105 protein-coding genes and 1 tRNA gene (2 of these 106 only partly in view) are annotated in these 115,343 nt (G+C 35.2%); 55 read left to right on the top strand and 51 right to left on the bottom strand.

Annotated features, from left to right (window positions below):
• From AC07UM_RS09290 to AC07UM_RS09345, 12 genes are all read right to left on the bottom strand, one after another.
• On the bottom strand, window positions 1-440 hold the 5' portion of the coding sequence (locus tag AC07UM_RS09290; RefSeq protein WP_494682186.1) for a GEVED domain-containing protein. It extends 4,237 nt beyond the left edge of the window; the window shows 440 of its 4,677 coding nt (coding positions 1-440); its start codon is at window positions 438-440; the stop codon falls past the left edge of the window.
• A gap of 229 nt (window positions 441-669) precedes the next feature.
• Complete coding sequence (locus AC07UM_RS09295) at window positions 670-5,100, bottom strand: GEVED domain-containing protein (RefSeq protein WP_494682187.1); 4,431 nt, start codon at window positions 5,098-5,100, stop codon at window positions 670-672.
• 168 nt (window positions 5,101-5,268) lie between these two features.
• Window positions 5,269-8,280, bottom strand: a complete 3,012-nt coding sequence (locus AC07UM_RS09300) for a reprolysin-like metallopeptidase (protein WP_494682188.1) — start codon at window positions 8,278-8,280, stop codon at window positions 5,269-5,271.
• A 179-nt stretch (window positions 8,281-8,459) separates the two neighbouring features.
• The gene (locus AC07UM_RS09305) at window positions 8,460-9,125 is read right to left on the bottom strand and encodes a DUF6048 family protein (protein WP_494682189.1); all 666 of its coding nucleotides are present in this window, start codon (window positions 9,123-9,125) and stop codon (window positions 8,460-8,462) included.
• Window positions 9,091-9,567: a DUF6452 family protein gene (locus AC07UM_RS09310; protein WP_494682190.1), complete on the bottom strand. Its 477-nt coding sequence runs from the start codon at window positions 9,565-9,567 to the stop codon at window positions 9,091-9,093. The genes AC07UM_RS09305 and AC07UM_RS09310 overlap by 35 nt, the downstream gene beginning before the upstream one ends.
• Before the next feature lie 79 nt (window positions 9,568-9,646).
• Window positions 9,647-11,053: a 23S rRNA (uracil(1939)-C(5))-methyltransferase RlmD gene (rlmD, locus tag AC07UM_RS09315; protein WP_494682191.1), complete on the bottom strand. Its 1,407-nt coding sequence runs from the start codon at window positions 11,051-11,053 to the stop codon at window positions 9,647-9,649.
• Window positions 11,054-11,213: 160 nt separating this feature from the next.
• Window positions 11,214-12,755 carry a TlpA family protein disulfide reductase gene (locus AC07UM_RS09320; RefSeq protein WP_152291449.1) on the bottom strand — a complete coding sequence of 514 codons (1,542 nt, stop codon included), beginning with the start codon at window positions 12,753-12,755 and terminating at the stop codon, window positions 11,214-11,216.
• A 309-nt stretch (window positions 12,756-13,064) separates the two neighbouring features.
• Window positions 13,065-13,832 (bottom strand): succinate dehydrogenase/fumarate reductase iron-sulfur subunit, encoded by a 768-nt coding sequence (locus AC07UM_RS09325; RefSeq protein ID WP_494682192.1) that lies wholly within the window; start codon window positions 13,830-13,832, stop codon window positions 13,065-13,067.
• Window positions 13,833-13,856: 24 nt separating this feature from the next.
• Window positions 13,857-15,869, bottom strand: coding sequence for a fumarate reductase/succinate dehydrogenase flavoprotein subunit (locus AC07UM_RS09330; protein WP_494682193.1), 2,013 nt, complete (start codon window positions 15,867-15,869; stop codon window positions 13,857-13,859).
• Window positions 15,870-15,884: 15 nt separating this feature from the next.
• Window positions 15,885-16,547 (bottom strand): succinate dehydrogenase cytochrome b subunit, encoded by a 663-nt coding sequence (locus AC07UM_RS09335; RefSeq protein ID WP_103232034.1) that lies wholly within the window; start codon window positions 16,545-16,547, stop codon window positions 15,885-15,887.
• Between the two features lie 146 nt (window positions 16,548-16,693).
• Window positions 16,694-18,466: a ComEC/Rec2 family competence protein gene (locus AC07UM_RS09340; RefSeq protein WP_494682194.1), complete on the bottom strand. Its 1,773-nt coding sequence runs from the start codon at window positions 18,464-18,466 to the stop codon at window positions 16,694-16,696.
• A 199-nt stretch (window positions 18,467-18,665) separates the two neighbouring features.
• On the bottom strand, window positions 18,666-19,043 hold the full coding sequence (locus AC07UM_RS09345; protein WP_494682195.1) for a helix-turn-helix domain-containing protein: 378 nt from the start codon (window positions 19,041-19,043) through the stop codon (window positions 18,666-18,668).
• Window positions 19,044-19,168: 125 nt separating this feature from the next.
• On the opposite strand from AC07UM_RS09345, the gene AC07UM_RS09350 reads away from it, so the two are divergent.
• From AC07UM_RS09350 to AC07UM_RS09360, 3 genes are all read left to right on the top strand, one after another.
• Window positions 19,169-20,530: a hypothetical protein gene (locus AC07UM_RS09350; RefSeq protein ID WP_494682196.1), complete on the top strand. Its 1,362-nt coding sequence runs from the start codon at window positions 19,169-19,171 to the stop codon at window positions 20,528-20,530.
• A gap of 11 nt (window positions 20,531-20,541) precedes the next feature.
• On the top strand, window positions 20,542-21,096 hold the full coding sequence (locus tag AC07UM_RS09355; RefSeq protein WP_494682197.1) for a DUF6705 family protein: 555 nt from the start codon (window positions 20,542-20,544) through the stop codon (window positions 21,094-21,096).
• 70 nt (window positions 21,097-21,166) lie between these two features.
• Complete coding sequence (locus AC07UM_RS09360) at window positions 21,167-21,643, top strand: DUF6705 family protein (protein ID WP_494682198.1); 477 nt, start codon at window positions 21,167-21,169, stop codon at window positions 21,641-21,643.
• 103 nt (window positions 21,644-21,746) lie between these two features.
• On the opposite strand, the gene AC07UM_RS09365 is transcribed toward AC07UM_RS09360, so the two are convergent.
• Both AC07UM_RS09365 and lpxB read right to left on the bottom strand, forming a co-directional pair.
• Window positions 21,747-22,838, bottom strand: coding sequence for a glycoside hydrolase family 99 protein (locus tag AC07UM_RS09365; protein WP_494682199.1), 1,092 nt, complete (start codon window positions 22,836-22,838; stop codon window positions 21,747-21,749).
• 40 nt (window positions 22,839-22,878) lie between these two features.
• Entirely contained in the window at window positions 22,879-23,982 is a 1,104-nt protein-coding gene (gene lpxB / locus AC07UM_RS09370) for a lipid-A-disaccharide synthase (protein WP_494682200.1), read from the bottom strand.
• Window positions 23,983-24,060: 78 nt separating this feature from the next.
• Between lpxB and AC07UM_RS09375 the strand changes: the two genes are divergently transcribed.
• The 3 genes from AC07UM_RS09375 to AC07UM_RS09385 all read left to right on the top strand — a co-directional run bounded on the left by AC07UM_RS09375 (window position 24,061) and on the right by AC07UM_RS09385 (window position 26,572).
• The gene (locus AC07UM_RS09375) at window positions 24,061-24,570 is read left to right on the top strand and encodes a DUF2480 family protein (protein WP_494682201.1); all 510 of its coding nucleotides are present in this window, start codon (window positions 24,061-24,063) and stop codon (window positions 24,568-24,570) included.
• A gap of 1 nt (window position 24,571) precedes the next feature.
• Window positions 24,572-25,831, top strand: a complete 1,260-nt coding sequence (locus AC07UM_RS09380) for a protein O-mannosyl-transferase family (RefSeq protein WP_494682202.1) — start codon at window positions 24,572-24,574, stop codon at window positions 25,829-25,831.
• Window positions 25,832-25,912: 81 nt separating this feature from the next.
• Window positions 25,913-26,572: a DUF937 domain-containing protein gene (locus AC07UM_RS09385; protein WP_494682203.1), complete on the top strand. Its 660-nt coding sequence runs from the start codon at window positions 25,913-25,915 to the stop codon at window positions 26,570-26,572.
• Window positions 26,573-26,631: 59 nt separating this feature from the next.
• On the opposite strand, the gene AC07UM_RS09390 is transcribed toward AC07UM_RS09385, so the two are convergent.
• Together AC07UM_RS09390 and AC07UM_RS09395 are read right to left on the bottom strand one after the other, a co-directional pair.
• On the bottom strand, window positions 26,632-26,751 hold the full coding sequence (locus AC07UM_RS09390) for a 30S ribosomal protein THX (protein WP_065119703.1): 120 nt from the start codon (window positions 26,749-26,751) through the stop codon (window positions 26,632-26,634).
• 217 nt (window positions 26,752-26,968) lie between these two features.
• Window positions 26,969-28,363, bottom strand: a complete 1,395-nt coding sequence (locus AC07UM_RS09395; RefSeq protein ID WP_494682204.1) for an MATE family efflux transporter — start codon at window positions 28,361-28,363, stop codon at window positions 26,969-26,971.
• Between the two features lie 200 nt (window positions 28,364-28,563).
• Between AC07UM_RS09395 and AC07UM_RS09400 the strand changes: the two genes are divergently transcribed.
• The 7 genes from AC07UM_RS09400 (at window position 28,564) to AC07UM_RS09430 (ending at window position 34,805) form a co-directional block, all read left to right on the top strand.
• Complete coding sequence (locus AC07UM_RS09400; protein ID WP_494682205.1) at window positions 28,564-29,148, top strand: DUF2975 domain-containing protein; 585 nt, start codon at window positions 28,564-28,566, stop codon at window positions 29,146-29,148.
• 2 nt (window positions 29,149-29,150) lie between these two features.
• Window positions 29,151-29,354 (top strand): helix-turn-helix domain-containing protein, encoded by a 204-nt coding sequence (locus AC07UM_RS09405; protein WP_077418859.1) that lies wholly within the window; start codon window positions 29,151-29,153, stop codon window positions 29,352-29,354.
• A gap of 10 nt (window positions 29,355-29,364) precedes the next feature.
• Complete coding sequence (locus AC07UM_RS09410; RefSeq protein WP_494682206.1) at window positions 29,365-29,805, top strand: ankyrin repeat domain-containing protein; 441 nt, start codon at window positions 29,365-29,367, stop codon at window positions 29,803-29,805.
• Between the two features lie 150 nt (window positions 29,806-29,955).
• On the top strand, window positions 29,956-30,318 hold the full coding sequence (locus AC07UM_RS09415; protein WP_494682207.1) for an ankyrin repeat domain-containing protein: 363 nt from the start codon (window positions 29,956-29,958) through the stop codon (window positions 30,316-30,318).
• Window positions 30,319-30,455: 137 nt separating this feature from the next.
• Entirely contained in the window at window positions 30,456-32,210 is a 1,755-nt protein-coding gene (aspS, locus tag AC07UM_RS09420) for an aspartate--tRNA ligase (RefSeq protein ID WP_494682208.1), read from the top strand.
• 477 nt (window positions 32,211-32,687) lie between these two features.
• Window positions 32,688-34,019, top strand: coding sequence for a M12 family metallopeptidase (locus AC07UM_RS09425; protein ID WP_494682209.1), 1,332 nt, complete (start codon window positions 32,688-32,690; stop codon window positions 34,017-34,019).
• Window positions 34,020-34,202: 183 nt separating this feature from the next.
• Window positions 34,203-34,805: a hypothetical protein gene (locus AC07UM_RS09430; protein WP_494682210.1), complete on the top strand. Its 603-nt coding sequence runs from the start codon at window positions 34,203-34,205 to the stop codon at window positions 34,803-34,805.
• Window positions 34,806-34,845: 40 nt separating this feature from the next.
• Here the strand turns inward: AC07UM_RS09430 and AC07UM_RS09435 are convergent, their stop codons facing one another.
• Together AC07UM_RS09435 and AC07UM_RS09440 are read right to left on the bottom strand one after the other, a co-directional pair.
• Window positions 34,846-36,114 (bottom strand): adenylosuccinate synthase, encoded by a 1,269-nt coding sequence (locus AC07UM_RS09435; RefSeq protein WP_494682211.1) that lies wholly within the window; start codon window positions 36,112-36,114, stop codon window positions 34,846-34,848.
• A gap of 150 nt (window positions 36,115-36,264) precedes the next feature.
• Window positions 36,265-36,834 (bottom strand): Crp/Fnr family transcriptional regulator, encoded by a 570-nt coding sequence (locus tag AC07UM_RS09440; protein ID WP_494682212.1) that lies wholly within the window; start codon window positions 36,832-36,834, stop codon window positions 36,265-36,267.
• Window positions 36,835-36,979: 145 nt separating this feature from the next.
• On the opposite strand from AC07UM_RS09440, the gene ku reads away from it, so the two are divergent.
• The 3 genes from ku to ligD all read left to right on the top strand — a co-directional run bounded on the left by ku (window position 36,980) and on the right by ligD (window position 40,313).
• The gene (ku, locus tag AC07UM_RS09445) at window positions 36,980-37,765 is read left to right on the top strand and encodes a non-homologous end joining protein Ku (protein WP_494682213.1); all 786 of its coding nucleotides are present in this window, start codon (window positions 36,980-36,982) and stop codon (window positions 37,763-37,765) included.
• The gene (locus tag AC07UM_RS09450) at window positions 37,765-38,367 is read left to right on the top strand and encodes a DNA polymerase ligase N-terminal domain-containing protein (protein WP_494682214.1); all 603 of its coding nucleotides are present in this window, start codon (window positions 37,765-37,767) and stop codon (window positions 38,365-38,367) included. Before ku ends, AC07UM_RS09450 begins: the two co-directional genes overlap by 1 nt.
• Before the next feature lie 74 nt (window positions 38,368-38,441).
• Window positions 38,442-40,313: a DNA ligase D gene (gene ligD / locus AC07UM_RS09455; protein WP_494682215.1), complete on the top strand. Its 1,872-nt coding sequence runs from the start codon at window positions 38,442-38,444 to the stop codon at window positions 40,311-40,313.
• Window positions 40,314-40,367: 54 nt separating this feature from the next.
• Here ligD and AC07UM_RS09460 read toward each other — a convergent pair whose 3' ends face one another.
• Complete coding sequence (locus tag AC07UM_RS09460) at window positions 40,368-41,213, bottom strand: mechanosensitive ion channel family protein (protein WP_494682216.1); 846 nt, start codon at window positions 41,211-41,213, stop codon at window positions 40,368-40,370.
• 555 nt (window positions 41,214-41,768) lie between these two features.
• Between AC07UM_RS09460 and AC07UM_RS09465 the strand changes: the two genes are divergently transcribed.
• Window positions 41,769-42,080, top strand: a complete 312-nt coding sequence (locus AC07UM_RS09465) for a hypothetical protein (protein ID WP_494682217.1) — start codon at window positions 41,769-41,771, stop codon at window positions 42,078-42,080.
• Here the strand turns inward: AC07UM_RS09465 and AC07UM_RS09470 are convergent.
• From AC07UM_RS09470 to AC07UM_RS09485, 4 genes are all read right to left on the bottom strand, one after another.
• Window positions 42,077-42,811 carry an SDR family NAD(P)-dependent oxidoreductase gene (locus AC07UM_RS09470; RefSeq protein WP_494682218.1) on the bottom strand — a complete coding sequence of 245 codons (735 nt, stop codon included), beginning with the start codon at window positions 42,809-42,811 and terminating at the stop codon, window positions 42,077-42,079. The two genes, AC07UM_RS09465 and AC07UM_RS09470, sit on opposite strands and share 4 nt — an antisense overlap.
• Before the next feature lie 290 nt (window positions 42,812-43,101).
• On the bottom strand, window positions 43,102-43,464 hold the full coding sequence (yajC, locus tag AC07UM_RS09475; RefSeq protein ID WP_494682219.1) for a preprotein translocase subunit YajC: 363 nt from the start codon (window positions 43,462-43,464) through the stop codon (window positions 43,102-43,104).
• Between the two features lie 10 nt (window positions 43,465-43,474).
• A complete protein-coding gene (locus AC07UM_RS09480; RefSeq protein ID WP_494682220.1) occupies window positions 43,475-43,981 on the bottom strand; it encodes a DUF1573 domain-containing protein in 507 nt (168 codons plus the stop codon).
• 1 nt (window position 43,982) lies between these two features.
• A complete protein-coding gene (locus tag AC07UM_RS09485; protein ID WP_103232154.1) occupies window positions 43,983-44,888 on the bottom strand; it encodes a transcription antitermination protein NusB in 906 nt (301 codons plus the stop codon).
• Between the two features lie 90 nt (window positions 44,889-44,978).
• Here AC07UM_RS09485 and AC07UM_RS09490 point away from each other — a divergent pair, with 90 nt between their 5' ends.
• Together AC07UM_RS09490 and AC07UM_RS09495 are read left to right on the top strand one after the other, a co-directional pair.
• A complete protein-coding gene (locus AC07UM_RS09490) occupies window positions 44,979-46,640 on the top strand; it encodes an ABC transporter ATP-binding protein (RefSeq protein ID WP_494682221.1) in 1,662 nt (553 codons plus the stop codon).
• A 99-nt stretch (window positions 46,641-46,739) separates the two neighbouring features.
• Entirely contained in the window at window positions 46,740-47,075 is a 336-nt protein-coding gene (locus AC07UM_RS09495; RefSeq protein ID WP_034701927.1) for a DUF3276 family protein, read from the top strand.
• Between the two features lie 227 nt (window positions 47,076-47,302).
• On the opposite strand, the gene AC07UM_RS09500 is transcribed toward AC07UM_RS09495, so the two are convergent.
• From AC07UM_RS09500 to AC07UM_RS09560, 13 genes are all read right to left on the bottom strand, one after another.
• Window positions 47,303-49,651 carry an FG-GAP repeat domain-containing protein gene (locus tag AC07UM_RS09500; protein WP_494682222.1) on the bottom strand — a complete coding sequence of 783 codons (2,349 nt, stop codon included), beginning with the start codon at window positions 49,649-49,651 and terminating at the stop codon, window positions 47,303-47,305.
• A gap of 117 nt (window positions 49,652-49,768) precedes the next feature.
• Window positions 49,769-52,096, bottom strand: coding sequence for a hypothetical protein (locus AC07UM_RS09505; protein ID WP_494682223.1), 2,328 nt, complete (start codon window positions 52,094-52,096; stop codon window positions 49,769-49,771).
• A gap of 256 nt (window positions 52,097-52,352) precedes the next feature.
• Window positions 52,353-52,428: transfer RNA gene (locus tag AC07UM_RS09510), tRNA-His, on the bottom strand.
• A 35-nt stretch (window positions 52,429-52,463) separates the two neighbouring features.
• Window positions 52,464-53,183, bottom strand: a complete 720-nt coding sequence (bshB1, locus tag AC07UM_RS09515; protein ID WP_494682224.1) for a bacillithiol biosynthesis deacetylase BshB1 — start codon at window positions 53,181-53,183, stop codon at window positions 52,464-52,466.
• 82 nt (window positions 53,184-53,265) lie between these two features.
• Entirely contained in the window at window positions 53,266-54,918 is a 1,653-nt protein-coding gene (locus AC07UM_RS09520; protein ID WP_494682225.1) for a tetratricopeptide repeat protein, read from the bottom strand.
• Between the two features lie 89 nt (window positions 54,919-55,007).
• Window positions 55,008-55,880 carry a PstS family phosphate ABC transporter substrate-binding protein gene (locus AC07UM_RS09525; protein WP_494682226.1) on the bottom strand — a complete coding sequence of 291 codons (873 nt, stop codon included), beginning with the start codon at window positions 55,878-55,880 and terminating at the stop codon, window positions 55,008-55,010.
• A complete protein-coding gene (locus tag AC07UM_RS09530) occupies window positions 55,870-56,067 on the bottom strand; it encodes a DUF308 domain-containing protein (protein WP_494682227.1) in 198 nt (65 codons plus the stop codon). Before AC07UM_RS09530 ends, AC07UM_RS09525 begins: the two co-directional genes overlap by 11 nt.
• A gap of 76 nt (window positions 56,068-56,143) precedes the next feature.
• The gene (locus AC07UM_RS09535) at window positions 56,144-56,983 is read right to left on the bottom strand and encodes an energy transducer TonB (RefSeq protein WP_494682228.1); all 840 of its coding nucleotides are present in this window, start codon (window positions 56,981-56,983) and stop codon (window positions 56,144-56,146) included.
• A 29-nt stretch (window positions 56,984-57,012) separates the two neighbouring features.
• Complete coding sequence (locus AC07UM_RS09540) at window positions 57,013-57,579, bottom strand: ExbD/TolR family protein (RefSeq protein WP_494682229.1); 567 nt, start codon at window positions 57,577-57,579, stop codon at window positions 57,013-57,015.
• A gap of 11 nt (window positions 57,580-57,590) precedes the next feature.
• Window positions 57,591-58,199 carry an ExbD/TolR family protein gene (locus AC07UM_RS09545; RefSeq protein WP_184557793.1) on the bottom strand — a complete coding sequence of 203 codons (609 nt, stop codon included), beginning with the start codon at window positions 58,197-58,199 and terminating at the stop codon, window positions 57,591-57,593.
• Window positions 58,200-58,260: 61 nt separating this feature from the next.
• On the bottom strand, window positions 58,261-59,124 hold the full coding sequence (locus tag AC07UM_RS09550; RefSeq protein ID WP_236852811.1) for a MotA/TolQ/ExbB proton channel family protein: 864 nt from the start codon (window positions 59,122-59,124) through the stop codon (window positions 58,261-58,263).
• A gap of 240 nt (window positions 59,125-59,364) precedes the next feature.
• Window positions 59,365-62,403 (bottom strand): leucine--tRNA ligase, encoded by a 3,039-nt coding sequence (locus AC07UM_RS09555; RefSeq protein WP_494682230.1) that lies wholly within the window; start codon window positions 62,401-62,403, stop codon window positions 59,365-59,367.
• Between the two features lie 182 nt (window positions 62,404-62,585).
• Window positions 62,586-63,059: a lipocalin family protein gene (locus AC07UM_RS09560; RefSeq protein ID WP_494682231.1), complete on the bottom strand. Its 474-nt coding sequence runs from the start codon at window positions 63,057-63,059 to the stop codon at window positions 62,586-62,588.
• Window positions 63,060-63,204: 145 nt separating this feature from the next.
• Between AC07UM_RS09560 and AC07UM_RS09565 the strand changes: the two genes are divergently transcribed.
• From AC07UM_RS09565 to AC07UM_RS09575, 3 genes are read left to right on the top strand one after another with little or no spacing between them, the layout of a single operon-like run.
• Entirely contained in the window at window positions 63,205-64,236 is a 1,032-nt protein-coding gene (locus AC07UM_RS09565; protein ID WP_494682232.1) for an acyltransferase family protein, read from the top strand.
• Between the two features lie 22 nt (window positions 64,237-64,258).
• Window positions 64,259-65,014, top strand: coding sequence for a glycosyltransferase family 2 protein (locus AC07UM_RS09570; RefSeq protein ID WP_494682233.1), 756 nt, complete (start codon window positions 64,259-64,261; stop codon window positions 65,012-65,014).
• On the top strand, window positions 65,014-65,640 hold the full coding sequence (locus AC07UM_RS09575; protein WP_494682234.1) for a deoxyuridine 5'-triphosphate nucleotidohydrolase: 627 nt from the start codon (window positions 65,014-65,016) through the stop codon (window positions 65,638-65,640). The genes AC07UM_RS09570 and AC07UM_RS09575 overlap by 1 nt, the downstream gene beginning before the upstream one ends.
• Here AC07UM_RS09575 and AC07UM_RS09580 read toward each other — a convergent pair.
• From AC07UM_RS09580 to AC07UM_RS09605, 6 genes are all read right to left on the bottom strand, one after another.
• Window positions 65,632-66,870: a 3-deoxy-D-manno-octulosonic acid transferase gene (locus AC07UM_RS09580; protein WP_494682235.1), complete on the bottom strand. Its 1,239-nt coding sequence runs from the start codon at window positions 66,868-66,870 to the stop codon at window positions 65,632-65,634. The two genes, AC07UM_RS09575 and AC07UM_RS09580, sit on opposite strands and share 9 nt — an antisense overlap.
• A gap of 6 nt (window positions 66,871-66,876) precedes the next feature.
• Window positions 66,877-67,221, bottom strand: a complete 345-nt coding sequence (locus AC07UM_RS09585) for a cupin domain-containing protein (RefSeq protein WP_494682236.1) — start codon at window positions 67,219-67,221, stop codon at window positions 66,877-66,879.
• Complete coding sequence (locus tag AC07UM_RS09590; protein ID WP_494682237.1) at window positions 67,218-67,685, bottom strand: DUF1648 domain-containing protein; 468 nt, start codon at window positions 67,683-67,685, stop codon at window positions 67,218-67,220. The genes AC07UM_RS09585 and AC07UM_RS09590 overlap by 4 nt, the downstream gene beginning before the upstream one ends.
• Window positions 67,686-67,707: 22 nt before the next feature.
• Window positions 67,708-68,424, bottom strand: coding sequence for a C40 family peptidase (locus AC07UM_RS09595; RefSeq protein ID WP_124536534.1), 717 nt, complete (start codon window positions 68,422-68,424; stop codon window positions 67,708-67,710).
• An 86-nt stretch (window positions 68,425-68,510) separates the two neighbouring features.
• On the bottom strand, window positions 68,511-69,158 hold the full coding sequence (locus AC07UM_RS09600; RefSeq protein ID WP_494682238.1) for an O-methyltransferase: 648 nt from the start codon (window positions 69,156-69,158) through the stop codon (window positions 68,511-68,513).
• A 140-nt stretch (window positions 69,159-69,298) separates the two neighbouring features.
• Window positions 69,299-69,451: a CCPGW family putative bacteriocin gene (locus AC07UM_RS09605; RefSeq protein ID WP_494682239.1), complete on the bottom strand. Its 153-nt coding sequence runs from the start codon at window positions 69,449-69,451 to the stop codon at window positions 69,299-69,301.
• Window positions 69,452-70,310: 859 nt separating this feature from the next.
• Here AC07UM_RS09605 and AC07UM_RS09610 point away from each other — a divergent pair.
• Genes AC07UM_RS09610 through AC07UM_RS09620 form a run of 3 tightly spaced genes read left to right on the top strand, consistent with a single transcriptional unit; the run spans window position 70,311 to window position 72,496 of the window.
• Entirely contained in the window at window positions 70,311-70,904 is a 594-nt protein-coding gene (locus AC07UM_RS09610; RefSeq protein WP_494682240.1) for a hypothetical protein, read from the top strand.
• Between the two features lie 52 nt (window positions 70,905-70,956).
• The gene (locus tag AC07UM_RS09615) at window positions 70,957-71,529 is read left to right on the top strand and encodes a hypothetical protein (protein ID WP_494682241.1); all 573 of its coding nucleotides are present in this window, start codon (window positions 70,957-70,959) and stop codon (window positions 71,527-71,529) included.
• Window positions 71,530-71,533: 4 nt separating this feature from the next.
• Window positions 71,534-72,496 carry an HTTM domain-containing protein gene (locus AC07UM_RS09620; protein ID WP_494682242.1) on the top strand — a complete coding sequence of 321 codons (963 nt, stop codon included), beginning with the start codon at window positions 71,534-71,536 and terminating at the stop codon, window positions 72,494-72,496.
• Between the two features lie 49 nt (window positions 72,497-72,545).
• Here the strand turns inward: AC07UM_RS09620 and AC07UM_RS09625 are convergent, their stop codons facing one another.
• On the bottom strand, window positions 72,546-73,379 hold the full coding sequence (locus AC07UM_RS09625) for an OmpA family protein (protein ID WP_494682243.1): 834 nt from the start codon (window positions 73,377-73,379) through the stop codon (window positions 72,546-72,548).
• 87 nt (window positions 73,380-73,466) lie between these two features.
• Between AC07UM_RS09625 and tilS the strand changes: the two genes are divergently transcribed.
• The 8 genes from tilS (at window position 73,467) to AC07UM_RS09665 (ending at window position 83,122) form a co-directional block, all read left to right on the top strand.
• Window positions 73,467-74,819 (top strand): tRNA lysidine(34) synthetase TilS, encoded by a 1,353-nt coding sequence (gene tilS, locus AC07UM_RS09630; protein ID WP_494682244.1) that lies wholly within the window; start codon window positions 73,467-73,469, stop codon window positions 74,817-74,819.
• Window positions 74,792-75,358 (top strand): RNA polymerase sigma factor, encoded by a 567-nt coding sequence (locus AC07UM_RS09635; protein WP_494682245.1) that lies wholly within the window; start codon window positions 74,792-74,794, stop codon window positions 75,356-75,358. The genes tilS and AC07UM_RS09635 overlap by 28 nt, the downstream gene beginning before the upstream one ends.
• A gap of 71 nt (window positions 75,359-75,429) precedes the next feature.
• Window positions 75,430-76,386 carry a redoxin domain-containing protein gene (locus AC07UM_RS09640; protein WP_494682246.1) on the top strand — a complete coding sequence of 319 codons (957 nt, stop codon included), beginning with the start codon at window positions 75,430-75,432 and terminating at the stop codon, window positions 76,384-76,386.
• Between the two features lie 357 nt (window positions 76,387-76,743).
• The gene (locus AC07UM_RS09645) at window positions 76,744-78,813 is read left to right on the top strand and encodes a protein-disulfide reductase DsbD family protein (protein WP_494682293.1); all 2,070 of its coding nucleotides are present in this window, start codon (window positions 76,744-76,746) and stop codon (window positions 78,811-78,813) included.
• Window positions 78,814-78,948: 135 nt separating this feature from the next.
• Window positions 78,949-80,493 carry a T9SS type A sorting domain-containing protein gene (locus AC07UM_RS09650; protein ID WP_494682247.1) on the top strand — a complete coding sequence of 515 codons (1,545 nt, stop codon included), beginning with the start codon at window positions 78,949-78,951 and terminating at the stop codon, window positions 80,491-80,493.
• A gap of 341 nt (window positions 80,494-80,834) precedes the next feature.
• Window positions 80,835-81,359 (top strand): biopolymer transporter ExbD, encoded by a 525-nt coding sequence (locus AC07UM_RS09655; RefSeq protein ID WP_494682248.1) that lies wholly within the window; start codon window positions 80,835-80,837, stop codon window positions 81,357-81,359.
• Between the two features lie 114 nt (window positions 81,360-81,473).
• On the top strand, window positions 81,474-82,256 hold the full coding sequence (locus AC07UM_RS09660; RefSeq protein ID WP_494682294.1) for an alpha/beta fold hydrolase: 783 nt from the start codon (window positions 81,474-81,476) through the stop codon (window positions 82,254-82,256).
• Between the two features lie 71 nt (window positions 82,257-82,327).
• Complete coding sequence (locus AC07UM_RS09665) at window positions 82,328-83,122, top strand: patatin-like phospholipase family protein (RefSeq protein WP_494682249.1); 795 nt, start codon at window positions 82,328-82,330, stop codon at window positions 83,120-83,122.
• Window positions 83,123-83,159: 37 nt separating this feature from the next.
• On the opposite strand, the gene AC07UM_RS09670 is transcribed toward AC07UM_RS09665, so the two are convergent.
• On the bottom strand, window positions 83,160-84,164 hold the full coding sequence (locus tag AC07UM_RS09670) for a DHH family phosphoesterase (RefSeq protein WP_494682250.1): 1,005 nt from the start codon (window positions 84,162-84,164) through the stop codon (window positions 83,160-83,162).
• 234 nt (window positions 84,165-84,398) lie between these two features.
• Between AC07UM_RS09670 and rpmH the strand changes: the two genes are divergently transcribed.
• Together rpmH and AC07UM_RS09680 are read left to right on the top strand one after the other, a co-directional pair.
• Window positions 84,399-84,557: a 50S ribosomal protein L34 gene (gene rpmH, locus AC07UM_RS09675; RefSeq protein ID WP_040997588.1), complete on the top strand. Its 159-nt coding sequence runs from the start codon at window positions 84,399-84,401 to the stop codon at window positions 84,555-84,557.
• A 153-nt stretch (window positions 84,558-84,710) separates the two neighbouring features.
• On the top strand, window positions 84,711-85,421 hold the full coding sequence (locus AC07UM_RS09680) for a cell division ATP-binding protein FtsE (protein ID WP_494682251.1): 711 nt from the start codon (window positions 84,711-84,713) through the stop codon (window positions 85,419-85,421).
• A 60-nt stretch (window positions 85,422-85,481) separates the two neighbouring features.
• Here AC07UM_RS09680 and AC07UM_RS09685 read toward each other — a convergent pair whose 3' ends face one another.
• The 3 genes from AC07UM_RS09685 to AC07UM_RS09695 are packed head-to-tail and all read right to left on the bottom strand — an operon-like array spanning window position 85,482 to window position 88,214.
• Complete coding sequence (locus AC07UM_RS09685) at window positions 85,482-86,174, bottom strand: tRNA1(Val) (adenine(37)-N6)-methyltransferase (protein WP_494682252.1); 693 nt, start codon at window positions 86,172-86,174, stop codon at window positions 85,482-85,484.
• Entirely contained in the window at window positions 86,174-87,628 is a 1,455-nt protein-coding gene (locus AC07UM_RS09690) for an ATP-binding protein (RefSeq protein WP_494682253.1), read from the bottom strand. The genes AC07UM_RS09685 and AC07UM_RS09690 overlap by 1 nt, the downstream gene beginning before the upstream one ends.
• Window position 87,629: 1 nt before the next feature.
• Window positions 87,630-88,214, bottom strand: a complete 585-nt coding sequence (locus AC07UM_RS09695) for a riboflavin synthase (protein WP_103232313.1) — start codon at window positions 88,212-88,214, stop codon at window positions 87,630-87,632.
• A gap of 48 nt (window positions 88,215-88,262) precedes the next feature.
• On the opposite strand from AC07UM_RS09695, the gene pdxA reads away from it, so the two are divergent.
• From pdxA to accC, 5 genes are all read left to right on the top strand, one after another.
• Window positions 88,263-89,354 carry a 4-hydroxythreonine-4-phosphate dehydrogenase PdxA gene (gene pdxA, locus AC07UM_RS09700; protein WP_494682254.1) on the top strand — a complete coding sequence of 364 codons (1,092 nt, stop codon included), beginning with the start codon at window positions 88,263-88,265 and terminating at the stop codon, window positions 89,352-89,354.
• A gap of 84 nt (window positions 89,355-89,438) precedes the next feature.
• Complete coding sequence (locus tag AC07UM_RS09705; protein WP_494682255.1) at window positions 89,439-89,969, top strand: YceD family protein; 531 nt, start codon at window positions 89,439-89,441, stop codon at window positions 89,967-89,969.
• 67 nt (window positions 89,970-90,036) lie between these two features.
• A complete protein-coding gene (rpmF, locus tag AC07UM_RS09710) occupies window positions 90,037-90,240 on the top strand; it encodes a 50S ribosomal protein L32 (protein ID WP_002976251.1) in 204 nt (67 codons plus the stop codon).
• Between the two features lie 129 nt (window positions 90,241-90,369).
• Window positions 90,370-90,852: an acetyl-CoA carboxylase biotin carboxyl carrier protein gene (accB, locus tag AC07UM_RS09715; protein ID WP_103232315.1), complete on the top strand. Its 483-nt coding sequence runs from the start codon at window positions 90,370-90,372 to the stop codon at window positions 90,850-90,852.
• A 99-nt stretch (window positions 90,853-90,951) separates the two neighbouring features.
• Window positions 90,952-92,307 carry an acetyl-CoA carboxylase biotin carboxylase subunit gene (accC, locus tag AC07UM_RS09720; RefSeq protein WP_494682256.1) on the top strand — a complete coding sequence of 452 codons (1,356 nt, stop codon included), beginning with the start codon at window positions 90,952-90,954 and terminating at the stop codon, window positions 92,305-92,307.
• Between the two features lie 51 nt (window positions 92,308-92,358).
• On the opposite strand, the gene AC07UM_RS09725 is transcribed toward accC, so the two are convergent.
• A complete protein-coding gene (locus AC07UM_RS09725; protein ID WP_494682257.1) occupies window positions 92,359-94,026 on the bottom strand; it encodes a hypothetical protein in 1,668 nt (555 codons plus the stop codon).
• A 108-nt stretch (window positions 94,027-94,134) separates the two neighbouring features.
• Between AC07UM_RS09725 and rocD the strand changes: the two genes are divergently transcribed.
• From rocD to AC07UM_RS09780, 11 genes are all read left to right on the top strand, one after another.
• Window positions 94,135-95,382, top strand: coding sequence for an ornithine--oxo-acid transaminase (rocD, locus tag AC07UM_RS09730; protein ID WP_494682258.1), 1,248 nt, complete (start codon window positions 94,135-94,137; stop codon window positions 95,380-95,382).
• Window positions 95,383-96,165, top strand: a complete 783-nt coding sequence (locus AC07UM_RS09735) for a glycosyltransferase family 2 protein (protein WP_494682259.1) — start codon at window positions 95,383-95,385, stop codon at window positions 96,163-96,165. It abuts the gene before it with no gap.
• A 1-nt stretch (window position 96,166) separates the two neighbouring features.
• Window positions 96,167-96,931: a polysaccharide deacetylase family protein gene (locus tag AC07UM_RS09740; protein WP_494682260.1), complete on the top strand. Its 765-nt coding sequence runs from the start codon at window positions 96,167-96,169 to the stop codon at window positions 96,929-96,931.
• Window positions 96,932-96,983: 52 nt separating this feature from the next.
• Window positions 96,984-97,730: a glycosyltransferase family 2 protein gene (locus AC07UM_RS09745; RefSeq protein WP_494682261.1), complete on the top strand. Its 747-nt coding sequence runs from the start codon at window positions 96,984-96,986 to the stop codon at window positions 97,728-97,730.
• Window positions 97,731-97,734: 4 nt separating this feature from the next.
• A complete protein-coding gene (locus tag AC07UM_RS09750; RefSeq protein ID WP_494682262.1) occupies window positions 97,735-98,721 on the top strand; it encodes a WaaS/CpsH family glycosyltransferase in 987 nt (328 codons plus the stop codon).
• Window positions 98,722-98,724: 3 nt separating this feature from the next.
• Complete coding sequence (locus AC07UM_RS09755) at window positions 98,725-99,912, top strand: glycosyltransferase family 4 protein (RefSeq protein ID WP_494682263.1); 1,188 nt, start codon at window positions 98,725-98,727, stop codon at window positions 99,910-99,912.
• A 3-nt stretch (window positions 99,913-99,915) separates the two neighbouring features.
• A complete protein-coding gene (locus tag AC07UM_RS09760) occupies window positions 99,916-101,151 on the top strand; it encodes a glycosyltransferase (protein ID WP_494682264.1) in 1,236 nt (411 codons plus the stop codon).
• Window positions 101,152-101,230: 79 nt separating this feature from the next.
• Window positions 101,231-102,478, top strand: a complete 1,248-nt coding sequence (locus tag AC07UM_RS09765; protein WP_494682265.1) for a glycosyltransferase family 4 protein — start codon at window positions 101,231-101,233, stop codon at window positions 102,476-102,478.
• Window positions 102,478-103,617: a glycosyltransferase family 4 protein gene (locus AC07UM_RS09770; RefSeq protein WP_494682266.1), complete on the top strand. Its 1,140-nt coding sequence runs from the start codon at window positions 102,478-102,480 to the stop codon at window positions 103,615-103,617. The genes AC07UM_RS09765 and AC07UM_RS09770 overlap by 1 nt, the downstream gene beginning before the upstream one ends.
• Window positions 103,596-104,501, top strand: a complete 906-nt coding sequence (locus tag AC07UM_RS09775; RefSeq protein WP_494682267.1) for a glycosyltransferase family 2 protein — start codon at window positions 103,596-103,598, stop codon at window positions 104,499-104,501. Before AC07UM_RS09770 ends, AC07UM_RS09775 begins: the two co-directional genes overlap by 22 nt.
• Window positions 104,491-105,375: a hypothetical protein gene (locus tag AC07UM_RS09780; RefSeq protein ID WP_494682268.1), complete on the top strand. Its 885-nt coding sequence runs from the start codon at window positions 104,491-104,493 to the stop codon at window positions 105,373-105,375. The genes AC07UM_RS09775 and AC07UM_RS09780 overlap by 11 nt, the downstream gene beginning before the upstream one ends.
• Window positions 105,376-105,436: 61 nt before the next feature.
• Here AC07UM_RS09780 and AC07UM_RS09785 read toward each other — a convergent pair whose 3' ends face one another.
• Both AC07UM_RS09785 and AC07UM_RS09790 read right to left on the bottom strand, forming a co-directional pair.
• Complete coding sequence (locus AC07UM_RS09785; protein WP_494682269.1) at window positions 105,437-106,402, bottom strand: glycosyltransferase family protein; 966 nt, start codon at window positions 106,400-106,402, stop codon at window positions 105,437-105,439.
• 344 nt (window positions 106,403-106,746) lie between these two features.
• Entirely contained in the window at window positions 106,747-108,132 is a 1,386-nt protein-coding gene (locus tag AC07UM_RS09790) for an MAC/perforin domain-containing protein (protein WP_494682270.1), read from the bottom strand.
• Between the two features lie 425 nt (window positions 108,133-108,557).
• On the opposite strand from AC07UM_RS09790, the gene gltX reads away from it, so the two are divergent.
• Both gltX and AC07UM_RS09800 read left to right on the top strand, forming a co-directional pair.
• Complete coding sequence (gene gltX, locus AC07UM_RS09795) at window positions 108,558-110,066, top strand: glutamate--tRNA ligase (protein WP_494682271.1); 1,509 nt, start codon at window positions 108,558-108,560, stop codon at window positions 110,064-110,066.
• A gap of 49 nt (window positions 110,067-110,115) precedes the next feature.
• Window positions 110,116-111,072 carry an acetyl-CoA carboxylase carboxyltransferase subunit alpha gene (locus AC07UM_RS09800; protein WP_124536594.1) on the top strand — a complete coding sequence of 319 codons (957 nt, stop codon included), beginning with the start codon at window positions 110,116-110,118 and terminating at the stop codon, window positions 111,070-111,072.
• Window positions 111,073-111,129: 57 nt separating this feature from the next.
• On the opposite strand, the gene AC07UM_RS09805 is transcribed toward AC07UM_RS09800, so the two are convergent.
• Complete coding sequence (locus AC07UM_RS09805) at window positions 111,130-111,903, bottom strand: DUF6759 domain-containing protein (protein ID WP_494682272.1); 774 nt, start codon at window positions 111,901-111,903, stop codon at window positions 111,130-111,132.
• Window positions 111,904-112,048: 145 nt separating this feature from the next.
• Here AC07UM_RS09805 and tsf point away from each other — a divergent pair, with 145 nt between their 5' ends.
• Window positions 112,049-112,873, top strand: coding sequence for a translation elongation factor Ts (gene tsf / locus AC07UM_RS09810; RefSeq protein WP_494682273.1), 825 nt, complete (start codon window positions 112,049-112,051; stop codon window positions 112,871-112,873).
• A 194-nt stretch (window positions 112,874-113,067) separates the two neighbouring features.
• Window positions 113,068-115,343 carry the 5' portion of an FIDD domain-containing protein gene (locus AC07UM_RS09815; protein ID WP_494682274.1) on the top strand. The gene runs 1,072 nt beyond the window's last position, so 2,276 of the gene's 3,348 nt are visible here — the first part of the coding sequence; the start codon lies at window positions 113,068-113,070; its stop codon lies beyond the right edge, outside the window.

Below are 115,343 nucleotides of genomic sequence, written 5' to 3' on the forward strand. Positions count from 1 at the left end.
TAATTGGTTTCAACTAAAACCAGAAGATTATCCGTTCCATTATAATTGTATGGAAGCTGTAGTTGTAGGGTATTCCAACCAACCGCTAGGCTGGTTACGTTCGCACTGTACACTAAAGTAGCACCAGTAGTTACGATGTTCCAGCTTTGAGCCGTGATGGCTGTAGTAGCAGCTGGTACAGATTTTAAATACACTTTGACCGGGAAGGTAATATTCATTGTTGTAGTAGCTTCCCATCCAACGGATAAAATGCTTCCTCCACCCGGAGTATTTATTTCTGCAGCAGTATAAAGCGATGCAGACCTCTGATACCCATAATAGGGAGTCAAAGGGTACCGCTGTGTACTAGTTCCTGTTCCAATGGTGACTATCTGGGCATGCAATGACATCCCAAAAACCAACCCGAGAAACAGAAGTAAAGAGGTAAAGAGTTTCTTCATAATGTTTTGGTTAGAAATATATGTTAATCTTACAAAATTAATTATATTTTTATCAATAAACAACGAGATTACTCAAATCATTAGCACATATTAATAAAAGAGTTATTCAATTTAAAGATCCATAATTACTATCGGCAATTGAGCTTAAATTCGTAAAAAATATCATTTATTATTGCAAAAAAATAAGCCTCCATTTCTGGAGGCTTATTCTATTTGAAATTTAGTTTACTTATTCCTTGATAAATTTCTTCTGAACAGTTTTACCGTTATCATCGATATCAATTACATAAACACCGTTGATCAATCTGCTTACGTTGATCTGGCTGTTAAGTAAAATACCATCGCCGATCACCTGTCCTGCAGCATTGTAAATCTTATATTTAGCTCTTTTGCTGATATTCTTCACAAACAATACTGAACTTACAGGGTTTGGATAAATCATGACTCCTGTCTGATCTATTGGATTAGCAGTAATTGGCTTAGAGATTCTTACCGTGTAATCCTCTACTTCTCCATTCTTGAAGTCTGCACAGTTTACCGGAATACCGTCTCTTGACATCGCTACTCTCATGACAACATACTTATAGTCTGTCATACTTACAAAAGCATCTGCAGGTACATTAAACTTACCGGAAACAGGGCTGTTTGAATTTGGTGAAGAAGTAAACACTCTTTCGTTAATATCAAACTCTCCGTTTCTGTTGAAGTCAATCCATACAGCAATTCCTTCGTTATAAGTAGTTCCTGTCCATTTCTTCTCAATGATTATCTCATTGTCTGTAGAGCCCTGGATCATTTCGATAAATGTCTTAGGAACTCCTGTATAATCGGTATACGTGGAAGCTCCGGATTCATTCTCCATCGTTTTCTTACCTGTAGGCTTCACCGTAACTTTAGAAATATGTTCTCCTGTAGAACTTTCTGCTTTCATCTTACAGTAGATTACTGTAGGCGTCGTGAAATAGTACGGAGGAGTATAATTTCCTGGAGTACCGCTACAGATATTCACAACCTGCATTTCATACTTCGTTAATTCTGTAAGACCTGTCAACACAAGGTTATTAACTAATGATGGTACTTCTGTCCAACTTGGAATACCTACTTTTCTGTATCTAAGAACATAGGTTGCTCCAGGGAATGGATCCCATGTAATCTCTGCTGAGGTTGGAAGCAATTGAGTAATAGTTAATCCCGGAGGAGGAATCTGACATATTCTTTCTGTGGTAAATACTTTAGGGTTAGAATATGGATTCAGAGTAGTTTCTCCGTTACACTGATTAGCAATCTGAACTTCATAAGTGGTGTAAGGTTCTAAAGGCGCTACACTACCCAACACATATGTGTTTGCAGGAGCTGCAGGTAAACTTATAATATTCCATGTTGTAGTTCCTACTTTTCTCCATCTCATCGTATACGTAGAACTTGCCGCAAGCGGAGCCCATGTAATTAAGGCTGTAGTTGGAGTAATGTTGCCAACGGTAACATTTGGAGGCGTTGGATCACATCTCGTCGTAAATGTTTTGATTGGAGTGGCTGTTCCTACAATATCTCCACAAATAGCCGCTACTTCTACTTCATAAGTGGTAGCAGGTGTTAATCCATTAATAACTAATGGAAGGTTACCCAATTGGGCAGAAGCATATACTTGTGTCCATGCTGTTGTTCCCTGAACCCTGTATCTTACCACATAACTTACTCCTGCTCCTGTAATGGTAACAGTAGCCGTTGTATGAGTGGTAGTAAATGTAGGAGCATTCGGCATTGCATTGCTGCAAGGTCTTATTCTTACCCGGTAATCTTCTACTTCTCCATCTACTGCATTCTGACACATCGTAGGAGCAGTGGTACGTTTTATTACCACTCTCATCGTTGTTGTCAATGGTCCTGTATACGCTGTTGAAGGAACTGCAAAAGTGGCAGTAACCGGTGTTGTTGTATTGGCAGGAGAAATTAAGATTCTCTCAGCATCGGTAAACTGTCCGTTTCTGTCAAAGTCAATCCATGCCGTCACAGCATCATTTCCTGTTGCACCGGTCCAGCCTTTTGCTACGGAGATTTTATTATTTTGAGAATTAACATCTAAAGTAATAAGAGTCTCTGGAGTAGTATAGCTTGTATAGTTAGTCTGTACTGAAGTATTATTCATTGGAGGAACTCCAAGGTTCGAAGAGGTAACGGTTACATTCGAAATATGGTCATTCGTTCCCGTACCTGTCATCGGACAGTAAGACAACGGCGGCGTTGTAAATGCTACTGATGATGAGTAAGATCCTGTAGAACCTCCACAGGTTGTTGAAACCTGAACTTCATAATTAGTCTGTTCTGTAAGACTCGTAATTCCATAGAAGTTCTGACCAGCTGGTACAGTAGCAGTCTGCCAAGCCCCACTTGGAGCAACTCTCCATCTTACAGTATACGTAGCTCCTACAGTAGAAATCCATGATACAGTTGCCGTAGTAGCTGCAACATTATTTACTGTAATACCTGTTGGAGGAGCTGTTGTACAAGGTTGAGAATCTACAAATCTTACCGCGTAGTCTTCTACCTCTCCTTGAGTGAATGTTCCACATGGGTTAGCGTTATCGAAATATCTCATCACGACACGCATACGGGTAGGAAGAGTTCCTGTATATACATTTCCACTCGCAACTGTTGGCACTGCAAAAGTAGCTGTTACCGGAGTGGTTGTATTATAGGTAGTATTCAGAATTTTCTCACTTGTTTCAAATGTTCCGTTTCTGTTAAAATCTACCCACGCTGAAACTGAATAAGAACTGCTAGAACCTGGCCAGTATTTGTTTACAGAAATTTTATTATTAGCAGAACCTCTTTCAAAAGTAACTACTCTTGTAGCGTCTGTTGTATAATCTTTATAGCCGTCCGATCCTGAATTACTTATCATAATAGGCGTATTCGTCGGAGTAACTGTTACATTATTAATATAGCCACTTGTAGCTGTATTACTTGTAGGAGCAGCTGTACAATAAGTAAGAGGTGGAGTTGTAAAATTCACACTTGGTGAGAAGGCTCCTGTAGTACCTCCACAAACTGTAGCTATCTGAACTTCATATGCGGTCTGTTCCAATAGACCTATAAGCAATTGATTACTTACCAAAGGTGTATTGACAGTAATCTGCTGCCATGCACCAGAAGGAGAAACTCTGTATCTTACAATATAAGTAGCTCCTGTAGTTGACGTCCAGGTAACATTAGCTGTTGAAGGGGTTACATTATTTACAATAATATTAGAAGGTGGGGCTGTAGTACATGCTGATAAATCAATAAGTTTTACGGCATAATCTTCAGTCTCACCATAAGAATAAGTACCACAAGCAGCAATCGGGCTGTATTCATTCATTACAACACGCATTCTTGTAGTCAGGTTTCCGGTATAAACACCACCTGCAACGTTTGGTATAGTGAATGTACCTGTTACCGGAGTTGTCGTGTTACTTGGAGAAGTTAACACTCTTTCACTCGCTTCATAAATACCATTACGGTTAAAGTCAATCCAAACTCCCGTTAAGAAGCTATATTGATAATCTGGCCATGCTTTTGAAACTGAAACAGTAGCAGTACCGCCTCTTACCAAAGTAACTAATCTTGTAGGATCTGTACTATAATCTGTATAACCACTTTGAGCAGAATTACTTACCATAGAAGGAGCTCCTTGTGCAGTGACAGAAACCTGGTTAATATATCCATCAATAAAAGTACTTGTTGCTGCTGAAGCACAATAACTAAGTGCTGGAGTCGTAAAAGTTACACCGGGAGAGAATGCTCCTTGAGTACCTCCACAAACAGTAGCCACTTGAACTTCATACTGGGTTTGCTCTGTAAGCCCCGGAATTGTTGCACTACCTGCAAGAGGGGTAGTAACATTAATTTGCTGCCATGCACCCGAAGGTAAACTTCTATATCTTACGACATAAGTAGAACCGGTAGCGGTATACCAGTTAACAACAGCTGACACTGTAGTTATATTGTTCACCGTGATATTAGTAGGGGGTGCAGTGGTACATGCAGTTAACTGATGACTCTCTAACTGTATTCTAGGAATATCCGAATACCTATCCGATGCCGAAGGAGGCGACGCAGGATTTGGGTTTGCGTTATCTTCATAATAGAGAATACCTCTATTAGCCCCTGCATTATAAGATCCCCAAGCTGTACCTGGCGATGATGAATACCCTGGTGTTTTTTCATTTACAGCAACCACAAGATTATCTGTTCCGTTCCAAATAAAAGGAGTAGTCAACTGAAGAGTTACCCAGTTTCCATTCGTTATGGTAGGTAAATCTCCGGTATACACCTGAGTTAAAGAACCTAATGGAACCCAGTTTGTATTGCTTGTAAAGCTATTCTGGGTGGTATTTCCCATGTAAACTACCCAATCCTTATAGGCATCCTGAGAAGTAGATACGGTGTTTACATAAAACTTTACGGCCGTGATATAGGTCGACGTACCAATGGCTGCCGAAACTTCCGCAGCTGTATAAATCTGCTGGGAATAACTATATCCATAATAGGAACGTATGGGGAGATACACTGAGGTACCTGTTCCTGTCCCAATCTGGCCTGCCTGGGCAGAGACCTTTGATACAAAGCCTGTACAGATCAAACAGAGAAACAGAATTAAAGAGGTAAAGAGTTTCTTCATAATGTTTTCATTATTAATATTAATCATACAAATCTAAACAATTTTTATTATTAATTTATAGGTACAATTAGCTTTTTTTTGAAAAAAAACAACAATATCTCCACTTATGCTTTAAATAAAGAAATCCCCGGGATAGCCCGGGGATTTAATAATATTTAAAGGTTATTTTTATTTCTTGATGAATTTTGATTTGAATTGCTCAATACCTTTATCATCTATTGTAATTATATACCCTCCTTTAACTAATGCTGAAACATTAATTTTTCCATTATTGATATTTCCACTATCTACTAATTGTCCAGGAGCACTATAAATTTTATAGGTAGCTCTATCTGAAACTTTAGTAATATTTAGAATATCAGTTGCAGGATTTGGATAGATCTGAATACCATTATTTTTAACAGAAGTTTCAGAAGTAGCAAGGCTACTTGTAACAACTACGTTATAATCTTCGACCTCTCCATCATTGAAACTTGTTCCACATACCCATGATGCCGGTGCACCTAATCCAAGATTATCTGCTCCTGCATAACCAACCATAACTCTCATTCTCAATGCCTGTCCTTCTACAACTCCTGTTGTAGGTACTGTAAACGAACCTGTAAATACATTAGTAGCAGTTACAGGGAAATTCAACACTCTTTCATTAGATGCAAAAACTCCATCTTTATTATAGTCTATAAATACCATAGCAAAGTTCTCTGCTGGCAATGTTGCTGTAATTGTTACAGAATAGCTAGTTCCTTTAACAAGATTACCTTGAAGTGCTGTGTTACCAGTAAAATCAGTATATGTGCTTGGTCCAGAAGGATTATTAATATTCGTATTAGAAACCTGAAGGTTTGAAATAGAAAGATAAGTAGAATCATTAGAACTAGCAGCGCAATAGCTCACACAAGTTGTTGAAAAAGTTGTTGGTGTAGAATATGTTCCTGTACTTCCTGAACAAACTGCCGCAACCTGTACCTGATAAGACGTACAATCCGCCAAGTTCGAAATCGCATAAGAGTTCGTTGCAGAAGTAGCTTGGGACCAAGTAACATCAGTAGCTTTTTTATATTGTATAGAATATGATGTTGCACCACTTACCGGAGCCCAACTCACTAAACCTCCTGATATTGTAATATTACTTACAATAGTACCCACTGGCGTTCCTCCACAAACAACCTGAGAGTCAACATATATTTTCTTAAGAGCATAAAAGACATTTCCAATAGAAGAAATTCTCATTACAATAGTCTGCCCATTAAGTGATGTAGGCATTGTAAAGGATTCAGATCCATCATTAGGAGTTGATGGAGAAAGAATTGTCCAAGTAACACCATTATCAGTTGAATAATCAATTTTAACATTGGCAACATTGTAAGGTGCTCCTGTTGTATTAGCAACATCCCATGTTAAATTTGAAGCAACGTTAGTAAATAAATAGGGTTGAGTAACTTGGAAAGGCCCATCATTTCCAACAGTAATACTCTGTTGTGCAGAGTTTGTTTGTTGCTCTTGTATGTTTGCATTATTATCTCTAACAGTTATTGCAAAGTTCGAGCTTCTTGCAACCTGTGAAGTTGATTCCCAAGTACCTAACGAGTTATCCAAAACCCCTGCAAGTACTGATGAGAATTTAGGAAAATATCTTGTTGGACTTGTTGATGGTAAAACAGATCTAAATGATCCTCCTACCGTAGTCGTTCCAATATTATTTTTGTTAATTGTAATGGAGTTGGCTCCAGCATATACTGGGCTATCAACTTCCTCCCATGTATACGTCATTGGATCATTTTCAGGATCCGTAACATTTGCAGTCAATACAAACGCTGTTTTTTTAGGAATTGCATAACTTGGAAGATCTGAAATTGTAGGCTGATTGTTTGAAACGCTAGTTTCAACGTCACATGTTTTAGCAATTAGGTTTGTTTGAACCTGACCAATGCTAACTCTATGAAAATAAGGATCAGAATGTGCTTGAACATCAGTTAATGCACCTGTGATTCCAGCATACCCCATGATTGTTGTTCCTGAACCTGGTTCAACATTTACATTTGAAGTTTCAATCGCATGAGAAAAGGTATGATTAGCTCCAAGTTGGTGTCCCATTTCGTGAGCTACATAGTCTATATCGAAACTATCCCCTGATGGTACTCCATTTGCAGGTGAAGTAAACCCAGACCCTTTTTGTTTAGAAAGAGATGTAGCAGGATCCCCTGTTGGATTGATACAAACACAACCTATACAGCCTGCATTTCCTCCACCTCCAGAATCTCCAAATAAATGGCCAATATCATAATTGTCATTTCCTACGTTCGTACTTAATGTTCTCTGAAGTTGAACATTCCAACCATTTGCATTACTTGCATTAGCTGCAGCTGTTCCTATACTTGGAACAGAATAAGGATCTGTAGATGCATTTAAGTATATAACATTTGTATAATTCTGTAAATTTAAATGCAGTCCAAAGTCTTTTTCAAAAACCCCATTTACTCTGGATAACGTTGCATTAATCTGAGTCAATGCTCCAGCAACAGTTCCTCCAAACTTTTGTGTATATTCAGCCGTAGTTGAGACTACCAATCTCATTGTACGATATTTTCTATCCGAACTTCTATTAAATACACCAGGAGTATCAGCAAATGTCTTTGCGCTATTATATAAATTCTCAATATCTTTTACCCCATTAGGATCTTCTGTAGTACTACACTCAAAAGCTTTTCCTCCTGATTTTCTAGTTTTTGGATGTACAGAGTATAATCCAGTTGACTTGTTAACAGGTTCAATAAATTCGTAATTCCCATCTTTAAATAACATAGATTGAAAATCAGTAGGAGCTACAGAAAATCTAATACTTTGTGTGGGATCCTCAATGGATGTTCCGATGTAAGAACCAAGCTCATATTGATCAGCAAGTTCTTTTACTACAACAGGAAAACTATAAACATTAAACTTTCGAATTTTACCATCCAATGTTGGGATTGCCACAACGATCGGTTTAGAATTTGCACCCATTTCCTGTGCTCCTTTCAATTGGGATCTTAGCTGGTCTAAATCCAATTTGAAATATGTTTCTATTCTAGGGGGCTGCATATCCCTAGCTCTTTTTTTCATGTCTGATTTAGCAGGAGTCCATTGTCCGAACATTGTCCCCCCTATTAACGCACACATGAAAGTAGTAAATACTCTTTTCATAAATTAAATAACAATTATAATTTCCGCCAAATATAGTTATTTTATGCATCACACAAATAAAATAAGTTAATATTTTCAACACTATACACACAATAAACATATTCATTAAAAAAAATACAAACTTTAGACATGTCTAAAGTTTGTATTTTATATATTATAAAAGTTAATAATTAATATTTCTAAAACTTATAAGCAATATTCCATGCAAATCCCATATTGAATTTTGATGAGCTTTTTCCGAACCCAGGAACTATCATTGGAGAGATATCATCCTGCTTGGAAGTATATACCAAATATCTCGGCTGAAGATTCACGTCAATGTAGAAGTTGGAACTGAATAACTGTACCCTTCCCCCTATCGTTCCTTCCAGCCAAAAAGAAGACTGAGATGAGGAAGGAAAGGCTTCAGAAGAACTACTTCCACCGAATCCGCGAACGGGAATTGCCATATACTCCTGGTTATAGAACGACCCAGCAACTTTTCCTCCGGCATAAAATCCGTTGAATTCATTTTCTGCATCTTTTGCCAGCATATAAAATGCTCCCAGCTTAACAAAGGGACCGCTTGCTTTAGCATCATACCCATTCTTCTGATATACATTTTTTTCAAAACCAGCTTCTGCTATAGCATGAACATTCCCTCTGATTTTTGAAGAAATAAATCCCTGATACAGTTTTCTGTCCGAAAAAAATCCGGCACCAGTATTTAATACATCAAGGCCAACCATAAAATTAGGTTTATATTTTTCGTGAACCTTCTTTTCTGCTTCCTTTTTTTTGTCTTGTGCCCAGCTTATTATACCAAATAAACTAAAAAGAAAGGTAAAGATTAGTCTTGTCTTCATTTTCTATTTGATTTTGTCCGATTTCGACCTTTTGAACAGGATTCGGAGTTACTAATTCTGAAGTTAAATTCTCATAATACTTCTTGATCCCACATCCTGGAGATACATAGGTCGACTTTGTAGTATAGTTGACCCTTACTTTAGATTCCACTCCTTTAATTCTAACTTTGAAATAGACATCTGTATAAGGTGAATTGTCTACCCGCAAAGGAATTAGTCGGGAATCAATGTTTACAAGTTTACCCAGATCCACTTTTCCCGCACCATAGTCTACTGCTACATATAGTGTATCCACTGTCATTTCCTTTCCAGTTGATAGTGATCTGAAAGCAACCTTCATTCTGGGAGTCCCTTCTCCGCTTTCGCAAATATCATCATCTCCCCCACAGGAAAAAAGCAGGCTTAAAAAACAGATCGCTATGAGAAATTTAAAGTACTTCATCTGTACATTTTTATTTTTTAATTTAGTCAGATGGAACTGACGTTTCATATTAAGATTTGAAATTCAAATTTAAATAAATTTATTTTTTAATCAGCAATGCAATGTTCTCAACATGGTGTGTCTGTGGGAACATATCTACTGGTAAGATCTTTACTAACGTATAGTGATCTCTCATCAAAGCAAGGTCTCTCGCCTGCGTTGCTGAGTTGCAGCTCACATAAACTACTTTTTCCGGTGAAAGCTTTAAAATCTGTTCTACTACTTTCTGGTGCATTCCGTCTCTTGGTGGATCTGTAATTAAAACATCTGCTTTTGGATGATTTTCTAAAAACTCGTCATTAAAGACGTTTTTCATATCTCCACAATAGAAAGTTGTGTTGGTTAAACCATTCAGTTCAGCATGCTCGATTGCCGCATCGATTGCTTCCTGAACAGATTCGATTCCGATAACCTGTTTTGCATTTCTTGCCACATATTGAGCAATTGTTCCAGTTCCCGTGTATAAATCGTAAACAACTTCATCACCTTTTAAATCGGCAAATTCAAGCGTTTTTCTATATAATTCTAAAGCTTGTTTGTAATTAGTTTGAAAGAAAGATTTTGGTCCGATTTTAAATTTCAATCCGTCCATTTCTTCCATAAGGTAACCTTCTCCGAAATACACATTGATATTTAAATCATAAATAGAATCATTCTGTTTAGAATTAATAGCATACACCAACGTTTTTATCTGTGGGAACTGCTCCAACAAGTAATCAAAAAGCTGAGTGCGGTTTTCTTTTTCTTCTCTGTAAAGCTGGAATAAAACCATCCACTCTCCTTTAGAGTTTTGTCTCATCATTAAAGTTCTCAGGAAACCTTTCTGATCTCTCACATCAAAGAAATCTAACCCTTTATTCTCAGCAAATTTTTTAACTGCCAAACGAATGGCATTCGACGGATCTTCCTGAAGGAAACATTCTTTTAAATCTAAAATCTTGCTCCACATTCCCGGAATATGGAAACCAAGCGCATCTCTGCTTCCGAAGTTTTCTTCAGAACTGATTTCGTATTGAGTCAACCATCTTGCATTAGAAAAAGAAAATTCCATTTTATTTCTGTAGAAATATTGTTCTTCAGCGCCTAAAATTGGAACCGTTTCAAAATCTTCAATTCCTCCGATTCTTTTAATATTATTATATACTTCTTCCTGTTTAAAATCAAGCTGCTTTTCGTAGCTCATATTCTGCCATTTGCAACCACCACAAGTTCCGAAGTGAACACATTTTGGCTCAACTCTGAATGGTGATTTCTCAACGATTTCTTTTACTTCAGCCTCAAAATATTTTGACTTTGATTTTTTAACTCTTGCATTTACAACGTCTCCGGGAATCGCACCGGAAACTAAAACAGTTTTCCCTTCTTCAGTTTTCCCAATAGCTACACCTTTTGCTCCTGCTGCGAAAAGCTTTATATTTTCAAGAATTACATCTTTCTTCTTTCTCATATCAATTTCTTGTGACGAAGATAGCTTTCTACTCTATACTTCATCTATTTTCTATTTTTTCTACTAAACTTTAAAACCTTTCAGTTCCAATTTCGTTTGCAAAAATACAATAAAAAAAACCTTATCCGAAGATAAGGTTTCTATACTGTGTTAAAGTTTATTATTTTGTTGGAGCCGGCTGCGGATTTGCAGGCTGTGGAGCTTGCTGCATTGCAGAAGGATCAAGCTGTAATTGTGGCTGCATCTGCATGTTGGGTTGTGCTTTCGGAGCAGAAAGCCCAGTCTGCTTATCAAGAACGGTTACCAGTTCCTGCTCACCAAGATTCACAAAAGATCTGCTGGCAATTTTACCGTCTTTATCGATGATCACAAAGCAAGGTAATTTAAATCCGTATACACCATATTTCTTGGCAATGTCAGAATTAAGACCTCCTTCTCCGTAAACATTTACTCCTTGAATCCCTTTTAAAAGAGAATTGCTTGTTTTAATAAACTGATCTTTTGTATCGTCTACGTTTACAAATACAAAATTCATTTTAGATTTATAGAAGTTTACCACTTCTTTTAATACAGGTACTGTAGCTTCGCTGATGTAAGGATTCCATGAAGCATAGAAGAATACCATATAAGGTTTTCCTTTGTTTTCAGAAAGCTTATACGCTTTTCCGTCCTGTTTTGTTAAAGCTGCATCTGGAGCTGCTTCTCCGATTTTAAGTCCTGTAATGGCTACCTGCATTTTTAAAAGATCACTTTTAATAGTAGCATCTTTGATATCTGAATCGATGATTTTTTTAATCTTGTCAATGTTTGCCGCTGGACTCGTTGGATGAATATCTGCCTGAGCCATTACAAATGCTAAAAGATAATCTTTTGCAGTCTGAGATAAATCTTTCTTAGTTTTTAAATATTGAGCGAACATCTCAGAAGTTGTAACTCCGGTTTTCCCTTTGCTGTTTGCTTCTGCATACTTCTGAAAATCAGGAGTCATTTTTACAAGAAGATATTGTCTGTAAAGAGGGATCGTTTTCACCATCGCTTCTTTGTCAGTTTCCAGTTGGGTTTCGTAGTCTTTGAAAGCTTTAGAAGCCTTATAAGATGGATTCCCTGACATTGGTCCGTGAGACATTTCATAGTTGGCAAGCAAGTTAAGAATAGTTACTTTCACGTCGTTTTTCTTCCACTCTAAAAGCCCTTTGCTTGGGTTATTTTTCTTTGCAAGATCATCAACATTTTTATTAATGTCTGCTTCAACTTTATGCATACCTTTTAGAAAAGCTGCTTCATCTCCACCCATTAATGCTCCTAAGTTCACTTTGCTGCCATATTCTGCAAGGAACTTCATCGTTGCTGTAAGGAAATCATTATTCTTTTTAGCGTCTCCAGTAATTACGTATTCACTTGGGAAAGTGGTTCCGTTTCCTGAAATATTTACTTTTTGTCCTCCTTCAAGATAGATCAGGTTTTGTCTGCCTGCATAGTTGATTACGTACATTCCGTCTTTAGGAGCATCGAAGTTTCCTGAGAAATTTCCGTCTTTATCTAAACCAATATTTACCAAAGGCAGGGTTCCTACTCCTGAAGCTTCCACAAATTCAATTCTTTCTAATGATGAGCTTCCGGTAATTTTCCCTTTTACTTCTACTTTTTTTGAACAAGACATCACAAAAACTGTGATGATAAACAATAAAAGATATTTTTTCATTTCAATTTTTAATATTACACAAAAATAAGCTTTTTAGGGCTTGTTAATTCACACTAATTATTTTTTTTAAAAATTTTATTATTACGGCTCAAAAGGGATATTTCAATTATTTTATGAATCTCTTTTGTCACGGTAAGACGTTTTTGAAAGTTTTTGAAAAAACGATTCAACTACCCTTCAAATATATACTTATTAAATAAAGAATGACTCAAATCTATCAATAAGTTAACAAACTTTAACAAGGCTATGCCTTTCATAAAAAAATCGCCTCCAAAAATGAAGGCGATTTTTTATGTATTTGATTCAATTCTATCCTCGATCTACAAGAGCAGCCATATATTCTCTGTTCATTCTAGCGATGTTTTCAAGAGAAATACCTTTAGGACATTCTACTTCACATGCTCCGGTGTTTGAACAGTTTCCGAATCCTTCTTCGTCCATAGCTTTTACCATGTTCAGCACTCTTCTCTTCGCTTCTACTCTTCCTTGAGGAAGTAATGCATATTGAGAAACTTTAGCTCCTACAAATAGCATTGCAGATCCGTTTTTACATGTTGCTACACAAGCTCCACATCCGATACAAGCAGCGGCATCCATTGCTTTGTCTGCATCTTCTTTTGGAACCGGAATTGCGTTGGCATCCAATGTATTACCGGAAGTATTCACAGAGATGAAACCTCCTGCAGCCATTACTCTGTCGAATGCGCTTCTGTCTACCATCAAATCTTTGATAACAGGGAAAGCAGCACTTCTCCAAGGCTCAATAACGATCGTTTCACCATCTTTAAACATTCTCATGTGAAGCTGACAAGTCGTGATACCAGTATCAGGACCGTGCGCTCTACCATTGATGTAAAGAGAACACATCCCGCAAATTCCTTCACGACAGTCGTGATCGAAAGCGATAGGCTCTTTTCCTTCGTTGATGATGTTTTCATTCAGAATATCCAACATTTCCAAGAAAGAAGAATCTGTAGAAACATCTGATATTTTGTAGGTCTCAAACTGACCTTTAGTTTTGCTATTTTTTTGTCTCCAAATTTTTAGGGTAAGATGAAGGCCTTTTTTTGCACTCATAATTATTTATTTATAGGTTGGAGATTATTTGTAACTTCTTGCTTTAACTTCAATGTTTTCGTAGATCAGCTCTTCTTTATGCAGAACTTCTGTTGTGATATCATCAGTCTGATATTCCCAAGCTCCTACATACTTAAAGTTGACATCGTCTCTTTCTGCTTCACCTTCAGGAGTAGCATGATCTTCTCTGAAGTGTCCGCCACAAGACTCATTTCTGTGTAACGCATCGATAGCCATTAATTGTCCTAGTTCGATAAAATCTGCCACTCTGAATGCTTTTTCAAGCTCAGTGTTCATTCCATCAGCATCACCAGGAACTTTCACGTCTTCCCAGAATTCTTTTTTCACCTGAGCAATTTCAGCAATAGCTTCTTTTAATCCTTCAGGAGTTCTTCCCATCCCCACTTTATTCCACATGATGTGTCCTAGTTTTTTGTGGAAATGATCTACAGAATGTGTTCCTTTATTATTTAAGAAGAAATTTACTTTTCCTTTAATTTCTTTTTCAGCTTCATCAAATGCTGCTGAATTAGTAGGGATAGTTCCCGTTCTGATATCCGCAGAAAGATAATCTGCAATCGTGTAAGGAAGAACGAAATATCCGTCCGCCAGGCCTTGCATCAAAGCAGAAGCTCCCAATCTGTTTGCTCCGTGATCAGAGAAGTTGGCTTCACCAATGACAAAACATCCAGGGATTGTAGACTGAAGGTTATAATCAACCCATACACCACCCATTGTATAGTGAACTGCAGGATAGATTTTCATTGGAGTTTTATAAGGATCATCAGCTGTAATTTTTTCGTACATAACGAACAAGTTACCATACTTCTCCTCAATCCAAGCTTTTCCTAAATCATAAATCTGCTGATCTGTAGGATTATGAATATGTTTTTCGATAGCGGCTTCTTTACCTTTTTTGATGATCTCTGTTGAGAAATCTAAGTAAACACCTTCTTTCGTTTCATTATTTTCGATTCCAAAACCAGCATCACATCTTTCTTTACCAGCTCTAGACGCAACGTCTCTAGGTACTAAGTTTCCGAATGCAGGATATCTTCTTTCTAAATAATAATCTCTATCTTCTTCTTTAATATTTTCAGGTCTCAATTTACCTTCTCTGATGGCTACAGAATCTTCAATTTTCTTAGGAACCCAAATTCTTCCTGAGTTTCTAAGAGATTCAGACATCAAAGTAAGTTTAGACTGCTGCGTTCCATGAACAGGAATACAAGTCGGGTGTATCTGTACATAACAAGGGTTTGCAAAATACGCTCCTTTTTTGTGGATTTTCCAAGCTGCAGAAACATTGGATCCCATGGCATTGGTAGAAAGGAAATAAACGTTTCCGTATCCTCCTGAAGCAATTACTACAGCGTGAGCAGAATGTCTTTCAATTTCACCTGTTACAAGGTTTCTTGCAATAATTCCTCTTGCTTTTCCGTCAACAATAACAAGATCTAGCATCTCGTGACGGTTGTACATCTTGATTCTTCCTTTACCGATCTGACGGCTCATTGAAGAATAAGCACCTAATAATAACTGCTGTCCTGTTTGTCCTTTTGCATAGAAAGTTCTTTTTACCTGAACTCCACCAAATGAACGGTTATCTAGCTGACCGCCGTAATCTCTACCGAAGGGAACCCCTTGCGAAACACATTGGTCAATAATATTTGCAGAAACTTCAGCTAATCTGTAAACGTTGGCTTCTCTTGCTCTATAGTCACCACCTTTGATGGTATCATAAAACAATCTGTAAGTAGAGTCACCGTCTCCCTGGTAATTCTTAGCTGCGTTGATCCCTCCCTGAGCTGCAATAGAGTGCGCTCTTCTTGGAGAATCCTGGTAGCAGAATGCTTTTACATTATATCCTTGCTCAGCTAATGTAGCTGCAGCAGAACCTCCTGCCAAACCTGTACCTACAACAATAATATCAATCTTATCTCTGTTGTTTGGTGCAACAAGGTTCATATGGTCTTTATGATTTTTCCACTTGTCTTTAAGAGGACCCGCTGGAATTCTTGAATCTAATTTACTCATACTAGTATATTGATATTATTGAGTTATAAAATGGTAAACTGCTACGATGATAAATCCTGCAGGAATAATGATTGAATACCATTTCCCGAAAGCTTTGATCACCGGAGTATATTTTGGATGTCTTGCTCCGATTGACTGGAATGAAGACTGAAACCCGTGAGCTAGGTGTAATCCCAATAAAACAAAAGAGATTACATACAGAGCCACTCTCCAAAGATCAGCAAACTTCTCATGAAGCTCGGGCCAGAAACGTTCTGCATCAGGAGTCAATCCGTCTACATACTTGTAATTAATTTCATGCAGCCAGAAATCATATAAGTGAAGCGCCAAGAAAGCTAAAATAACAGCTCCTGAAATAATCATATTTCTGGACATCCATGAAGAATTCACTGATGCGTTGTTTGCTGCATACTTTACCGGACGCGCTTTATTATTCTTGATTTCCAATACAAATCCCATCGCAAAATGGAAAATTACTGCAAAGCCAAGAATAGGCTGCATTAAGAACTGCACAAAAGGATTATAGCCCATAAAGTCAGATGCTGTATTGAACGCATCCTTATTCAGAACTGATAACAAATTGGTTGTCAAATGCAGTATAAGAAAAACCAGCAAAAACAGAGCTGATAATGCCATAGCGTATTTTCTACCTATCGTAGAACTCGTTAAACCTGCCATATAAGTTTAAATTTGAATTTCCCACAAAATTAAGAAATGTTAACAAGATCGAAAAGTGAGAAATCTCACAATTAGACAGTTTGTAATCTTTCTAAATAAGAATGATACACATTATAAGTGGAGGAAAACGTATAAATTGTAGAACATTATTTCAGATCATAAATCTTATCTCTGAAAACGACTTGCTGAGTAGAGGGTAAAAAGGTTTTTATTTCAAAATAATCTACTCTTCTGGAAGCGCAGTAAGGTCTTACAATATACTGTAAAACCTTTGTCTTATTTTCCCTATCCGAAATCCAGAAACAAGCATTATTTCCCTTTTTTATTGAAAAAATTTTACTTTTACTAAAGGCATGAACCAACACTTCTTCTTTCTGATTTTCAGAGATATTGCTTCCAACTCTTATCATCATAAACACGATAACTGCCATCATTAATCTCATAGAATTTTTAAAATTAAATTTTAACATGACCGGCCTTAATAAATAGATAGCTGCTGATACAGAGAGAACCTCTACTCCATTCATAGAGATGTTTTCAAAGAATAATAGGTCTATATCAGCAAACCAATGGATCATTTTCAACAATATCTGAATAACGAAATCATAGATCACATTTATAAGTCCAAAGTCAATTCCAAAGGAAAAAAGAGCAGTCATCAGGAATGAAAAAACGATAATTATTTCGGAAAAAGGAACAATAACAAAATTTGCAATGATGGATATGAATGAAAACTGATGAAAATAATACAATACCAGAGGTAGTGTTGCCATCTGCGCAGATAAAGATAGTGTAATTGTGTTAAACAGAATCTTTTTAACATAATTGTCCTGCTTCGGAAAACACTTCAAAAGAGGCTGATTCAACCAATATATTCCCAAAACAGCCAGAAAGCTAAGCTGAAATCCCACCTCAAAAAGCTGCTGGGTGTCTCCGATTAAAATAAAGAAAGCTGATAATCCCAAGGAGTGAAGCAGATCAGGTTTCCGCTGAAGCAACACAAATATAAAATACACCGTCAGCATGATGCAGGAACGCAAAACAGAATTTCCAAATCCTATGAAAGCAGCAAACAGCCAGATAAAAGATAAACTTAGAATAATCGCATATTTCCTGAATCTCAGAGGAATAAAATGGATCAGTAAAAAGTAAACCATTCCGAAAATAACCACAACATGAGTCCCGGAAATAGCCAAAAAATGAATTAAACCGGACCTATTGAAATCCAGTATAGTATCTGCATCCATTTCTGTACGATCCGCCAGAATAATACCTTTCAAAAACTCTTTGGTTCTCGCAGACATTCCAGCTTTATCAATCTTCTTGAGAACCGTAAGTCTATATTGCCGGAGTTTATCTGTAATTGTCAGATCATCCCGTTCTGCAGATACAATTTCTTTTGAAAGATAAATCTGGTAATCAACATGTCTTCTTTTCAGGTATTGAAAATAGTTAAATTGAAAATCATATTGGGGCGCTTTTGGTGGTGTTATATACCCTTCAGCTTTATAGTAATGAATAAAATCCAGCTCTTGGTGAGTCTTAGGAATATAAAAAATTGAATTTAATACCCCATTTCTTATCCTGGCTGTTCCTTCATACTTTCTATATTTTTCAGTAGAATTTAATTTTTGAGAGATTTTAAAAGTAACGGATTCTTTTTTCTTTACAAGCAAATGAACATCGTTTGAAGAAGTAGTATAACCATGAAGAATAATCCCCGTTCCAAAGAACAAAAGTGCAAGTAAAATAACTTTAATTTTGTGCAGAAAATAAGAATGAAAACATATCGCGGCGAGTATAACCAGGCAAATTGCAATAACTACATAAAATACAATTCCTGACAGTACCATCTTATCCTGAAAAAGAATTCCAAGAATAAAAAATAGTACCAGAATAAGGAGAGGCTGCTTTTGCAATTTCAATTAATTATCCTTGGAAAATAGATAATTATTACTTAAATAACCTCCTCTTCAACAACCAAATAACAACTTAAAACACCATCAAAGGAATTAATAGAGAACCTGATTTTTTGCTATGTAAAATCTATTTATATTAAAAAAATAAAAGTCTGAAACAATGGTTCCAGACTTTCTTGTATTTCTTGTTTAAGCTATTCTATTTCTTGAGAAAACTTTCTATCAGCTTACTTTGTATTTCCATAAGTTTAGCAAGCTGTTCCTGATTTTTCAGAATACTCTCTAATAATTCCGGCAACTGCATGTTGAAAACAGGATTGTATTGATTGGCAGCAGCAACAGCGTGATCGCTAAATTCATTATTTGTCATGATATTATTAGCACTATCAATAAGTAAATCGTTAATATCAACCTCTAATTCTTTTGCTATTTTATTCAGCAGTAAAGAGTTGGGAATATTTTTATCAGACTCTATATTGGAAATAGTAGTCTGTGTAGTATCTAAACGTACTGCCAAGTCTTCCTGAGACCAGTTTCTGGCTTCCCTGTATTGCTTTACTCTTGTACCTATACTCATTTTAAAATGAATTTTTATCAAAAAAAAAATTCTTTTGATGTAGGAAGGTAGAAAAATATATTTTTGTATAAAATCACACCGATGTGATAAAATTTGTATATTTAAAATCTAAAAAAACAAAATTTATGATGAAAAAAATAACCCATTGGTTGCTGCTGCTGGCAATCATAACCTCTTCCCTTTCTTCCTGTATTCATGATGAAACCTCATCTGCTTCTGAGGCCTCTATCTTATCAAAAGAGTACACTTCAAAAAGTCTCTGGAAGGAAGATGAAAAATACATTAAAAATGTAAAGAAAATATTTGAGACCTATTCAGATCCCAATTATTTCAAAGCCAAACATGGTGAAGTTGCCTGGAATTATGCAACAACAGCAGGTGATGAAAGTTTCCTTGAAGTTCCTGTTATAAAAGACAGAAAGGTGAATTTTACTCTCGTAGTAAAAAGAGAAGGAGACAGAGTCTTTTTCAAAATGGATCCTAATGAAAAATCTAAAAAGTTTTTTGACCTATTGGTTTTTAAAAACAGGGAAAATCTTTCCGGGGCATTTAAAGAAAACACAGGAAATGCACAAAGTAAGAACAGCTGCGTCACTATTTATAAAACAGTAACCTGGACAGATACTATATCAGGAGCCATTCTACAGGTTGATCATTTTGTAGAAATGCATTGCTCACCAGCCGGGCCTTACTTAGAATGCATGGATATGTCTCCCGATTCACAATGTGGTGGTGGAAGCGGTGGTGACGGCGGCAGTGGCGGTGGTGGTGGCGGTGGTGGTGGTAACGGTGGTTACCCATATACACAAGAACAGCAGGATCTTGCTGACTATTGTAAAATAGTAAGAGAACAAAGGCAAAATACCTTATTTCAAAATAATATAAGTAATTTAGAAAACAATACCGCCTTAAAAAAAGAAACCGGATATATCCAGAGAACAAATGGCTCTTACACGTATAAAGATGCTGCGACACAAACAGAAAATAAAAATAGTCTATCACTTCCAAACGCAACTTTACAAGCAAATAAAGATATAATGGGATATCTTCATACGCACGTTAACGATCATACTTATACTGATGAAAACGGAGACGAAGTAATAAGAAAAGGTATAAAAATGTTTTCTCCTGCTGATGTGGCATATTTTATGGATATGCTAAAAAATGCTCATAATGCAGGAAGACCTTTATCAGAAGTCTATGCTGTAATGGTTACAAGTACAGGAAACTACCAGATTCGATTTACAGGAAATCAATATCAAATCAAAAACTTTACTGAAGCTCAAATTGACATCTTACGCGAGCAATATAAAACTGATATGTTAAAGTCCACTGATTTGGAGCTAACTTTCTTAAGATTCATAAATGACAGAATGAGTGTAAAGGCTGTAAATCTTTATAAGATGGATGCTTCTAATAATACAAATTATGAATTAAGACTAACACCTGATAATAACAAAATGACAACCGGATGTGCCGGATTATAAAAATATAAATTATGAAAAATATTTTAAGTATTATATGCCTTGCCGTTTTTACAGGCTGTATAGGTCAAACTGTCTCTCTTGAAACGATGGCACAATGCACTTTATCAACCCAAACATGTCCAAATGCCTCCTATGTAAAAGATATTAATAATTCCCTGAATAAATATATTGGCACTTGGAAAGGCAATAGAGATGGCAAAAATTATGAATTTAATTTTATCAAAAAAGAAAATGTGGGGGAAAATCAAAAATGGGATATGCTTATTGGAAGGGTAAAAATAACCAACGCTAATGGTGTCGTAGAATATGATAATTTTAATACTCCTGAAACTGAAATCAAGTTTACTGGATTTAATTTTCAGAAAGATTTAAAAGCTTATTTAATGAACTTCTCCGGTAATAAATCGGGATGTATTGATTATGGATTCTTATATCTTAGAATAAAATCTGAACCAAACAAAATGACCGTTCTGTTTCTACCTGATTATGATATAGTAACCCAAGATTGCTCGAATTTTACTACAACTATGCCAGCTGAAAAAGTTATAAGTTTAACAAAACAATAAATAAGAAACCACTTTTCAGCGGTTTTTTGAATTGACATTTTAATTGATAGCAATAAGATATGAAAAGCCGATGAAAAATATTCTAAGTATTATATGCCTTGCCGTTTTTACAGGCTGTATAGGACAAACTGTCTCTCTTGAAACAATGGCACAATGCACTCCCTCTCAAACATGCCCTAATGCCTCTTATGTAAAAGATATTAATAATTCCCTGAATAAATATGTCGGCACATGGAAAGGAAATAGAGATGGTAAAAATTATGAATTTAATTTTATCAAAAAAGAAAATGTTGGGGAAAATCAAAAATGGGACATGCTTGTTGGAAGAGTAAAAATAATAAATGCTAATGGTGTCGTAGAATATGATAATTTTAATAAACCTGATACTGAAACTAAATTTACTGGTTTTAATTTTCAGAAGGACTTAAAAGCATATTTAATGTACTTTCTTGGCGGTAAGATTGGATGTATTGATTATGGATATGCATACGTGCGGATAAAACCAGAAACACCAAATCAAATGAGCATTAATTTTTCATCCGGATAATGATATTGTGACCCAGGACTGTAGTAACTTTAAAACTACTCCTCCAGATAATAAGATCATACATCTAACAAGACAATAAAAAAATAAACCGCTTTTCAGCGGTTTATTTTTTTTCCAGAAATTTATCCGTCAAACGCTTCGTTTCTTTGATATAAAATAAGGAATCTTTCCCATAATCTTCATATTTGAAGTTCCCCACTTTTTTAGGGATAGCCGGTTCTATTTGTGTGCCTTCATGCCATTCGTTGAATGATGTAATTCCGATGAAATCCGGGTTTACTTTGATGGCAGCCTCAAACATATTTTCGTAATACTTACCACCATTTCTGCTTTTGAAATTCGCTTCGTTCCATGGACGTATTCTTGTATCGGAATAGCCTGGGCCTACGCAAGGAATAAAAATCAGATGATGCTCATTGGCATATTTTGATAAGAAATCCCAATTAGCTGTTGTGCTTCCATATACAAAACCTTCGCTGGCAAAATAAGTGTAGAAACCATCAAAACCGGATGAATCAAAAAATTTCGCATCGTCTTTTTCAACCCACAGCCCAATGTAAAGGGCATCTAAATCTGTATTTCTAACCGTTTTTTCTCCTTCTCTGGATAATATTTTCACCCATTCTTCTTTAGGAATTTTATAGCTGTCATATACATAAAACAATGGTTTCCCATCTTTTTTATAGAAAGCATGGTGTTGAGAATAGGTTTTTATAAGATAAGAAAGCTGTTCTTTCAACTCTGAAGTGGTTTTGTAGAACGGCTCAATGTGAAATGCAATTTTTAAATCAAAACGATCCGCGATATCCAGGTATTTGATTAGACTTTTATCGGTAAAAGAATCTTTCCCCAACCAGCTGACTACAACTACCCCTACACCGGATTCTTTGATCATCTCCATATGTTTTTCAATGATCTTCGTGTCATTGGAACTATAATTTCCAAGGGCAGGATAAAAATTAGCCCCAATATCATCGCCCCCTTTATGGTGCCCCAGATTATTCCACTTCGGATTACTCCAGTGAGGAATGATCTCATGGTTCCAGTGTTGATAACTTCCGTCATTTGCTGGATTTCCGTACCATCCGTAATAGAATATCTGGACTTTATCTCTTGAGCTGTTCTGCTGGGCAAAACTTTTTGAGAAAAACAATGTAAATGCTAATAATAAAAGAAAGCGGACAGAATAATTCATAGTTAAAAAGCAGATTAAATTCTTAGATGTTCAATAACATTTATACCTTTAAAATTACCTCAGCAGCATGCTCACTGGCTCCTTTTCCACCCAGTTTTTCTCTTAAAAGAGTATAATCATTCAGGACCTGTTCTCTTTTTTCTCCGGTGAGGATTTTGTGAAGTTCTGCTACCAGATTTTTAGTATCCAGATCATTCTGGATCAATTCTTTAACAACTTCTCTATCCATGATCAGATTGACAAGGGAAATGTAATTGATATTTTTAACTAATCTTTTAGCAATAGCATAAGAAATTTTGCTTCCACGATAGCAAACTACTTCAGGAATATTCAGCAGGGCGGTTTCCAGTGTCGCTGTTCCGGAAGTCACAAGAGCAGCTTTGGAGCACCTCAGCAAATCATACGTTCTATTGGATACAAAATGAACATTGTCATCCACATATTTCTGATAAAATTCTTTAGGAAGACTAGGGGCACCGGCAATGACAAACTGATAGTCTTTAAAATGAGGCCGCACGGAAAGCATTATTTCAAGCATCTTCTCAACCTCTTGTTTTCTAGAACCGGGTAAAAGGGCAATAATTTCTTTTTCGTTCAGTCCGTTTTCCGATTTGAATTTCTCAGTGCTGATTTCTTTCAGATCAGAAATAGCATCCAGCAGAGGGTGACCTACAAAATGGGAATGCACTCCATGTTTTCTGTAAAACTCTTCTTCAAAAGGAAGAATTACCATCATTTCATCCACATATTTCTTAATCGTCTCTACCCTGCCTTCTTTCCAGGCCCAAAGTTGTGGAGAAATATAATAAACGACTTTGATTCCCAATTCTTTGGCAAATCTGGCAATCCTCAGATTGAAACCAGGATAATCTACCAAAATCAAAACATCGGGTTTATTATTGAGAATATCTTCTTTACATATTTTAATATTATTCAGAATTGTGCGTAGGTTCATCACCACTTCCAGGAATCCCATAAAAGCCAGGTCCCGATAATGTTTTACCAGTGTTCCGCCCTGAGCTTTCATCAGATCACCACCCCAGAATCTGAATTCTGCATTCGGATCCTTTTGCTTTAAGGCTTTCATTAAGTTGCTGCCGTGCAAATCACCGGAAGCTTCTCCTGCAATAATGTAATACTTCATTTCTATAGTAAGGATAGAGAACAAATTAAAATAGATATGATCTTAATTCGTAAATTTGTTCAAAGATAATGATAAAAAATGTCAGAAGAATTTGAAATACGGAATAAAGTTGCAGAAAGCGGCCTTATCAATTTTGACCTTACCACTTTACTTCCAAAGGGGGAAAGAAAAGGAATTGACCTTAAAGATTTCCTTTTTCAGGAAATGATCCTGAAAGAAAAAGATTTTCGTGAAAAGGTAGATGCCATCGATATTGAACAATACAAAGATACTTATATATACATCTACAATTCTGTAGATACTATTATCCCGCTTTGGGCTTATTTTGTATTAACAGCAAAGATAACCGACGTTGCAAAAAAAGTAGTGTTTGGAAACCGTGAGGATCTTGAGGTTATTTTAATGCACAATGCCATCCAGACTCATGATTTTGAGGAGATGAGAGGAAAAAGAGTCCTTGTAAAAGGCTGTTCAGACAAAGAAATTCCGGAAAATGCTTATATAGAGTTGGTAGAACAGCTAAAACCTATTGTAAAATCTCTGATGTTCGGAGAAGCTTGTTCTAATGTCCCTATTGTAAAGAATTAATATGAACAAATATTTATCAGCTGTATTTTTGTTCATTATTTTTCTTGGGATTTATTACGTTGGAAGTTTTTCAAAAATTCCTTTCGCAGACTGCGTAGGATTCGTTCTCTCAGCAGAAAAAGAAGAATGGGCAATCGTGGCTGATGCTACAAGTCATTTTCTATATATAAATACCGTCATTTTAATTAAAAACCTGATCGGTATGAATGCCATTGAGGCAAGCAGATTCTTGGTTGTCTCTTCAGGGGCGGCAACTGTTTCTGTTATTTATCTCACTGTAAAAAATATTTCAAAAACAGAATGGGCATCCCTTACGGCTGCTTTTGTTTTCGGTTTCAGTTTCTCATTTTGGAGAAATGCGGAAATAGTGGAAGTATATACCTATAACTCTCTCTGGGTAAGCCTTTTTTTCTTTTCAGTTATAAAAAGTTTTACAGAAAATAAAAAGATTTATATATTGCTTAGCAGCCTGTTTTTAGGAATCAGCTTATGGGTTCATATTCAAAACATTTTGCTAATACCCGCTTTACTGATCTTTTTATTTTATTTCAGAAACGAAAGAAAATATGCGATGGCTTCATTATTTATTTTTGCAGTATTGTTTGGTTCTTTATTTATTTTAAATATTTCCCAGGGGTTGCCTTTCAACTCACCATATAGCTCTGATCAGGGAACCTGGGTAGAAGATTCATTGAAAAAAAGTACAATTCAGTATGTGAAAGATTTTTTCCAATCTTTTGTTTACCTGATATATAATTTTAATCTATTTACCTATTTCGGAGTCGCAGGTATTCTGCTTTTGTACAAGACTCATAGGAAAATGTTTATTGTCTTTGCTGTCGGAGCAGTATGTGTATATGGGTTTTCTACGTTTTATGCCGTATCAGATAATTACGTTTTCTTTTTACCCTTCAATATAATTTTTGCCTTGTCAATCGGGTATGGTCTTTCTTCTGCAAAGTATACCCGTTTAAGAAATTTTTCATGGGTATGCCTATTGATTCCTGTGGGGTACCTTCTCTTTTACAACGTTCTGCTTTTAACAGGTAAGGGAAAGGAATTTCATGCATTTAAGGAGTACAAAGGCGGTCTGAACTACTATGCTCTTCCATGGATGAATAACAATGTAGGTATTCTGGAGTTCACTATTGATAAGAAGCAGGCTCCTGAACCTATTCAATGGATGACAATAAGTGCTCTAGAATACATAAAGGTGTTAAAAAGCAAAGGCTATACAGAAGAACAGATCAGAAAACTTTAACAATAATTATGAGAGGCGGTCATTTTACGAGGCATATTTTTTGATAACTTTGGTTCACTTAATACTTAATAAACACAAAAAATGAGTTTAATCGACCTACTTACAGGGAACACAGGCAATCAGGTTGCTGAACAAGCTGAGAACAAATTCGGAATCAGCAAAAATCAGGTAATCGCCTTATTAGCAGTAGCTACCCCTCTTATTATTTCTTATCTTAGGAATAAGTCTCAGGATGCTAAAGAAGCAGAAGCTTTAAACAGCGCTTTAGATAAAGACCATAACGGAAGTATCTTGAACGACGCTTCTCAGATTGAAGCCAGACAGAATGAAGGAGGATCTATTCTTGGTCATATTTTTGGTGATCAGAAAAGTACTGTTGAAAATCAATTGTCACAGAATACTGGAATTTCAATAGATAAAATTGGCCCTATTCTGGCGATGCTGGCACCCGTAGTAATGGGTTATATTGGACAGCAGAAACAGCAGAGTAATGTAGGAGCAGGTGGCTTAGGAGATCTTTTAGGAGGAATTCTGGGGAATGCTTCCAACCAGGCTCAGACTCAGCAGTCTAATCCTTTAAATGACATTCTTGGAAGTGTTTTAGGAAGCGGCGGACAATCTCAATCATCAGGAAATCCACTGAATGATATACTAGGAAGTGTATTGGGTGGAGGAAACCAACAGCAACAAGGCGGCGGCGGTTTAGGCAGCATCCTTGGTAATATTCTTGGAGGAAAATAATTAATTTAATTTCATAAAAAAAGACCGGAGAGATGATCTTCGGTCTTTTTTATTTTTGATTACTTTTTAGATTTTTCTTCAGAAGCGGCAAAAGATTTTGAGGCTTTTTTAGGTCTTCTTTTACCATAACTTCCGGAATTGATTTTTCCTCTTCTTGATTTTTTGTCTCCTTTTCCCATAGTAATATGTATTTGTTATCCTACGAATTTAAAGAATACAGTTCTAAAATACAATTAATGAAGCTGTTAAAGTTTTATAAATTAAGAAGGGAAGCTCGAGGAGGGAGGCTGGAAGTAACTCTTAGGTGGCTATTTTCAATTCTCTGTCATCAGGTCAATACCTCTTGTTTATAAAGGATATTTTAGATATTTCAGACCTGTAGTACTTCCCTCTCTTCTAAACTTTTATGGTTTTCCATTTTCCTTTTTTAAATAAAATAAATGCCACTACTGTAATCAATGTTTCTGCCGCAGGAATTGAAATAAAAACACCCTTTGGACCCATATCCAGGTGCTTCGATAAAAAATACGCTAACGGAATCTGAAACAACCAGAAGCCAAAAAGATTCACCCATGTAGGTGTCCAGGTATCACCAGCTCCATTAAAGGCATTGATCATTACCATACCGATTCCATAGAAAATAAATCCTGTACTCATGATCTGAAGAGCATTTTTAGCAAAGTCTTTGATGGCTGGATCCTGAGTGAAAAAACCGACTAGGAAATCACCCATAAAAATAAATATCAGGCTTACCAACAACATAAAGATGGCATTATATTTTATGGTTTTCATCACCGACTGTTCTGCTCTCAACATTTCATTGGCTCCCATATTCTGTCCTACCAATGTAGAGGCTGCATTACTCAGTCCCCAGGCTGGAAGTATAAAGAACATCATCAATCTTAAAGCAGTCTGATAACCTGCTGAGGCATTTTCGCCTCCTGTTGTCGCCACAAGCTCTGCAAGAAAGATCCAGCTGCATGAAGCAATGACAAACTGAAAAATTCCCGGTGTTGCAATTTTTACAATGGATTTGATTAATTCAGAGCTCGGTTTAAAATAAGAAAATTTAATACGAATCTGGGTGTCAGCAACTAAAAGATGGTATAACTGGTAAATAACCCCGATACTGCGGCCTATTGTTGTTGCCAAAGCAGCTCCGGTAAGTCCTAAAGCAGGAACAGGTCCTAAACCCCTGATCAGGATCGGACAAAGAATAATATTGGCAATATTCGCTATCCATAAACTTTTCATGGCGATCATCGCATTTCCCGCACCTCTGAAAATACCATTAATTAAAAATAAAAGCATAATAATCGTACTGCTCCCCATCATAATTCTGGTAAAATCCTTTCCATAGGCTGCTGCTTCTGGTTTTGAGCCCATCAGTATCAGAATTTCTTCAGCATAAACCACTCCCAGTAAACTTAAAATAAAAGTAATAATAAAGGAGACCAGCAATACCTGCGCAGCACTTCTGGAAGCCTGTTCCGGATTTTTCTCACCAATTCGTCTTGCCACCAAAGCTGTTGCCGCCATACTCATCCCAATCGCAATAGAGTACATTATAGAAAGTACAGATTCGGTGAGCCCTACCGTCTGAATTGCAAAACCACTTTCTTTCAAATGGCCGACAAAATAGAGGTCAACTAGGGCAAATACAGATTCCATAGCCATTTCCAACATCATGGGAATCGCTAAAAGCAGGACAGCACTTCTGATATTCACTTTCGTAAAATCGGTTTCTTCACCACTGAACGCTTTTTTTAAAAATTCGATATATCTTGTCATGATCTCTTTTAGTTTACTTAGCAAAAGTATTCATTCAAAAGCTATGAAAAGTTGGCATATGAAAAGTTTTTTAATTACTGCTGAATACTGATTACTCCTGTAAAAAGCTCAAATCAAAAAAATAAATAAAATTCACAATAAATATTTATCGTATTACGATAAATATTTATACATTTACAACAATTAAAAATTATAATTGCATGAAATTAATTGGTGAAAAATCAGCCTCCACAGTTTTAAATAAAATTCTGCTGGTAGTTTCAATAGTACAGCTGCTGTATTTAGGTTATTTAATTTTTGGATTCATTGTAGCATATCTCAATATATACCAAGGGACACACTATTTATCCGATACTTTTAAAACCGGAGATTTAAACAATGAAGTCTCAAAAACAGCTGCTGATTCATTAGCCTTTGAATTCAGCATGCCATTAACCGGCTCTGTAATCAGAGGAAACTATACGCTGTATACCTTTATTTCAATTATATTTTTCATTGGGTTTTACAGTCTGTTTACTTTTTATCTGTTCAGAATTTTCAAAGGAATGAGCAAAGAGATTATTTTTAATATAAGAGTAATCCGGGACCTCAGACTATTTTCCATCCTCAATATAATTTTCATCCCGGTTTATTGTGCCGTTTTATATTTCATGGATAAATCTGTATATAGCATAGATCCGATGTTTATATTACTTCACCTCACCTTAGGAATCATGATCCTTTTCATAATGGAGTTTTTTAAAAAGGGGTATGAATTACAAACAGAAAATGACTTAACAATATAATTATGCCGATCATTATCAATATTGATGTAATGCTTGCAAAAAGAAAAATGCAGTCCCAGGAATTGGCCGAAAAAATAGGGATTACACAGGCCAACCTATCCATTTTAAAAAACGGAAAAGCCAAAGCTTTAAAAATTTCAACGTTAGAAGCCATCTGTACGGCACTGGATTGCCAGCCTGGTGATATATTAGAATTTAAACCTTAAAATCAATAATATGAAACTCAATTTAGCCTTAAGAACAATCATTTTGACATTGGTTGTATTTTCAACATTTACAAGTGCTCAAGAATTGACTAATGAACACAAACAAATGTTGAAGTATGATAATACCGCTTATTTTAATACTCTGATCAATAAAAATAACATCAATACCTGTTATCAGATTGAAAACAACACCTATACTTTATTAGGCTTAGCCATTAAAATGAATAGTAAAGAGATATTCCAAAAACTGATTGATGAAAAAGCAGATTTGGACAAAGTATGTGATGGAAAGACCCCCTTGATGTTTGCCGCAAAATATGGAAATACAGAATTCACAAAGAAACTCCTGGCCAACGGAGCAAAAAAAGAGATTAAAACATCAGCAGGTTACACTGCTATGGATTATGCCCGAAAATATGAGAAACCAGAAATCATTAAGCTTTTGGAGTAATTTTTAATTCAGGATATTCAAAAACATTAGTTTTGCAATTCTATAATGAATACGAGAATAATCTGATTAATAGAATGATAATTATTAACAAAACTTAGCAATTGGTAATAAAATTTAATTTAGATTTGTATATTCTTAAAAATTATCCTTATGAAAAAAATAATCTCTACTATCTTTCTATTTGGAATTTTACTGTCTGGCAGCATGCTTTCTGCCCAGAAGATGACTCAGGAAAAGATGAAAGCCATTTATTCTGATGATATAGCAACATTTAAAAAACAATTTGCCCCGGGAGATTACAACAAATGTTTCCTCGTTGGAGATATACTTTATTCACCACTTGGTTTCAGTGTAATGTCTGACAGAAAAAACATTATCAACTATCTGCTGGCCAATAAAGCCAATGTTAATAAAAAATGTCAGAACAGAACACCTCTTGAAGTAGCTGATGCAACAAAAGGTACTGAAGAAATAAAGAAAATTCTGATAGAAAAAGGCGGTAATAGAGATTAAAAAACCTGAAAACAATATACGAAACTTCCGAAAGGAAGTTTTTTTTATTTATAAAACCTGCAAAAATCTTATCTTTGCCAACGAAAAATTCAAGGTTCGGAATTGAACCTTAAACATTGAACTTTAAACAAATAATTATGTTTCGATCACACACCAACGGAGAGCTATCTCTGAAAAATCTGAATGAAGAAGTTACACTATCAGGATGGGTACAAACTATCCGTGACAAAGGATTTATGATTTGGGTAGATCTTCGAGATCGTTACGGAATTACCCAGCTGGTTTTTGATCAGGAGCGTTCTTCTGCACAATTGATGGAAGAGGCTAAAAAATTGGGACGTGAATTTGTGATTCAGGCTACCGGAAGAGTTATTGAAAGAGTGAGCAAAAACCCTAATATTCCTACTGGGGAAATTGAGATTCTTGTAGAAAAACTGACTATTCTGAATGAATCTCAGCTGCCACCTTTTACTATTGAAGATGAAACAGATGGTGGTGAGGAATTGAGAATGAAATACCGTTATCTGGATATCAGAAGAAATCCGGTAAAAGATAAACTGATCTTCCGTCACAAAATGGCACAGAAAGTAAGAAATTATTTATCTGAAGAAGGTTTCATTGAAGTGGAAACACCTGTTTTGATCAAGTCTACTCCGGAAGGAGCAAGAGACTTTGTTGTACCGAGCAGAATGAATCCGGGCCAGTTTTACGCATTGCCACAATCTCCACAAACTTTCAAACAACTTTTGATGGTAGGTGGAATGGATAAATATTTCCAGATTGTAAAGTGTTTCCGTGATGAGGATTTAAGAGCCGACAGACAGCCGGAATTTACACAAATCGACTGTGAAATGGCTTTCGTAGAGCAGGAAGATATCATGAATGTATTCGAAGGAATGACTAAAACTCTTATTAAAGATATTACAGGTCAGGAGTTCGGAGATTTTCCAAGAATGACTTTCGCAGATGCGATGAGAAAATACGGAAATGACAAACCGGATATCCGTTTCGGAATGGAGTTCGTAGAACTGAACGAGCTGGTAAAAGGAAAAGACTTTAAGATATTTGATGATGCAGAATTGGTTGTCGGAATCAATGTAGAAGGATGTGCAGAATATACAAGAAAGCAGATTGATGAACTTGTTGATTGGGTAAAGCGTCCTCAGATTGGAGCTTCAGGAATGGTTTGGGCAAAATTCCAGCAAGATGGAGTAAAAACCTCATCCGTTAACAAATTCTACAATGAAGAAGATCTGGCGAAAATCATTGAGAAATTCGGAGCAAAAGAAGGAGACTTAATGCTTATCCTTTCCGGAAACGAAAATAAAGTAAGAGCTCAGCTTTCTGCATTGAGAATGGAGCTTGGAAACCGTTTGGGATTAAGAAAAGGAAATGTATTCGCACCACTTTGGGTAGTTGACTTCCCTCTATTGGAATTTGATGAAGAAAGTGGACGTTACCATGCAATGCACCACCCTTTCACGTCTCCAAAACCTGAAGATATCCATTTATTGGAAACAGATCCAGGAAAAGCAAGAGCAAACGCTTACGATATGGTTCTGAACGGAAATGAAATCGGAGGAGGATCTATCAGAATTTTTGATAAAGATCTACAGTCTAAAATGTTTGATCTGTTAGGATTTACCAGAGAAGAAGCTGAAGCTCAGTTTGGATTCCTGATGAATGCTTTCAAATACGGAGCTCCGCCGCACGGAGGTTTAGCATTCGGGTTTGACCGTTTGGTAGCAATCCTTGACGGAAACGAAGTCATCAGAGACTATATCGCTTTCCCTAAGAACAATTCAGGACGAGATGTTATGATCGATGCGCCTGCTTCGATTGCTGATGCACAGCTCGATGAATTAGAATTAAAATTGGACTTAAAAGCATAAATGTAAAGCGGGGTATTTACCCCGCTTTTTTATATTCCAAATTACTGGAGAATTTATTAGTGCTTTATACTGACCATATTATTTTTGAAAAATAATATTCTTGATCCTTATATATTCCAGTACACTTTATTAATTTATTAATAGAATAAGCTTTTTGTTAGTATAATATATAGTTTTTAAGCACTATATCAAATATTCGTGAAATAACTTAATTTAAAATTTAATAGTAAAAAATAAAATACAACAAACGGATTAACGAAATAAATACACATATTGAATAAAAACACAATAAAATAATCATTATATTATGTTATATACAATCATAATTTTTTATTAATATATTTATAACATACAGCTGAATTATAATGAGAACTTAATCAAACTTAGGAATTGATCTATTTTACGATCTTTTGAGTATGGTAATAATATAGCTGTTCATATTTTAAAAATTTAGCCAACCAACCAATATTAAATAATATGAAAAGCAAACTATTACTCCTATCAGGATGCCTTGTTTTGGCATTGAATTCATGTAGATCGGACATTGAAAATCCACAAGCAGATTCTATGGATCCTACAACGACGAAACTAGAAAATGCAAAGATTCACAAATTATTAATTAACGGAACTTACACGTATGTCAATGAAGTAAATGGTGAATATTTTTATGCAGATGATATTACTATCAGCTCCGAGCAATTTGATAAATTAAAGATGCAGGCCAATTCTGAAATGTCAACAGTTGGGAAAAGCACTATTGTAAGCTCTTTTATTAAGACATGGCCAAATGCAACAGTCTATTATACATTACCCAGCCAAGGAAGTCTGAGCACTCAGAATTATAATACGTTCCTTACCAATATCAACAAAGCGTTTGATATGATTTCTTCTCAAACCAGTGTTCAGTTTGTTGAACGTACCAATCAAACAGAATACATCACCTTTACCTATACAACGAGCAACAGCTCTCCACTTGGATGGCAGAAAAACAGAGTTAATGGTATTAAAATCTATAATATTACTTATCCCGCAATTATTGCTCACGAAGTAATGCACTCTATGGGAATCATGCATGAGCAGTGCCGTCCGGACAGAGATCAGTATATTATTGTAGATGTTAACAAAGCAACAGAAGGAAGCCGTCATAACTTTAACCTTTACAATGATTACGCAGGGCATGGAGCATTTGATTTCGGTTCAGTTATGATGTATCAATCTACGGACTTTGCTATAAACCCAAGTCAGCCAGTAATGACTAAGCTGGACGGATCCACATTTACCAAGCAAAGAACAGGATTGTCTGCCGGTGATTATGCCGGAATAAATCATTTGTATGGACCTGTTAATGCGAGTTCTGCAGTCAACGGAACTTATACAATGACAACTTCTTTAGCGAGTGATAAAAATGTAGATATTTCCGGAAGTTCCACAACAGACGGGACCAGCATAATTCTCTATTCAGCTTCTACAGGAAATAACCAGAAATTTACGTTCAGCAAATCGGATCATGGGTATTATATCATCAAATCTATATTGGATCCTACAAAGGTACTAACCGTAAAAAGTAATGGGACAACGAATGGAACAGCTGTTGAATTAAGAACCAACTCTAATACAGATTCTCAGAAATGGTTATTATTCAATCTGGGAAATAATGGCTTTGGATTCGCTCCTAAAAATGCTCCAGCGCTGAGATTAGAGGTAAAGAATGGCCTAACAACTAATCTTACCCCTATTGTAATCGGCACTACGGATCAAACAGTTCAGCCTTCTACAAAGCAACGCTTTATACTTACAAAAGTTAACTAAACTTTTTCATCCCAATAAAGAGGTTAGAAAATAAATTTCCAAGAGCAGATCTAATGATTGGCGCGCCTGCTTCTATTGCAGATACGCAGCTCGATGAACTGGAATTACAATTGAATTTAAAAGCATAAATTTAAAGCGGGGTATTTGCCCCGCTTTTTTATATCTCAATAGAAAATTCGACAGATGAATACATCAGAGGAAAAGACAAGCAATCCACTCCCGAAAAACAAAAAATGGACGCCATGGACCACCGCAGTCGCCATCATCTGGTTAGTTGGTCTTTTTTTCTTATTTCACGGAATCGGCTATTCAAAATATAAAGATAGTTTAGATTTTAAAGCAGGTTATTTTGTAATCGGAATTCTTATTCTTGCTCCTGTTTATTATTACATTCATTCTATTATTGCAAGTGAAAAAGGATTTCCGCTAGAAAATTTCAATAAAGACCTTATCATTCAGGATATAAAACGGTACAAAATCTGTGGGCATGTAGATTTGAGAAATGCAATAATAGAAAATTTTGTTTTTGGTGTAGGAAAAGACCAAAATGATTATGTTAATATTTCTTACAACAAAGCAGGCATTGAATTTATAAAAACCAAAATCACCGTAGAATATACGGAAGGGAACTCTACCCGACTGCTTACAGCATTTACAAATGTTGATAAGATAACTTTAAAAGAAATTTTTAAGAATCAGCACTTTTCAACAACGGTCTACTTTGACAAATATATTCCCGGAAATTACTATCTTGATCTTGAGTTTCTTCAAAACTGGAAAAAATAAAAGCGGAAACTCAATCCCGCTTTCTTTATTTGTAAAAAAATTATTTCATTTTTATCATCTGCTCTCTTCCCGGCCCCGTCGAAAGGTATGCCACCGGAATTCCCAATTCAACCTCTAAAAATGATAAAAACTCCATTAATTCTTGTGGCAATTCTGAAGGGCTTTTCATCGTAGAAAAATCAGCGTCCCATCCATTCATCCATTTTAATATAGGTTTTCCATTTTCCGGAAGTATACCCGAAGCGGCTATTGTTTTGCCATCTTCCAATTCATAATGAGTACAAACGGCAACTGATTTCAATCCGCTTAATACATCAGCTTTCGTCAGAACCAGCTGAGTTACGCCGTTGATCATTACTGCATATTTTAAAGCAGGTAAATCCAGCCAGCCTGTTCTTCTCGGGCGTCCTGTATTGGAACCAAACTCATTTCCTTTTGTTCTGATCTCTTCACCTAATTCATCAAATAACTCTGTCGGAAAGACACCGTTTCCTACTCTAGTACAGTAGGCTTTAGCAATTCCAAAGATATCACCGATCTTTTTCGGTGAAATACCTAATCCACTACTGGCTCCTGCAGCTGTTGTTGAAGAAGAAGTAACGTAAGGGTAGGTTCCGTGATCAATATCCAGCATGGCTGCCTGAGATCCTTCTGCTAATATTGTTTTTCCTTCTGTTAAAGCGTTATTCAAATATATTTCCGTTTCAGTACATTTGAATCTCTTCAGAAAATCTACGGCTTCGAAAAACTCATTGCTGATCTCTTCCAAAGAAGGAAGCTCCATATTTCCTGCTGCAAGCATTTTGTAATCCCTCTCTAAAGTATGCTGCACTCTGCTTTTAAAGTCGGGAGCAAACATATCTCCTATTCTGAGATTCTGTCTTAGAATTTTATTTGAATACGCCTGCGCAATTCCGTTTTTGGTTGTTCCAATAGTTGTATAATCAGAACTCTCTTCCATAAAAATATCCAGAAGTTTGTGAGTAGGCAGTACAAAGTGAGCCTTTAATGAAATAATGATATTGGTTTCCGGCTGAACCGTTTCATCAAATGACTGAAGATTTATAATTTCTTTTTTAAAACTTACAGGATCCAATACAGTTCCCGTTCCAATAACATTTTGTACTCCTTTCATAAAGATTCCCGAAGGGATCATTTTAAGGGTAATTCTTCGTCCATTTCGTTCTATGCTATGCCCAGCATTAGAGCCGCCATTAAAACGTGCTGTAATGTCATAATTCTCACTGATCAGATCGATAAACTTTCCTTTTCCTTCATCTCCCCACTGCAGTCCTAATACAATATCCATATTCGTACTTTAATTTTATGAGGCAAAGCTATGACAGTCAATGAGAAAGACCATTGTCATTTGACAAAAAGAGATTAGAAGAAAAATGATAGCCAGATATCAGAGCTTAGAATCCTCAATATTACTTTTACAGTAACATCATCAATAATTCTAAATTATATTTCTCCTGATCCGGCTCAATGATGAGGGAGTAACCCCAAGATAAGAGGCCAGCATAGATTGTGGAACCCTATTGGCGAGGCCGGGATAATGATTTAAAAAATGAATATAACGGGATTTCGCATCCTGATTCAGCATGATACTCGCTACCTTCAGTTTATTCTCCACGACAAATGCATGGATTCTGGTAAATAAAACCGGCCATACTGCAATTTTCTCCTCCAGTATTTTAAGATGTTTAAGATCGATTACCAGCAATACAGCATCGGTAATAGCTTCAATATCTTCATGAGCAGGAAGTTGGTCCGTAAAACCCTGAAAATCTCCGATAAACCTTCCTTCATAGATGAAATACCTGGTAAAATCATCACCCTGTTTATTATAATACAAAGACCGGAAAACGCCTTCTTTCACAAAAGCAATTCTTTGGCTCACCTTTCCTGCTTCTATAAAAGGATGTCCTTTCTTTACAGTGATTTCCTGAATTCCTTCAGCAATCAAAAGTTCATCCTGAGGATTCAGTGTCCCGAATTTTTTGATATAATTAAAAAGCTCTTCCATATTTTTTTGTAACCACGGATTACGGAAATATAAAGGTATAAAAGTCGGAGCTAAAAACAATTGTCATTTGACAAAAAGCCGGTTAAAGGTACCACACAGGCCTCCAACGGCATGTTAATTGCTTGATTTTTAAAAACGTAAGACAATGAAAGCAATTTGGAATGGTGCCATTGGCTTTGGTTTAGTCAACATTCCTGTTAAAATTTATTCGGCAACGGAAACCACAAAACTGGATCTCGATATGCTCGACAAATCTGATTTTTCCAATATCCGTTTCAAAAGAGTAAATGAAAATACGGGAAAAGAAGTAAAATGGGAAAATATCGTCAAAGGTTATCTCATGGACGACAAATATATCGTTCTCGATGAGGAAGATTACGAAGCTGCAAGCCCCGAAAAGACAAAGATACTTTCTATTGACCAGTTTGTAAAGGAACTGGAAGTAGACAGTGTGTATTTTGAAAACCCTTATTATCTGGAACCTCAGAAAAATGGAGAAAATGCCTACAGACTTTTACTGAAAGCTCTTGAAAAAACAGCGATGGTAGGAATCGGAACATTTGTGCTCCGTGACACTGAAGCCATTGGAATGATACGTCCCTACAATGACGAAATACTGGTCCTGAACCGCCTGAGATTTCAACAGGAAATAAGGGACTATGCAGATTTAAAAATTCCCGCTCAAAAAGCTCCGAAACCGGCAGAACTTAAAATGGCAGTTAACCTTATTGAGCAGCTTTCCCAGGAATTTGATCCTGCTATGTACAAAGACACCTATTCTGATGAACTGATGAAGATCATCAAACAGAAAGCAAAAGGCAAAAATATAAAAGCCAAAAAAGTACAGCCTGCAAAAGAAGGTAAAGTAATTGATCTCATGGCACAGTTAAAAGCCAGTTTGAACACCTCGAAATCCAAATCCGCATCGTAATGGCTCTCCAAGATTATCAGAAAAAAAGAAAGTTCGATGAAACCAGCGAACCTAAAGGAAAAACGAAGAAAAGCAAAGAAAAATTGATTTTTGTGATTCAGAGACACGCTGCCTCCAGACTTCATTATGATTTCCGGCTTGAAATGGAAGGTGTACTGAAAAGCTGGGCCGTACCCAAAGGTCCTTCTTTAGATCCAAAAGATAAACGTCTGGCCATGATGGTGGAAGATCATCCCTATGATTATAAGGATTTTGAAGGGAATATCCCTGAAGGAAATTATGGTGCCGGACAAGTGGAAGTCTGGGACAGCGGAACTTATGAGCCTTTGGAAGAAAACACCAAGCTTTCTGATGAAAAAGAGCTGCTGAAAGAATTGCATGCCGGTTCTTTAAAATTCATTTTACATGGTAAGAAACTGAAAGGTGAATTTGCTTTGGTTAAAATGAAAAACACAGAGGACAATGCATGGCTGCTCATCAAACATAAGGATGAATTTACAGAAAGCCCATATGATGCTGAAGAAAACACCTCACCAAAATCTTTGGTTACCCAATTTCTAGAGGAAAAAAAAAGTCTAAAAATAAAAGAAAAAAAGAGATAGTAACCTCTCAAAGACCGTTCAGAAGTTTTAATTCTTTAACGAACGAAAAAAAATTAAAGTCTTTTATAAAACCTATGCTGGCTAAACTTTCCGAAGAAGCCTTCAATGGTAAAGACTGGGTTTTTGAAATAAAATGGGACGGTTATAGGGCTATCGCCGACTTAAGTCATGATACTCCTCTCTTCTATTCCCGGAATGGAATTTCCTTTTTATCAAAATTCGAAAAAATAGCACTAGAATTCGAAAAACAACAACATCACATGATTCTGGATGGTGAAGTTGTAGCATATGACGAACAAGGGAAACCAAATTTCCAGTTTTTGCAACAAATTGGGGATCATCCGGACGCCGCGCTTGTGTATCATGTTTTTGACCTTTTATGGCTGAATGGCCATTCTACCGAAAATCTTCCCCTTATTCAGCGAAAGGAACTTTTGAAAGAGGCTCTGACAGAAACTGATCGTATTAAATATTGTGATCATATTCCGGAAAAGGGTATTGATTTTTTTTCACAGATGAAAAAAATGCAATTGGAAGGCATGATTGCAAAACGGGCAGAAAGCCTATATATAGAAAATCACAGAACCAGTGACTGGCTTAAAATCAAATTTTCCAATACGGAAGAGGTTATTATCTGTGGTTTCACAGAACCCAGAGGTTCACGAAAAAGTTTCGGTGCTCTGATATTAGGAAAATATTTGAATGGAAAGCTTACTTACTGCGGACATACGGGAACAGGTTTCAATAATGCTTCTTTAAAAGAGCTCTACCAGAAACTTCAGAAAATGGCTGTAAAATCACCTCCATTTGAAATTATTCCAAAGACCAATATGCCGGTAACATGGACGAAGCCTGAGCTGATCTGTGAAATAAAATATTCTGAAATTACACGGGATGGAATCTTCAGACATCCTGTTTTTATAGGGTTACGAGAAGACAAAGACCTTAAAGAGATCAAAGATTCATCCTTCACCGAAAAATCTAAAGAAATGAAAACGAAAGCATCATCAAAAAAAACTGAAGTTTCTGAGACAGAAAAAGAGATCACTTTGGACAAACATATGGTAAAACTGACGAATCAGGATAAAATTTATTTCCCCAAAGACAGTATTACTAAAGGAGATGTCATTGATTATTATCAATCAGTAGCTGCTTATATTCTGCCTCATTTAAAAAACCGTCCGCTTTCCCTCAACCGCTTTCCGAATGGAATTGAAGAACAGAGCTTTTATCAGAAAGATGCTGGAGATCATATTCCGGACTGGATAAAAACCACACAGGTCTATTCTGAATCCAATGATAAATACATCGATTATATGTATTGCAATGATAAAGCAACTCTAGCCTACCTGAATAATTTAGGCTGTATAGACCTCAACCCCTGGAACAGTTCTTTACCAGATCTTGAGCATCCTGATTATTTGGTTTTAGATCTTGATCCATCTACCAAGAATACATTCGATGAGGTAATTGAAACAGCACTTCAAGTGAATGAGGTTTTAAAAACAATTAAAGTAAAAGGATATTGCAAAACTTCCGGAAGTACAGGAATTCATATTTATATTCCCATGGGAGCTCATTATGATTTTGATCAGGTAAAAGATTTTGCCCATATTCTTATGAAACTGGTCAATGACAAACTTCCTAAGATCACTACTTTAGAACGAAGCCTTCAAAAAAGAGATCATAAAAAAATCTATCTCGATTATCTTCAAAACAGAATAGGACAAACCCTTGCAAGTGCCTACAGCTTAAGACCTAAACAAGGTGCTTCAGTTTCTATGCCGTTGGATTGGAATGAATTAAAACCCGGATTGAAACCTACTGATTTTAATATTAATAATGCTCTGGAAAGGATCAAAGAGAAAGGAGATTTGTTCAAACCAGTTTTGGGTAAGGGAATTGACATGATGAAGGCTCTGGAACTGCTGCAAAATATTGATTAAAAAAACTCCAACATCATTGTAAATGTAGGAGTTTCTTAAAAAAATTAAATATAACTATTGATTATAAACATGAATATCCCGTTGTGGAAAAGGAATTCCAACCCCTGCTTTATCAAGAGCTTCTTTACAATCTATGATTAGTTCCTCGTTCATCGCCCAAAAGTTTTCAGTAGAAGCACTTACTCTTATTGATAAATTGACAGCACTATCCCCAAGCTCAGTAACCATTACCTGTGGCGCTGGTGTTGTAAGAGCATATTGATTGCTTCTTATGACGTTCATCAAAATTTCCTTGGTCTGCTTAAGGTCAGCATCATAGGCAACCCCGATATCCAATGATGTTCTACGGGTTCCTAATTGGGTAAAATTGGTAATACTGTTGTTTGAAACCACCCCATTTGGAATAACGATCAAATGGTTTTGCGGGGTAACCAGTTTTGTATGAAAAATGTCTATGGCCTGTACTGTTCCTGAAACTCCGCTATTAGTAGAAATAAAGTCGCCTATCTTAAAAGGTTTCAGCAATAAAATAAGGATTCCCCCTGCGAAATTCGTCAGTGATCCCTGCAATGCAAGACCTATAGCCAAACCAGCGGCACCAATCATTGCAACAAATGCAGAAGTCTGTACTCCTAGCTGAGTAACCACCACAATAAAGAGAAGAATATTAAGCCCCCAGTTGATAATATTTAAAAGAAAATGCTGTAAAGAGGCTTCCATATTACGTTTTCTGAAACCTTTCGCAACTAGTTTCTTGATCATTCGTATCATCCATGATCCGATAAGATAAATCAGTAATGCAGAAATAACCGCCGTAAAAATTCTCGGTGCCCATGAAATTGCTGAAGAGATTAAAGTGTCCCAGTGCTGTTGAATTTTATTCAATTCTAAATCGTTCATTTTATACTGTGTTTACTATTTATATCGATGAGATATTGATTTCTGTTGGATTAAAAAAATGAAATTGACTACTATCTGTCTAAAATAAAATTGACCTTACACTTCAAAAGTGAAAGCAAATGATATTATAGATTAAAATAGATTAACAGCAGAACAGATTGTTTCAGCTTCTCAATAATCATTCAGAAATTGAATCTTACAGAAAGAAATAATTTTCAGGTCATAGAATTACAAAAACGATACCGAAGTTCTATTATTCCGGAATTAATATTTTATCAATTAATTATATATTTTTGATAACAATCTTTTTATAAGGAAATGATGGAAAAATCTATTCAATTTGAAATTATTTTTAATGAAAACAGAGAAAGAGAGAGCCAAAAATTTTTCTTTCAATACAGATGGAAGAAACACTTTCTTCAATTAAAAATATTAGGTGCTTGTACCCTATTCTTTTTATTAATTGGCTTTTTGCCTATAAAATTTTTTGATAAAAGTATCATTCCCTACACATTCAAATTCCTTGGATTTTTGTGTTTCGGATACATTTTCTTCTTGAGTGTACTTTATTTTAAATCAAAAAAACAGACCTACCAATTGATTGAAAAACGCATCAGTGAATTGAAACAACAGAATGAAAAAAGAAGCTTTATTATTCTTAATGAAGAATCTATAGTCATTCAGAAACCGACCAATATAACAGGTTCTACTTGGGATAAAATAAATTATAAAATTGTCGGCGACTATCTTATTCTGAACCTCCTGCAAAACAAAATCAATATCATCTTTACATCATCTGCTTTTGAAGGATCTGATTATTATACTTTCAGAGATTTTGTTCAAAAACATTCTAAACAACGGGATTAAGGCAATTTTGCCACCAACCCTTCGGGCAGTAATTTCAAAATAATATAAATTATCTTCCATTTAAAATTCGGAACAATGGTAAAAGAATTTCCTGCGTTGACAATAAATTTCGCCACATAATCAGGCTCCATGATCAAGGATTCATTCAGTTCCAATCCTTCATTGATCTTTGTTCTGATATAGCCTATCACTAAGGCATTCACAATTATTTTCCGGGAAGCAATCTCCTGTCTTAATCCAGCTAAGAACTGAGTAAACGCAGACTTTGTACTTCCGTACACAAAATTACTTTTTCTTCCTCTGACTCCGGACAAGGAAGAAAGACCAATAATCCTTTCCAGGTTTGTATTGCTTTTATCCATTGCAATAATGCTCAGGATAGATACTCCACCCATATAATTGACCTCCATCATCTGTTTTGCCCCTTTGAAATCAGTCAAAGCTTTTTGATTATCTACTAAAAATCCTGCAGCATACACTACAATATGAGGTTTTACGGGTAGATCAGCATAGAATGTAGGATGGGAATCAAAATCTGCAGCATCAAAAGATAAAACAGATACTCTTGAACGGTCCAGATTATTTGAATTAATAAAGTCTTCCAAAGCAGTTGTATTTCTGGAAGCTGCGATCACTGAAAATCCCTTTTCAAGATATTGCCTGATACATTGTTTTGCTACATCAGAATTGGCCCCCAGAATAAGAACTGTTTTGTTGGTGTTTTGACTCATATGACAAAGATAATTTTTTTATTAAACACTACTCTCACTAATTGTTTTCACAAATGGGCATAAAGGTTCCCAGCATATTATTAATTATTGAGAAAAGAAATATGATTTATGAGACTCTTAACTCTTTTTTTGAACTAAGTTTGCTGACTTCCGCACTGTATTCAGGATAATAATTTCACTACTGAAAAATAGTAACCAGCTCTATAATTATAGATCAAAATATTATCAATAAAAAAGCTGCGGCGGGTGAACTTCGTTCACCCGCCGCAGCTAAATATCTTCAGACTGAATTATTTTTTTTCTTCAGTTACTGTTTCTTTTTTGTCATCTGCTTTATCAGCAGATTTCGCTTTATCTCCAAAACGGGATTCTGTCATTTCTCTTGAAATCGCCGCTTTTTCGAATTTCAGTTTCCCGGATAATGTTTCGATAACAAAACCGTCATCCTGAACCTGAGCAATTCTTCCGTGAAGACCTGATGTAAGGACTACTCTGGTTCCTACTTTAAGGTTTTCCTGAAAACTTTTCTCCTGCTTCTGTTTTCTCATCTGAGGTCTGATCATCAGGAAATAAAATCCGACGAACATCACCCCCATCATGATCGGCATCATCAGTGAAGATCCACCTTGTGCCTGTAAAAATAATGTCAACATATAGTAATTATTATGGTTGAATGTTCGCTGTGAACGTTAATCTGATTGGAGATTTTTCTACGTTTGCAAAAACATCTGCATATTTCTGAACGTTTCCGTCAAAGCTTGAAGAATCAAAGTGCAATGTAACTTTTCCTTTTTTACCCGGCATAATCGGTTCTTTTGTGAAATCAGGAGCTGTACATCCGCATCCCGGCTTAACTTCAGAAATAATTAAAGGGTTTTTCCCAGTATTGGTAACTTCATATATGTGCTCTACTTTGTCTCCTTTTTTGATTTTTCCAAAATCGAAGCTGTTTTCAGATAAAGCAACAGAAGTAGACGGTTCGTTCGAAACCGGAGCAGCTGCTTCACTTGTCGCAGGTGTTGCTGCAGAATCAGTGATTACTGGAGCCGCAACAGCCGCAGAATCAGTAGTTGCAGTATCAGTACTTTGAGTTTCCTTGTTTTCTTTTTTACATGAAACTAACCCAAAGCCTATAATAGACAAGGCGATAATTGATAACGTCTTTTTCATTTTATATTCTATTTTGATCTTTACAATATTTATCTAAAATACCATTGATGAAGATATTGGAACGGTCTGTAGCAAATACTTTTGCAATTTCAATATATTCATTAATAATAACTCTTGAAGGGGTGAAGGCAAAATTATCAAGTTCTGAAATAGATGTGGATAAAATTACTTTATCCATTAAAGAAACTCTTTCAATATCCCAGTTCTCAAGTCTTTCTTCCAATTTCTTTTCATTGGTTTCCCAGTTGTTCAGGGTATCTCTCAACAATTTTGCAGCGAATGTTTTATCCTCTTCATCTTTAATCATTTTGATTAAAGTTCTGCTTTCTTCATCTTCTCTTAGGAAACCGATTGTTTTCTGTACCATTGAGTTGGCAATGTGAATATCATCGTACCATGAAAGTTCCTTATCTCCTAAATAATCATGAAAATCCTCATTCTCAGCAATATATCTTAAAAATAATTTACCGATAAATTTCTGATCTTCTTCAAAAGAGTATCCATCTTCTTTCATGAAATCCTGATAACGTTTTCCGGCAGTAATTCTCTGGAAAGTTTTTACCAATAAATCATCATGCATATCCCATTTCAACTGTTTATGCTGACCTGTAAAAAATAATCTTTCAGGGTTTTCTTCCAGTTTAAGCAATACCTGGTTATTGATGAATTTTTGGTTAGGATTAATATCAGCATCAGTTTTAAGATATTTATTCTTACCAATTTCGATCTGATGTTCTGCCAATTCTTTCAGAGCTACCAAAAAATTGAGCTGATAGATGTATAGATAATAGATTTTTTCTATCCCGGCAAACATGTTTTTCTCTAAAACATCAAATTTTACAGGATTTTGGTAGTATGAATACACTGACTGTACTACTTTTTCACGGATTTGTCGTCTTCCTAACATTCAAAGAGCTTTTTTATGGGTGCAAAGATACAAAATTTAAAATTGACGAATTCGTAGTGTGATGACATTTTTGTAATTTTGTCAAACTATATGAAAGCGTTAAAAACCTTAAACCCTTATTTTTGGAAACACAAAATACTACTTTTTTGGGGGGTACTATTTATCATTGCCAGTAATTTCTTCAATATATATAAGGTCCAGTTTGTAGGAAAATCGGTGGATGAGCTTACAAAAAGTGGAAACATTGGCTTCAATAACCAAGTTTTGATCTATGTAGGAATTATTGTAGGATGTTCTCTTCTGACCGGATTTTTCACCTTTATGATGAGGCAAACCATCATTGTTGCCTCGAGAAGGATAGAATATGAACTTAAAAATAGAATCTACAGACATTATCAGGATTTATCTTTAACGGATTACAAACAGACTACCATCGGAGATTTAATGAACAGATTGAGTGAGGATGTTGTTGCAGTAAGAATGTATCTTGGTCCTGGTGTCATGTATGTGGCCAACCTGATTGTTCTTGTGGTGATTACGGCGATTTATATGGTAAAAACAGATGCATCCATGACGTTATGGACTTTGCTGCCTCTTCCGATTTTATCTTTTGCTATTTATAAAGTGAGTTCAATCATTAACAAAAAGTCGAAGATCATGCAAAAAAGCCAGTCTGCGATCTCAACTTTTGTTCAGGATAGTTTTTCAGGAATCCGTGTGGTAAAGTTTTTCGCCAGAGAGAAATATATTGGGAAAAACTACGGGATCAAAGTCACCGACTATCAGAATAAAGCATTAGATCTGGCAAAAACTGAAGCTTATTTCTTCACCATTATTCTCTTTGTAATCGGGTTATTGAATGTTGCTGTAATTTTGATTGGGGGTTCCAAATATATTGCCGGTGAATTAAGCATCGGTAAAATTGCAGATTTTTTCATGTATATCAACACCCTGATTTTCCCATTCTCTATGGTAGGATGGGTAACATCTGTGAACCAGAGAGCCGAAGCATCCATGCAAAGGATCAATGAATTCATGGATAAAAAATCTGAGATCGTTAATACTAATTTTGAAAACTATCCTATAAAAGGAGATATAGAATTTAGAAATGTTTCCTACGTATATCCCAATACCGGAATCAAAGCGTTGGATAATTTAAGTTTTAAAGTTAAAGCTGGAGAATCTTTAGCAATTATGGGTAAAACCGGAAGCGGAAAATCAACGATTGCACTGCTTTTATGCAGATTGATAGATCCCAGTGAAGGAGAGATTTTGATTGACGGTAAAAACCTGAAAGATCATAATCTGGAAAACTACAGAAACTTTATCGGATATATACCTCAGGAGAGCTATTTATTCTCTGATTCTATCGAACATAACATTGGTTTTGCCATTGATAATCCGTCTCATGAGAAAGTATTAGAGTATGCCAATATTGCCGATGTTCACAAAAATATTGTAGAGTTTAAAGATCAATATAAAACACTTGTAGGTGAACGGGGGGTGATGCTTTCAGGGGGACAGAAACAAAGAATTTGTATTGCAAGAGCCTTAATTAAAGACCCAAATATCATTATTTTTGATGATTCTCTATCTGCTTTAGACACTGAAACAGAGCAAAATATTCTTGAAAATATTGATAAAAAAATCAGTAATGCTACCTCCATAATCATCACACACAGAGAGTCTAGCGCTCAAAAAGCTGATCAAATCATCAACCTAACTGAAATTGCCAATTCTGTAACTGCTTAGCCATTTCGTTCTCAATTGTTAAATAAATCATAAAAAAAATTTTGTGATTAAAAGAATTCTTTTATATTTGTTCTTAACAAGATTAAAAAATATCTAACAATGAGTGAATACAAGGAACGCCATGAAAATGAGATTTTCACGAAGGTGTTAAAAGCAGGGAGAAGAACTTATTTCTTTGATGTGCGCGAGACGAAAGCAGGAGATTATTATCTTACAATCACTGAGAGTAAGAAGAATTTCGGAGAGAATGGGGAAGCTACATTCGAGAAGCATAAAATTTACCTTTATAAGGAAGATTTTAAGAGTTTTCAGGAGATGTTTAATGAGTCCACAGATTTCATCATTAATGAAAAAGGTGAGGATGTAATTTCAGAAAAACACGACAAAGACTTCAAAAGCAAATCATTCACAATTGATTCTGACGACGAAGTTTAAAAAAGAATATCTAAAAACACAAGCATCTGAAAAAGATGCTTTTTTTATGCCTTACAATCAAAATATTTCAAATAACTAATCCAAAATTTCTCCCATTTGGATCAGCTGCATTTCTCATTAGCTTTTAAAGTTTAAGCTAAAGCCGTTGATTATTTGAACATAAAAAAACGGGCTAAAGCCCGTTCCTATTGATATTATAATAAATCAATTATATTATAAAGTTTTTATTATTGATTTTCTCGTTTTACAGAGACTATTTCTTTTAAATCCGCCTTATTGAAGGATTCTGTTTTCAGGAAACTGAATAACACGTCTGGTATCTCATTTTTACAAGGATCAGCATTTCTGTTATTCATGTTAATTACATTGTTTGTAACATTCGCAGCAGAAAACATAACAATACCGCCGTCTTTTCTAAGAGTAGCCAGTTCTTCATTCTTGGTGCTTGGATCAAAATTTCCGAAGCACATTACATTACCTTCAGTTTGTTTAATAGGAAACTTCTCAAAAGTACCCCCCGATAAAGTATTTCCATTTAATTTAAACAATCTATAATTTCCGTCAAAGTTTCTATGAGCAATAATTTCAGCTTTACCATCTGCATCAATATCTCCAACTGCCAATCCTTTCCAGTCTGAAGCAGCCCCCCAATTGGTAAATTCGGTAATTTTTGTGAGAACACCACTATCACTTACACGATAAACATGGATACCATTGTATATAGCATTATTATCATCTGCATCAACAAGCAATACTAATTCATCCTTACCATCATGATCAAGATCACCAGATGCTACAGCTTTGATTTTAGAACTTGCAGGCAGATTAAGCGTATTTACATACACTGATTGCATATCTGTGTCAACAAATTTATTCACTCTAACCTCTTTATTAAAATTTCTTACGGTAATAACATCATCTTTTCCTCCGCTGATAAAATTTCCGGCAACAACACCAACCCATTCTGATTGAGCCCCCCATCCTGTATACTTCGTATGCTCAACAATGTTTCCGTTTTCAATTTTCAAAACATAAATACCATTTTCATTTGCATCTGCATGATCATTCAAAGCTATGATTTCGCTCTTATTATCTCCGAAAAAATTACCTGCTGCCAATCCTTTCCAGTTATTATTTAAACCACCATATACTTTATTGCTGGTGACCGTTTGAAAACCTCTATCGTGCGGTTCCAAAGTCTGTATCAAACCATCAAAATTTCTTATGACAACAAATTCTTCTTTGCTATCCCCATTAAAATCACCACTTGCAACTCCCCTCCAATCAGAATCTTCTCCATACTCATGATCTGTATTAACAGGTACAACTAAATTTTCAAAATTTGATAAAAGAGCCCATGTGATAGAAGAATCAAATACCGTTATATTACTGTAATAATTTTTGGCAGCCTGTAAATCTGAAACTATTTGATATAGTGTTTTATCATCGTATTGAGATAAGTAGAGCCATAAATAAGCTGTATAAGTACCATATCTAATAGCCACAGTAGGATCAGAGGTATTAGTATCATACTTGATATTCCAATTCTCACCATTATAATTAACCCCATTTTTTATATGTAAAGGAGAGATATAAATATCTTTTGTCAACGTTTTAGTATAGGCGTCTATAGCAGCATTGTTATAAACAGGACTTCCATTGATTGAAATACCATACTTATTACATTCATACGGAAACGCTGCTGTCAAATCAGCATGGGAAATATCTTCGCGTAAGTCATCGTGTTTCCAATACGTCCAGACATTAGATCCTAAACTGGAATTAAGTTGTGTATTTGATTTTATAAAATTTGCTATTTGATTAATCTGGATAAGGTAATTATTCTCATGTGTTGCCCTATACATCTGCACTAGCACTCTTCCAACAGAACTTTGCATATTAAATGGTAGAATTACTCCTGCATAATTTACCGGTGGATTATCATTTCGCTCTTTATAATAACCTATAATATTATTAGGATTAGAATTAGGCTCGGTGTGCCATTGATCATTATGATAGACAAGTGTTTCTTTTATCTTCTGTATAAGATCATCTGCAATAGCATTAAATGTTTTATCAAAATAGCGACCTGGTGAAGTATATTTTATATTTTTAATACTATCATCATCTTTAACTATTGCTGCAAACTTAGCCATAGGATATAATATATTAGCACTATGCACCAGATGAGGATAGGTTGCTCCCGAATCCATTTTTGGTATATTATAATGATTATTCGACCAAGCAGGACCTATACTATCTCTATAATCAGAAATTTGACTTAAACCCGGTATCTGACCTCTAAGATCATCCCTTCTGTCAATAGTGTTACCTATACATTCTATTAAGGTTTTGGCATATTTAGGCTCTTTTGTCTTTTCATACATCAAAACCAATGCTTCCATATGAGCGGGCACCGCCCAGGCAAACTCAAGTTGGTTCGAACTGGTTGAATTGCCATCCCACAAGTCGAGTCCCCTGGTATCGAACAAACGTTTATAATAGGACTGGGGATTCGATTGAGAATAAGATTTTACTGCAAATAATAAAATAATAATTGTAAAAAGGTTTTTCATATTAATTAGTTTTTTGAGATCAATTAAATAGAATTATTTCTCATCGTTGAGTTAATTAAGTAAAATTTTCCCACATAATGCGTCAAATATATTTCAAAACTGATATATTTTCAATTATTAATTTTGAAAACGAACAGGATTTAGGAAACTGAACAATTCACTTGGCAGTTCATTTTCACAAGGATCTGAGCTCTTATTATTTGGATTAGGATTAGAGTTGCTTTTGATAACTTTTGCTGCAGAAAACATTACAATACCTCCATCTTTTCTAAGCGTAACCAGTTCATCATTCTGAGAGCTAGAATCGAAATTTCCGAAACACATTACATTGTCTTGTGTTTGCAAAACCGGAAAACTTTCAATTCCTATATCATCTAAAAATTTAATTCCGTTTAATTCTTTCAGTTTAAAAATTTTATAATTTCCATCAAAATTTCTATGGGCAATAATCTCATCCCCTGCAATACCGTCAAGATTTCCAACAGCCAGCCCCTTCCAATCTGAAGCTGAACCAAATCCTATAGACCTATCAATCAGTGTCATTACTCCATTATCATCAATACTATAAACATATACACCATTTTGCATATAATCATCAGCATCAATCAGTAATACAATTTCATCTTTACCAATATTATCAAGATTACCGGCTGCAACCGCTTTAATTTTAGAATTTGCAGGCAGATTGAGCTGATTAAAATACACCAATTCAGGATTAGTACCATTAAATTTATATACTCTTACTTCCTTGTTGTAATTTCTGACAGCAATAAAATCAGTTTTTCCTCCACTGATAAAATTTCCAGCAGTTATTCCTACCCAATCTGATTGTGCACCAAAACCTGTAAATTTTGATTGCTCAATGATTTGGTTATTTTCAATTTTAAAAATATAAAAACCATTATCATTAAAATCAGCATGATTACTCAATGCAATAATCTCGCTTTTATTATCTCCAAAAAAATCACCTGCAGCCAATCCTTTCCAATTATAAGGTCCGGTATTAACCCTACTGTTTGTAACAGGCTGGAAACCCTTACCATAAGGCTCCATAGTCCCCATCATTCCATCAAAATTTCTAATCATTACAAACTCATCATCGCTATCTCCATCAAAATTACCCTTTGCAACGCCTCTCCAATCAGAATCTTCACCCCACAAATGATAAGTATTCACAGGTACAATAAAGTTTTCATAATTTGCTAAAAGTGCCAATGTCAAAGATGACCCTTCTACATCTATATGATCATAATAATTTTTTGCAGCCTGTAAGTCTGCAATTGTCTGATATATTTTTTTATCATATTCCGAGGATAGATATAGCCACATGTAGGAAACATATGCATCATAATTGGTATTATTACCTGGAGGAAGATCATTTATAGTATGATATTTAATATTCCATTTTAAACCGTTATAATTCACTGCATCATGTATAGATAGAGGTTTCTGATAAATATCTTTTGTAAAACTATTAACATATCTCTTCATATCTAAGGATGTATAAAGAGAATCATTGTTGTTCTTTTTTATATTATACTTAAAGCATTCATATGGAAAACTTACAGTCAAACCTGCATGGGATATATCATCACGTAAGTCGAAAAGATTCCAGTATTTCCAAGTATATGACCCTAGATTGTTATTAACGGAAGTATTCAATTTTAAGAAATTAGCAACTTTATTAAGTTTTTTAAGATAGCTCTGGTCATCTGTCGCCCTGTACATTTGTACCAAAACCCTTCCCATAGAGCTTTGCATATTAAACGGTAAAATTTCACCCTTATACTTTAATGGAGGGTTGCTATTAACATTAATAGAATCTCTTTCTTTATAATACCCTATACTATCATTAGAATTAGGATATGGCTCCTCATGCCATTGATCTTTATGATACTTAAGCGTTTCTTTTACCTTTTGTTTAAGATCATCAGCAATATTTTTAAAAGTCATACCATTATAACGTCCACCTGATTGATACAATATATTTTGAACAGTAGTATCATTTTTAACCATAGCTGCGAACTTAGCCATTGGGTAGGTTATATTAGCACTGTGAGCTAAATGACCATAAGGTTTTCCATCATTTGCAATCAAATTATAACGATTTGTTGACCATACAGGACCAATACTATCTCTATAATCAGAAATATTGCTTAAACCTAAACTTGGTGTCTGTTCTCTAAGATCATCTCTCCTATCAATCACATTCCCTATGCATCTTATTAAGTTTTTAGCATATTTTACATCATGTGTTTTTTCATACATTAATAGTAATGCTTCCATATGTGCAGGCACTCCCCAAGAAAACTCAGCCTGATCAGGACTGTCTGAATTACCTAATGATGTATCATAATGCTTCTCATCAAAAATATTTTTATAATAGGATTGGGAATAGGATTTTAAGACAAATAATAAAACGAAAATTGTGAAGAGTTTTTTCATGTTGATAGTTTTGATTTTTAAAATAATTTAATAAAAATTATTCTCATGATTCTGGGTAAACAAATATAAAAGTTTCAGGAATGAATCCATAAATTTATTTTAAAGGATTAAAGAATATCATTTTTATGCGTTGACCTGACATTATAAACATGATATGTGAAAAAAAAATGAGAAAAAAGTATAAAAAGAAATCCCCAGCTGTTACTGAGATTGGTACAAAATAAAAAAGTACACTTTTAAAAAGTGTACTTTCTTTGGGTGAATGAGGGGTCTCGAACCCCCGACCTTCGGAACCACAATCCGACGCTCTAACCAACTGAGCTACAATCACCGTTTTGTGAGTGCAAATATAGGACATTTTCCTCAACTACCAAACAATTCCATCAAAATTTTTCAAAGAAATTAACTTTTCAGACGTAAATCCCTCAGCGTAAGTAACTCCCGATAATCGGCCTAAATCCTGTGCTCGGTATGTCAAACTCTCATAAAAGTCTTTTGTGGTAATCGGAGTCTCTGGTTCCTTAGAAGCCGGGTCATAAAACTGAGTTTTATAAGCCATACAAGCTTCCAATTTTGTGTTAAGATATTCCGAGATATCAATTACAAACTCCGGCTTGATATCTTTCCATTGAATATAATGAAAAACATGCTTTGGTCTCCATACTTCCTGAGCTTCTCCTTCATCAGAAGTCTCAATTTTTCTCAATCCGGATAAAAAGCACGCATCCGACACTAATTTCGCGCCTTTTGCATGGTCCGGATGTCTATCGTCAATTGCATTCGCTAAGACGATTTCCGGCCTGTATTTGCGGATCATTTTTACGATCCTCATTTGATACTCTTCGGAATTGACAAGAAAGCCATCTTTCATTCCAAGATTTTCTCTTGCAGACAGTCCTAAAATTTTAGCAGCATCTGAAGCTTCAGCTTTTCTTGTTTCATCTGTACCTCTTGTTCCGAGTTCTCCTCTTGTAAGATCTACAACAACACATTTTTTCCCCTCAGCAACCATTTTAGCAATAGTTCCGCCACATCCCAGCTCTACATCATCAGGATGTGCACCAAAAGCAAGTATATCAATTTTCATACATTCAAAGATAGGATTTAAAATAAAAACTTCCCAAACATAATGGATGGGAAGTTTTAATATCTATAATTTAAATTTTAAATTACTTATTGATCTCTGCGTTTAATTTTACAGCGTCCTGGTAAGTAGGATCTAACTGTAAAGATTTAGCTACATAATCTTTCGCTTTTGCAGCATCAGAATCTTTGTTCATATAAGCTACTGCGAAATAAGCATAAGCAAGAGTTTGCTTGTTTGCTTCCTGGTCAGCAGGTTTTACTGTACTGATGAATTTTTCATAAGCCAATTTTGCAGCATCATTGTTTCCTGCCTGTTGGTAAGAATATCCCTGGCTGTAATAAGCCGGAGCCCAATCAGGAAGAAGAGCGGACATTTTTTGCCATGTAAGGATGGCTCCATTCCAGTTTTTAACATCCTGATAAGCTGTAGCTAACTTAAATAAAGCGTCAGAATCCTGAGCGTTAGCGGCAACCTGCTTTTTCAATGCTTCAATAGCTGGGTTAGTAGGTCCTTTATCAACATCTGCCTGAGAAGCACCTCCACCACCTGCGATATTCGCAAGTTCAAGATCCCATTTCATTGTTTCATCTTTCGCAGCTTTTGCAATAGCAACTTTCTGCTGAGATTCTGTCATCAAAGCTGTCTTTTTAGCAGCATCTTTCTCATCTTTTGCTAAACCTGCAGCAATAAGCCCCTGTAGACCTTGGTCAGCAGGCTGTATTCTTGTTTTTTCAGCTTGAGAAGCAAACGTATCCATATTTTGCTTAGCATCTGCATAGTTTTTATCTGCATATGCCTGGTAAGCTCTTAATTTGAACTTAATAGGGTCTTCGATTTTATCAAAGATCTTATCTAAAACAGTTTTAGAGTTTGCATAGTCTTCATTTGTGAAGTATAATTTTGCAATTTCTAATTGAGTATACGGATCTTCATCAGCGTATTTTGTATAGTTGATAAGGTCTTGAGTTGCTTTTGCATTCTGTTGGTATCTGATATCATAACCCGCTAATGCTTTATATGCAGGAGCATACGTTGCATCTACACCAATAGCTTTATCAATGTTTTGCTTAGCTTGCTGCCATTGTTGTGCTGCCATCCATAAAGTTGCCATTCTTGTATAAACGGAAGCTTTATTTTTAGCAGTAGGTAATGCTTTATCATAAGCAGACATAGCCTCTCCCGGCATTCTTTTTAGTCTGTAAGCATCTCCTAATGTATAATAATAATGTGCAGGAACACCTTTTTTCTCAGCTTTTTCAATTGCTTTAGTTAAGAACTGGATAGCAAGATCGGGTGAACTGTTCTTTTCAAATAAAGTTAAAGCTTCTGCTGCTCTGAACAGAACTTCAGCATCTTTTTCTCTGGAATCAGTTACTACTTTCTGAATTTCAGCTACAGCGCTTTTATCACCTTTACCTAATTTAACAGCAGCTAAACCGATTTTGTTTAGATAGCTTTTTGCATCAGCAGCTAATCCTTTGTTGAAACTTTCAGTTGCTTTAGCATAGTCTGGCTCTCCTTGTCTTAAGAAAGTATTTCCTAAATAGAAGTAGTTTTCAGCTGTAGGCTCTTTAGCGATCATTTCAGTGAAGTTTGTTTTTGCCTGTGCAAATTTATCACTGTCTATACTGTTAATACCATCCTGCAGTGTTTGTGCAGAGGCAAAACCGGTAAAAAATACTACGGCTGCTCCAAAAGCAATCTTCTTTACATTCATATTCATTATATCTTTCATTTTATATTTTCTAATAATTGAGTTATATTCTACACAATTTTCAGACCAAAACATTTTTTTAATAGGAATAAATTGTGAATTTAATAATTTTATCGCATCTGTACCTCTCTTTTATAGATGTTATACGGCTGTAATCCCTCTTTCTGAACAATTTTTTGCCCTAAGTGAGTACATGAAAATCTTATAAACCCGTTGGCTATATTAAAGTTACCTTCATTAATAAGGAAATAAAGTACTCTTGTAAATGGATATTTCATTGAACGAAGTCCTTCAAAATCGGCATTATATGATTTTCCTTTTTCTACTACAGGAAGAACTTTTACCATTTCTCTTAATTTTTCTGAAGTTTTATCATAAGGACGGCTAAAAGTATTAAGGCCTACAACCCCTATTTTATTGGGATATTTCCCCAGCTCCTCTATGATCTTCTGATTTCCCGGAATAATGGAAAATTGCAGATCTTTTGGTTGCTTTTTAAATTTTTCAGCAACAAAATTCAGATTACTTGAGTTGGTTCCGTCAAAGATAAATTCTTTTTTATCAGACATCAATCCATTCTCAATTTCCTCCATTGAAATACTTTCTTTCGGAGAATCTTTAGGAACAACAAAAACGACCGCATCCGCAGCAAATTTAGCAGGAAGGAACTTCAAATCTGTTCTTTCTTCGTATGTTTTTATTTCATCAGGATTAAGATTTCTGGACATCACGATCACTTTAGCATTACCTTTAAGAAGATCAAGAAGTCCTAAATCTTCTTTTTTAGTTTCTACTTTGATATGGGTTTCAGGATAATTAATCATATAGCCGCCGGCTAATGCTTCTGTGACGCTTTGAAAGGATTCGTCAGTAAAAATTGTAAGATCACCTTTGTGATATGAAGGAGCGTTTTTCTCCTTTTTGCAGCCTGCAAGCATCATGCTTAAAACAAAAATTACGGCAAGCTTGAAACTATTCTTCATTTCTCGATTTTTTAATTCTTGAGATCGCCCTGTAAATCCTGAAAATACCATAAATAACCAATACCACTCCCAGTGCGTAGGCAATAGCAGGTTCTAAAATAGTAAAGAAGAATTTATAGATAATCACTACAATTCCTAAAACGATATAAAACAATCCCGTAACCAGGGATAACCAATTGAACATCATGTAACAAAAATACCAAAAAAAATAAAAAGAGAAGCATATGCTTCTCTTTTTATTTATATTTTGAATAAATTAAATCTTATTCAAAGTTCATAGTAAATGGTACGCTATAGTAAGATCTAACGCTTTCTCCATTTCTTTTAGCTGGAGTCCACTTTTTAAGTTTCTTAACTACACGAACAGCTTCACTGTTGAAGTCGCCATTTGGAGATTTCTCTTCAATAGTAACCGCAGAAACAGTTCCATCTTTTTCTACAACGAACTTAAGCTTAGCTTTAAGTGTACCTTCACCTCCTTCCATTAAAGAAGTATCGAAGTTATCTCCTAAGAACTTTCTTAATGCCCCCATACCTCCAGGATATTCTGCAGACTGGTCAACATCTTTATAGATCTCGTTAGGGTTATTCGCTTTCACTTCTACAGTACTAGCTTTAGTACCTGTAGATGGTGGTGGTGGCGGTGGTGTATAAGCCGGAGCTTTTACCCCCTCCTGATTATTCAAACCAGTAGTAGTTTCCAACTGCTTTGAAATCGGTGGTGGTGGAGTTTCAATTTTCGGAGCTTTTACAGGCTCAGGAACTACGTTCTGAATCACCTCGATTTTCTCTTCTTCTTTTGGAGGAGGTGGTGGAGGTGGTTCTTCTTCTTTAGGCTGCTCGATAATCGGATCTTCTTCGATAATATCTACTAGATCTGCCTTTACTTCTTGCTTAGGCGGAGCTGTAAGATTTTTAATCGTAAGATAGATGAACGGAGACAAAGCTGCCAAAAGGAATAATGCTGTTCCGATGATAAAAGACTTTGTTAAAAGTCTCGGATACTGATGTCTAAGATCATAGGCACCATATTCCTTGTTTCTATTTTCAAATACAATCTCATCTAAAGTAAGATTCTGACCGTATACATTTTCATCTGCCATAGATTAGATATAACAATTTTATGGTTAAATTACTTTGTAGCAGCCGGTGCAGCAGCACCTCCTACTTTTTTCTCATAAATAGCTTTTTCCCAAGGTTTGATATCAGTAACACCGTACTGCTCACTTTTGGTAATTGCCATTTCGTCAAGAATATCAACAAAGTTCTTATATATAGCATCGTCAGTTGGCTTAATGATCACCGTAAATTTCGTTTGATCTGCAGCTCTAGATTTTGCCTGCTGAATTACTTTTCTAATTCCTTCTCTGTCAAGAGTAGTTTCCATAAGAGTTTGGTCATTCAAGGAAGTAGCATCCTGCTGGTGCCAAAAAACTCTATTGTTTTTTCCTAATAAGATAGAAATTGAGTTAGAAAGTTTAATTTCTGTTGGAGGTGGTTTTTGTTTATCATCTTTCGGTTTAGCCGGAAGACCCAAATCCATAACATTCGGTTTACTGAATGTAGTTGTGAACATAAAGAAGGTAATCAATAGAAAACCCAAGTCCACCATCGGAGTCATATCGACTCTGGTGTTTTGCTTCTTGGAACGGACCTTGCCGCCCTTGCCGCCTTTTTCTTGTACTTGTACTTCTGCCATTTCTATCGATATTATTCGTTAGGTTTACCTTCTTGTGATGTAATCAACCAAAATTTAAGAAAATCAATATCTCTTAAACCCTCAAATAGACTTTTAACTTTAGGGTACTGAGTCGTAACGTCACCTTTAATGGCTAACTTGTAGTCAGGGTTAACGCTTAAACTTTCTTTTACCCAGTCAATTAACTGCTTATTTGTACTGTCCATAGGAATTCCTGAAGGACTCTTATAATTTTTCTGCTCATCTGCAGGCAAATCCAAATAACCTTTAAGCTGGTTCATTGGAACTCCAATTGCCTGAACTTTCTGGAAAGCCGCTTTTTGGTTGTTGTCAAAAGTAATACCATACTTCTGTCCCATTTTATCCAAAAGAGCAATTCTTTCTGATGCATTTTCTACTGGTTGGAAATAGAATTTTCCGTCCGGAGTAGCATTGATAGTCATTAAACTAGCATCAGGAAGTAATTTTTCCGAAATTGAAGATGGCGGTTTGATCTGCTCCACGTCAGGTTTTTTAAACTGAGTGGTCAAGATAAAGAACGTAAGAAGTAGGAACGCAACGTCACACATTGCGGTCATGTCCGTCACTACTCCATGTCTTTTTGGTTTGACTCTCGCCATTATTATAAAATATTTTTGATTAAACTTCTTTTAATTGCTAATGCAAATACCTTGCTAATTCTTAGTTGAATTCAGCAAAAGATTGTTGGATACTCATAGAGATCTCGTCGATCTTGTAAGTTAATCCATCAATTTTAGATGTAAAGAAGTTATAAAGGATAATAGCGATTGCTGAAGTACCAATACCTAATGCCGTGTTGATCAAGGCTTCAGAGATACCTGTAGATAGAGCAGCAGCATCTGGAGTACCACCTCCTGAACCTAATGCAAAGAACGCCTTGATCATCCCGATTACTGTTCCAAGTAGTGCAATTAATGTTGCAACTGTACCTAGAGTAGAAAGGATCATCATATTTTTCTCAAGCATTGGCATCTCAAGAGTTGTAGCTTCTTCGATAGCTTTGTTAAGCGCTACCATTTTCTGCTCTTTATTTAATGTATTATCGTGAGAAAGCGCTTTGTAAGTAGTAAGACCTTCTTTTACTACGTTACCTACAGAACCTTGTTGTCTGTCGCACTCTTCGATAGCTTCGTCAATTTTGTTTTGGTTTAGTAAGCTTCTTACTTGTACAACGAAGTTGTCTAAGTTTCCTTTTCCAGCTGCCTGACCAAGAACGAAATATCTTTCAAAAGAGAAAACAATTACTGTAATCATGAAAGTAATCAAGATTGGTACAATAACCCCTCCTTTGTAGATAATACCTAAAAACGATTCTGGATGAATGTCTTTTCCTTCAACACTTGAAAAAGCTACAGAACCACTTCCAAGTTTATCTGCATCTTTAAAGTTCCCTGGGCTCCCCAGAACAAATAAGTAAATACAAACTCCTATAACGAATAAAATAGGAATAATAATAGCTGGATTTAAACCTCCTGCTTTTCTAGCAACTACTTGCTCATCATTTTTTGAAACATTCATTTCCATATTTAACTAAATTATATTGTTTTAAAATTTTACAGGGTGTAAATTAAAGGCAAAATTAATTAAAATGCAAGAGTCTTAATTAAACATTTTGCTTTTTTTTGATAAAGAAATTTTAATACGATTTCGATATAATAATTATTTTAAATTATTTTATTTATTTTCCTCAAATTTAACATTTGAGTTAAAAAATCAAAAAAATAAGACACCCATTTTTTTGATTTTCCCAATGTTAATTTTTTTTTAAATTACGATATTCACAATACGGTGATGAACCACAATGATTTTTTTAGGGGTTTTACCTTCCAAAATATCTTGCATTTTCTCATTTGAAATCACCAAATCTTCCACTTCTTTGGCAGATAATTGAGCTGAAAGCGAAATTTTGAACTTCATTTTGCCATTTACGCTTACCGGATACTCAATTTCATCCTCAACCAGATAATCTTCATTCAATATAGGGAACTTTTCAAATTCAATAGATGTATCGTGTCCTAATAAACTCCATAGTTCTTCACAGATATGAGGAGCATAAGGAGAAATGATAACGGCTAACGGCTCTAAAATATTGCGCTTGTTGCATTTTATTTTCTGAAGCTCATTTACTGCAATCATAAATGATGAAACAGAGGTATTGAAAGAGAAGTTTTCAATATCATATACTACCTTCTTTATTAAGGTATGCAACACTTTGTATTCTGCTTTTGTAGGTTCTTCGTCTGAAACTTCAAAGGTTTCTCCATTGAAATATAAGTTCCAGAATTTCTTAAGGAAACCATATACTCCACTTAACCCCTGCGTATTCCAAGGCTTGGATTGTTCTAAAGGACCTAAGAACATTTCATACAATCTTAAACCGTCTGCTCCATATTCTTCGCAGATAACATCAGGATTGACAACATTGTATTTTGACTTGGACATTTTCTCTACTTCACGGTCTGTGATGTATTTCCCATCTTCCAGGATAAATTCAGCATCCGCATAATCAGGTCTCCATGCTTTGAAGGCTTCAGTATCCAATTCGTCAGAAGTTCCTTTTAATAAAGATACGTCAACGTGAACAGGCATTAAAAACCACTTTAAAGACTCGAAGTCAACTTGTATTTCTTCAATATCTGGATATTTCAGCCTAAATTTATCTGCAATTACAGTCTTTATATTTTTAACCTGATTAACGATTTCTAAATCATTTTCTAAATCGTAACCTTCGTCGATTTTAAACTTATCAATATGCTTTTTAGAAATAAAAATTGGAGTTCCATTTATAACTTCCTGATAATATTGCTTAAACTCGTCTGAATCATATTTCTGTTTGTTAGAATCAAAAACTGTAACAGTTAAAAAGTTTCTATATACAAATGCACTCATCCCTAAAATCATCCCCTGGTTGATCAATTTCTGGAATGGTTCATCATGATTGATGTATCCTCTATCTTTTAGGAACATGTTCCAGAAACGGGAATACAATAAGTGACCTGTTGCATGTTCGCTTCCTCCTATATATAAGTCTACCTGTCCCCAATAGTCTGAAAGATCTTTAGCACAGAACTCTCCATCATTTTGCGGATCCATATATCTAAGGAAATACCATGAGCTTCCAGCCCAACCCGGCATTGTAGATAATTCTAAAGGGAAAATTGTTTTATCGTCAATAAGGTCTGTAGCTACCACTTTCTGATTCGCTTCATCCCATGCAAATTCTTTTGCATTTCCTAGTGGCGGATCTCCATCTTCTGTCGGTAAATATTTTTCAACTTCAGGAAGCTCCAGCGGTAAAGCAGAAGTCGGCAGCGTGTAAGGCATCCCATCCTTATAATATATAGGAACAGGTTCTCCCCAGTAACGCTGTCTTGAGAAAATAGCATCACGTTGTCTATAGTTGGTTGTTCCATGACCGATTCCTTTCGTTTCGATCTCTGAAATCATTTTTGTTTTCGCTTCATTATAATGCAGTCCGTTTAAGAAATCAGAGTTTACACAAACGGAATCTTTGGAATCAAAAGATTTTTCCTGAACATCTTCTTCAGTTTCTACAACCTTTTTAATTTCCAGATTAAATTTCTTTGCAAACCTGTGGTCACGCTCATCATGTGCAGGAACAGCCATTACAGCTCCTGTTCCATATCCCATCAATACGTAGTCTGAAATATAGATTGGCATTTTCTCATTGCTGAACGGATTGACAGCATAACTTCCGGTGAAAGCCCCACTCACGTTTTTCACGTCAGACATTCTGTCTCTTTCCGTTTTTTTGGAAGTTTCTTCAATATAAGTATCTACTTCTACTTTTTGAGCATCTGTAGTAATCGTTTCTACTAAAGGATTTTCAGGAGCTAACACCATAAAGGTAGCCCCAAAGATGGTATCAGGTCTCGTTGTAAATACCTCAACAACCTCATCATGACCTTCTACCTGGAACTGAACTTGTGCACCCTGAGATTTTCCGATCCAGTATTCCTGAGAATCTTTCAAAGGCTGTGGCCAGTCTAAAGTATTCAATCCTTGTAATAGTCTTTCGGAGTAAGCAGAGATTCTCATACTCCACTGCATCATTTTTTTCTGGAAAACCGGGAATCCTCCTCTTTCAGATTTACCATCCTTCACCTCATCATTGGCCAATACTGTTCCTAGTGCAGGACACCAGTTCACAGTTGTTTCAGCTCTGTAAGAAAGACGATAGTTCAATAAGATGTCTTCTTTATCAATATCAGAAGCATCTTTCCATTCTTCAGCGGTAAAATTTAATTCATCGTTCTGATTGGCATTTAATCCTTCTGTTCCCTTTTCTTCAAAATGTTTGATAAGCGAATCTATAGATTCTGCCTTATCAGTATCTTTATTATACCAAGAGTGGTACAACTGGATAAAAATCCATTGTGTCCATTTATAATAGGAAGCGTCTGAAGTTCTTACTTCTCTGCTCCAATCGAATGAAAATCCGATTTTTTTTAACTGCTCTTCGTACCTGTTAATATTTTCTTCTGTAGTGATTGCCGGATGCTGTCCTGTCTGGATCGCATACTGCTCAGCAGGGAGTCCAAAGCTGTCATATCCTACCGGGTGAAGTACATTAAACCCCTGGTGTCTCTTATATCTCGCATAGATATCCGATGCAATATATCCGAGCGGGTGACCTACGTGAAGTCCTGCCCCTGATGGATACGGAAACATATCGAGTACATAAAACTTTGGTTTATCTGTGTTATTAGAGGTTTTATAGGTTTGATTTTCCTCCCAGTATTTCTGCCACTTTTTTTCTATCTGCTGATGATCGTAAAACACTTTATATAGATGTTATATGTTAGACTTTAAAATTTTGAATTATTTTCTCTTTTTAACAAGATTCACAAAAATAATGATTTTAAAGTAAATAGAAATTTAATTTATGATGAATTGCAATTCTAGGCTCAACAAAAAAATCCCATCCGGAGATGAGATCTATTTTTATATCGTGAAGTATACTATTATTGGCTAACTCTTTTGAACGTATAAGTTCTTGTCTGGAATATAGTAGGGTCCTGAGTTTCCTCTCTTACAGCAAGATTAAGCGTTGTATTATCCAAAGTAATAATTTTTGCGTTTACCGGCTCTACTATCCCTTGAATTTTCATTTGAACGTCTTTCCCTTCCTTATTGTAGGTATAGTTGAATTTTATATCCGAAAGAATAGCGCACTGACCAGGTGTAGCAGTATCTCCCCAGTTTGTTTTCGCTCCTTTGGAGTCAACGCTGAACCACCATCTTGTTTGTTTCTGACAATCAGTATAAGTAATCGTGTTAGAAACCGGGTCTTCACCAACCTCTACAGTAGTAACTACTTCTTTCAATGGCTGCCATGTCCCAACTAGAGGTGCTTCCAGAACAGTATCATTATTACTACTACATCCTGTAGCGGCAAATAATGACAAACCTGCAAATAGTAATGCTAATTTCTTCATAGATCAATTTTTTCAAGCGCTAAAATTATAATTTTTTTGATTTATATTACTATTTTTTATGAAAAATTATTTTATCGACGTTTATTTATATATATTTTAAAACACCCGGACCTCATTTTCCCTTTATTTAACAAATAATGAATACATGAGCACCATTCATTTTATTAAAAAAGTTATTTTTGCAGGAAACAAAATACAAATGCAGGATATAACGAAAAACAATTTTGACTTTATACGTGTTCTCCTCGCCTTTATTGTCTTTCTGGGACATCTTGGTACACTCAGCGCATCTCCTGATCTCAAGATTTTTGAACACAGCCCTATTGAAATTGCCGTTTTCGGTTTCTTTGCTGTGAGCGGATTTCTTATTGCAAGGAGCTACGACAGGTCTTCAAGCCTGAAAAGTTATTTAAAAAAGAGAATCAAGAGAATTGTTCCCGCTTACTTATTGGTTATTTTTTTATGTGCGATTTTATTAAGTTTGGTAAGTACGTATTCTTTCACCGAATATTTCAGTAATACACAAGTTTACAAATACCTTTTTTGGAATTCATTATTTTTAAATTTTAAAGCACCCTGGCTTCCCGGAGTTTTTGGAAACCAAGCAGTGAATGGTGCACTATGGACGCTCAAAATAGAAATGTGTTACTATTTCTCTGTTCCTTTGTTGTTTTTGCTTTTCGGAAAGAATAATAAATACAGAAATATAAGTTTGGCTATTCTATACTTTTTATCACTTATTTATCTCAATTATTTTGAATCTTTAAATAAAATTTCACTCGCCAAACAGCTTCCTGGAACATTATCTTATTTTATCCCTGGAATGCTGATTTACTTTAATTTTGATAAATTCATCAAACATAAAAATATAATTTTCATCATTGCTCTCGCCACTGTGTGGATTGATTTGTATTTAAAAATTCAGCTTTTTTCTCCAATGATGATCGGTGTTATTGTAATGTATATTGCCTATTCATTCAAATTTTTAAATAATTTTGGGAAATATGGTGATTTCACATACGGAATCTACATTTTCCACTTTCCTATTATCAGAACTTTTCAGACTTTAGGATTGTTCGAAGATTACAATCCATTTGTAATGGCTTTGGTATGTATGTTGGTGGTTATTGCGGTAGGGGTAAGCTCCTGGCATCTTTATGAAAAAAGATTTTTATAATTTTGCAGATTACAAAACATAAATGAAAGATCTCATCTCCATCATCACTCCTTGTTATAATTCAGCGGAATTCATCGAGGAAACCATACAGTCTGTTCTTAACCAAACCTACGAAAACTGGGAGTGGCTGATCACTGATGACCTTTCCAAAGACAATACTGTCGAAATCATTAAAAAATATAATGACCCCAGAATAAAACTGCAGGTACTGGAGAAAAATGGCGGTGCCGGAAATGCAAGAAACAATAGCCTGGAAAGAGCTCAGGGAAGATATATCGCTTTTCTGGATTCTGATGATTATTGGTATCCTGAATATCTGGAAACAATGACGGATTATATGCAAGACCATCACGCAGAACTTGTCTACTGCAATTATTCCAGATGTAATGAGCAGCTCCAGCCTATCCTAAAAGATTTTCTGGCTGATAAGGTGGTTACTTTTTCTAATCTGCTAAAGACCTGCCGTCTGGCTCCGGTTTCCACAATGTATGACACAAAAAGAGTTGGAAAGTTTCTGTTCCCAGTAAAAAGTAAGCGTGAAGACCACGTGATGTGGCTTAATCTTTTAAAAGTAATTCCGGAAGGGATGCCTATTAATAAAACACTGGCAAAATACAGAATGCGCGAAAACAGTGTTTCCAGAAATAAAAAAAACATCATCAAAGATCAATATCTTGTTTATAAAGACTTCATGGGATTTTCAACTGTAAAATCATTATACTATACGGCTAATTGGGCGCTGAATGGATTTATGAAGTATTCTAAAATTTTCAATTAATGGAGTATTCAAAAGAGTTCAAAGCCGCTCTGAGCGCTTTTTCCGGTTCCGATAAAGACAAACTTATTTTCAGACTCCTGAGAAAGGATAAATTATTGTCTAAAAAACTGTATTTCGAGCTTATCGATCCGGAAACCACCGATGATAAGAGAAATGCCATGGAAGAAATTATAGAGGAAAAGGTTCTTTTAGCATCAAAATACACCGGAAACGCCCCTTACTTCCTGACCATCATCCGAAAGATCAGTGCAGAAATCACTGAACACATCAAAATTACTACTGATAAATTTGGAGAAGTTTCACTGAACCTTCTTCTTATCAATAAAATTTTGGATAATAACAGTGATCTCAGCAGACAAAGATTTGACAATGTTTACAAACTTTATATTTACATTATCAATAAAGTATTCAAATCTTTAACTCTTATTAGAAAACTGGATGAGGATTACTGGATAGAAATTGATGAATACCTGCGTGATACTCAGAATAAAATCTCAGACAACCATTATCTTCAAAAACTCTGTATTAATAATGGTCTCGACTTCAATTGGTTTGAATGCGAAAAAATTCCTGAAAATATAGATCAGATTATGAAAGAAATTAAAAACCAAGGGTTCTTAAGATAAAATTTTCTGAAGAATCATCTGGGTAGAATTAGGTTTTTCATCTACGAATTTCCCGGCATTTTGAGACATTTCTGCAAGTTCTTCTCTATTCTCTTCATTCAAGAGAAATAAAACGAATTCTGAGGCTGTATATTCGTCTGGAAAAGATTTCCCGCCATTCGCGGAGATAAGATCATCAGCTTCCGGGTTCTTTCTGTAATGATTTCCAAAGATCACAGGAACACGAAAGGTTGCTGCTTCCAGAATATTATGAAGGCCTCCCTCATGAAACCCTCCTCCCACAACGGCTACATCTGCATAGGAATATAGTTTTGACAATAACCCGATACTGTCTATGATCAGAATTTGAGAGTTAGCAACTGATGGCTGGACATTTTTTATTTCGCTGTATAATAAAGCATTTGGAAAGGTATTTTTTAAGTGCTCTACTCTTTTCAGATCATGTGGTGCCATAATGAGTTTCACCGTATTGTTTTTACGCGAAACTATCTCAGCTATTTTCTCCTCTGCCTGCCATGAACTTCCAAAAATAACGGTTTTATTCTCTCCTTTGAAACTTGTAATAAAGTCTACATGATTATCCCGCTCGCGAAGTTGTTTTACTCTATCAAATCTTGTATCTCCCGTTACGGAAGACTTCACCAACCCTACACTTTTTGCCAAAGCCAATGAGAACTGGGTCTGATGAAAAAACCAATCCACATTTTTCTGAAGCTGTTTTACAAACCATTTTCCATAAGAGGTAAAGAAGGATTGTCTTTCATAGAACAACGCAGAAATAACATAGATCTTTGTTCCTTTATTTTTCAGTGCTGAAAGCAGATTATACCAGTAATCATATTTAACCGTAAAAAATAGTTCGGTATTAAATTGTGATACAAATTCTTTTACACTGCTTTTTTTATCAAAAGGCAGATAACAGATCACGTCTGCAATATGTCGCTTTTTTACGACGTTTTCATACCCGGATGGAGAAAAAAAGGTCACCAGGACTTTGTACTGGGGAAAATTCTCTTTAAGCTTTTCCAAAACGGGTAATCCCTGCTCATACTCTCCTAAACTGGCTGCATGCATCCAGATTACTTTATCTGTTTTTGAAAATACAGATTTTACTTTATTTAAAGACTGCTTCCTTCCTTCAACGCCTTTTTTAGTTTTATCATTAATCAACGCGAAAGCTTTCATTCCGAAAGTAAGGAGGCTGATAAATATATTGTATAGGAAAGCCATTTTTAATTATTCTTTAATTTCAATTCTATCCTGATCTGTAGGTGGATTGGATATGACTAAAAACTCAATTTCTTCGGTGGATTCATTGGATATAAAATGCCTTGACCCTGGTGCAAGGGAAATAGATTCACCCTGTTTAACCCAAAATTTCTCTTCATTGATATACAAGACGGCTTCTCCTTTCAGAATATAAAAAAACTGTTCTGCTGCCTGATGAAAGTGCAATTTTTCTGAAGTTCCCGCAGGCATCTTTTCCTGCTTTACAGATAAGTTTTGGGTATTTTTCAAAATCCAGCTGTCACAATTATCTCCCCAAATATAATGCTCTGAATTGTCTTTGGAATGTATCATTTAAATAGATTGATAATGACCAACATTACAGGTAAAAATGCAATAACGCTTAAAATGGTAGTAGCAATCGAAATTTTCGGTTTAGCATTTTCATCGGAAGCGCGTCTGATCATATAATCCTGATTGTTTATAAAGATCAGCATAAGGAATGCAAATAGAACCCTCATAAAGATCTTCATGATTAAAAACTGGGCGTGTCTGTTCTGGTCTGTAATTTCTACCGGAAAATTCGTACCCTCAGGATGTCTTGTAGCAAAGGTAAAAACAACATACAGTACTGCAGCCAATAATGGCATTAAAAAAGCATAGATTTTTCCTCCGAACCTGTCCGGTTTTCCGTCCAAATCCATATGAACAGGAATTCTCTTCGGCAAAGTATTATAATTCCTGATGGTAAACCACCACAGAAAAACGACCCATCCAAAATTAAAAATATCAAAAATTGTAAAGAGAATATTTTCCATTTCAGATCAGATTTGTTGAAAATTAAATTACGCTTTTAAGCACTCTCAATTTATGAGTATGCTTATTCATTTCTTTATTGAAAATCCCTGTAGAATCCAAGGTGTCAATTCTCACTTTTCCGGAAGCATGGATGATTTTTTGATTCTCCAGCATAATTCCTACGTGAATTATTTTCCCATCTGCATTTTCAAAGAAAGCAAGATCTCCGGGCTGTGTCTCTTCTATAAAAGTAAGAGGTTCTCCCACCTCAGCCTGTTGAGAAGCATCTCTGGGAATTTTAATATTGTGAATTTTATAGACCAATTGGGTAAAACCTGAGCAGTCTACTGCAAAAAAGCTTTTGCCTCCCCACAGATAAGGTACATTAAGGAATTCTTTTGCAGCCAAGGCGATACTTTCCCGTACATCATGACTTCTTCTGGAAGCCACCACTGGAAATTCCACTTCTGATCCCATAGACAGTAACGTTTTCCCATCGTTCATCAGTACGGAAGAAAAATCTTCAGTAACGACAGTAACTTTCCTTCTGGCCAGATCTTCATCTGTTACGGGTTTTAATTGTTTGGTATCCATCCATCCTTCATAGCCATCGTAATGCATCTTGATTTTGGTCCAGTTTTTATCTACTTCCAAAATATCTGCACTTTCTCCGAACAATATTTCCGTAACAATTTCAGCTCTGTCAGAATTTTCTGCACGAACCGGCGCTACTGTAACAATACAAATTCCTTTATTCATTAACTCTCAATTTTAAGATTGAATAATTTAAAGATTAAAAATACAATCTCTACACTCTTTAAATGTTTAATCTTTGGATATTTTAATTACTTTCTGCGAAGAAAGTTGACTCCATCTCGCAAAGGTAAAATAAGATTTTCAAAATCTTCGTCTTTTGCCGCTAAATCATTTAATTCCTGGATAGACTGGGTAGATTTCAACTTTGGATTTTCTTCCAGTACTTTTCCGTACCACAGAACATTATCAAAAAGAACTACAGTTCCTGACTTCGTATGGGGTTTGATCAGTCTAAAATATTCAGCATAGTTTTCTTTATCTGCATCTACAAAAATCAGGTCAAAAAACTCATCTGTTTCTTTTAAAAACTCTTTAGCATCCTGAAGTTTGAAATCAATCTGATCCGCATATTCGCTTGCCTCGAAATATTTTTTCGGCAGATAGGCAAGATCTTCATTCACATCCAACGTTGTAATTTTTCCGTCTCTTGCCAGCCCTGAAGCCAGGCATAATGTGGCATATCCTGTAAATGTTCCTATCTCCAGGATATTTTTCGGCTGCATCATTTGGGAAATCATCGTTAGCAGTCTTCCCTGCTGGTATCCCGAAATCATATGCGGCTGTGTTGTTTTTTGATACGTTTCTCTTCTCAGTTTTTTCAGAATTTCGGATTCCGAAGAAGCGTGTGCTTCTAAATATCTGTCCATTTCAGGATTCTTTTCTTCAAAAAAACTCATACAACTTTAATTTAAACAAATTTAAGGATTTTAAAACTTCTTTTTTAAAATTTTCCGTTTCTACCAGAACATAAGATACAAAAAAAGAGAGAAATGAATCCCTCTTTTTTACTGCATATATTTCAACGTAGATGATATCTCTAATAGGCTACACAATACTCTCCTTTAGAAGCACAAACCCATCCTGGACAGCAGTCTGAGGTTTTTTGACAAATTATTTGTGGATTACACCATAAATCAGCTCCCTGTACAGTTTTCATTTCTCCTCTTGAAAGTCTTTTTAAATTTTTCATAATTGTTTTAGTTTAGTATTAATTCCTACTCTTAAGATTTTCGGATTACTCTATATTATTTCCTTTTACAGAGATTTAAATATACACATTTTATTATAAACCAAATGATTATATACCGTACAATTTATTTATCCACAAAATAATTTTCACTTTTTCAGGGAAATACCCATATAAAATACCGGGAAAACACGGATTTTATTTTTGTGGTATTAATGATAAGTTTGCAATACGAATAACGGGTAAAAACACTAAGAGAAAACAAGATGGTTGCAGGAGAGACACAAACTAACCATGAGAATCGCAAAAAAGTTGTACCGAAAGGTAGAACAGATTCTTCTGCAGCAAAAACTAAGACAGAAATATCCACTTCATTTTTGCAACGAATTATTTCTCTCTTGAAAAAAGAAGAATTAATTTGATTAAAAAGTAAATCCCGGCCACCTTCGGGATTTATTTTTTTTAAATGAAGAGTTAGTTCTACTCAGGTCACATCAGGGAGTCTACCTGATTGTCAGATTAACAATCTATCCCACGCAGGGATCAATCTTTTACCAACATCCATTCAAAAGAACTTTATCAAGTTCGTCCGATAAATTTTTATCAAATTTTACATTTTACGCATCTACAAAGCAGTTTTAATGATCTTTAGATAGGCTGTTATTTGTAGGTTATTACCTCATCCCATCTTCATATTTAATTTTAAAGGTTAAAATCCCTGCATAAAAACAGGATAAACACTTATTCTAAAGCACTCACATAATTCTACATTTGATCTAAGTTTTCCAACCATGAAATACTCACAAAAAGGAGGAACCCGAAAATCCTAAAACAGAGTAGGGATATTTTTAAAAACAACCACATGAAAACAAAGACTTTATTTTTAATTGGAGCAATAGTGGGACTTGTTATTATATTTTCCCAGCTAAAACCTCAGGAGATGTCTTTTTATAAAGAAAAAGGTAATTACATCGTAGACAACAATTACATCATTAAAGATGTCAAAAAAATCTCTGATGAAGACATGAAAAATTTATTAAGCCTGCAAAAACTTCATCAGAATGGTTTGGGTACTAATTTTATTGTATACAAAATCAACAGACAGTACATCATCCGCGGATGCTTGATAAAAGCCAATATTGACTGGAAAAAATATGGTGATCTAAGAGCTAAAGTAGATGGTATCCTAAAAAAATACGGAGCTAAAGAATTGGGAACAGATTATTACGCTATTCAAAACAATCAAGTTGCTACCAACGCTGCATTGTTGAGCCAGAAAGACATTGCCTCCTTAAGTAAATTAACGATAAGAGGTGCTGAAGAATATACGATATGCCCGCCAACTATGGGTAGAAAGAACCTTACCAATGTGATCATAAAATCTATTAAAGCCAATACAGCTATTGATCCCAGAATCAATGTAAAACTGAATAATGTATTGGTTAATTACAAATAACAGCAAAAGGCTGTTTTCATTCTGAAGACAGCCTTTTCTTAAATCTTTTGCCATGAAAAGAAAGCTTCAGTTATCCGGGATTTTTATTGTTTTATTACTGGTCTTTACGATCGGTTTGAAGGGAACGTTTGATGGCTACTTTGGTTTTTATTATGAAAACAAAAATTATGAAAAACCCTTAGCGTACAAAATTTCAGAAAACATTGCCCAGTCAAAGCCCGTCAATATGTTTGCATCTTATACCGGTTTTGATACAGGCTATGGCTTTTATGCACCCAATGTTGCCAGTGATTTTGTCATGAGTTTTGAACTGAAAGATAACAGTGGGAATATTCTGGAACAAAAAACGATGCCTTATTTTAAAAGTAAGGAAAGCAGAGTGAGATACACGACAGTCTTTAATATGTTTCTTGATAAAATTTCTGATAAAAACAAGTACGACAGCAAGTATTATCAATATCTGGACATCATTATCCGGCAGATTGCTTCGCATGTCATGAAAGAGAATCCAAAAGCCACCAGCGTTACTACAAAACTTTATCTGTACGACTATCCTACTATTGCAGATTTCAGACAGGGAAAGACGAATGAAAATTTAATTCTTATTGATGAATTTAAACTTTAAAGCGATGAAAAAACTGAATGCATTTTACACAAAAGTTGAAAATTTCTTTTTCAAACAGGATAATCAAACAGAATTTTTAAGTTTCTTCAGAATTGCAATAGGACTTATTATTCTCTTACAATTCATTGCAGTGATACCTGATTTTGAAAAATTATTTTCTAGCAGCAGTGTCATTCCACAAGATATCATGAGTGTTTTCACTCCGGATTGGCTCATTACATTTTCAAAATTTGTCAACTTTTTGCAGACTTTCGGTATTGAAGAAAGCACAACAATTATGATGACCAAAGTATCATTTATTATGTTGTGTATTTTTGTTATCACCGGATTTTATTCCGGAATTTCGGCTCTGCTATTACTGATACTGCAGATTGCATTACTCAAGGGAAGTTCCTTCTTTGCATATGGTGCAGACTTTTTCACGAGTATGTCCTTATTTTATCTGATCCTTTTTCCTTCCGACTCCCATTTTTCACTCAGAAACTTTATTTTCAGCAAAAAAACTGGAAATATCAATATTACTCCGGTAAAAAGGTTATTTCAGATTCATATTTCTATTGCTTATTTCTTTTCAGGACTGGACAAAGCTTTAGGTTTCAACTGGTGGAACGGCGAATCTATCTGGAAAGCCATCCATCTGCCTTACTCCAACAGGGATCTGAATATTGATTTTAGCTGGCTTATAGAACATTCTTATATTTTAAGTTTCATCGGATGGAGTACTATTGTGATTGAGATGTGCTATCCGTTTTTCATATGGTACAAACCCACTCAGAAGACATGGCTTTTCCTAACGGTTTCTATGCATATAGGAATTGCATTGGTTCTCAACTTATATTATTTTTCAGCGATTATGATTGTATGGAATATCACCAATTTTTATTTTGAACAACCCATTAAAAAGGCAGCCCGCTCTTCAAAGAAAAAAATATCTGTCCATTATATTCCGAAACAATTAGGTTCATAAAAAAAATCCCGAATAGCTTCGGGATTTATTATGATGTATGGTTGAGTGATTATTTCTTAGGAGTGATATCCATCAGTTTCATAAACTCATCAAGCTTAGGCATGATGATGATTTCTGTTCTTCTGTTTTCAGATCTTCCTGAAACACTCATATTGGTCGCTTTCGGATTGTATTCTGAACGACCGCCAGCAGTAATTCTCGCAGGATCTACTCCAAACTGAGTCTGAAGAATTTTAGCAACAGAAGTACCTCTTAAAGCAGAAAGATCCCAGTTGTCTCTCGGAAGATTTGGAGAATTCAGCGGAGCATTATCTGTATTACCTTCGATCAATACTGAATATTTATCATAATCATTGATTACTTTAGCTACTTTACCCAGCACTTCCTGAGCAGCAGGCAAAATGTTGTAATCTCCCGTTTTGTACAGCATTTTATCTGAAAGAGAGATCATTACTACCCCTTTCAATACTTTCACCTGTACATCCTGATCAGACATATTATCTAAAGATCTCTTCAGTTTGTTAGATAATGCAAGGTTCAAGCTGTCGTTTTTAGCATTGCTTGATATCAACTGTTTGATATAAGAGTTGGAAGCATTGATTTCACCTACAAGTTTATCAATGTTAGCAGAACTTTTTCCGGTATTAGAAAGACATGCGTCAAGTGATGATTTCAAAGCATCATGCTGACTTTTCAACAAATTGTTTTCCCCTGTCAAGGCAGAGTTTTGAGATTTCAAATCCTGAATTTCTCTTTGTCTTTCTCCAATATTCTCAATACACTGTTTATAGTTAATGCTCAAAGCATCATATTGTTTCTTGCTGACACAAGAAGTCATTCCCAGCGCCATTGCAGAAACTGCCAAAACTTTTAAAATCTTCATAAATAATCATTTTTAGACTACTCAAAGTTAGGAAAATTCAATTGAATTATATCGGTTATCTTTGCATAAAAGAAATTCTCAACATCTATGTTGGAAAAATCAAGCTTTATCAGCCAATTAAAAAATCTCGTTCACGAGCCTGAAAATCACACGTATCTTCTGGCCGTAAGCGGTGGAGCAGATTCTATGGTTCTTGCCTCTTTATTCAGGGATTTAGGATCCGAAATTCAAGGTTCAAAATACCGGTTTCAGGTTGCTCATATCAATTATAAACTCCGTAGTAATGATTCGGATCTGGATCAGAAAACAGTACAGGATTTTTGTGAGAAAAATCATATAAAATTTCATTTGTATGAAGTTTCGGAAAAAGATCAGAAGCCGGAAAATTCTATTCAGCTTTGGGCAAGAGAACTTAGATACACCTTTTTTAAAGAAATCCAAGAAAAGGAAAAACTGGAATTTCTGGTGACAGCCCATCATCTGAATGACCAGCTGGAAACATTTATCATCAACCTTTCCAAGGCTGCCGGCATCAATGGATTGAGTGGAATCCCATCGAATGACAATAATATTCTCAGACCTTTTTTAAATTTTTCCAAAAACGAAATTTATGAATTTGCTGAGCAGAATACTATTGAATTCCGGGAAGATCTTTCCAATAAAAAAAATGATTATCTACGCAATAAGATTAGAAATGAGATTGTTCCGGCACTGATGGAAACTAACGATCATTTCTTAGAAAACTTCAGAAAAAGTTCTTTGTACCTGAATCAAACCAAAGATTTTGTACAGAAACAAATTCAGGAGATAGAAAATCGCATTACAATATTTAACAAAGACTATAAAATAGTATCAAAAGAAAGACTTGATCAGGAAAGTGATTTCGTAAAATTTGAAATTTTAAAAAAATACGGTTTCAACCAGGAGGAAGAAATCCTTAAAATTTTTAGAGCCGAAAACAATAGTTCCTTTTTTTCAAAAGAATACCAGTTGATTATCAATCGTAATGAACTGATATTTATGAATAGAGGCGATGAACAAGGCACCCAAGAGGAAATAGTACTGATTGATCATTTTGATTTTTCTGAAAACCAAATCAGCATCAATCTCGTAGATTATATTAACAACATTGATGGAATCAATAAGGAGATTGAATGGGACTTTGATGCTGAAAAACTTCACTTCCCATTGCGTTTAAGAAAACAAAAAGAGGGTGACGAGTTTTATCCTGTAGGTTTTTCGGGGAAAAAGAAAGTTTCCAAGTTTTTTAGAGACGAAAAATTATCAATTTTGATCAGGAGGAAGGTCTGGTTATTGTGTGATTCCAGAAATCATATTTTGGGAGTTATCCCTCTCAGACAGGACCGCAGGTATCAGGCAGATGGAAATACTCAAAAAAAGATAATCATAAAATGGACAGAAGAACAACTAATTCGTTAGCTGTTGATGATTTTAAGAAAGACAGCAATATCGCTTTTGGTATTTTATATCAACAGTATTTTGGCTATACCAAAAAATTTATTCTCAAGAATAAAGGAAATACAGAAGATGCAGAAGACGTATTTCAGGATTCACTGCTCATCCTTTATGAAAAACTGAATGCAGATGATTTCAACGTTCAGACCTGCCTGGGAAATTATCTCATTGGCATTTCTAAAAATCTGTGGCTGAAAAAATTAAAAAACAGAAACTTTTACATCATATCTCCGGAAAGTTATTTCATAGAAAATCAACAGGAAATTACTTCTGCTATTGAAAATGAAAAATATTATTGGGAAAAACTTTTTGGTTATGTTAAATCTATTTCTTCACACTGTCAAAATTTAATCCACGATATTTTTATTGAAAATAAAAGCATTGAGGAAATCCAGGATAAATATCAATATTCAAGCAAGCATAATGCTCAGAACCAAAAATATAAATGCGTAGAGCAGATCAGAAAAATAAAAGACAAAAAAAACACACTGACTATCAGCTAGTTAAAATAAATAATTAAATCAATGGGTGATTTTTTCTTTTTTAAGAGAACATAATAAAAAACAACATTATTATGTTCAAAAAAATTCTATTGAGCTTCCTTATATTGATAGGAATTTCATTTAATGCGCAAAGCACGGGTATCAATTTTCAAAAAATTGATTTAGAAGCGGCGAAAAAAATCGCGGCAAAAGAGAATAAACTTATTTTCATTGACTTGTACACTACCTGGTGTGGTCCATGTAAGCTGATGGCAAAGAAAACATTCACCGATCCTCAAATTGGGGAAATGTTCAATAAAAACTTTGTAAACCTTGCTATAGATGCAGAAAAAGAGGGGGTCAGCCTAGCCAAAGAATTTAAAGTGGTCAACTATCCTTCTTTCTTATTCCTGGATCCAAAAGGCAAGCTGGTTCAATATGATTTTGGATATTATAATCCTACACAGTTTTTAGATGTTGGAGCATCTGTTTTAAGAAAAAAAATGGTTCAAATCGATAAAACCCTAGAACAGGTAAAAGGGAAAATGGTTGGAGATAAGATCGAAAATTTTACGGCAAAAGACCATATAGGAAATACATTTTCTTCATCGCAAGAAAAAGAAAAACTTATTATTGTTTTTATCAGAGGTCAATGGTGCCCTTACTGTAATAAATATATTGAAACGTTACAAAATCTGGCACCCGAACTAAAATCCAAAAATGCAAGGTTGATCATCATATCTCCTGAAAAACCAGAATTTATAGAAAAGACAATCAGCAAAACAAAAACCGATTATACGGTTCTATATGATGAAGGGTATAAAATTGCAGAAGCCTTCGATGTTCTCTATACTCCCAATAGTGAAACTCTGAATTTCTATAACTCCAGATTGAAAGATGACTTCGCTAAAAGCAGATCGGATAGCTCAGGAAGACTGCCTGTCTCTGCAACATTTATTCTTAATGAGGGTAAAGAAATTATATGGAGACATTTTGATCCAGATTACAAAAACAGAGCCTCTACAGAAGATATTTTAAAGCATTTATAACATAGTTTGATTCGAACTTGTTATTTATAATTTAGGTTCGGGAGGTTGAATAGCAATGCTGAAATAGAATATAATTCTTTAGTATTGATAAAATCAATAACAGCTTTGATTCTTAAAGGGATTGATATTTTTACTCCAGCTAAAGTAGCATAGGAAATATTTCGCTTGAAAAGCTTCTAAAAAAGAAAGCTTCTAAGTTTTTTAAGGACGAAAAAATATCTATTTTAGCGAGGCAAAAAATTCAGATACTGTCTGATGATGATTCTGTACTCAGAATACGATCTTTCAGACGAAACAGATGATACGCAAAGGATGAGAAAACAAAATGGAATCTCAAAATTTTTAATGAAACGAAAAATGAAATTTAGAAATTGGTTTTTATTAATTCTACTATTTTTAGCAACGGGGATTAATGCACAGATAAAGAATCCTGTAAAGTTTAAATTCACCATCAACGATCTGGGAAACAATCAGTACGAAGCGGTATTGAATGCCACGATGGAAAGCGGATGGCACATTTACTCAAAAGATCTACCGGAAGATACCGGAATTCCCACTGAGTATAAAGTTACAGGAAAGAATATTGAACTGATCGGGAAATTTTCCGAAGTAGGTAAAAAACATGAGGAGTTTTCTGAAGCATTCGGTGGAACGATTGTCTTCTACTCCAACTCAGCTGGGTTCAAGCAGAAATTTAAATTAAAAGACCCTACAAAACCTGCGGATGTCACTTCTGAGATTACTTATCAGACTTGTGATGACAGAGTTTGTCTGGCTCCCAATACATTAGAATTCAACCAAAAAGTGACTCCAAAAGGAGCAACGGAAGAAGCTACCACTGAGGAAACGGCAGTTCCTGTAAAAGATTCATTAAAAGTGACTGAAACAGTTACCGAAAATCCTTCAAAAACAGCAGCTACCATCACAGAGGCATCAAAACTGGATCCTAAACAACTGAAAATTGAAACTATCGATTTCAAAAATCCATTGACGGATTGTGGGACAGCTTCAACCAAAGTGGATGAAAATTACTGGACGTATTTATTCTTAGGATTTATCGGCGGCCTCATCGCATTGCTTACTCCTTGTGTTTTCCCGATGATTCCATTGACCGTTTCATTTTTCACAAAAGGGAATAAGAACAAAGCAAAAGGAAAAAGAGATGCTCTTATTTATGGGTTTTTCATCCTTCTTATTTTCGTTTTATTAAGTATTCCGTTCCACATTATCGACGGAATTGCAGGAAATATCTTCAACGAAATTTCCACAAGCGTATGGCTGAATATTGCATTCTTCATCATATTCATCTTCTTTGCCGGAAGTTTCTTCGGGTATTATGATATTACTTTGCCAAGTTCTATCGCCAACAAGTCTTCTAAAGCGGAAGAAGCAGGAGGAATTATTGGGATTTTCTTTATGGCATTGACATTGGTTATCGTTTCATTCTCTTGTACAGGACCTATTTTGGGAAGTTTATTAGGAAGTGCGGTAACAGGTTCTACCAATGTACCGATGTTATTGACATTTGCATTGGCAGGATTTGGATTAGCATGGGCTATTGTTTTCGGACTGTTAGCTTTATTCCCGCAAGCATTACAAAGTCTTCCGAAATCCGGAGGATGGATGAATACGGTAAAAGTAGTTTTAGGTTTCGTAGAACTGGCTTTAGCATTGAAATTCTTATCTAAAGCAGATCTTGTATCTAAAACATTCTTCTTAAAAAGAGAACTTTTCATCGCCATCTGGATCATTGTTGCATTAGGATTAGCATTATATTTATTAGGATTTATCAAATTCCCGCATGATGATAAAAAGCCTAAAATCTCTATCACAAGAAAGATATTAGGAGTATTGGGAATTGGTTTTGTGATCTACCTGATTCAGGGATTGATTCCATCGGACCGTCCGAAACTTCAGCTATTAAGTGGAATTTTACCTCCATTGAATGTAAGTTATTTCCATGATGAAAAAGACGGAATTTTAGGAATGCATCCAGAGCACGACTTCTTCAAAGCAATAGAATTGGCCAAAAAAGAAGACAAACCTATCTTGATTGACTTCACAGGATATGGATGTGAAAACTGTAGAAAAATGGAGGAATTTGTATGGAGCGAACCAGACATTTTACCAGTCCTCCAAAACGATGTCGTATTAGCATCTCTATACGTGGATGACAAAGAAGACCTTCCTGAGGATCAAAAAACCAAAATTGACCTTGGTGAAGGACAGATCAAAAAGGTAAAAACAATTGGTGACCGATGGAGTTTATTCCAACAGGTTAACTTCAATAATAACTCTCAACCACACTATGTTTTAATCACTCCGGACGGTAAAGTAATCAACACTCCGGTTTCAGGATATATGCCAAAAGAGGATTTCAAGAAATTCCTGGAATGTGGTGTTAATTTCTATAAAAAGAATAAATAAATTATTTACATACCCTATAAAAACTCACACTTTACCGTGTGAGTTTTTTATTTTAATGAATTAAATAAACAATACAACACCAAAAGTAGTCTAAAATTAATTACATTTGAATAACTATCACCAATTCAAATACATATGAGATCTTCAATATCTACTTTTTTATTTTTTATTTGCTCATTATTTACAGCCCAAACAGCTCCCTCTATAGAATGGCAGAAAGCATTGGGAGGAGATAGTAGTGATAAGGCTAATTCCGTTCAGCAAACTTCTGATGGAGGATATATCATTGCAGGGGAGTCTTATTCTACTGATGGGAATGTTACAGGAAATCATGGAAGTTCTGATTACTGGATCGTAAAATTGGACGCCTCAGGAAATATACAATGGCAGAAATCATTGGGTGGAACTAATGAAGACCGGGCAAATTCTGTTCAGCAAACTTCTGACGGAGGGTATATTGTTGCCGGGGATTCTTATTCTGCTGACGGAGATATTACTGGAAATCATGGAAATTCCGATTACTGGATCGTAAAATTGGACGCCTCTGGAAGTATGCAATGGCAGAAATCATTGGGGGGAACTAATGAAGACTGGGCTAATTCCGTTCAGCAAACTTCTGACGGAGGGTATATTGTTGCCGGGGAATCTAACTCTGCCGACGGAGATATTACTGGAAATCATGGAAATTTCGATTACTGGATCGTAAAATTAGATTCCTCAGGAAGTATACAATGGCAGAAATCATTGGGAGGAACTTTTTATGACAGGGCCAATTCTGTCCAGCAAAATTCTGACGGAGGATATATTGTTGCAGGAGGATCCGCTTCTACTAATGGAGACATTACAGGAAATCATGGAAACGAAGACTTTTGGATCGTGAAATTAAATTCTTCGGGAATTATACAATGGGAGAAATCATTGGCAGGTAATCTTGCTGACGCTGCAGAATCTATCCGGCAAACATCCGACGGGGGATACATTGTTGCCGGAGGATCTAATTCTACCAACTCTGAAATTCCGGCAAATTTTGGAGAATCTAATTATTGTGTAGCAAAATTAGATTCTAACGGAAATACGTTATGGCAAAAATATTTTGGCGGCAGCAGTAACGATTACGCTTATTCTACCCAACAAACTTCTGACGGGGGATATATTGTCGCCGGAGGAACAGGTTCTGCAAACGGAAATATTATAGGAAATCATGGAAGTTCTGATTACTGGATCATAAAATTAGATTCTTCAGGAATCATGCAATGGCAAAAACCACTGGGAGGAACTGCTTTTGATGAAGCATACTCCATTCAACAGACAGCTGATGGAGGGTATATACTCGCAGGTCAAATTTTTTCTACAGACGGAGAAGTTACGGGAGCCTACGGAAGTGGGGATTCCTGGATTGTAAAATTAAGCTCCGATCAATTAAGCACTGCAGAAAATCACCTTATTAACAAACCTAGTGTTTATCCCAACCCTGCAAAGGATTTCTTTTACGTTGATCATCTTCCAAAAGGAACTGTTATTGATATTATTGACATGTCAGGAAGAAAACTTTTCTCTCAAAAATATAATGAAGAAAAAATAAAAATCAACACCTCTGCATTCTCTGAAGGAATCTACATTGTACAGATAAAAAGCAAAGAAACAATCATTCTGTCAAAGAAAATAACAGTCAGCAAATAATTTATTAGTAAATAATTTAGGTTATTCAGAACCAACAACCTGAATACATTATTTAAGCTTAACAAAATAATTTTTTTTATCATTTAAAAACTCATACGATAAAGTATGAGTTTTTTTGTGTAGATCTTTAGACAAAAATCATCCTGAAAATTCAATAATTAATAAGCCAGCAATATCATGATGATCCACTTTTAGAAAAACAGATTAAAAGAAACGGAAAATTAAAATTTATCACAAAAACCATCAATAGATTCATGAATCTATTGACTATTCCACAAACAAGGCATGTATTTTGTAAGAATCCTTCAATAAATACCGTTTAACATTTTAAACTTTTAATCATGGCAGAAGTAATTGCACAAGAAAAAGAGGGCAGCAAGCAAAAGAAAAAAATGATCAGAGTAGACATGACTCCTATGGTAGATCTGGGGTTCTTACTCATCACATTCTTTATGTTCACCACTAATTTTACAAAACCCAACGTAATGGATTTAGGACTACCCGCAAAAGATCCTAATCCTCATCCTACAGACATTCCTGTAATCGGAGATAAAAATCAGGTTACATTTATCCTAGGAAAAGACAACCGCGTATTTTATCATCAGAGCAACCAGAATGATCTGAATACAGGAAACCTTAAGGAAACTGATTTCAGTGGAATAAAGATTTCAAAAATCATCGCGGAAGCTTATCAAAAAGCTCCTGATCAGAAAAAATTCACTGTAATTGTAAAGCCAACGGACGAAGCCAATTACAAGAATTTTGTTGACATGCTGGACAATCTCGCTATTTCTAAAAAGGAAAGATATGGCGTAACTGACATCAAACCTTGGGAAACAAAGGTTTACAAGGAATTAACTCAATAAAACAAGAAGAGCATTTTAAAAATGCTCTTTTTTGTTTACATTTGAAAGGAAAAGAGAGCGGCAGCATAGCATACAATGGCTGCATTATTTTTAACCTTCTATAATTTTGGAATCATGCTGAACTTTGAAAGAAAAGGAAACGGAAAAGAAACATTGGTACTTCTTCACGGGTTTATGGAGAATCTATCCATATGGAATGATATGGAGCCTCATCTTTCTAAAGATTTTTCACTGCTGAAAATTGATCTTCCCGGCCACGGACAGTCTGAAATTCTTGCAGAAGTTCACACTATGGAACTGATGGCTGATGAAGTAAAAAAAGTTTTAGATCAGCAAAATTTAGAAAAAATACATCTTTTGGGACATTCTATGGGAGGTTACACTTCGTTAGCTTTTGCAGAAAAATATCCTGACTCTTTAAAAAGCTTAACGCTATTTTTCTCTACCTATTTTCCGGATGATGAGGAGAAAAAACAGCAGCGTATTAAAAGTTATAGAATTATAAAGGATGCATTTGCCCATTATGCAAGAGCCGGAGTTCCCAATTTATTCAATCCTAACGAAAGAGATATTCTGGAAGGAAAAATTGAAACCGCTCTTGAAACTGCACTTTCCACCAATAACCTAGGTGCACTAGCCTGCGTAAAAGGAATGGTAGAAAGAACCGATAAAAAGCATGTCCTAGAAAATCTGGAAGCTAAAATCTTGGTATTGGCAGGAAAACATGACAACGCTGTAAAAACCGATATGATGATCAAGCATCTGCCGGACAGAACAAATATCAAATCATATATTCTGGATTGCGGGCATAACGGACATTGGGAAAAACCTGGTATCTGCTCCGAAATCATTAACACTGAACTTCTTCACAATCTTCCTAAAAAACTGGTTTTCTAATCCCCGGTTTTCTAATGAATTAAAGTCTTGTTTACAAAAAATCCTGTATATTAGTAAGGATAATTTTCGCAATGGCTTTATTCACATTCAAAAAAAAGAAACCACCGGTTATCGGGCTTACACTTTCAGGCGGAGGCATGCGTGGTATTGCTCATATTGCCGTGTTGAAGGCTTTAGAAGAATATAATCTGAAGCCACATATTATCTCCGGAACCAGTGCAGGTTCTATTATTGGGGCTTTTTATTCTTTTGGAAAAACGCCGGATGAGATGATGGAAATTGTAAGGCAGACTTCTTTTTTTTCCAGATCAGCTTTAAAATTATCAAAGAACGGAATTTTCAGTTCCAATTTTATTTTAAAACTTTTCAAAGATTATTTTCCAGAGGACAATTTCAGTATTTTAGGAATTCCTGTGTATGTTACCGCTACCGAAATGACCCATGGTATTGTAGATTTCTTTTCTGAGGGGGAGCTTTTCGCTCCGTTACTGGCTTCATCCAGTGTTCCATTCATTCTTCCTCCGGTAAGGATAGGGGAGAAAATTTATGTAGACGGCGGCGTTCTGGACAATCTTCCCATTGAGCCTATTATTGATAAATGCGACTTCCTGATTGCCTCTCACGTCAACTCAATCAGTTATGACGAATTGAAAAAGATGAGTCTGATGAAAGAATTCGACAGAATCCTTCACTTAGCCATTGCAAAATCGGTCTATTCCAAAGTGAAATACTGCAATATATTTTTAGACCCTCCTAAAATGACGAAGTACAGTCTTTTCAACAAAAGATACATGGATGAGATGTTTCAACAGGTTTATGAATACACCTGTCAGGAGCTTGAAGAAAAAGGATACCGAAGGATCTAAGGCTTTACCCCCTTCGTCTTTTTACATTTTCGTCCTTCTAGAAGTTTTCCTCCTTTACTTTACTCTTAAAGGTTTCTATCGTTCCAGCCAAAGATTCTAAAGATTTTCCACCGGCAGCATTGATATGCCCGCCACCATTGAAATATTTTCTTGAAAACTGATTCACATCAACATCATCTTTACTTCTGAACGATATTTTAACAAAATCCTCATATAGATCTTCCATAAAGAATGCAGACATTTTTACTCCGGCAATGCTCAAACCATAGTTTACAAAACCTTCCGTATCTCCTTTCTGAAAACCTAATTCTTTAAGTTCATTTCTAGTAAGGCTTAAAACCGCTACAGTACCATCATTCACTACTTCTATTCTTCCCAGAACCAAAGCCAGTAAATGTAAACGGGAAACCGTATTGGTGTCCCATGTATTGGATGTGATCATGGCAGGATCTGCACCATGCTCAATAAGATTAGCAATAATTCTGTGCGTGGTAGCACTCGTAGAACGAAAACGGAAACCACCTGTATCTGTCATAATCCCGGTATAAAGGCATTCTGCCATATCCTGGTTCACCAGTTTTTCATCATTCATCGCTTCAATGAAATGATAGATCATCTGTGAAGTTGCCGGGATTACCGTATCTGAGTAAACAAAGTCAAATTTTTCCGGCTGTTGGTGGTGATCAATAAGAATTTTCTTCCCCTGAGCTCTAACCAGCCAATCTCCAAGTAAACCAATTCTTGATGGAGAATTGAAATCCAGACAGAAAATAACATCTGCTCCTGCAATCATATCAGACGCCAGCTTTCTTTTGTACTCAGCAATAATCACTTTTTTAGATTCCGGCATCCACTTCAGAAATTTTGGAAAATCATTAGGGACAATAACCTCAGCATGGATTCCCTTAGCTTTCAGATAATGCTTCAATCCTAAACTAGAACCAATAGCATCTCCATCCGGGTTATAGTGGGTAAGGATAACTATTTTGCTCTCTTGTGTAAGTAATGTATTGATATCTAAAAGTTCTGCTGGTGTAAACATCCGGTGTTTATTTTCGTTAAAATTAAAGTTTTCAAAGATAGAGCTTTTATATAAATCATTTAAATATTATTTTTGCACCCGAAAATGGTTTTCCCATCGGGGGTTTATAAATACCTGATCAAAAAACATTCAATTTAATTTAAAAAAAGATTATTAAAGTTTGTATCTTATAAAATTTTATATATCTTTGCAACCTGAAAATTAATAGATTAATTACGATTTAAACATATAGTAATGAGTAAAAGAACATTCCAGCCATCAGAAAGAAAGAAAAGAAACAAACACGGTTTCAGAGAAAGAATGTCTACGCCAAATGGAAGAAGAGTTTTGGCTGCGAGAAGAGCTAAAGGCAGAAAGAGTTTAACTGTAAGTGCTTCACGCGCTAAGAGATAATTCTACATTATCATATACAAATCATGCTTGAGAAGTTCCTTTTCAGGCATTTTTTGTTGTTAAAATTTACTAAAATTAGAGTCAGATAGACTTCTTTTTTCTATTTTTAAAGATTGAAATTTTTTTGTTAGAAACAGCCTTTAAAATTACATTATGCCACATACAAATATCTCCGGAGAAAACATTATAAGTTTACAGCAAGCCAAGATTGCACAAAAAAACTTTACTGTACTTTCCGATGTAAATCTTAACATTAAAAAAGGTAGATTCTGCTATCTTATCGGAAAAACAGGTTCTGGAAAAAGCTCCCTTCTAAAAACGCTTTACGGACACATTCCATTGGCATCAGGACACGGATCTGTGGTAGGATTTGATCTTGCAAAATTAAAGCCCTCTGACATTCCCAATCTAAGAAGAAAATTAGGAATCGTATTCCAGGATTTCCAATTGCTTTCTGACAGAACCGTTGAAAAGAATTTAAAATTCGTTCTTGAAGCAACAGGATGGAATGATAAAGTAAAAATGGAAGACCGTATCAATGAGGTTTTGGGAAGTGTGAACATGAAAAGCAAAAAGCACAAAATGCCGCACGAACTTTCCGGAGGAGAACAGCAGCGTATTGCGATCGCAAGAGCGCTTCTTAACCACCCTGATCTTATCTTAGCAGATGAGCCGACAGGAAACCTTGATCCGGAAACATCCAATGAAATCATGACCTTACTAAAGCAGGTCGCCCTTGAAAACGGAGCTGCGGTAGTAATGGCAACGCACGATTACCATATGATTCAGAACTTCCCTGGTGAAGCAATCAGATGTGAAGATGGAAAAGTATCAGTATTGGATACGGCTGAATTGTTTGAATAAGAATTTAAATGAATGAAAAGTCAGAAATTACTAACTTCTAAAATCTAATGTCTAACTTTTCTATTTAAAAACATGAAACTCTTTGGTGAGTTCAAGATATTGGTCCGAGTATTGTCTCGGACTTTTTTCTATAATAAAGTCAGATTCACTGGTCTCCCTTTCTTGTGATGAGAATTCCAGAATCAGTCTTTTAACTTTTGAATTTTCAATTCCTTTGATATGTACTCTCCGATTCAGAAACAGATTATTTTCTTTTCCAATTGAAATAAAAACCTCTCCTGCTTCCACAGGAATAATTACTGAGAAAATACCGCTCCCAGACAGAAACCCGGATGCTTTGGATATTAACTGTCTGAAATTTAATTCTACAGTTTGGCGTGCAATCTTATCTTTCTCTGATCCTGACTCCTCAAAATAAGGAGGATTAGAAACAATCAGATCAAATTGTTCTTCGGATTCAAAAGTTTTAAAATCCTGATGTTTATTTTTCAGCCTTGCATGAAATGGGGAGTTATCAAAATTGAGCTTTGTAAGCAATGCAGCACCTTCATTAATATCAAGTCCCAAAAAATCTGCCTGCAAATTTCTTTGTGCCAGCATTAAAGAAATCAGCCCTGTTCCTGTTCCTACCTCCAAAATACGGGAAGCATATTCAACATCAGCCAAAGCTCCAAGCAGAACACCGTCTGTTCCTACACGGAAGACGTCTTTAGACTGCTGAATTTCAAATTGTTTAAATGTAAAAGGCTTCACTATAAATTGGTAGGCAGTGTAATGATGAACGTGGACCCCTTCCCTACTTCAGATTTCACAGAAATCTCCCCTTTATAATCTTCAATCATCTTTCTTACCATCGATAATCCAAGTCCCATTCCGCTGTTTTTAGAAGTAAAATTCGGTTCAAAGATTCTTTCGTACATATTATCGGGAATTCCTATTCCGTTATCCTGAACAGAAATAATGACTCTTCTCTGATGCTGTTCTACATCTACATTGATGATGAGTTTTCTCTGATCGCTTTCTGCCTGTTTTGCATTGGTAACAAGATTGGTTATAATCCTGGAAAGATAAATTCTATCCATATTGATCATAATATTGGTCTTGTTGGCATGCATGAAAATACTGTCATCATTGAATACGCGGAGAATATCTTCAACCTCTGTATTCAAATTGATAACTTCATTATTTTTTTCAGGGAGTTTTGCAAATTCTGAGAACGCTGAAGCTACCGTAGCAATCAGATCTATCTGATCTACCATGGTTTTACTCATCTGCTTTACTTTTTCTTTAATATTCGGATCTTCCGGATCAAATTTTCTTTCGAAATTCTGAATCGTAAGTTTCATTGGAGTAAGTGGATTTTTCACCTCATGAGCAACCTGTTTGGCCATTTCCCTCCATGCTTCTTCTGAAGCTTTGAAACGCAGCCTTTCCTTCTGGTCCTGGATTTGAAGAATCATCCTGTTATAAGCCCTAGCCAAAGCATTAAGCTCATCATTTTTATAATATCTGATAGGACGCATTTCATTTTCAAATAATGTAATACGGGTAATCATATCAGAAAACTTCGTAATTGTTTTTGCAAGGCCGTTGGAGGTCACCCAGCTGATCCATACACTAAACAGGATAAGAAATATATCGACTAAAAGAATGTATTTTACATATTGATGAAGAACCTCCAGATAAGCAGATTCATTGTGATATAAAGGAATATAGACAATTCCGATAGGCTCAAGTTCATTGTTTTTCAACAAGAGATAGGAAGAGGTAAGCTTAGCATCTTTAGAAGCATCATAATTCACCATATCTACCCTTGCATCGGTAGACAACATCCTATTGACAATCTCTATGGGAATCGTTTTCTGCTCTACGAGGGCTTCATCTTTATTAGAAAGCAGATAATTACCTTTCAGATCATAAATAAAAATGTCATGCTGGTTGATATCTGCTATTTCAAAGATTTTATTTCCTAAAACTTTCGGAAGGTCTTTTGTTTCTATAAGCGTCTGGCTTACCGCATAGTCCAGATACCGCATAACAGCATTGGTCTTATCCTGCATATCGATATTACTCTGCTGCAGAGAGTGATTTCTCAACACAAAATAAGGAACGAGCGATGTAGCGACGACACTTAAAAAGCATACCAGCAAGAAGCCGAAAAATACCCGGTTCCTTAAGCTATATCCTTTATACTTATTAATTGACATTCTACTTTTTAATTAACCTAGCAATATACTTACCAATAATATCAAATTCCAGGTTAACTTTATCACCAATTTTCAAGTTTTTCATATTGGTAAACTCCCAAGTATAAGGAATAATGGCTACAGAAAACTGAGCATCTTCACTTTTAGCAACCGTAAGGCTGATTCCGTTTACCGTGATGGATCCCTGAGGCACTGTTACAAAGCTGCCGTCATTCTCATATTTCATCGTAATAAAATAGCTTCCGTCTTTATTTTCAATACCAACAACCTCACCGGTTTTATCAACATGTCCCTGAACAATATGTCCATCCAGTCTTCCATCCATCTTCATGCAACGCTCCAGATTCACAACGGTTCCCAATTCCCATTTTCCAAGATTCGTCTTTTCTAATGTTTCATTAATGGCTGTTACTACATATTGATTGTCTTTTATTTCAACAACCGTAAGACAGCAACCGTTATGTGCAAGGCTCTGATCAATTTTTAATTCGTTTGTAAAAGGGCATGTAAGGGTAAAATCTATATTGCTTCCTTTTTCTTCAATCTTATCAATAACACCAACTGCTTCAATAATTCCTGTGAACATATTATTTTTTGCTAAATTTGTAAATTATAATCTTCAAAGATAATCAAAATGAGCCCAAAAAACCATAAAGTACGAGTAGGAATTTCAATCGGTGATTTCAACGGCATCGGCCCGGAGATCATTATGAAGTCTCTGAATGACAAAACCATTACAGATTTTTTCACTCCTGTAATTTTTGGCTCGGGAAAATTATTCACTTATCAGAAAAACATCTTTAAGCTGAATCTTAATTTCAACTATGTCAACGAAGCTTCGCAGGCTCAGCCAGCAAAACTTAATATGGTAAACCTTACCAAGGAGAACGTTAATGTAGAATTAGGAGTTCCAACAGAAGAATCCACGAAAATGGCTATTGATTCTTTGGAGGCAGCTACAGAAGCTCTGATGAAAGGGGATATTGATGTTTTAGTAACCGCTCCCATCAACAAGGATGAGATGGTAAAAATGGGTTTTAAACATACAGGGCATACCGGATATTTTGAAGAAAAATTCAGCAAAAAGGGATTAATGTTCCTCGTAACTGAAGACCTTAAAGTAGCCGTATCCACACACCATATTCCTATTGCACAGATCACTGAAAATATTTCCAAGGAAAAAATAAAGAAACAAATCAGGGTTTTAAACCAAACGCTTATAGAAGATTTCTGTGTTCAAAAGCCTAAGATTGCAGTTCTTGGATTAAATCCTCATGCAGGAGACGGCGGTGTTATCGGAAATGAAGAAATTGAAATCATTAGCCCTGCCATCAAAGAACTTTCTGATAATGGTATATTGGCATTCGGACCTTTTCCTGCAGACAGCTTCTTCCAACCGAATAAATATAAAAGTTTCGATGCCGTTTTAGCGATGTATCATGATCAGGGATTAGCTCCTTTCAAAACACTCGCCTATGAAGAAGGTGTAAATTATACAGCAGGACTTCCGTTTATCAGAACATCTCCTGATCACGGGGTAGCGTATGATATTGCGGGAAAAAACATTGCTGATGAACAGAGTTTTACTGAAGCGATCTTCACTGCTATTAAGATTTTCAAAAACAGAAGTGAATACAGAGAACTAATGAGCGAGCGTCTTCAGCCTAGAAAAATGGCTACAGACAACGGAATAGACGAAGATCTACCGGATGAAACTGAAGCATAAATCTTTAAAACAAATTTTAAATTAATTTGTTTTAGATTTTATTTGTTATTATAAAAAAAATGCATATTTTTGCACACTCATTTTATGGACAAATTAAGAAACTATGACGTAAGCTTTTCCGGACTTAAAAACGGAAAACACGAGTTCAAATTTGAGATAGATAAAACGTTCTTTCAATTATTTGACACTGAGCAGGAATTTACAAATCCTAGAATAAAAGTAGATGTATTGCTTGATAAACACACTACTTTTTTAGAATTTGAAGTTAAAATAAAAGGATTGGTCGAGTTGGTTTGTGATATTACAAATGAAAATTTTGACTATCCTATTGAGAATGAACTCAAGATTTTGGTGAATTTCGGAGAAGAATATGATGACAGCAATGAAGAGGTCATTACGATTCCTACCAGCGATCATGCATTCAACATAGCGCATTTGATTTATGAAAATGTAATGCTATCTATCCCAATGAAGAAGGTTTCACCGAATATAAGTGACGAAGATCTTAATATTCTTAACCAGTTCAGTCCCAAAGAAATTGAGGAAATTGAAGAAGAAGAACATGAAAGTGATCCTAGATGGGACGCTTTAAGAAAATTAAAAGACAATAATTAAATAGAATAATTTAAATATGATGAGATGATGAATCTCATCGCTCATCAATTAAAAAAGTTATTAGAAAATGGCACATCCAAAGAGAAGACAATCGTCCACAAGAAGAGATAAGAGAAGAACTCACTACAAAGCTGTAGTTCCTCAATTAGCTAAAGATGCAACAACAGGAGAGCTTCACCTATACCACAGAGCTCACTGGCATGAAGGAAAACTTTACTACAGAGGTAAAGTAGTATTGGAAAAAGAAGTAGCTGCTACTGAAGAAAACTAAAGAGTCGCTTTTCATTGAAAAAAGCCTCATTTTAATACAAAAACCGCCCAATTTTGATAAAATTCGGCGGTTTTTTGTTGTTTTTTACGTTTTTTTGGTATCTTTGACCCAAAATCAAATATCAAATTTATGGACATTAAAGACATACAAAATCTTATTAAGTTTGTATCTAAAGCTGAAGTTTCAGAAGTGAAGTACAAGACTAAAGATTTCGAAATCACTATTAAAACTCCATTAGCTGGAAGCGATGCTGTTTATGCACAACCTGCAGTATACCACACTGCTCCGCAAGCGGTAGCTGCTCCGGCACCTGTTGCAACTCCGGCTGCTGCTCCTGCTGAGAAAGCTGAAGCTGCATCTGATGACAGCAAATATATTACAATCAAGTCTCCAATGATCGGTACTTTCTATAGAAAACCATCTCCTGATAAAGATGTATTTGTAAATGTAGGTGATGAAGTTTCTGTAGGTAAAGTAGTTTGCGTTATTGAAGCAATGAAACTATTCAATCAGATTGAATCAGAAATCAGTGGAAAAATCGTTAAAATTTTAGTTGACGATACTACTCCTGTAGAGTATGACCAACCATTATTCTTAGTAGATCCATCTTAATTAGAAGTTAGATGTTAGACATTAGATGTTAGACTAAAATTCTACATTCAAATAACATTAATCTAATTTTCAAATTATCTAATTTTCAAATTTAAGAAGATGTTCAAAAAAATATTAATAGCCAATCGTGGCGAAATTGCAATGCGTATTTTACGTACTTGTAAAGAAATGGGGATCAAAACCGTTGCTGTATATTCTACTGCTGATAAAGACAGTCTTCACGTAAGATTTGCTGATGAAGCCGTATGTATTGGCCCTGCAATGAGTAAAGACTCTTATCTTAAAATCTCTAACATTATTGCTGCTGCGGAAATAACCAATGCCGACGCTATCCACCCAGGTTACGGATTCTTATCTGAAAATGCTAACTTCTCAAGAATCTGTCAGAAGAATGGTATCAAGTTTATTGGTGCTTCTCCTGAACAAATTGAGAGAATGGGAGATAAAGCTAACGCTAAAGCGACCATGAAAGAAGCTGGTGTACCATGTGTACCAGGTTCCGACGGATTGATCGAATCTTACGAACACGCTGTAAAAGTAGCTGAAGAAACCGGATATCCGGTAATGATCAAAGCTACTGCTGGTGGTGGTGGAAAAGGGATGAGAGCCGTTTGGAAAGCTGAAGACCTTAAAGATCACTGGGAATCTGCAATTCAGGAAGCTATCGCTGCCTTTGGAAACGGAGGTATGTATATGGAAAAACTGATTGAAGAGCCTAGACACATCGAAATTCAGGTTGCTGGTGACCAATTCGGTAAAGCATGCCACCTTTCTGAAAGAGACTGTTCTGTACAGAGAAGAAATCAGAAACTGACTGAGGAAACGCCTTCTCCTTTCATGACAGACGAACTTCGTGAGAAAATGGGTGACGCTGCGGTAAAAGCTGCTGAATTTATTGGATATGAAGGGGTAGGAACTATTGAATTCCTTGTAGACAAGCACAGAAATTTCTATTTCATGGAAATGAATACAAGAATCCAGGTAGAGCACCCTATTACTGAGCAGGTAATTGATTATGACCTTATCAGAGAACAAATTCTTCTTGCGGCAGGAACTCCTATTTCAGGGATCAACTATTATCCTAAATTACATTCAATCGAATGTAGAATCAACGCAGAAGATCCTTATGCAGACTTCAGACCGTCTCCAGGGAAAATCACAGGATTAAATATTCCTGGCGGACACGGAATCAGAGTAGATACTCACGTATACTCCGGATACAGCATTCCTTCTAATTATGACTCAATGATCGCTAAGCTTATCACTACGGCTCAGACCCGTGAGGAAGCTATTGCTAAAATGAGACGTGCCCTTGAGGAGTTCTATATTGAAGGAGTAAAAACAACCATTCCTTTCCACAGACAACTGATGGATAACGAAGATTATCTTGCAGGAAACTATACTACAAAATTCATGGAAGATTTTGTAATGGATAAAAAATACGATAATCACTAAGATTATTATTATCATATAAAAACAGACAGTTCCTTGAGCTGTCTGTTTTTTTTATAAATCATAAAATTCTTCCCCATCTTCACTTAGCCATCCCACTTTTCCATTTTCATCTTCAAAACGGGAAAAACGCATTGTAAGATCATCCATTTTTTTATACTTAATCTTTACATCATTGATAAAAGAAGATCTTGGTGAATACAGCCCTAATTTACCATCTCTTTTCAGCTTATAATATCGGTCCAAAGAAATATTACTATTCGAAAAATCGCGGATTGAGTAATAGGTACCTCCAAGACTTAGCATTGGCAGATCGGCTTTGAGATCTAAAATATCATCATAAGAATCATCAGAATTGCTGTTATAATTATTGTGTAGCGATGTTAAATCTAAATAATCCACATGATAGAAAGGAAGTTCCTTACTTTCTTCTGAAACCACCAGGAAAAAAGGAATAAATTTATTTTCTTTTGTTTTCCTTTTTAAAACCACAGCCATAGGTTTTAAGGCAGTAGATTTCTGAAATAAAACATTCTCATCATCTTTATTAATATATGAAACACCTTCAAAGGGATTTAGGAAAGAGTATTTATTTTCCATTCGTATTTCATTACTTCCAAGTGGAGGATGAAATGATGAAACCCCATAATAAAAGACTTTATTATTTAAAGTAAATTCCTTTTCATTGAATTCAAAATTTACATATTCTGATCTGGACATTCCCATTCTTGTACCACAGACAGCAAAATCTCTTAAATTATTTATAAATTTTGATGTTTTACTTTTTTTATAAATTTCATCCATTGTTTTTATTTCATTTCCGTCCAATACAGCATACATAAGCAGTCCATCATAGGTAGGTTTATGTCTCACAAAATTGGGGTTGAACCGGGTAGGCATAATTTTCCGATATCCTTTTTCTATAAGCTTATTTCCATAGAAATCATAAAAAAACCACAGACCATTATCCTTTGCCAATATAGCGTCAGCACAAATCATAATTTTCTCAAATGAAGGGATGAGAACAGCCCTGTCCTGATCGTCATTCACACCATATCCTATTGTATCTCCAATAGTCTTTTTAGTAATTTTCAAAATCTGAGCATTGAAAAGAGTAGCAAACTTTCTATCGATAAATTGTACATCGCAATTTCTAAACATATTTTTGAGCAGATCTTTAGCTCTAAAAAGATAAATATTGCTATCAACAATAAAAAAATTAATCCCTTCAACCTTTTGAAAAGCATATTTTAAACTATATTTACTTGCATCCTCTTCTAGTTTGTAACCATAGTTTTCCTGGTATAACAATTGAGTAATATGGTCAGAATATGTTATATGCCTTTCCACATTATCTGTTAATAATAATGAGCCATAAAAACAATAAGAGTATGCTGTTTTTTCCCTTTTGTCAATCACTTTGAACGGCTTATTTCTAAACTGATCAAATTCTTTGATATCATCCGTCTTGATTGAACTGATAAGTTGAGCGTCTTTCAAATAAAGATTCTCTTCTTCCTTATTTTTGAACATTTCAGTCCTTGTTTCTACAAGTTTTATTTCATTATTCAGTTGATATCTTTCGATTTTATAGGTGAATTCTTTTTGAAAAGTATAAATATAAAAATCACGGTAGCCATTATGAAACAGAAGATATTTTTTATCCTGAGCCTTAACAACAGATAAAAATATTGTAAAAATAATTAATAATAGTTTTTTCATTCAGCAGGTTATTCATTTTAATTCCAAAAATACAGTTTTATTTTTCTCTAAAAATGCTAAGATCTTAATCTCGCTAATATTGCGTAAATTTGTTGAAAACCAAAATATATGTCAACAGCAGAACAAACAAAAAACTCACAGTATTTTATTGACCTTGAAGACAAACATGGAGCACATAATTATCACCCACTTCCAGTAGTTCTAGATCGTGGAGAAGGTGTTTTCGTTTGGGATGTAGAAGGCAATAGGTATTATGATTTTCTTTCAGCATATTCAGCTGTGAACCAGGGGCACTCCCACCCTAAAATTGTAGGAGCATTAGTAGAACAGGCACAAAAGCTGGCTTTAACTTCAAGAGCTTTCTACAACTCCAAATTGGGAGAATACGAACAGAAAATTACAACTCTTTTTGGGTTTGATAAAGTTTTACCCATGAACTCCGGGGCTGAAGCTGTGGAAACAGCAGTAAAATTAGCCAGAAAATGGAGTTATGAAGTAAAAGGAATTTCGGAAAATGCCGCAAAAATAATCGTTTGCGAAAATAATTTCCATGGAAGAACCACTACTATTGTTTCTTTCTCTAACGATCCGGATGCCAACCAAAACTATGGCCCTTTTACCCCTGGATTCATCAAAATTCCTTATAACGATATTGCAGCATTGGAAGAAGTGCTCAGCAGAGAAGCCGGAGATATTGCAGCATTCCTGGTAGAACCTATTCAGGGAGAAGCCGGAGTATATGTTCCGGATGAAAATTTCCTTAAAAATGCTTCTAAACTTTGTAAAAAACACAACGTTCTTTTCATTGCAGATGAAGTTCAGACTGGTATTGCAAGAACAGGTAGATTAATTGCATGCCACCATGAAGATGTACAGCCGGATATCTTAATCTTAGGAAAAGCACTTTCCGGAGGAATGTATCCTGTATCTGCTGTTTTAGCCAATGATAGCATCATGAATGTGATCAAACCGGGACAACATGGTTCTACATTCGGAGGAAACCCAATTGCATGTGCAGTTGCAGTTGCAGCACTAGATGTCGTAGCTGAAGAAAAACTATCTGAAAGAGCTGAAGAATTGGGACAACTGTTCAGAGCTGAAATAGAAAAGCTGATCGAAAAGTCGGACCTTATTACCAAAGTAAGAGGAAAAGGACTTTTAAATGCGATCCTGATCAATGATACTCCTGAAAGTTCTACTGCATGGAACCTTTGCTTACAGTTGAAAGAAAATGGATTACTGGCAAAGCCTACCCATGGCAATATCATCAGACTGGCACCACCATTGGTAATCACTGAAGAGCAATTGCTGGATTGTGTGAAGATTATTGAAAAGACTATTCTTGAGTATAAATAAATGGCTCTTTCCCTTGCAATCATTACTTATAATGAGGAAGAAAATATCGTAAGACTTTTAGATTCATTAGTAGGTATAGCTGATGAAATTATCATTGTCGATAGCTTTTCTACGGATAGGACAAAAGAAATTTCTACTCAAAAATATCCTCAGGTACAATTCTTTGAGAAAAAATTCAACGGGTATGGTGAACAAAAAAACCATGCCCTTAGTTTATGTTCCCATGAATGGGTTCTATTTCTGGATGCTGACGAAATTCCTGATGAAACCCTGAAAAGCTCCATACAGAAAATCGTTTCTTCAGCAAGCCCAGAATTCAATGTCTATAAGGTCAAATTCAACAACCATCTTGGTTCTCACCTGATCAAATATGGAGGTTGGGGAAATGTATACCGTGAAAGGCTGTTCAGAAAAAAATATGCAATGTATTCTGATGATAAAGTCCATGAATTTTTGATTACCGATCAAAAAACTGGCCTCCTTGAGGGAAGATTAGATCATTATACCTACAAAAGCATCCATCATCATGTCTCAAAAATCAATAAATATTCCGATATGATGGCGGAAAAAATGTTTGAAAGAGGAAAAAAGATCAACAGATTCAAAATCATTGTAAGCCCAATATTTGAATTTATCAAAGTTTTGATTTTCAAACGTGCTTTTCTGGATGGATTTCCTGGATTTTATATTGCCAAAACGATGTCCTATTACACCTTTTTGAAATATATTAAACTGCGTGAAAAGATAAGACTCATGGAACTTGAAAAAAATAGGCTAAAATAGTATGATCTTTTATTTGATTCCTGTTGTATTGACGGTATTTATCGTCGTGTATTTCCGTCTGTATCTTTTTGCTTTTCCATACAACAGACTGGTTATTCTCATGTACCATCAGATTGAAAAGGAAAGTCATGAAGATCTTACCATAAGTCTGGAAAATCTTGAACAGCAGTTTTCTTATCTGAACCGTAAAAAGTATACTTCCAAGTTTTTTTCAGAGCTCAGTATTTCTGCGAAAAAAAATATCATTATCACCTTTGATGACGGATATAGAAATAATCTTGAATATTTGCCGTCTTTATTAGAAAAATACAATCTCAAGGCTACCATTTTTATTCCTACAGAGTTTATTGAAAAAGGATATAAAAATTATCCCATGATGACTTTTGAAGAAATCAGAAATCTGGATAAAAATTATTTTGAAATCGCACTTCACAGTCATGCTCATGAAAACCTGAGAAATGTTTCCATTGATTTTATAGAAAAAGATCTGAAAAAGAATATGGACGTTCTTGATGCTCATAATATCAAATATTCAAGGGTTTTAGCCTATCCTTATGGAAAATATCCTCAAAAAAAGGAGGAAAAATCTGTTTTTTTTTCTATTTTGAAAAAAATAGGAATTGATTTTGCAGTAAGAATTGGAAATAAGGTGAATTATTTCCCTACACAGTATCATTACGAACTGTGCAGGGTTGATATAAAAGGCAAAGATTCGCTAATAAAGTTCAAATTAAAACTTATCTTTGGAAGATTAAAACTATTTTAAAAACAATTTTAAAGAAGTATGAGTGTACTTCTCTATCAAACAAAGCGTTGTAATGAATATAACTGGTTTGATCATAACATATAACGAAGAAAAAAACATACAGGATGTCCTTGAGTCTTTTGATTTTTGTGACGAGATAGTAGTAATAGACTCATTTAGTACGGATAAAACTGTAGAAATTGCAAAGAAATTCCCCCATGTAAAAGTGATTCAAAATAAATTTGAAGACTTTACAAAGCAAAGAAACCTGGCTCTGGATGCTTCTAAAAATGATTGGGTATTATTTTTGGATGGTGATGAAAGAATAACTCCCGCCTTAAGGCAGGAAATTATAGAGGAGATGAATAAACCTAGGCAAAATGATGCCTATTATTTTTACAGGAAATTCTTTTTTGCCCAGAAACCGATTCATTTTTCAGGAACACAGTCTGATAAAAACTTTAGGCTTTTCAGAAAATCGAAGGCCAGGTATATGGCAGGAAAAAAGGTACATGAAACTCTGGAAGTTAACGGAACTATCGGTGTTTTTAAAAATAAATTACTTCATTATTCCGTTTCAGATTATGAATCATATAGAAAAAAAATGGTTCATTACGGAATTTTAAAGGGGAAAGAACTGGCTGCAAAAGGGAAAAAGTACAGTGTTTTAGTTCAATATCTTAAAACAGCTTTTAAATTCTTTAAAGCCTACATAATGAGACTTGGTGTTTTAGACGGTAAAGAAGGGTATCAGTTATCTTACCTGCAATCTTTAAGCGTGTATGAAACCTATGAATCATTAAAAAAAGAGCAAAATTAGTTGAATGAAGATTTGTATCATTAGTTATGATTTTTGGGATTATGATAAGTATATTGTTGAAACATTATGCAAACGGGGTATTGATGCACATCATATAAAGATCAGTACCGTTACTCATTCCAACTTCAATGAAAGAGCTGTAAATGCTTTAAGCAAAACTTTTTTAAGCAAAAATCTTAAGACTGAAAAAAGACAAAAATACGTTCTGGATTCCCTGGAAAAACTGGGACACCAGGACCAGATACTGGTGATGAACCCAGATACCTTTGATCTTTCGACCCTTAAAAAGATTAGAAAATATACAGACCGCCTGGTCACTTATCTTTATGATAATCTTGAAAGAGTTCCTGTAGAAGATAAACTGTATCTTTTTGACAAAGTATTCTCTTTTGATTATATAGATGTCAAAAAGCACGGATTTGAAAAACTGACGAATTATATCTATCTTCCTCACTGCGCGAAAGAAGTTCAGCAACCGGAAATGGATCTTTTCTATATCACATCGTATGATAACAGAAGGGTTTCCCTGATAAAACAGCTGGCTAAAAAGCTGATTGAGCAAGGGCTGAAATTCCAGATTATGATCATCGGGAAAAAATCATGGAGACATCAGCTGACCAATATGTTCATGACCGTACCTAAAAATCTTTTCCTGATTTTCAGCATCAAAAAGATTCCTCATAACGATCTTCCAAAATATTATAAGAACTCAAAGGTTTTGCTTGACCTGATGCGAGAAGGCCAATATGGGCTTAGCTTCCGGGTTTTTGAGGCCATGTCTCTGGAAAAGAAAATCATTACTGATAATGAAGCCATTAAAACCTATGATTTTTACAATCCCAATAATATTTTGATTTTAAACAAAAATATTAGTAATCTTGACAAATCTTTTTTTGAAAAACCTTACGAAAAAATTCCTGAAGAAATCTATTACAGATACACTTTGGATAGTTGGGTAAATAAAGTTTTTGAACTGGATACTAAAAACTAGCAAATGGGAATCTTAAAAAAAATAAAAAAACACTTCGAAAGAAAAGAAAAACTCAAATATCTTCAGTCTCAGGATATCGTCAACATCAATCTGTATGACGCCTCCCAAAAAACAATCCTGTTTGCTTCAAGAGATTTTCCTGCCCATGATAAAGAATCCGGAGCCAACAGACTGAAAGAACTTATATTCATTTACAAAGAATTAGGATATAACTGCATTTTATTCGCGCCCCATATTTTTGAAGATGATTCTTATGTAAAGTTTTACCAGCAACACAATGTTATTGTCTATATAGAGAACAATAAGTATAAAAATATCTATGATTTTCTATCTTCTTTTAAAAAGATAGATTACGTTTGGTTCAACGGCCCTCTGGCCCTGAATCTGTTTTACAAAAAGATGAAAACCCTTTTACCTTCTGCCAAATTCATTTACGATATGGTAGATATTCATTTTTTAAGGTTTAAAAGAGCGATCGAACTGGAACCAACCCGTATTTCTTTAAAGAAAAATTATAAACATTTTTTCCGCCTGGAAACGGTTGTTGCTCCACAGCTGGATTACATTATTGCGATCTCTGATAAGGAGAAAGAAATTATGAGCCAGTACGCGGATAAAAATAAGATCATTACTATTTCTAATATCCATTATCCTAAAATTGATATTTCTGAAAGGAAAAATTTCGGTGAGAGTAAAGGAATTACCTTCATTGGATCTATCCACGAACCCAATATAGATGCTGTAAGGTTTTTATATGAAAAAATAATGCCCGTTGTCTGGAAAACGAATCCTGAGCTTGAAGTAAGCATCATCGGAAATGTTGCTGAAAAGCTGGATCTTAAACTATATCCTAAGTTTAAATTTTTAGGATTTGTGGAAAGCATTGAAGAGCATTTCATGAATTCGAAAATTATGGTAGCTCCTTTACGATTCGGAGCTGGGGTAAAAGGAAAGATCGGACAGGCCTTTGAGTTTTTTTTCCCTGTAGTTACCACAGACATCGGTGCTGAAGGAATGAAACTTACGGATAAAAAAAATGTATTGATTGCCAATGACGAAAAGAGTTTTGCAGAAGCTATTATTCAGCTGAATAATGATGAAGATCTTTGGAATACTTTAAGCCAGAATTCTGTGGACAGCCTGAGAGCATTTTCCCCTGAAGAAGTAAAAGAAAAACTTAAAACATTATAATCCATGTCATTAAGTGTAAATTATCATGGTTTTTTTGACGGTAATTTTGGAATTTCCGAAGCGACCCGTCTGAATGCCTTAGCATTGGAAGCGATTGGCATCAAAGTAAACCGTATCAATTATTCCAGTGAAACTTTTGAAAGAATCGATAACGGTTCTCAAGCATCATCTCCGATTAATGTTTTCCACATTAACATCAATTTTATCAACAATTTTTTCTCTAAGAATCAGGATCTGAATCTTAAAGGTCATTATAATATCATTTACTGGGCCTGGGAATTTCCTGAGGTTTCCGATAAGGTCGTTGAAATATTAAATGTTTTTGATGAGCTGTGGGTACCTAGTGATTTCTGTGTGAATATTTTTACAAAATATACAGGAATTCCGGTGATCAGATTTTCTCATCCGATTCAAAAAATGGCAGAGTCTAAAGATTTTGACCTGAGCCAGTATAATATTTCTCCAGATTCAAAGATCTATCTTACGATTTTCGATTCTTTGAGCACGACGATCAGAAAAAATCCGGAAGCTACGCTTGAGTCCTTCACAACAGTTTTCAAAGAGGATAAAAACAGTGTTCTTATTGTAAAAACACATAATCTTGAAAGAAGTAAAGATGCTCAAAAAGCATTAGAGACATACAATAATATTCCCAATGTGATCATCATCAATGAGCATTTCTCAAAGGAAAAGCTGCACTCCCTGATCCAGCAGTCTGATGTACTGATCTCGCTTCACGGTTCCGAAGGTTTCGGTCTGACAATGGCAGAAGCAATGGCTTATGGAAAAATTGTAGTCGGAACAGGCTATTCCGGAAACCTCGATTTCATGAATGTAAACAACAGTTTCCTGATACAATATGATTTCATCAAAACTTCCAATACAAAAGGATTGATTGATGAAGGGTTAACGCTTGCAAAGCCCAGCCTGAAAGATGCTGTTGAAAAGCTTCAGTATATTAAAAATAATTTTGATGCTCTGGCTTCAATAAGAGAAAATGCCAAATCACAGATCGCTGAGAACTTTTCAATCCAATCAATTGGGGAACTATTCAAAATAAGATTGAACTTTATTGATGGGTTTGCTAAAAAAGAAAGCACAGGCGGCAATGATGTAAACAATGTCTTTTACCTGAGCGAAATTGAAAGATTACATACGAGAGTCAACTATCTTGAACGAACTGTTTATAATAAAATAAGAAAAAAAGTAAACGCATTTTTTAAAAAAGGCAAAAAATAATTTTAATTAGTTAATTTTCCAGTCCATCATCTTATATGATGGATAAAAATTCTAATAATGAACTCATCATCTTATTTATATGAAAGACAAAATTGCAATAGTTGTTCAAAGATATGGATTGGAGATCAATGGAGGTGCAGAACTTCATGCAAGATTACTCGCTGAGAAATTGTCTGCCATCTATGATATTGAAATTATTACAACCTGCGCTATAGAATTCGAACTCTGGGATAATCATTATCCTGAAGGAGTTGAAATCATCAATGATATTAAAGTAAGAAGGTTTACAACTTTAAAAAAAGACCTGAAAAGATTTAACGAGCTAAGTAAAATAGCACGCAATTTATATAAATATTATACCCGGAAACTTAGTTTTTTGAACTTCCCTTATTTATTGTATAAGAGATTCAAATACAATAAAAAAGATTTTAATTTCAATGAATGGTTAGAAGTACAGGGTCCGTTTTCCAGCGATTTAATTCATTTTATCAAAGAAAAAAAAGAAGATTATAAGGCTTTTATTTTCTTCACTTATTTATACCATCCTACCAATATTGGGATTAGAGAAGTTGCTGAAAAAAGCATTCTCATCCCAACTGCACATGACGAACCTCAGTTTTATCTCGATGGGTATTCACAATTGTTTTCTCTGCCAAAATTCATCATCTATAATACACAGATTGAAAAAGATTTTGTAGAAAAAGTGTACCCTCAGTCACAAAAATTAAAATCAGAAATTGCAGGAATTGGGTTTGATGATTATGACGTTACATCCGGTGAATTGCCTCAAGATCTTTATCAGAACAAGTATTTCATTTATATAGGAAGGATTGTTGAGGACAAAGGCTGTGTCATGATGATTGAATATTTTAAAGATTTTAAAGAAAAACATCCTGAATATCGAGATATAAAGTTAGTTTTGGTAGGTAAAAGCTCTCTTGATGAAAAAATAACCCAGGGAGATGATATCATTCTGACCGGATTTGTAGACCATACCCTTAAAAATGCTTTACTGGAGAATGCAAGTGCACTTATCATGCCCTCATTCTATGAAAGTCTCTCATTAATTACATTAGAAGCGATGTTATTGAAAGTTCCTGTCATTGTAAATAAAAACTGTGAAGTTCTATATTCTCATGTTGAAAAGAGCAAGACCGGAAAAAGTTTTACCAATAGTATTGAATTTTCCCAGGCTTTGTCTTTTTATATAGAGCAAACACAAGATGATCTGGTTTCCGAAGGTAATAAAGCAAGAGGATATGTATTGAAAAACTATTCATGGGAAACGATCATCAACAAATTTAATTCAGCCATTAAATCTCTGTAATGACAAAAAAAATTCTATTTTTTTTTCCTGAAAATCCATTTTCAAATAGAGCAGGAAATACAACAAGAGCAAGAACTACCCTTATTATTTTAAAAAAATTAGGGTATCATATTGATTTGGTAGGGGTCACTGAGATTTATAAGTTTCAAAATGATACTACAGAAATAGATAAAAGTATTGTAGACAATCTGTTTTTAATCAAACAAAAGCCATTAAAGGTAAGAACTTCATCAGATTATTGGAAGTATAAAATATCAAAATTTTACCAAAAGCCGAATGAATACAATCACTTATTAACAGATTTTGCAAAGAAAGAATTCGCTACAATTTTCAATAAGGAAAAATATGATGCCATTATCATCAACTATGAATTTTGGACAGGATTAATTGATCATGAGTCTATGAAAAATACGTTAAAAATCATAGACACCCATGACTGGATTACACTGAATGAATTTTACAAAAACAAATCATTAGATATTGGAAAACGTTTCAATGAGGAAATAAGAAATCTTGCAAAGTTTGATAAGGTAATCACCATATCAGAAGATGAAAACCTTGTTTTTAAAAGATTTTTAGGGGAAAAAGTCATCAATATTCCTCCTTCTTTCACCTCTCATTTCGAAAACAATGATCCCGATAAAAAGTATGATTTAATTTTCGTGGGGTCTGAAAATATTTTCAATGTACAATCAATGAAATGGTTCTTTGGTCATGTATATCCATTACTTCCCAACACCATCAATATTGTCATCATTGGAAGGATATGCAAGCATATTGAAGAAAGAGAAGGAGTCAAGTTAATCGAGTTTATAGAAAACCTGGAGGAATATTACCACCAATCAAAAATTGCGATTTGTCCAATGCTGGAGGGCACTGGTATCAAAATCAAAGTAATAGAAGCATTATCTTATGGGCTTCCTGTTGTAGGAACAGAAAGAGCTATCGATGGTTTCTCTTCAAAAACTTCAAATGGATGCTTAGTTAATGATAATCCTGAATTATTTAAAGATCAAATAATATCTTTACTACAAGATGAATCTTATTATCATGATATGAAAAGACAGGCTGAAGAATATTTTAAAAATAATTTTTCTGAAGAAAAGGCTATAGAAAAATGGAAAAACATTTTACATTAATGGATGATTTAGCAATTATCATACTGAATTACAATTCTTTTGATGACACCAATCGGGAAGTTAATTCATTATTAAGCGAAGGTATCCCGGAAAAATCTATTTATGTAGTAGATAATAATTCAAAAGACAGGAAAGAAATTGAGAAACTGGGGTCTCAAAAGCAGATCAACTGTATTGTGAGTGATTATAATGGAGGGTATGCTTATGGTAATAATTTAGCCATAAGAAAAGCCATAGAAGATGGTAAGAATTATTTTTTACTATTAAATCCGGACATTGAAATATCACTCAGTACTATAAGCCAGTTATACAGAGATTTAAAAGAATTTTCCGATATTGGAATAATAGGTCCCCGAATCTGTTATAGAAACATTCGTGAGAGAATATTCTCAGATGGCGGACTGCTATTCCCTGAGGAAGGGTTCCAGGGTGGCCATACCAACTCTGAAAAAGATAAGAATACTGTACAGGCTCCTCATTATAACTACAATATAAAATATGTGGATGGAAGCGCATTAATGTTCAGAAAAGAAATATTAGATGAGGTAGGTTTAATGAATACCACTTTCTTCATGTATTATGAAGAATCAGAATGGTGTCTGCGTCTTCTTAGAAATAACAAATGGAAGATTGCCGTAAATACCCATTGTGAAGCCTTCAATCTTGCCAGTGATAAAGGCAGTTTCTATGAATATTATATCACCAGAAACAGAATCTGGATGTGTAGGTTATACGATGGAAACTTAAAATATGTAACGAAGGAGCGCTGGAAATTGGCAAGAAAAGCACTTAAAAAAGGAAAGTTTTCCATGGCAAAAGCCTACATAAAAGGAATATTGGACGGTCTTTATTTCAATTTAGAGAAAATAAAAAATGAGAAATAAAAAAAACATTATCAAAGTAGGATATCTTCTATCTTATGACTATTCCTACATCTTTACATCTCTTCAGCATATTTATGAGCACGCAGACTGTATCGTAATAAGCTATGATGCCAATAATAAAACCTGGGCAGGAAATGATATACACATTCCCGAAAGTGTTTTCAGTGATATAAAAAAATTGGATACCCAGAATAAGATCATATTTTACAAAGACACTTTTTTTATTGAGGGGATGCAGCCGATGGAGCTGGAAACCAGACAGAGAAATATGATGGCTGAAAAAATGGGATCTGGTGGATGGCATATTCAGATGGATGGGGATGAGTACGCTTATGATTTCGGGGTATTAGCTCAATTCCTGAAAAGAAATAAATATTTATTAAAGAATCCGGCTAAAAACCCATTTAATTTTCAGGTAAACTTTGTTACATTGTTTAAGCACAACGCTGAAGGTTTCTTTGTCATTACCCCTTTTGATGAGAAGTGTATGTTGATTACCAATCAACCTAAATATGAATATGCTAGAAGTACAAATAAAGGCAGAATTCTCTCTTTAGATTTTTATTTAATCCATCAGTCATGGGCACGGGAAGAAAGGGAAATTTCAGAAAAGATCAATAACTGGGGGCATAAAAACGATTTTGATACGTCAACATTTTTAAATTCCTGGAAAACGGTGAATTCTGATAATTACAAAACATTTTTAGATTTCCATCCTTTATATAAAGGTATTTGGAAGGAGCTTTCCTTCTTTCCGGCGAAAAACATTAATGAATTTATTCTCTCGTTTTCAAAGAAATACCCTCAGCAAAAACTTCATCTGAATTTATCTTTCACAAAAAAGATAAAGCTGAGAATTAAAAGTTTTTTTTAATTCTATTGGATCAAAATAATTAAGGCTAATGTTACAACAGTAACACTAGCCTTTTTTCTTATTATTTGATAAAAACCTTGTCAAATTTTTCCATGATTACCCGTGGATTGAACAATTCAGAATAGCAATCCCAGTTTTTATTAAGATCTGGCTTGAAGTTATTCAGAATTTGCATTATATCCTGCTTATCACGGTATAAAATAGCTTTATCTCCCAAAATTTCAAGATGGGATTTCTCATCAGATCCGGACCATGTTATGATGGGCTTATTTTTGATAGAAAATTCTCCTACAGCCATTCCGAAACTCTCTCCTTGTGTGCGGGCATGCAAAAATGCATCGGAAGTATTAATAAACTTTACCTTTCTTTCAACATCTGTTGTAGGGGGAAGAAAAATAATATTCTTATAAGATCTGAAAAAATTTCTCTTTACAAATTCATCAGTTCCCATAAAAACAAAGTATATATTTTTATTTTTAAGTGCGGTTCTCTTTACAGCATCCATCACGAAACCGATGTCAAAAGTTTCCGTTCCTCCGTACCTTGCAAATACAACTGCATCTTTCGGAATATTCAGCTCAGCACGAAGATCACCGCCCACTTCAGGGAGATCCACAATATGAGGAACGAAAGGCAGCTTTCCGCCGCTCATTGTCTTTGCAAGCCATTCAGAGACATATGCATACACATCACCGTAGGGTTCATTATATTTAAAAACCGCATGAATAGCTGTTTTAATAAGATCTTGAGGAGTATCTGTTTCTTTCTCACCGGATTTTATAGCATAAAAAAGATCAGCATTTGATTTCTTAATAAGAGCATCTCTTTCTTCTATATCACTATATCCAAGGACTTCAAATCTCTTTTTAAATCTTCCAATAGCCTCTTCTGCATTATTTGGACTATTTTTAGGATAAAGAATCATCGACTCATTGCCAAGCATTTCTTCATTATAATAAGCATAATCAAAAAGGGCATTGGATGTTCCCCTGTAACACAATTGATTTTCGTGGAAAATAATTTTCATTTGTTAGTAAGTAAGTTAAATTATTTAGCTTCTATCATTATCTTATCAGACCTACTCAATGGTAACAATAGAAACAGCAGAAAAAGGGCACTATTATATCCTCTTATTTCTGTAGCTTTTGAGACCGATCTCCTACGATAAAAAGACAGATTGCTTTTTTCATTGATCCTCCCAATTTATAAGTTACAAAAATACATTTTTAATGATAAGACTGCTTGAAATATTCTTTAGGTATTGCTATAATCAGCGAAAAAAATTCTCTATTATTAAATTCTCATCGCTATTACATCAAAAAACCGTCCCAAAAATGAGACGGTCTGCTTGCAAAATTTCAATATATCTAATTAATAGGCGTAGAATTCAATTCCCTCAGATGCATACCCAGATGGTCTTACACCTGATCTTGAATAATAGTGGTCTTTACCATTCCAATATCTGTAAATAGGAACAGTATTAGGCTGCTGAGTTGCAAATGCATTAAACTCAATTCCTTCTTCTACATACCCCTGGTAATACCCCGGAGTTCTTGTATAATAGTGATCTCTCCCATTATAATATCTGTAAATAGGAACAGTATTGGGAGCTTTGTATAAGAATGCATTGAACTCTATTCCTTCAAAAGAATACCCGCTATAGCTTCCCGGAGTTTTTGTATAGTAATGATCTAATCCGTTGTAATATCTGTAAATTGAAATAGTATTGAATTCAAGATAAACTTTATTGTCAATAAGATATTGATCTACATAAGCTTTAAGCTGAGCTTTTTTAGCCGCATCTTTCACCAGATCGTAAATAATCACTAATCCGTTGTTTCCAAAATCTACCAAAACTGAATTGCTTGCATTAGAGCTGTTCTGCCAGTTGGAAATATTAATTTTAGGATTTGTCTGATCAAGATTCAGATCTCCTACCAATCCTTTTGAAGGATCCCCTCCTCTGGTTTTATAGGCTAATTTTTTAGAATAGTTCATGGAGGATTCAGCAGTGTTCACATCATTTGTAACATCTACATCAAAAATATCTTTCATCCCTACTTTCACCCCTATTCTTGCAGCACGATCACGGCTTTGGCTTCTTGTTTCTGCCTGGAACAGAACATCCAGTTTAGCACCTGTATAGATATCAAGTGCCACGTGAGTTCCGTAGTCCTGTACAATCTGTTGTGGAGTTTTTGTCTGCAGATCCTGAACAAATTCCGGAGTCAGATAATCTCCCAACATATCTGTAGTTGCATTGAATCTTAATCTTTTCTGTTTGATCGTCAGGTTATAACTTCCGTAGATATATTTTGCATCAAACTTATTGTTTGTAGTTACTGCAGAATTGAATCCTACTGAAAGTGTTTTCTTAAACAATGGGATACCGGCAGTAACATTTACTTTAGTAGAAACCATTTTAGAATACGACTCTGCATTTTCACCATATTCCTCAACATATTCCTGTGAGAATGTGTTTTCGCTCACTAATCTGTTTGCCTGTTCTGTTTTAAAACGATCAATATCTATCACTTTAAAACCTGCTGCAGTAGCATTGGCGTATTCACCGGCAACATTATACCCATGTCCTAAGACATCATAAATTCCGTCTCCTGCAAATTTGGAAGCTGATAAACGATTGGCTTTTGCTGCCGGACTGCTGGGGGTTACTTCAGTATTCAGTTCTTCTGTAGAACATGAACTCATGAAAAGCATCAGTAAGCTACTGAAGCAAAATAAAATTTGTTTTTTCATAGTAATATTTAAAAGTTTCGGCAAATATAATATTCAACAAGCAGTGATAAAAGTAATCACATGATGACATATATCATTATTTAGTGAATTTAATATTTAATTAAACTACTATTAATAAATGATATACCCATCACTATTTATAATTTAAGAAAACAAAAAGAGTAAAGAAATCGACTTAATCAGGAACTTTTATTTCCAACACAGCCCGTCTGCTATATGGCTTACATTTTCACAACACCATATTTAAATTATCATTTACAGCTTACAATAATTATCCATCATTATACGACTGATAGCTTTTAAACAGTATTTCATGAAAATCTATAGAAATAAATAAAAAAGTTCGAGTCAAAAAACCAATACCGGGTTATAAATCATCTCGTAAACGCATAATTTTAAGTAAATTTGCAAAAATTAAAATTGAAATGGAGAAAGTAAGAGTACGTTTTGCTCCAAGTCCTACAGGACCTTTACATTTGGGAGGCGTAAGAACTGCATTATATGATTATCTTTTTGCTAAAAATCAAGGTGGAGAGTTTGTATTAAGAATTGAAGATACAGATACCGCAAGATATGTAGAAGGAGCTGAAGAATATATAGAAGAAGCTTTAGAATGGTGTGGAATTATCCCTGATGAAAGTCCTAAGAAAGGAGGGAAATATGCTCCTTACAGACAATCTGAAAGAAGAGATATCTATGATCGATATACAGAGCAGATCTTAAAAACAGATTATGCTTATATCGCTTTTGATACTGCAGAAGAATTAGATACAATTCGTGCAGAGTACGAAGCAAAAGGTGATGTTTTCTCGTATGACAACAAAACCAGAAACCGTTTAAGAAATAATCTTGCCCTTTCTGAAGAAGAAGTTCAAAAACTATTGGACGAAAAAACGCCTTATGTCGTAAGATTCAAAATGCCTGTTGACAGAGTATTGAACCTTCAAGACATTATTCGTGGAAAATTCTCCGTCAATACAAATACTTTAGATGATAAAGTTCTGGTAAAGAATGATGGAATGCCAACCTACCATTTCGCAAACATCATTGATGACCACGAAATGGAGATTTCTCACGTGATTCGCGGGGAAGAATGGCTGCCTTCTTTAGGACTTCATACGCTTTTATATGAAGCAATGCAGTGGGAAGCACCACAATTTGCACACCTTTCTTTAATTCTAAAACCAGAAGGGAAAGGGAAATTAAGCAAAAGAGATGGGGATAAATTCGGGTTCCCGGTATTCCCGCTTGATTTCAAAGATCCTGTTACAGGAGTAGTTTCTAAAGGATACAGAGAAAACGGTTATCTTCCTGATGCTTTCATCAATATGGTAGCATTATTGGGATGGTCTCCTGCAGATGATAAAGAAATTCTTCCTTTGGAAGAGATGATCAAGGAATTTGACCTTCATAAAGTACATAAAGCTGGCGCAAGATTCAGTAAAGAAAAATCTGAGTGGTTCAACCATCAGTATATTCAGATGAAGTCTGATGAAGAGATTCTTCAGATCCTGAAAAATACAGATCTTGATTTTTCCGATGCTTCTAATGAGAAACTGCTAAAAGTAATTCATCTGATGAAAGAAAGAGCAACATTCCCGAAAGACATCTATGAAAACGGAAAATTCTTCTTTGAAGCTCCAACTTCTTACGATGAAAAAGCTTCAAAAAAAGCTTGGAATGATGAGACTTCCGCAATTTTAGGAGAATTGGCATCTGCTTTTGAAGCTACAGACTTCACCGCTGAAACATTGAAGCAAGCAATGCATGATTTTGCTGAAAACAAAGGATTGGGTATGGGTAAAGTGATGATGCCACTACGATTGTCTTTAGTAGGAGAATTGAAAGGTCCGGACGTTCCGGATATCCTGGAAACCCTTGGTAAAGAGGAAAGTGTCTCCAGAATAAACAATGCTATAAATAATTTTAAATAGAATAACCATAATTTTTCATACATTTGAAAGATTTAATTTACTTCAAGAAATGGAATATTTAAGTTTCGAACTTCCTATCAAAGAATTGATGGATCAATACCAGACGTGTTCTTTAGTAGGAGAAGAAAGTGGTGTTGATGTAAAATTAGCATGCAGCCAGATTGAGGATAAGATTTTAGAAAAGAAAAAAGAAATCTATGGAAATCTTACCCCTTGGCAAAGAGTACAAATGTCTCGTCATCCAGATCGTCCTTATACCTTAGACTACATCCACGGAATGGCAGATAAAGGCAGTTTCTTAGAGCTTCACGGAGACAGAAATTTCGCTGATGATCCGGCTATGATTGGAGGATTGATTACCCTTGACGGTCAAAAAGTAATGATTATAGGGACTCAAAAAGGTAGAACAACTAAAGAAAGACAGCACAGAAGATTTGGAATGCCAAATCCGGAGGGATACAGAAAAGCTTTAAGACTCATGAAGCTTGCTGAAAAATTCAATATTCCTGTGGTAACTTTAGTAGATACACCGGGAGCTTATCCAGGATTGGAAGCTGAAGAAAGAGGACAGGGAGAAGCTATTGCAAGAAACATTTTTGAAATGGTTCAGCTGAAAACGCCAATCTTCACTTACATCATCGGAGAAGGTGCCAGTGGTGGAGCATTAGGAATAGGTGTTGGAAATAAAGTATATATGTTGGAAAACACTTGGTATACCGTAATCGCACCTGAAAGCTGTTCTTCTATCTTATGGAGAAACTGGGATCACAAGGAAGATGCTGCGAATGCATTGAACCTTACTCCAGCAGATGCTTTAAGAGAAAAGTTCATCGACGGGATTATTGAGGAACCCCTTGGAGGTGCTCATTATGACCAGGAGACCACTTATTTAAACTTGAAAAATTCTATTTTACAAAATATCAAAGCTTTCTCCAAATTTACAGGACAGGAGCTTGAAACCCAGAGACAAGATAAATTCATTGCAATGGGGCAGTTTAAAGGATAAAAAAATAAAAAGGTTAAGAATTTCTTCTTAACCTTTTTTCTTTAGTTTTCTTCTGTTCTATTCTGCAACGTTAAGTGCTATTTCAATATCCTGTTCAATTTTCTTTAAAGAAGAATATTTGGCATCACATACCATGGTGGTCATGACATATTCACCTTTATCTACCAAAATAAAGTTTTCTCCTTTTGCAGGAACACTTAGATTATAATATTTTTTACCGCTTATTTTTACAATAAGGTTACAGGATGATCTGTTTTTAATATTGACATACGCTTCACTTTTATTGACATCATTATTAAAGAGGTGTGTCAACATGGCTGCCCTTCTTTTATTTTCTTCGCTTGGTTCAGATTTAGAGGTGCCCGCAGTCTTCGCCGCAGATCCTGTTGAACCCACTGAAGCGAACGTCGTTCTTCTTTCTGCTTTTAAAGCATCAATAGCAGCAGCTGTATTACTAGAAACAGGCTTACCATTGGCGGTATAGGTTTTATTCGCTGCGACTGTTTTACCGCTGTTTAACTCGTTATTCTTTACGATATTTTCAATTTTTTCTTTACTGATCGGTTTTATAGTAGGCTTTGCTTCGGGAGAATTACCTGCCATAATAATATCAATCAGTTTTCTTTTAAAAAAGTCTGTTTTAGCATGTCCGGGATTCTGTTTCAAAAAGCCGGCAATTACTCTTGCCTCTTTTGAAATCTCCGCTTCCTGTTCGGTATAGATGATTACAGTTTCTTTTTCAACAACAGCTTTCGATTTTGTTTTTTTCTTTTTTTGGGAAAAACCAAGTGAGAAAATGCATATAAATAGGAGGAATAAGATTTTTTTCATTAATCAAATCTTTAAAATAGTATTAAATATATTAATAACGTGAAAAGTCATTTTTTAGTTTATCATTAAAATCATTATCTTTGCACTGCTCTAAATTTAAGCTAAAAATTAATACTAATCTTAAATAAAAAAAATAATAGATATTATGTCTTATACACCAGCTGCTGCAGACGTAGCAAAATTGAGAAACCAAACAGGTGCAGGTATGATGGACTGCAAGAAAGCTTTAGTTGAAGCTGAAGGAGACTTCGAAAAAGCGGTAGATATCCTTAGAAAAAAAGGACAAAAAGTTGCTGCTAACAGAGCTGACAGAGAATCTGCTGAAGGTGCAGTAATCGCAAGAGTAAACGAGGACAACACTTTAGGTGTAGTAATCTCTCTAAATTGCGAAACTGACTTCGTTGCTAAAAACGAAGCGTTCATCGAACTAGCTTACGAATTAGCTGAAATGGCAATTTTCGCTGCTACTAAAGAAGAACTTTTGGCTACAGATTTCCACGGACTTACTGTTGCTGACAAATTAATTGAGCAAACAGGAGTTATCGGTGAAAAAATCGAGATCGGTTCTTTCGAAAGAATCCAAGGAGATTTCTTAGGAGCTTATATCCACGCTGGAAACAAAATTGCTGCAATCACTTCTCTTTCTGCTAAAGTAGACGGATCTGACGAAGCTGCTAAATCTGTTTCTATGCAGGTTGCTGCTATGAACCCAATCGCTTTGGATGAAACTAGAGTTTCTCAGGAGACTATCGACAAAGAATTAGAGATCGAAAGACACAAACTTACTGAAGAAGGTAAGCCTGCAAACATTATCGACAATATTCTTAAAGGTAAAATGCAGAGATTCTACAAAGACAACACTTTGGTACACCAAGACTTTATTAAAGATGCAAGTATCTCAGTTGCTGATTACGTAAAATCTGTAAACGCAGACCTAAAAGTAACAGGATTTGTAAGAGTAAGCTTATAATCCATCTTTAAAAAAATATGAGATCCCGGTGAAGTTCACCGGGATTTTTTTTATTCTAAAAAGGCGTTATTATTAACACAATATGACGAGAGCTTTAAATATTTAACAATTACACTATAATCACGATTTCAAAGTTTTTTTTGTATAAAAATTTGATTATTAATGTTTAAATTTGCGGCCCCATATAATAACGCATGAAAAAATTTCTACTGGCTATTTGCTCTTTTCTTTGTTTATTTGCTAATGCACAATTGGATTCTGAGCATTGGATCGCTCCTATGTCGGCTAGCAGTCTTCTTGGAACACCGAAAGGATATCTTTACCTTTCAACCAATGAAACAATTCCCTTTTCAGTACAGGTGTATAACAACAACAATGTAATTTCTACGGTTCAGGTAAGCAAAGGAAATCCAACACAAGTAACCATCCCTAACAATATGATGATTGCTTCTGCCCCATCCGGGTTGTTTACTTCAACTTCAATGGGATTATATGTAAAAGGAAATAAAAAATTCTTTGCCAGCTATAGATTTACTGTGCAGGATCAGGCGGAATTTATTACATCAAAAGGATTAGCCGGACTTGGAAAAACGTTCTTCGTGGGAATGGCTCCTAATACGACGGCCAAACCTTATGTGAACTCTACTATTGGAGTCACTGCAACGGAGGACAATACTACTGTAACTTTATCCGGATATAATCCTGGTGTTGTTTTTTCTGACGGTATTTCAGCTCCGTCAAGAACTTTTACAATCAATAAAGGAAAATCATACATCCTTGAAGCACAGAGTAATCTTAATCCTAACAACTTAGCGGGATTAGTAGGGGCAAAAATTGTTGCCAGTAAACCAATCACTGTTACCAATGGAAACTTCAACAGCATCTATACTACCCAAAACAATACGAATGTAGACGTTCTTATGGATCAGGCTGTTCCTGTGGAAAGACTGGGAAAAGATTTTGTAATGGTAAAAGGAAACGGACCTGCAAATTCAGGAATGGAAGCAGCCGTAGTGATTGCAACAGTAAATAATACCAAACTTACCGTAAACGGAACTCTTTTGAATAATGTGACCTTAAATGCGGGACAATATTATGTTGTTCAGGGAACTAACTATGTAAACCAGGTGAACGGAAATTACAATATGAGTATTTCCGCCAACAATAATGTATATGTATATCAGCTTCTTGCGGGAACATCTTCAGGTACGGTTTACGCAACAGGTGGAATGAACTTTATCCCTCCATTAAGTTGCTTCTTACCCAAAGAGATCAACGAAATTGGATTTATTAATAAAATAGGAAACGACACTTTCAATACCAGACTTAATATTATTACTCAGACAGGTGCTGCGGTAACAATTAATGGAAATCCAATTGCAGCGGGTACCGGACCGGCGCCTGTGACGGGAAATCCTAACTGGGTTACCTATTCCATTCCGAGTGTAACAGGAAATATAACCGTTGCTTCTACAAAACCGGTTACAGCAGGAATTGCTGCCGGAAACGGAGCGGTAGGATATGGAGGATATTTTGCTGGATTCTCTTCTATTCCGGTGATTACAAAAACCGGAGATTGTTATAATGGGGTTCTTCTTTCTGTAGAAAGTGGTTATGATGCTTATCAATGGTATCTTAATGGAATTCTGATTAATGGAGCTACGTCACCGTCTATCAACCCGGACTTGTATGGTTCGGGAGTATATACTTGCTATATTACCAGAACCAATTGTGAGTCCAGACTTACTGCAGAATTTGATTATACAGTATGTCCGCCTATCACTACCACTACTTATGATATCGGATCATGTACTACGAAAATCATTAATCCTGTATTGAGCAATTCCAATCAGGCTGTGGATCCTACCAATACCAGCATTATTGTACATCCTACCAATGGAACTGTTTTTGTAAACCCTACAACAGGACAGATTACCTATACTCCTAATGCAGGTATTACGACAAATACGTCTGATACCTTCACTTATTATATCCAGGGGACCGGAAATCCGGCTGCTTTTGAATATTTTAAAATTATAATCAATACTCATGTTTTCCAGGTAACCAATGCTTCTTTGACTTCTTGTGCAGCAGCCAATGGAAACGGGACATTCAACCTGACTACAGCGATTGTCACTCAGGAGCCGGGTGCTGTGGTTACTTATTTTACCAATGCTAATTTAACGGGGCAGATTGCCAATCCAGCGGATTATTCAGGACAGTCGGGAACGATATATGTGAATGTAACCTCTTATGGATGTTCTAAAACAGCTACCATCACATTAAACACCTATCCTACTCCCAACCTTAATACGAGTAACTTCAATGCTGCGATTTGTGATGATAATTTTGATGGAGTTGTAAATGTCAACTTTACCAATGTAACCCCACAAATTGTAACGAATCCTGCGAACTTCACTGTAAAATATTATTTGAATCAGGTTGATGCAAATGCCGGAAACAACAATAC

It is taken from the genome of Chryseobacterium sp. GW821-FHT04C04, assembly GCF_059420365.1.

What these genes read in the sequence shown, in the direction of transcription:
- AC07UM_RS09295 (WP_494682187.1), bottom strand. Translation starts at nt 5,100, where the DNA reads ATGAAGAAACTCTTTACCTCTTTAATTCTGTTTCTCTGTTTGATCTGT.
- AC07UM_RS09300 (WP_494682188.1), bottom strand. Translation starts at nt 8,280, where the DNA reads ATGAAAAGAGTATTTACTACTTTCATGTGTGCGTTAATAGGGGGGACA.
- AC07UM_RS09305 (WP_494682189.1), bottom strand. Translation starts at nt 9,125, where the DNA reads ATGAAGACAAGACTAATCTTTACCTTTCTTTTTAGTTTATTTGGTATA.
- AC07UM_RS09310 (WP_494682190.1), bottom strand. Translation starts at nt 9,567, where the DNA reads ATGAAGTACTTTAAATTTCTCATAGCGATCTGTTTTTTAAGCCTGCTT.
- rlmD (WP_494682191.1), bottom strand. Translation starts at nt 11,053, where the DNA reads ATGAGAAAGAAGAAAGATGTAATTCTTGAAAATATAAAGCTTTTCGCA.
- AC07UM_RS09320 (WP_152291449.1), bottom strand. Translation starts at nt 12,755, where the DNA reads ATGAAAAAATATCTTTTATTGTTTATCATCACAGTTTTTGTGATGTCT.
- AC07UM_RS09325 (WP_494682192.1), bottom strand. Translation starts at nt 13,832, where the DNA reads ATGAGTGCAAAAAAAGGCCTTCATCTTACCCTAAAAATTTGGAGACAA.
- AC07UM_RS09330 (WP_494682193.1), bottom strand. Translation starts at nt 15,869, where the DNA reads ATGAGTAAATTAGATTCAAGAATTCCAGCGGGTCCTCTTAAAGACAAG.
- AC07UM_RS09335 (WP_103232034.1), bottom strand. Translation starts at nt 16,547, where the DNA reads ATGGCAGGTTTAACGAGTTCTACGATAGGTAGAAAATACGCTATGGCA.
- AC07UM_RS09345 (WP_494682195.1), bottom strand. Translation starts at nt 19,043, where the DNA reads ATGAGTATAGGTACAAGAGTAAAGCAATACAGGGAAGCCAGAAACTGG.
- AC07UM_RS09350 (WP_494682196.1), top strand. Translation starts at nt 19,169, where the DNA reads ATGATGAAAAAAATAACCCATTGGTTGCTGCTGCTGGCAATCATAACC.
- AC07UM_RS09355 (WP_494682197.1), top strand. Translation starts at nt 20,542, where the DNA reads ATGAAAAATATTTTAAGTATTATATGCCTTGCCGTTTTTACAGGCTGT.
- AC07UM_RS09360 (WP_494682198.1), top strand. Translation starts at nt 21,167, where the DNA reads ATGAAAAATATTCTAAGTATTATATGCCTTGCCGTTTTTACAGGCTGT.
- AC07UM_RS09365 (WP_494682199.1), bottom strand. Translation starts at nt 22,838, where the DNA reads ATGAATTATTCTGTCCGCTTTCTTTTATTATTAGCATTTACATTGTTT.
- lpxB (WP_494682200.1), bottom strand. Translation starts at nt 23,982, where the DNA reads ATGAAGTATTACATTATTGCAGGAGAAGCTTCCGGTGATTTGCACGGC.
- AC07UM_RS09375 (WP_494682201.1), top strand. Translation starts at nt 24,061, where the DNA reads ATGTCAGAAGAATTTGAAATACGGAATAAAGTTGCAGAAAGCGGCCTT.
- AC07UM_RS09380 (WP_494682202.1), top strand. Translation starts at nt 24,572, where the DNA reads ATGAACAAATATTTATCAGCTGTATTTTTGTTCATTATTTTTCTTGGG.
- AC07UM_RS09385 (WP_494682203.1), top strand. Translation starts at nt 25,913, where the DNA reads ATGAGTTTAATCGACCTACTTACAGGGAACACAGGCAATCAGGTTGCT.
- AC07UM_RS09390 (WP_065119703.1), bottom strand. Translation starts at nt 26,751, where the DNA reads ATGGGAAAAGGAGACAAAAAATCAAGAAGAGGAAAAATCAATTCCGGA.
- AC07UM_RS09395 (WP_494682204.1), bottom strand. Translation starts at nt 28,363, where the DNA reads ATGACAAGATATATCGAATTTTTAAAAAAAGCGTTCAGTGGTGAAGAA.
- AC07UM_RS09400 (WP_494682205.1), top strand. Translation starts at nt 28,564, where the DNA reads ATGAAATTAATTGGTGAAAAATCAGCCTCCACAGTTTTAAATAAAATT.
- AC07UM_RS09405 (WP_077418859.1), top strand. Translation starts at nt 29,151, where the DNA reads ATGCCGATCATTATCAATATTGATGTAATGCTTGCAAAAAGAAAAATG.
- AC07UM_RS09410 (WP_494682206.1), top strand. Translation starts at nt 29,365, where the DNA reads ATGAAACTCAATTTAGCCTTAAGAACAATCATTTTGACATTGGTTGTA.
- AC07UM_RS09415 (WP_494682207.1), top strand. Translation starts at nt 29,956, where the DNA reads ATGAAAAAAATAATCTCTACTATCTTTCTATTTGGAATTTTACTGTCT.
- aspS (WP_494682208.1), top strand. Translation starts at nt 30,456, where the DNA reads ATGTTTCGATCACACACCAACGGAGAGCTATCTCTGAAAAATCTGAAT.
- AC07UM_RS09425 (WP_494682209.1), top strand. Translation starts at nt 32,688, where the DNA reads ATGAAAAGCAAACTATTACTCCTATCAGGATGCCTTGTTTTGGCATTG.
- AC07UM_RS09430 (WP_494682210.1), top strand. Translation starts at nt 34,203, where the DNA reads ATGAATACATCAGAGGAAAAGACAAGCAATCCACTCCCGAAAAACAAA.
- AC07UM_RS09435 (WP_494682211.1), bottom strand. Translation starts at nt 36,114, where the DNA reads ATGGATATTGTATTAGGACTGCAGTGGGGAGATGAAGGAAAAGGAAAG.
- AC07UM_RS09440 (WP_494682212.1), bottom strand. Translation starts at nt 36,834, where the DNA reads ATGGAAGAGCTTTTTAATTATATCAAAAAATTCGGGACACTGAATCCT.
- ku (WP_494682213.1), top strand. Translation starts at nt 36,980, where the DNA reads ATGAAAGCAATTTGGAATGGTGCCATTGGCTTTGGTTTAGTCAACATT.
- AC07UM_RS09450 (WP_494682214.1), top strand. Translation starts at nt 37,765, where the DNA reads ATGGCTCTCCAAGATTATCAGAAAAAAAGAAAGTTCGATGAAACCAGC.
- ligD (WP_494682215.1), top strand. Translation starts at nt 38,442, where the DNA reads ATGCTGGCTAAACTTTCCGAAGAAGCCTTCAATGGTAAAGACTGGGTT.
- AC07UM_RS09460 (WP_494682216.1), bottom strand. Translation starts at nt 41,213, where the DNA reads ATGAACGATTTAGAATTGAATAAAATTCAACAGCACTGGGACACTTTA.
- AC07UM_RS09470 (WP_494682218.1), bottom strand. Translation starts at nt 42,811, where the DNA reads ATGAGTCAAAACACCAACAAAACAGTTCTTATTCTGGGGGCCAATTCT.
- yajC (WP_494682219.1), bottom strand. Translation starts at nt 43,464, where the DNA reads ATGTTGACATTATTTTTACAGGCACAAGGTGGATCTTCACTGATGATG.
- AC07UM_RS09480 (WP_494682220.1), bottom strand. Translation starts at nt 43,981, where the DNA reads ATGAAAAAGACGTTATCAATTATCGCCTTGTCTATTATAGGCTTTGGG.
- AC07UM_RS09485 (WP_103232154.1), bottom strand. Translation starts at nt 44,888, where the DNA reads ATGTTAGGAAGACGACAAATCCGTGAAAAAGTAGTACAGTCAGTGTAT.
- AC07UM_RS09490 (WP_494682221.1), top strand. Translation starts at nt 44,979, where the DNA reads ATGAAAGCGTTAAAAACCTTAAACCCTTATTTTTGGAAACACAAAATA.
- AC07UM_RS09495 (WP_034701927.1), top strand. Translation starts at nt 46,740, where the DNA reads ATGAGTGAATACAAGGAACGCCATGAAAATGAGATTTTCACGAAGGTG.
- AC07UM_RS09500 (WP_494682222.1), bottom strand. Translation starts at nt 49,651, where the DNA reads ATGAAAAACCTTTTTACAATTATTATTTTATTATTTGCAGTAAAATCT.
- AC07UM_RS09505 (WP_494682223.1), bottom strand. Translation starts at nt 52,096, where the DNA reads ATGAAAAAACTCTTCACAATTTTCGTTTTATTATTTGTCTTAAAATCC.
- bshB1 (WP_494682224.1), bottom strand. Translation starts at nt 53,183, where the DNA reads ATGAAAATTGATATACTTGCTTTTGGTGCACATCCTGATGATGTAGAG.
- AC07UM_RS09520 (WP_494682225.1), bottom strand. Translation starts at nt 54,918, where the DNA reads ATGAAAGATATAATGAATATGAATGTAAAGAAGATTGCTTTTGGAGCA.
- AC07UM_RS09525 (WP_494682226.1), bottom strand. Translation starts at nt 55,880, where the DNA reads ATGAAGAATAGTTTCAAGCTTGCCGTAATTTTTGTTTTAAGCATGATG.
- AC07UM_RS09530 (WP_494682227.1), bottom strand. Translation starts at nt 56,067, where the DNA reads ATGATGTTCAATTGGTTATCCCTGGTTACGGGATTGTTTTATATCGTT.
- AC07UM_RS09535 (WP_494682228.1), bottom strand. Translation starts at nt 56,983, where the DNA reads ATGGCAGATGAAAATGTATACGGTCAGAATCTTACTTTAGATGAGATT.
- AC07UM_RS09540 (WP_494682229.1), bottom strand. Translation starts at nt 57,579, where the DNA reads ATGGCAGAAGTACAAGTACAAGAAAAAGGCGGCAAGGGCGGCAAGGTC.
- AC07UM_RS09545 (WP_184557793.1), bottom strand. Translation starts at nt 58,199, where the DNA reads ATGGCGAGAGTCAAACCAAAAAGACATGGAGTAGTGACGGACATGACC.
- AC07UM_RS09550 (WP_236852811.1), bottom strand. Translation starts at nt 59,124, where the DNA reads ATGGAAATGAATGTTTCAAAAAATGATGAGCAAGTAGTTGCTAGAAAA.
- AC07UM_RS09560 (WP_494682231.1), bottom strand. Translation starts at nt 63,059, where the DNA reads ATGAAGAAATTAGCATTACTATTTGCAGGTTTGTCATTATTTGCCGCT.
- AC07UM_RS09565 (WP_494682232.1), top strand. Translation starts at nt 63,205, where the DNA reads ATGAGCACCATTCATTTTATTAAAAAAGTTATTTTTGCAGGAAACAAA.
- AC07UM_RS09570 (WP_494682233.1), top strand. Translation starts at nt 64,259, where the DNA reads ATGAAAGATCTCATCTCCATCATCACTCCTTGTTATAATTCAGCGGAA.
- AC07UM_RS09575 (WP_494682234.1), top strand. Translation starts at nt 65,014, where the DNA reads ATGGAGTATTCAAAAGAGTTCAAAGCCGCTCTGAGCGCTTTTTCCGGT.
- AC07UM_RS09580 (WP_494682235.1), bottom strand. Translation starts at nt 66,870, where the DNA reads ATGGCTTTCCTATACAATATATTTATCAGCCTCCTTACTTTCGGAATG.
- AC07UM_RS09585 (WP_494682236.1), bottom strand. Translation starts at nt 67,221, where the DNA reads ATGATACATTCCAAAGACAATTCAGAGCATTATATTTGGGGAGATAAT.
- AC07UM_RS09590 (WP_494682237.1), bottom strand. Translation starts at nt 67,685, where the DNA reads ATGGAAAATATTCTCTTTACAATTTTTGATATTTTTAATTTTGGATGG.
- AC07UM_RS09595 (WP_124536534.1), bottom strand. Translation starts at nt 68,424, where the DNA reads ATGAATAAAGGAATTTGTATTGTTACAGTAGCGCCGGTTCGTGCAGAA.
- AC07UM_RS09600 (WP_494682238.1), bottom strand. Translation starts at nt 69,158, where the DNA reads ATGAGTTTTTTTGAAGAAAAGAATCCTGAAATGGACAGATATTTAGAA.
- AC07UM_RS09605 (WP_494682239.1), bottom strand. Translation starts at nt 69,451, where the DNA reads ATGAAAAATTTAAAAAGACTTTCAAGAGGAGAAATGAAAACTGTACAG.
- AC07UM_RS09610 (WP_494682240.1), top strand. Translation starts at nt 70,311, where the DNA reads ATGAAAACAAAGACTTTATTTTTAATTGGAGCAATAGTGGGACTTGTT.
- AC07UM_RS09615 (WP_494682241.1), top strand. Translation starts at nt 70,957, where the DNA reads ATGAAAAGAAAGCTTCAGTTATCCGGGATTTTTATTGTTTTATTACTG.
- AC07UM_RS09620 (WP_494682242.1), top strand. Translation starts at nt 71,534, where the DNA reads ATGAAAAAACTGAATGCATTTTACACAAAAGTTGAAAATTTCTTTTTC.
- AC07UM_RS09625 (WP_494682243.1), bottom strand. Translation starts at nt 73,379, where the DNA reads ATGAAGATTTTAAAAGTTTTGGCAGTTTCTGCAATGGCGCTGGGAATG.
- tilS (WP_494682244.1), top strand. Translation starts at nt 73,467, where the DNA reads ATGTTGGAAAAATCAAGCTTTATCAGCCAATTAAAAAATCTCGTTCAC.
- AC07UM_RS09635 (WP_494682245.1), top strand. Translation starts at nt 74,792, where the DNA reads ATGGACAGAAGAACAACTAATTCGTTAGCTGTTGATGATTTTAAGAAA.
- AC07UM_RS09640 (WP_494682246.1), top strand. Translation starts at nt 75,430, where the DNA reads ATGTTCAAAAAAATTCTATTGAGCTTCCTTATATTGATAGGAATTTCA.
- AC07UM_RS09645 (WP_494682293.1), top strand. Translation starts at nt 76,744, where the DNA reads ATGAAATTTAGAAATTGGTTTTTATTAATTCTACTATTTTTAGCAACG.
- AC07UM_RS09650 (WP_494682247.1), top strand. Translation starts at nt 78,949, where the DNA reads ATGAGATCTTCAATATCTACTTTTTTATTTTTTATTTGCTCATTATTT.
- AC07UM_RS09655 (WP_494682248.1), top strand. Translation starts at nt 80,835, where the DNA reads ATGGCAGAAGTAATTGCACAAGAAAAAGAGGGCAGCAAGCAAAAGAAA.
- AC07UM_RS09660 (WP_494682294.1), top strand. Translation starts at nt 81,474, where the DNA reads ATGCTGAACTTTGAAAGAAAAGGAAACGGAAAAGAAACATTGGTACTT.
- AC07UM_RS09665 (WP_494682249.1), top strand. Translation starts at nt 82,328, where the DNA reads ATGGCTTTATTCACATTCAAAAAAAAGAAACCACCGGTTATCGGGCTT.
- AC07UM_RS09670 (WP_494682250.1), bottom strand. Translation starts at nt 84,164, where the DNA reads ATGTTTACACCAGCAGAACTTTTAGATATCAATACATTACTTACACAA.
- rpmH (WP_040997588.1), top strand. Translation starts at nt 84,399, where the DNA reads ATGAGTAAAAGAACATTCCAGCCATCAGAAAGAAAGAAAAGAAACAAA.
- AC07UM_RS09680 (WP_494682251.1), top strand. Translation starts at nt 84,711, where the DNA reads ATGCCACATACAAATATCTCCGGAGAAAACATTATAAGTTTACAGCAA.
- AC07UM_RS09690 (WP_494682253.1), bottom strand. Translation starts at nt 87,628, where the DNA reads ATGTCAATTAATAAGTATAAAGGATATAGCTTAAGGAACCGGGTATTT.
- AC07UM_RS09695 (WP_103232313.1), bottom strand. Translation starts at nt 88,214, where the DNA reads ATGTTCACAGGAATTATTGAAGCAGTTGGTGTTATTGATAAGATTGAA.
- pdxA (WP_494682254.1), top strand. Translation starts at nt 88,263, where the DNA reads ATGAGCCCAAAAAACCATAAAGTACGAGTAGGAATTTCAATCGGTGAT.
- AC07UM_RS09705 (WP_494682255.1), top strand. Translation starts at nt 89,439, where the DNA reads ATGGACAAATTAAGAAACTATGACGTAAGCTTTTCCGGACTTAAAAAC.
- rpmF (WP_002976251.1), top strand. Translation starts at nt 90,037, where the DNA reads ATGGCACATCCAAAGAGAAGACAATCGTCCACAAGAAGAGATAAGAGA.
- accB (WP_103232315.1), top strand. Translation starts at nt 90,370, where the DNA reads ATGGACATTAAAGACATACAAAATCTTATTAAGTTTGTATCTAAAGCT.
- accC (WP_494682256.1), top strand. Translation starts at nt 90,952, where the DNA reads ATGTTCAAAAAAATATTAATAGCCAATCGTGGCGAAATTGCAATGCGT.
- AC07UM_RS09725 (WP_494682257.1), bottom strand. Translation starts at nt 94,026, where the DNA reads ATGAAAAAACTATTATTAATTATTTTTACAATATTTTTATCTGTTGTT.
- rocD (WP_494682258.1), top strand. Translation starts at nt 94,135, where the DNA reads ATGTCAACAGCAGAACAAACAAAAAACTCACAGTATTTTATTGACCTT.
- AC07UM_RS09735 (WP_494682259.1), top strand. Translation starts at nt 95,383, where the DNA reads ATGGCTCTTTCCCTTGCAATCATTACTTATAATGAGGAAGAAAATATC.
- AC07UM_RS09740 (WP_494682260.1), top strand. Translation starts at nt 96,167, where the DNA reads ATGATCTTTTATTTGATTCCTGTTGTATTGACGGTATTTATCGTCGTG.
- AC07UM_RS09745 (WP_494682261.1), top strand. Translation starts at nt 96,984, where the DNA reads ATGAATATAACTGGTTTGATCATAACATATAACGAAGAAAAAAACATA.
- AC07UM_RS09750 (WP_494682262.1), top strand. Translation starts at nt 97,735, where the DNA reads ATGAAGATTTGTATCATTAGTTATGATTTTTGGGATTATGATAAGTAT.
- AC07UM_RS09755 (WP_494682263.1), top strand. Translation starts at nt 98,725, where the DNA reads ATGGGAATCTTAAAAAAAATAAAAAAACACTTCGAAAGAAAAGAAAAA.
- AC07UM_RS09760 (WP_494682264.1), top strand. Translation starts at nt 99,916, where the DNA reads ATGTCATTAAGTGTAAATTATCATGGTTTTTTTGACGGTAATTTTGGA.
- AC07UM_RS09765 (WP_494682265.1), top strand. Translation starts at nt 101,231, where the DNA reads ATGAAAGACAAAATTGCAATAGTTGTTCAAAGATATGGATTGGAGATC.
- AC07UM_RS09770 (WP_494682266.1), top strand. Translation starts at nt 102,478, where the DNA reads ATGACAAAAAAAATTCTATTTTTTTTTCCTGAAAATCCATTTTCAAAT.
- AC07UM_RS09775 (WP_494682267.1), top strand. Translation starts at nt 103,596, where the DNA reads ATGGAAAAACATTTTACATTAATGGATGATTTAGCAATTATCATACTG.
- AC07UM_RS09780 (WP_494682268.1), top strand. Translation starts at nt 104,491, where the DNA reads ATGAGAAATAAAAAAAACATTATCAAAGTAGGATATCTTCTATCTTAT.
- AC07UM_RS09785 (WP_494682269.1), bottom strand. Translation starts at nt 106,402, where the DNA reads ATGAAAATTATTTTCCACGAAAATCAATTGTGTTACAGGGGAACATCC.
- AC07UM_RS09790 (WP_494682270.1), bottom strand. Translation starts at nt 108,132, where the DNA reads ATGAAAAAACAAATTTTATTTTGCTTCAGTAGCTTACTGATGCTTTTC.
- gltX (WP_494682271.1), top strand. Translation starts at nt 108,558, where the DNA reads ATGGAGAAAGTAAGAGTACGTTTTGCTCCAAGTCCTACAGGACCTTTA.
- AC07UM_RS09800 (WP_124536594.1), top strand. Translation starts at nt 110,116, where the DNA reads ATGGAATATTTAAGTTTCGAACTTCCTATCAAAGAATTGATGGATCAA.
- AC07UM_RS09805 (WP_494682272.1), bottom strand. Translation starts at nt 111,903, where the DNA reads ATGAAAAAAATCTTATTCCTCCTATTTATATGCATTTTCTCACTTGGT.
- tsf (WP_494682273.1), top strand. Translation starts at nt 112,049, where the DNA reads ATGTCTTATACACCAGCTGCTGCAGACGTAGCAAAATTGAGAAACCAA.